Origin of the sequence: Paenibacillus ginsengihumi DSM 21568, from assembly GCF_000380965.1 — a bacterium.
In the GTDB taxonomy this organism is placed as follows: Bacteria; Bacillota; Bacilli; order Paenibacillales; family NBRC-103111; genus Paenibacillus_G; species Paenibacillus_G ginsengihumi.
Map to the genome: position 1 here is coordinate 57,672 of NZ_KB905548.1, position 115,343 is coordinate 173,014.

At 56.8% G+C, this 115,343-nt stretch carries 97 protein-coding genes and 4 CRISPR repeat arrays (2 of these 101 cut by a window edge); of the genes, 78 read left to right on the forward strand and 19 right to left on the reverse strand.

Annotation, left to right across the window (positions count from 1 at the left end; genetic code table 11):
• The 46 genes from F591_RS0100305 to F591_RS0100540 all read left to right on the forward strand — a co-directional run.
• Nucleotides 1-3,448 carry the 3' portion of a PolC-type DNA polymerase III gene (locus tag F591_RS0100305; RefSeq protein ID WP_019532574.1) on the forward strand. Its footprint begins 863 nt before the window's first position, so the window shows 3,448 of its 4,311 coding nt (coding positions 864-4,311); its start codon lies beyond the left edge, outside the window; it ends in the stop codon at nucleotides 3,446-3,448.
• A gap of 129 nt (nucleotides 3,449-3,577) precedes the next feature.
• Entirely contained in the window at nucleotides 3,578-4,036 is a 459-nt protein-coding gene (gene rimP / locus F591_RS0100310; protein WP_019532575.1) for a ribosome maturation factor RimP, read from the forward strand.
• Between the two features lie 36 nt (nucleotides 4,037-4,072).
• Complete coding sequence (gene nusA / locus F591_RS0100315) at nucleotides 4,073-5,170, forward strand: transcription termination factor NusA (protein WP_019532576.1); 1,098 nt, start codon at nucleotides 4,073-4,075, stop codon at nucleotides 5,168-5,170.
• 195 nt (nucleotides 5,171-5,365) lie between these two features.
• Nucleotides 5,366-5,680: an RNase P modulator RnpM gene (gene rnpM, locus F591_RS0100320; protein WP_026326269.1), complete on the forward strand. Its 315-nt coding sequence runs from the start codon at nucleotides 5,366-5,368 to the stop codon at nucleotides 5,678-5,680.
• Nucleotides 5,677-6,003, forward strand: a complete 327-nt coding sequence (locus F591_RS0100325) for a YlxQ family RNA-binding protein (RefSeq protein WP_019532578.1) — start codon at nucleotides 5,677-5,679, stop codon at nucleotides 6,001-6,003. Before rnpM ends, F591_RS0100325 begins: the two co-directional genes overlap by 4 nt.
• Nucleotides 6,000-8,612, forward strand: a complete 2,613-nt coding sequence (gene infB, locus F591_RS0100330) for a translation initiation factor IF-2 (protein WP_019532579.1) — start codon at nucleotides 6,000-6,002, stop codon at nucleotides 8,610-8,612. The genes F591_RS0100325 and infB overlap by 4 nt, the downstream gene beginning before the upstream one ends.
• 7 nt (nucleotides 8,613-8,619) lie before the next feature.
• The gene (gene rbfA / locus F591_RS0100335; protein WP_019532580.1) at nucleotides 8,620-8,982 is read left to right on the forward strand and encodes a 30S ribosome-binding factor RbfA; all 363 of its coding nucleotides are present in this window, start codon (nucleotides 8,620-8,622) and stop codon (nucleotides 8,980-8,982) included.
• Nucleotides 8,972-9,958 (forward strand): DHH family phosphoesterase, encoded by a 987-nt coding sequence (locus tag F591_RS0100340; protein ID WP_019532581.1) that lies wholly within the window; start codon nucleotides 8,972-8,974, stop codon nucleotides 9,956-9,958. Before rbfA ends, F591_RS0100340 begins: the two co-directional genes overlap by 11 nt.
• Nucleotides 9,955-10,914, forward strand: coding sequence for a tRNA pseudouridine(55) synthase TruB (truB, locus tag F591_RS0100345; protein ID WP_019532582.1), 960 nt, complete (start codon nucleotides 9,955-9,957; stop codon nucleotides 10,912-10,914). Before F591_RS0100340 ends, truB begins: the two co-directional genes overlap by 4 nt.
• A 1,404-nt stretch (nucleotides 10,915-12,318) precedes the next feature.
• Entirely contained in the window at nucleotides 12,319-13,257 is a 939-nt protein-coding gene (locus F591_RS0100350) for a bifunctional riboflavin kinase/FAD synthetase (RefSeq protein WP_026326270.1), read from the forward strand.
• Nucleotides 13,258-13,410: 153 nt separating this feature from the next.
• Nucleotides 13,411-13,680 carry a 30S ribosomal protein S15 gene (rpsO, locus tag F591_RS0100355; protein ID WP_026326271.1) on the forward strand — a complete coding sequence of 90 codons (270 nt, stop codon included), beginning with the start codon at nucleotides 13,411-13,413 and terminating at the stop codon, nucleotides 13,678-13,680.
• A 213-nt stretch (nucleotides 13,681-13,893) separates the two neighbouring features.
• Entirely contained in the window at nucleotides 13,894-15,996 is a 2,103-nt protein-coding gene (gene pnp, locus F591_RS0100360; protein WP_019532585.1) for a polyribonucleotide nucleotidyltransferase, read from the forward strand.
• Nucleotides 15,997-16,137: 141 nt separating this feature from the next.
• Nucleotides 16,138-17,175 (forward strand): polysaccharide deacetylase family protein, encoded by a 1,038-nt coding sequence (locus F591_RS0100365; RefSeq protein ID WP_019532586.1) that lies wholly within the window; start codon nucleotides 16,138-16,140, stop codon nucleotides 17,173-17,175.
• 48 nt (nucleotides 17,176-17,223) lie between these two features.
• A complete protein-coding gene (locus tag F591_RS0100370; RefSeq protein WP_019532587.1) occupies nucleotides 17,224-18,474 on the forward strand; it encodes a M16 family metallopeptidase in 1,251 nt (416 codons plus the stop codon).
• A gap of 1 nt (nucleotide 18,475) precedes the next feature.
• Nucleotides 18,476-18,928, forward strand: coding sequence for a dUTP diphosphatase (dut, locus tag F591_RS0100375; RefSeq protein ID WP_040740613.1), 453 nt, complete (start codon nucleotides 18,476-18,478; stop codon nucleotides 18,926-18,928).
• Nucleotides 18,929-19,210: 282 nt separating this feature from the next.
• Nucleotides 19,211-20,110 carry a dipicolinate synthase subunit DpsA gene (gene dpsA / locus F591_RS0100385; RefSeq protein WP_019532590.1) on the forward strand — a complete coding sequence of 300 codons (900 nt, stop codon included), beginning with the start codon at nucleotides 19,211-19,213 and terminating at the stop codon, nucleotides 20,108-20,110.
• On the forward strand, nucleotides 20,107-20,703 hold the full coding sequence (locus tag F591_RS0100390) for a dipicolinate synthase subunit B (RefSeq protein WP_019532591.1): 597 nt from the start codon (nucleotides 20,107-20,109) through the stop codon (nucleotides 20,701-20,703). The genes dpsA and F591_RS0100390 overlap by 4 nt, the downstream gene beginning before the upstream one ends.
• Nucleotides 20,704-20,840: 137 nt before the next feature.
• Nucleotides 20,841-22,136, forward strand: a complete 1,296-nt coding sequence (gene dapG / locus F591_RS27045) for an aspartate kinase (protein ID WP_019532592.1) — start codon at nucleotides 20,841-20,843, stop codon at nucleotides 22,134-22,136.
• 18 nt (nucleotides 22,137-22,154) lie between these two features.
• A complete protein-coding gene (gene dapA, locus F591_RS0100400) occupies nucleotides 22,155-23,036 on the forward strand; it encodes a 4-hydroxy-tetrahydrodipicolinate synthase (protein WP_019532593.1) in 882 nt (293 codons plus the stop codon).
• Between the two features lie 215 nt (nucleotides 23,037-23,251).
• On the forward strand, nucleotides 23,252-24,928 hold the full coding sequence (locus F591_RS0100405; protein ID WP_019532594.1) for a ribonuclease J: 1,677 nt from the start codon (nucleotides 23,252-23,254) through the stop codon (nucleotides 24,926-24,928).
• A 1,043-nt stretch (nucleotides 24,929-25,971) separates the two neighbouring features.
• Nucleotides 25,972-26,733, forward strand: a complete 762-nt coding sequence (locus F591_RS0100410) for a ClpP family protease (protein WP_019532595.1) — start codon at nucleotides 25,972-25,974, stop codon at nucleotides 26,731-26,733.
• On the forward strand, nucleotides 26,730-26,957 hold the full coding sequence (locus F591_RS0100415) for a YlzJ-like family protein (protein ID WP_019532596.1): 228 nt from the start codon (nucleotides 26,730-26,732) through the stop codon (nucleotides 26,955-26,957). Before F591_RS0100410 ends, F591_RS0100415 begins: the two co-directional genes overlap by 4 nt.
• A 58-nt stretch (nucleotides 26,958-27,015) precedes the next feature.
• A complete protein-coding gene (locus F591_RS0100420; protein ID WP_019532597.1) occupies nucleotides 27,016-29,568 on the forward strand; it encodes an FtsK/SpoIIIE family DNA translocase in 2,553 nt (850 codons plus the stop codon).
• Between the two features lie 149 nt (nucleotides 29,569-29,717).
• The gene (sleB, locus tag F591_RS0100425) at nucleotides 29,718-30,500 is read left to right on the forward strand and encodes a spore cortex-lytic enzyme (protein WP_019532598.1); all 783 of its coding nucleotides are present in this window, start codon (nucleotides 29,718-29,720) and stop codon (nucleotides 30,498-30,500) included.
• A 108-nt stretch (nucleotides 30,501-30,608) separates the two neighbouring features.
• A complete protein-coding gene (yfmF, locus tag F591_RS0100430; protein WP_019532599.1) occupies nucleotides 30,609-31,892 on the forward strand; it encodes an EF-P 5-aminopentanol modification-associated protein YfmF in 1,284 nt (427 codons plus the stop codon).
• A 2-nt stretch (nucleotides 31,893-31,894) separates the two neighbouring features.
• Nucleotides 31,895-33,187, forward strand: a complete 1,293-nt coding sequence (yfmH, locus tag F591_RS0100435; RefSeq protein ID WP_019532600.1) for an EF-P 5-aminopentanol modification-associated protein YfmH — start codon at nucleotides 31,895-31,897, stop codon at nucleotides 33,185-33,187.
• Nucleotides 33,184-33,939, forward strand: coding sequence for an elongation factor P 5-aminopentanone reductase (gene ymfI / locus F591_RS0100440; RefSeq protein WP_019532601.1), 756 nt, complete (start codon nucleotides 33,184-33,186; stop codon nucleotides 33,937-33,939). The genes yfmH and ymfI overlap by 4 nt, the downstream gene beginning before the upstream one ends.
• A 133-nt stretch (nucleotides 33,940-34,072) precedes the next feature.
• Complete coding sequence (locus tag F591_RS0100445) at nucleotides 34,073-34,327, forward strand: DUF3243 domain-containing protein (RefSeq protein ID WP_019532602.1); 255 nt, start codon at nucleotides 34,073-34,075, stop codon at nucleotides 34,325-34,327.
• A 251-nt stretch (nucleotides 34,328-34,578) separates the two neighbouring features.
• On the forward strand, nucleotides 34,579-35,451 hold the full coding sequence (locus tag F591_RS27050; protein ID WP_019532603.1) for a hypothetical protein: 873 nt from the start codon (nucleotides 34,579-34,581) through the stop codon (nucleotides 35,449-35,451).
• Between the two features lie 171 nt (nucleotides 35,452-35,622).
• Nucleotides 35,623-36,405 carry a DUF3388 domain-containing protein gene (locus tag F591_RS0100455; RefSeq protein ID WP_019532604.1) on the forward strand — a complete coding sequence of 261 codons (783 nt, stop codon included), beginning with the start codon at nucleotides 35,623-35,625 and terminating at the stop codon, nucleotides 36,403-36,405.
• 54 nt (nucleotides 36,406-36,459) lie between these two features.
• Entirely contained in the window at nucleotides 36,460-37,311 is an 852-nt protein-coding gene (locus tag F591_RS0100460) for a helix-turn-helix domain-containing protein (protein WP_026326274.1), read from the forward strand.
• Between the two features lie 180 nt (nucleotides 37,312-37,491).
• Nucleotides 37,492-37,983: a YajQ family cyclic di-GMP-binding protein gene (locus F591_RS0100465; RefSeq protein ID WP_019532606.1), complete on the forward strand. Its 492-nt coding sequence runs from the start codon at nucleotides 37,492-37,494 to the stop codon at nucleotides 37,981-37,983.
• Between the two features lie 133 nt (nucleotides 37,984-38,116).
• Nucleotides 38,117-39,445 carry a 30S ribosomal protein S12 methylthiotransferase RimO gene (gene rimO, locus F591_RS0100470; protein WP_026326275.1) on the forward strand — a complete coding sequence of 443 codons (1,329 nt, stop codon included), beginning with the start codon at nucleotides 38,117-38,119 and terminating at the stop codon, nucleotides 39,443-39,445.
• Complete coding sequence (gene pgsA, locus F591_RS0100475; RefSeq protein WP_019532608.1) at nucleotides 39,442-40,029, forward strand: CDP-diacylglycerol--glycerol-3-phosphate 3-phosphatidyltransferase; 588 nt, start codon at nucleotides 39,442-39,444, stop codon at nucleotides 40,027-40,029. Before rimO ends, pgsA begins: the two co-directional genes overlap by 4 nt.
• Nucleotides 40,030-40,286: 257 nt before the next feature.
• The gene (locus tag F591_RS0100485; RefSeq protein ID WP_026326276.1) at nucleotides 40,287-41,543 is read left to right on the forward strand and encodes a competence/damage-inducible protein A; all 1,257 of its coding nucleotides are present in this window, start codon (nucleotides 40,287-40,289) and stop codon (nucleotides 41,541-41,543) included.
• A gap of 169 nt (nucleotides 41,544-41,712) precedes the next feature.
• The gene (gene recA, locus F591_RS0100490) at nucleotides 41,713-42,765 is read left to right on the forward strand and encodes a recombinase RecA (RefSeq protein ID WP_019532611.1); all 1,053 of its coding nucleotides are present in this window, start codon (nucleotides 41,713-41,715) and stop codon (nucleotides 42,763-42,765) included.
• Between the two features lie 472 nt (nucleotides 42,766-43,237).
• A complete protein-coding gene (locus tag F591_RS0100495; RefSeq protein WP_019532612.1) occupies nucleotides 43,238-43,930 on the forward strand; it encodes a RecX family transcriptional regulator in 693 nt (230 codons plus the stop codon).
• Nucleotides 43,931-44,206: 276 nt separating this feature from the next.
• Nucleotides 44,207-45,754, forward strand: coding sequence for a ribonuclease Y (rny, locus tag F591_RS0100500; RefSeq protein ID WP_019532613.1), 1,548 nt, complete (start codon nucleotides 44,207-44,209; stop codon nucleotides 45,752-45,754).
• Between the two features lie 97 nt (nucleotides 45,755-45,851).
• Nucleotides 45,852-46,646 (forward strand): TIGR00282 family metallophosphoesterase, encoded by a 795-nt coding sequence (locus F591_RS0100505; RefSeq protein WP_026326277.1) that lies wholly within the window; start codon nucleotides 45,852-45,854, stop codon nucleotides 46,644-46,646.
• A gap of 128 nt (nucleotides 46,647-46,774) precedes the next feature.
• A complete protein-coding gene (locus tag F591_RS0100510; RefSeq protein WP_006286829.1) occupies nucleotides 46,775-47,035 on the forward strand; it encodes a stage V sporulation protein S in 261 nt (86 codons plus the stop codon).
• Nucleotides 47,036-47,136: 101 nt separating this feature from the next.
• On the forward strand, nucleotides 47,137-48,093 hold the full coding sequence (locus tag F591_RS0100515) for a dipeptidase (protein WP_019532615.1): 957 nt from the start codon (nucleotides 47,137-47,139) through the stop codon (nucleotides 48,091-48,093).
• A 235-nt stretch (nucleotides 48,094-48,328) separates the two neighbouring features.
• Nucleotides 48,329-50,083 carry a 2-oxoacid:acceptor oxidoreductase subunit alpha gene (locus tag F591_RS0100520; RefSeq protein ID WP_026326278.1) on the forward strand — a complete coding sequence of 585 codons (1,755 nt, stop codon included), beginning with the start codon at nucleotides 48,329-48,331 and terminating at the stop codon, nucleotides 50,081-50,083.
• Entirely contained in the window at nucleotides 50,071-50,937 is an 867-nt protein-coding gene (locus F591_RS0100525; RefSeq protein WP_019532617.1) for a 2-oxoacid:ferredoxin oxidoreductase subunit beta, read from the forward strand. Before F591_RS0100520 ends, F591_RS0100525 begins: the two co-directional genes overlap by 13 nt.
• A gap of 211 nt (nucleotides 50,938-51,148) precedes the next feature.
• A complete protein-coding gene (gene pduL / locus F591_RS0100530; protein ID WP_019532618.1) occupies nucleotides 51,149-51,718 on the forward strand; it encodes a phosphate propanoyltransferase in 570 nt (189 codons plus the stop codon).
• A 124-nt stretch (nucleotides 51,719-51,842) separates the two neighbouring features.
• Nucleotides 51,843-53,312, forward strand: a complete 1,470-nt coding sequence (miaB, locus tag F591_RS0100535; protein WP_019532619.1) for a tRNA (N6-isopentenyl adenosine(37)-C2)-methylthiotransferase MiaB — start codon at nucleotides 51,843-51,845, stop codon at nucleotides 53,310-53,312.
• Nucleotides 53,313-53,439: 127 nt separating this feature from the next.
• Complete coding sequence (locus tag F591_RS0100540) at nucleotides 53,440-53,883, forward strand: YlbF/YmcA family competence regulator (RefSeq protein ID WP_019532620.1); 444 nt, start codon at nucleotides 53,440-53,442, stop codon at nucleotides 53,881-53,883.
• A 161-nt stretch (nucleotides 53,884-54,044) separates the two neighbouring features.
• Here the strand turns inward: F591_RS0100540 and F591_RS0100545 are convergent, their stop codons facing one another.
• Nucleotides 54,045-54,614 carry an NAD(P)/FAD-dependent oxidoreductase gene (locus F591_RS0100545; protein ID WP_019532621.1) on the reverse strand — a complete coding sequence of 190 codons (570 nt, stop codon included), beginning with the start codon at nucleotides 54,612-54,614 and terminating at the stop codon, nucleotides 54,045-54,047.
• A 153-nt stretch (nucleotides 54,615-54,767) separates the two neighbouring features.
• Between F591_RS0100545 and F591_RS0100550 the strand changes: the two genes are divergently transcribed.
• Complete coding sequence (locus F591_RS0100550; protein WP_019532622.1) at nucleotides 54,768-55,007, forward strand: YkuS family protein; 240 nt, start codon at nucleotides 54,768-54,770, stop codon at nucleotides 55,005-55,007.
• 553 nt (nucleotides 55,008-55,560) lie between these two features.
• Entirely contained in the window at nucleotides 55,561-57,108 is a 1,548-nt protein-coding gene (locus F591_RS0100555; protein ID WP_019532624.1) for a bifunctional ADP-dependent NAD(P)H-hydrate dehydratase/NAD(P)H-hydrate epimerase, read from the forward strand.
• Nucleotides 57,109-57,292: 184 nt separating this feature from the next.
• Here F591_RS0100555 and ytvI read toward each other — a convergent pair whose 3' ends face one another.
• Together ytvI and F591_RS0100565 are read right to left on the reverse strand one after the other, a co-directional pair.
• Nucleotides 57,293-58,336, reverse strand: a complete 1,044-nt coding sequence (gene ytvI, locus F591_RS0100560; protein WP_019532625.1) for a sporulation integral membrane protein YtvI — start codon at nucleotides 58,334-58,336, stop codon at nucleotides 57,293-57,295.
• Between the two features lie 109 nt (nucleotides 58,337-58,445).
• Nucleotides 58,446-58,940: a PCYCGC motif-containing (lipo)protein gene (locus tag F591_RS0100565; RefSeq protein ID WP_040740577.1), complete on the reverse strand. Its 495-nt coding sequence runs from the start codon at nucleotides 58,938-58,940 to the stop codon at nucleotides 58,446-58,448.
• Nucleotides 58,941-59,191: 251 nt separating this feature from the next.
• On the opposite strand from F591_RS0100565, the gene F591_RS29335 reads away from it, so the two are divergent.
• The 4 genes from F591_RS29335 to F591_RS0100585 all read left to right on the forward strand — a co-directional run bounded on the left by F591_RS29335 (nucleotide 59,192) and on the right by F591_RS0100585 (nucleotide 61,664).
• Nucleotides 59,192-59,959: a GNAT family N-acetyltransferase gene (locus tag F591_RS29335; RefSeq protein ID WP_083935213.1), complete on the forward strand. Its 768-nt coding sequence runs from the start codon at nucleotides 59,192-59,194 to the stop codon at nucleotides 59,957-59,959.
• 108 nt (nucleotides 59,960-60,067) lie between these two features.
• A complete protein-coding gene (locus tag F591_RS0100575; protein ID WP_026326279.1) occupies nucleotides 60,068-60,529 on the forward strand; it encodes a zinc ribbon domain-containing protein in 462 nt (153 codons plus the stop codon).
• A 313-nt stretch (nucleotides 60,530-60,842) separates the two neighbouring features.
• Nucleotides 60,843-61,109, forward strand: coding sequence for an HPr family phosphocarrier protein (locus tag F591_RS0100580; RefSeq protein ID WP_019532629.1), 267 nt, complete (start codon nucleotides 60,843-60,845; stop codon nucleotides 61,107-61,109).
• 129 nt (nucleotides 61,110-61,238) lie between these two features.
• The gene (locus tag F591_RS0100585; RefSeq protein WP_019532630.1) at nucleotides 61,239-61,664 is read left to right on the forward strand and encodes an SRPBCC family protein; all 426 of its coding nucleotides are present in this window, start codon (nucleotides 61,239-61,241) and stop codon (nucleotides 61,662-61,664) included.
• 163 nt (nucleotides 61,665-61,827) lie between these two features.
• Here F591_RS0100585 and F591_RS0100590 read toward each other — a convergent pair whose 3' ends face one another.
• Entirely contained in the window at nucleotides 61,828-62,127 is a 300-nt protein-coding gene (locus F591_RS0100590) for a DUF3817 domain-containing protein (RefSeq protein ID WP_019532631.1), read from the reverse strand.
• Nucleotides 62,128-62,365: 238 nt separating this feature from the next.
• Between F591_RS0100590 and F591_RS0100595 the strand changes: the two genes are divergently transcribed.
• The 9 genes from F591_RS0100595 (at nucleotide 62,366) to cas2 (ending at nucleotide 79,546) form a co-directional block, all read left to right on the forward strand.
• Nucleotides 62,366-62,662 carry a hypothetical protein gene (locus tag F591_RS0100595; protein ID WP_019532632.1) on the forward strand — a complete coding sequence of 99 codons (297 nt, stop codon included), beginning with the start codon at nucleotides 62,366-62,368 and terminating at the stop codon, nucleotides 62,660-62,662.
• A 524-nt stretch (nucleotides 62,663-63,186) separates the two neighbouring features.
• Nucleotides 63,187-65,529, forward strand: coding sequence for an RNA polymerase recycling motor HelD (gene helD / locus F591_RS0100600; protein ID WP_019532634.1), 2,343 nt, complete (start codon nucleotides 63,187-63,189; stop codon nucleotides 65,527-65,529).
• A gap of 588 nt (nucleotides 65,530-66,117) precedes the next feature.
• Nucleotides 66,118-68,471: a CRISPR direct-repeat array (repeat unit 32 nt).
• A 306-nt stretch (nucleotides 68,472-68,777) separates the two neighbouring features.
• Nucleotides 68,778-71,254: a CRISPR direct-repeat array (repeat unit 32 nt; unit sequence GTCGCTCCTCACATAGGAGCGTGGATTGAAAC).
• 357 nt (nucleotides 71,255-71,611) lie between these two features.
• Complete coding sequence (locus F591_RS0100605; protein WP_019532635.1) at nucleotides 71,612-74,047, forward strand: CRISPR-associated helicase/endonuclease Cas3; 2,436 nt, start codon at nucleotides 71,612-71,614, stop codon at nucleotides 74,045-74,047.
• Between the two features lie 24 nt (nucleotides 74,048-74,071).
• Nucleotides 74,072-74,791: a type I-C CRISPR-associated protein Cas5c gene (cas5c, locus tag F591_RS0100610; protein ID WP_019532636.1), complete on the forward strand. Its 720-nt coding sequence runs from the start codon at nucleotides 74,072-74,074 to the stop codon at nucleotides 74,789-74,791.
• The gene (gene cas8c, locus F591_RS0100615) at nucleotides 74,792-76,705 is read left to right on the forward strand and encodes a type I-C CRISPR-associated protein Cas8c/Csd1 (RefSeq protein WP_019532637.1); all 1,914 of its coding nucleotides are present in this window, start codon (nucleotides 74,792-74,794) and stop codon (nucleotides 76,703-76,705) included.
• Between the two features lies 1 nt (nucleotide 76,706).
• Nucleotides 76,707-77,573, forward strand: coding sequence for a type I-C CRISPR-associated protein Cas7/Csd2 (gene cas7c, locus F591_RS0100620; RefSeq protein WP_019532638.1), 867 nt, complete (start codon nucleotides 76,707-76,709; stop codon nucleotides 77,571-77,573).
• Nucleotides 77,560-78,219, forward strand: coding sequence for a CRISPR-associated protein Cas4 (gene cas4 / locus F591_RS0100625; RefSeq protein ID WP_019532639.1), 660 nt, complete (start codon nucleotides 77,560-77,562; stop codon nucleotides 78,217-78,219). The genes cas7c and cas4 overlap by 14 nt, the downstream gene beginning before the upstream one ends.
• Nucleotides 78,216-79,247, forward strand: coding sequence for a type I-C CRISPR-associated endonuclease Cas1c (gene cas1c / locus F591_RS0100630; RefSeq protein WP_019532640.1), 1,032 nt, complete (start codon nucleotides 78,216-78,218; stop codon nucleotides 79,245-79,247). The genes cas4 and cas1c overlap by 4 nt, the downstream gene beginning before the upstream one ends.
• An 8-nt stretch (nucleotides 79,248-79,255) precedes the next feature.
• Entirely contained in the window at nucleotides 79,256-79,546 is a 291-nt protein-coding gene (gene cas2, locus F591_RS0100635) for a CRISPR-associated endonuclease Cas2 (protein WP_026326280.1), read from the forward strand.
• 195 nt (nucleotides 79,547-79,741) lie between these two features.
• A CRISPR array of direct repeats spans nucleotides 79,742-81,176; the repeat unit is 32 nt; unit sequence GTCGCTCCTCATGTAGGAGCGTGGATTGAAAC.
• 68 nt (nucleotides 81,177-81,244) lie between these two features.
• On the opposite strand, the gene F591_RS0100640 is transcribed toward cas2, so the two are convergent.
• From F591_RS0100640 to F591_RS31885, 5 genes are all read right to left on the reverse strand, one after another.
• Nucleotides 81,245-82,395 (reverse strand): IS3 family transposase gene (locus F591_RS0100640; protein WP_211217550.1). Its coding sequence is split into 2 segments (ribosomal slippage): nucleotides 81,245-82,140 and nucleotides 82,140-82,395, totalling 1,152 coding nucleotides; the frame shifts between segments, so codons are not numbered across the junction.
• Between the two features lie 85 nt (nucleotides 82,396-82,480).
• Nucleotides 82,481-82,778: direct repeats of the CRISPR family, unit length 32 nt; unit sequence GTCGCTCCTCATGTAGGAGCGTGGATTGAAAC.
• Between the two features lie 136 nt (nucleotides 82,779-82,914).
• Nucleotides 82,915-83,508, reverse strand: coding sequence for a TetR/AcrR family transcriptional regulator (locus F591_RS0100650; RefSeq protein WP_019532644.1), 594 nt, complete (start codon nucleotides 83,506-83,508; stop codon nucleotides 82,915-82,917).
• 65 nt (nucleotides 83,509-83,573) lie between these two features.
• Nucleotides 83,574-84,164 carry a VC0807 family protein gene (locus F591_RS0100655; protein WP_040740636.1) on the reverse strand — a complete coding sequence of 197 codons (591 nt, stop codon included), beginning with the start codon at nucleotides 84,162-84,164 and terminating at the stop codon, nucleotides 83,574-83,576.
• Between the two features lie 567 nt (nucleotides 84,165-84,731).
• The gene (locus F591_RS31880; RefSeq protein ID WP_019532647.1) at nucleotides 84,732-84,902 is read right to left on the reverse strand and encodes a hypothetical protein; all 171 of its coding nucleotides are present in this window, start codon (nucleotides 84,900-84,902) and stop codon (nucleotides 84,732-84,734) included.
• A gap of 49 nt (nucleotides 84,903-84,951) precedes the next feature.
• Entirely contained in the window at nucleotides 84,952-85,116 is a 165-nt protein-coding gene (locus F591_RS31885; protein ID WP_169445822.1) for a hypothetical protein, read from the reverse strand.
• 172 nt (nucleotides 85,117-85,288) lie between these two features.
• Here F591_RS31885 and F591_RS0100675 point away from each other — a divergent pair, with 172 nt between their 5' ends.
• From F591_RS0100675 to F591_RS0100710, 8 genes are all read left to right on the forward strand, one after another.
• Complete coding sequence (locus tag F591_RS0100675) at nucleotides 85,289-86,734, forward strand: FAD-binding oxidoreductase (protein WP_019532649.1); 1,446 nt, start codon at nucleotides 85,289-85,291, stop codon at nucleotides 86,732-86,734.
• Nucleotides 86,731-87,291 carry an MFS transporter gene (locus F591_RS0100680; RefSeq protein WP_019532650.1) on the forward strand — a complete coding sequence of 187 codons (561 nt, stop codon included), beginning with the start codon at nucleotides 86,731-86,733 and terminating at the stop codon, nucleotides 87,289-87,291. The genes F591_RS0100675 and F591_RS0100680 overlap by 4 nt, the downstream gene beginning before the upstream one ends.
• A 24-nt stretch (nucleotides 87,292-87,315) precedes the next feature.
• Nucleotides 87,316-87,588, forward strand: a complete 273-nt coding sequence (locus tag F591_RS0100685) for a DUF1294 domain-containing protein (protein ID WP_019532651.1) — start codon at nucleotides 87,316-87,318, stop codon at nucleotides 87,586-87,588.
• Nucleotides 87,589-87,651: 63 nt separating this feature from the next.
• Complete coding sequence (locus tag F591_RS0100690; protein ID WP_019532652.1) at nucleotides 87,652-88,836, forward strand: HEAT repeat domain-containing protein; 1,185 nt, start codon at nucleotides 87,652-87,654, stop codon at nucleotides 88,834-88,836.
• A 79-nt stretch (nucleotides 88,837-88,915) separates the two neighbouring features.
• Complete coding sequence (locus F591_RS0100695; RefSeq protein WP_019532653.1) at nucleotides 88,916-89,665, forward strand: ZIP family metal transporter; 750 nt, start codon at nucleotides 88,916-88,918, stop codon at nucleotides 89,663-89,665.
• Between the two features lie 120 nt (nucleotides 89,666-89,785).
• Entirely contained in the window at nucleotides 89,786-90,028 is a 243-nt protein-coding gene (locus F591_RS0100700) for a helix-turn-helix domain-containing protein (protein WP_019532654.1), read from the forward strand.
• An 81-nt stretch (nucleotides 90,029-90,109) separates the two neighbouring features.
• Nucleotides 90,110-90,628 carry a peptide deformylase gene (gene def / locus F591_RS0100705; protein ID WP_019532655.1) on the forward strand — a complete coding sequence of 173 codons (519 nt, stop codon included), beginning with the start codon at nucleotides 90,110-90,112 and terminating at the stop codon, nucleotides 90,626-90,628.
• A gap of 184 nt (nucleotides 90,629-90,812) precedes the next feature.
• Nucleotides 90,813-91,067: a hypothetical protein gene (locus F591_RS0100710; RefSeq protein ID WP_019532656.1), complete on the forward strand. Its 255-nt coding sequence runs from the start codon at nucleotides 90,813-90,815 to the stop codon at nucleotides 91,065-91,067.
• 324 nt (nucleotides 91,068-91,391) lie between these two features.
• Here F591_RS0100710 and F591_RS0100715 read toward each other — a convergent pair whose 3' ends face one another.
• Entirely contained in the window at nucleotides 91,392-93,032 is a 1,641-nt protein-coding gene (locus F591_RS0100715; protein ID WP_019532657.1) for an MDR family MFS transporter, read from the reverse strand.
• 379 nt (nucleotides 93,033-93,411) lie between these two features.
• Here F591_RS0100715 and F591_RS0100720 point away from each other — a divergent pair, with 379 nt between their 5' ends.
• The gene (locus tag F591_RS0100720; RefSeq protein ID WP_019532658.1) at nucleotides 93,412-95,160 is read left to right on the forward strand and encodes a Rieske (2Fe-2S) protein; all 1,749 of its coding nucleotides are present in this window, start codon (nucleotides 93,412-93,414) and stop codon (nucleotides 95,158-95,160) included.
• A gap of 84 nt (nucleotides 95,161-95,244) precedes the next feature.
• A complete protein-coding gene (locus F591_RS31125) occupies nucleotides 95,245-95,412 on the forward strand; it encodes a hypothetical protein (RefSeq protein ID WP_019532659.1) in 168 nt (55 codons plus the stop codon).
• 67 nt (nucleotides 95,413-95,479) lie between these two features.
• Here the strand turns inward: F591_RS31125 and F591_RS0100730 are convergent, their stop codons facing one another.
• From F591_RS0100730 to F591_RS0100755, 6 genes are all read right to left on the reverse strand, one after another.
• Nucleotides 95,480-95,752 carry a hypothetical protein gene (locus F591_RS0100730; protein WP_019532660.1) on the reverse strand — a complete coding sequence of 91 codons (273 nt, stop codon included), beginning with the start codon at nucleotides 95,750-95,752 and terminating at the stop codon, nucleotides 95,480-95,482.
• Nucleotides 95,753-95,767: 15 nt separating this feature from the next.
• Complete coding sequence (locus tag F591_RS0100735; RefSeq protein ID WP_019532661.1) at nucleotides 95,768-96,553, reverse strand: ABC transporter permease; 786 nt, start codon at nucleotides 96,551-96,553, stop codon at nucleotides 95,768-95,770.
• Between the two features lie 7 nt (nucleotides 96,554-96,560).
• The gene (locus F591_RS0100740) at nucleotides 96,561-97,364 is read right to left on the reverse strand and encodes an ABC transporter permease (RefSeq protein WP_019532662.1); all 804 of its coding nucleotides are present in this window, start codon (nucleotides 97,362-97,364) and stop codon (nucleotides 96,561-96,563) included.
• Nucleotides 97,361-98,338, reverse strand: a complete 978-nt coding sequence (locus F591_RS0100745; protein WP_019532663.1) for an ABC transporter ATP-binding protein — start codon at nucleotides 98,336-98,338, stop codon at nucleotides 97,361-97,363. The genes F591_RS0100740 and F591_RS0100745 overlap by 4 nt, the downstream gene beginning before the upstream one ends.
• Nucleotides 98,339-98,604: 266 nt before the next feature.
• Nucleotides 98,605-99,384: a YheC/YheD family protein gene (locus tag F591_RS0100750; RefSeq protein WP_019532664.1), complete on the reverse strand. Its 780-nt coding sequence runs from the start codon at nucleotides 99,382-99,384 to the stop codon at nucleotides 98,605-98,607.
• A 144-nt stretch (nucleotides 99,385-99,528) separates the two neighbouring features.
• A complete protein-coding gene (locus tag F591_RS0100755) occupies nucleotides 99,529-99,831 on the reverse strand; it encodes a hypothetical protein (protein WP_019532665.1) in 303 nt (100 codons plus the stop codon).
• Nucleotides 99,832-100,018: 187 nt separating this feature from the next.
• Here F591_RS0100755 and F591_RS0100760 point away from each other — a divergent pair, with 187 nt between their 5' ends.
• Nucleotides 100,019-100,678, forward strand: coding sequence for an HAD family hydrolase (locus tag F591_RS0100760; RefSeq protein WP_019532666.1), 660 nt, complete (start codon nucleotides 100,019-100,021; stop codon nucleotides 100,676-100,678).
• Nucleotides 100,679-100,830: 152 nt separating this feature from the next.
• On the opposite strand, the gene F591_RS0100765 is transcribed toward F591_RS0100760, so the two are convergent.
• A complete protein-coding gene (locus tag F591_RS0100765) occupies nucleotides 100,831-101,151 on the reverse strand; it encodes an SPW repeat protein (protein WP_019532667.1) in 321 nt (106 codons plus the stop codon).
• Between the two features lie 558 nt (nucleotides 101,152-101,709).
• Between F591_RS0100765 and F591_RS0100770 the strand changes: the two genes are divergently transcribed.
• The 3 genes from F591_RS0100770 (at nucleotide 101,710) to F591_RS0100780 (ending at nucleotide 109,834) form a co-directional block, all read left to right on the forward strand.
• Nucleotides 101,710-102,483 carry a type III pantothenate kinase gene (locus F591_RS0100770; RefSeq protein WP_019532668.1) on the forward strand — a complete coding sequence of 258 codons (774 nt, stop codon included), beginning with the start codon at nucleotides 101,710-101,712 and terminating at the stop codon, nucleotides 102,481-102,483.
• Nucleotides 102,484-102,657: 174 nt separating this feature from the next.
• The gene (locus tag F591_RS0100775) at nucleotides 102,658-104,301 is read left to right on the forward strand and encodes a hydroxysqualene dehydroxylase (protein ID WP_026326282.1); all 1,644 of its coding nucleotides are present in this window, start codon (nucleotides 102,658-102,660) and stop codon (nucleotides 104,299-104,301) included.
• A 325-nt stretch (nucleotides 104,302-104,626) separates the two neighbouring features.
• Complete coding sequence (locus F591_RS0100780) at nucleotides 104,627-109,834, forward strand: protein kinase domain-containing protein (RefSeq protein ID WP_019532670.1); 5,208 nt, start codon at nucleotides 104,627-104,629, stop codon at nucleotides 109,832-109,834.
• Nucleotides 109,835-110,090: 256 nt separating this feature from the next.
• Here the strand turns inward: F591_RS0100780 and F591_RS0100785 are convergent, their stop codons facing one another.
• A complete protein-coding gene (locus tag F591_RS0100785) occupies nucleotides 110,091-110,459 on the reverse strand; it encodes a DUF2500 domain-containing protein (RefSeq protein ID WP_156829411.1) in 369 nt (122 codons plus the stop codon).
• Between the two features lie 203 nt (nucleotides 110,460-110,662).
• Here F591_RS0100785 and F591_RS0100790 point away from each other — a divergent pair, with 203 nt between their 5' ends.
• Nucleotides 110,663-111,529, forward strand: a complete 867-nt coding sequence (locus F591_RS0100790; protein ID WP_019532672.1) for a YitT family protein — start codon at nucleotides 110,663-110,665, stop codon at nucleotides 111,527-111,529.
• Between the two features lie 440 nt (nucleotides 111,530-111,969).
• Here F591_RS0100790 and F591_RS29340 read toward each other — a convergent pair whose 3' ends face one another.
• The gene (locus tag F591_RS29340; protein ID WP_019532673.1) at nucleotides 111,970-112,410 is read right to left on the reverse strand and encodes a GreA/GreB family elongation factor; all 441 of its coding nucleotides are present in this window, start codon (nucleotides 112,408-112,410) and stop codon (nucleotides 111,970-111,972) included.
• 49 nt (nucleotides 112,411-112,459) lie between these two features.
• Between F591_RS29340 and F591_RS31890 the strand changes: the two genes are divergently transcribed.
• Both F591_RS31890 and F591_RS0100820 read left to right on the forward strand, forming a co-directional pair.
• Nucleotides 112,460-112,708: a hypothetical protein gene (locus F591_RS31890; protein ID WP_019532674.1), complete on the forward strand. Its 249-nt coding sequence runs from the start codon at nucleotides 112,460-112,462 to the stop codon at nucleotides 112,706-112,708.
• Nucleotides 112,709-114,715: 2,007 nt separating this feature from the next.
• A protein-coding gene (locus F591_RS0100820; RefSeq protein ID WP_019532677.1) for an ATP-binding cassette domain-containing protein crosses the window boundary here: on the forward strand, nucleotides 114,716-115,343 show its beginning. 1,286 nt of this gene lie beyond the right edge of the window; the window shows 628 of its 1,914 coding nt (coding positions 1-628); its start codon is at nucleotides 114,716-114,718; its stop codon lies beyond the right edge, outside the window.

The window sequence follows — 115,343 nt, forward strand, 5'->3', positions numbered from 1 at the left end:
CAAGAACGGCACATGGCTCAAGCTGCGCGGCCGGGTGGAGTACGACCGGTTCATGCAGATTCCCGAGCTCGTCATGATCCCGAACGACGTGAACGAAATCGCCGCGCCGCCGGACCGCAAGGACGACGCCGAGGAGAAGCGCGTCGAGTTCCATCTGCACACGACGATGAGCACGATGGACGGCATCACGCCGGTGGACGAATACATCAAGACGGCTGCCAAATGGGGCCACAAGGCGATCGCCATTACCGATCACGGCGGCGTGCAGTGCTATCCGGAGGCGGGCAAGGCGGCCAAAAAGCACGGCATCAAGGTCATTTACGGACTGGAAGCGAACGTGGTGGACGATTCCGTGCAAGTCGTCATGAATCCGTCCGACGTCGATCTGAAGGAAGCGGAGTACGTCATTTTCGACATCGAGACGACCGGCCTGTCTGTAACCTCCAATAAAATCATCGAAATTGCCGGCGTGAAGATGAAGGACGGCAAAGAAATCGACCGGTTCGCCACCTTTATCAATCCTCACGAGCGCATTCCGTATAACATTCAGCAGCTGACCAATATTACAGACGATATGGTAAGGGAGGCGCCGGAGCTCGAGGAGAAGCTCCCGGAGTTCGCCGCTTTCGTCGGAGACTGCGTGCTTGTGGCGCATAATGCGCGCTTCGATATCGGCTTCATCCAGGCCAATCTGAAGCGGCTCGGCCACCCGGAGCTTGCCAATCCGGTGCTGGATACGCTGGAGCTCGCCCGGATGCTGTTCCCGTCGCTGAAGAATCACCGCCTCAATACGCTGGCCGACAAGTTCAAGGTCAGCCTCGACAACCATCACCGGGCGATCGACGACTCGATCGCGCTCGGCCACATCCTGTTCCACCTGCTGAAGGAAGCGGGGGAGCGAGGGTACGCGAAGCTGGACCGTCTGAACGACGAAGTCGGCAAAAACTTGTCGACGCAGCGTCCTTTTCACTGCTGCATCTACGCGCTCAATATGACCGGGAAGAAAAATTTGTATACGCTCGTGTCGCTGTCGCATACGGAATATTTTCACAGGGTGCCGTGCATTCCGCGCAGCAAGCTGATCGAGCTCAGGGAAGGGCTGCTTGTCGCCTCGGGCTGCGAGAAGGGCGAGCTGTTCGAGACCGTGTTGAACAAGTCGCTGGAGGAAGCGGAGCAGGTGGCCGAATTTTACGATGTGCTTGAGATTCAGCCGACCTGCATCAACATGCATCTGGTGGACAAAGGGCTTGTCGGCAGTGCGGCGCAGCTCGAGGATGCCAACCGGCGCATTGTCGAAATCGGCCGCAAGCTCGGCAAGCCGGTCATCGCTACAGGGAACGTCCATTATTTGCACCCGCGCGAGAAAATATACCGGGACATCACCATTCACGGCATTACCGGCTTCAGCCCGCTCAAGGAAATCCGCAAACCCGACGTCCATCTGCGGACGACGAAGGAAATGCTGAAGGAATTCGAATATTTGGGCGAGGATACCGCTTATGAGGTCGTCGTCAAAAATACGGCCGAGCTGGCGGACCGGTTCGAAGTGATCGAGCTCTTCCCCGACAAGCTGTTCACTCCGATTATCGAGGGCGCGGAGGAAGAAATTCGCACGAAGTGCTACGATACGGCAAGGCGGCTGTACGGCGATCCGATTCCCGAGGTCGTCACCGCGCGCTTGGAGAAAGAGCTGGTGCCGATTATCAAGTACGGCTTCTCCGCCAACTATTTGATTTCCGAGCGCCTGGTCAAAAAATCGAACGAGGACGGTTATCTCGTCGGCTCGCGGGGTTCCGTCGGTTCGTCGGTCGTGGCGACGTTCCTCGGCATCTCCGAGGTGAACCCGCTGCCGCCGCATTACTTGTGCAGGTCGTGCCAGCACAGCGAGTGGTTCCTTGACGGCTCGATTCCGAGCGGCTTCGACCTGCCCGACAAGGACTGTCCGAACTGCGGCGCGAAGATGAAGGGGGACGGCCAGGATATTCCGTTCGAGACGTTCCTCGGCTTTAAAGGGGACAAGGTTCCCGATATCGATCTTAACTTCTCCGGCGAATACCAGCCGCACGCGCACAATTATACGAAGGTGCTGTTCGGGGAACGCAACGTATTCCGCGCGGGGACGATCGGCACGGTAGCGGAGAAGACGGCGTTCGGCTTCGTCAAAAAATACGAGGAAGAGCAGGGCAAAAAATGGCGCGGCGCGGAGCTGAACCGGCTCGCTTCCGGCTGCACGGGCGTCAAGCGCAGCACGGGTCAGCATCCCGGGGGCATCGTCGTCGTCCCGGATTATATCGACGTCAACGACATTACGCCGGTGCAGTATCCGGCCGACGATACGAGCGCGGAGTGGAAGACGACGCATTTCGATTACCACGCCTTCGACGCCAACCTGCTGAAACTCGATATTCTCGGGCACGATGATCCGACGATGATGCGCATGCTGCAGGATTTGACCGGGGTTGACCCGACGACGATTCCGATGAACGATCCGAAGGTCATGAGCCTGTTCAACTCTGTTGACGCGCTCGGCGTGACGCCGGAGCAAATCCGCACTCCCGTAGCTACATACGGCGTGCCGGAGATGGGCACCAAATTCGTCCGTCAAATGCTGGAGGAAGCGCAGCCGTCGAACTTCGCCGACCTGCTGCAAATCTCGGGCTTGTCCCACGGAACCGGCGTCTGGCTCGGCAACGCCCAGGAATTGATCCGCAAAGGCATCTGTACGATCAAGACCGTTATCGGCTGTCGCGACGACATCATGCTCTATCTTATTTATAAAGCAGGCATGGACGCCGGGCTCGCCTTCAAAATTACGGAAAGCGTGCGGAAAGGCAAAGGGCTGACCGAGGAATGGAAGGAAGAGATGAGGAAGCACAACGTGCCGAACTGGTACATCGACTCGTGCGAGAAGATCGAGTACATGTTCCCGAAGGCGCACGCTGCCGCTTATGTCATTTCGGCCGTGCGAACGGCTTACTTCAAGCTGTATTATCCGCTGGCGTTCTATGCGACCTACTTCTCCGTCCGCGCGGACGATTTCGATCTGGAGCTGCTGTGCCAAGGATACGACGCGATCCTGAAGCGATTGATCGAGATCGAGGAAAAAGGGTTCCAGGCGACGCCCAAGGAGAAGAACAGCATCTCCATTCTTGAGATGGCGCTGGAGATGACAGCCCGCGGCTTTTCGTTCAAGCCGATCGATCTGTACAAGTCGGACGCGGTCAAGTTTCTTATCGACGGCGATTCGCTCATTCCGCCGTTCTCCGCCGTTGCCGGCATCGGGGAGAATGCGGCCAAGAACATCGCCGCTTCCCGCGAGGCGGGCCCGTTCCTGTCGATCGAGGATTTCCAGTCGCGCAGCAAGGCGACGAAGACGATTATCGAGCTGCTGTCGGGCATGGGCTGCTTCCGCGGCTTGCCGGAGACGAATCAGCTGTCGCTGTTTTGAGGCAGTTGCAACACAGCCGCGGCTATGGTATAATCTTCAAAGGTAATAAGCTATAACTCGGCTTAGGAGAGTGGGGAAACCCACTCTTTACATTTTGTATAGGGTCGTAAACCGATAGGAGGCTGCAGTTTGAGCGGGAACATCAAATCGATCGTCGAAGATTTGGTGCGTCCATTTTTGGACGACAACGGATTTGAATTGGTGGACATCGAATATGTGAAGGAAGGCAGCAACTGGTTCCTTCGCGTATATGTCGACAAGGATGGCGGCATCGATATCGATGATTGCGGTAGAATCAGCGAATATTTGAGCGCAAAGCTGGACGAGAAGGACCCGATTCCGACGGCTTATTTTTTGGAGGTATCCTCGCCTGGAGCGGAGCGTCCCCTGAAGAAGCCGCGGGACTTCGAGCGGGCTGTCGGCAAGCATGTCTATCTGACAACATATGAGCCGGTAGATGGCCAGAAAGAATTCGAGGGCGTCCTGACGGCTTACGACGGCGAGACGGCGACGGTTCGGGCTGGCAAGAAGGAGCACGTTTTGCCCGTTGCCAAAATAGCGGGAGCTCGTTTGGCCATCGTCATGTAGCGGCCCTATTATGCGAGAGGAGGAAAAGGAGTTCATATGAACACGGATTTTATCGAGGCGTTGAATGAAATCGAGAGAGAGAAGGGCATCTCCAAGGACATATTGATCGACGCGATTGAAGCGGCCCTCATTTCCAGTTATAAGCGGAATTTCAATACGGCCCAGAACGTGCGCGTCGACATTAACCGGCATACCGGACTCATCAAGGTCTATGCGCGCAAGACGGTCGTGGACGAGGTGCTGGACCCGCGCATGGAAATTTCGCTTTATGCCGCCAGGGAGATTAACGGCAACTATCAATTGAATGATATTGTCGAGATTGAAGTGACTCCCCGCGATTTCGGGCGCATTGCCGCGCAGACCGCCAAGCAGGTCGTAACGCAGCGCATTCGCGAGGCAGAGCGCGGGCTGATCTACAACGCGTATGTCGATAAGGAGCAGGATATCGTCAACGGCATCGTGCAGCGCCAGGATCAGCGCAACCTGTATGTCGATCTGGGCAAAATCGAGGCCGTATTGCCGCTGACCGAGCTGATGCCTACAGACAAGTTCGTGCACGGCGACCGCGTCAAAGCCTATATCACCAAGGTGGAAAATACGACGAAGGGCCCGCAGATCATCTTGTCGCGGACGCATCCCGGGCTGCTGAAGCGCCTGTTCGAGCTGGAGGTTCCGGAAATCTACGAAGGCGTTGTGGAAATCCGCTCTGTCGCGCGCGAGGCCGGATTCCGCTCGAAGATTGCGGTGTATTCGCGCAATCCCGAGGTGGACCCGGTCGGCTCCTGCGTCGGCCCGAAAGGGATGCGCGTGCAGACGATCGTCAGCGAGCTGAAGGGCGAGAAGATCGATATCGTTCGCTGGGTCGAGTCGGTGGAGGAATACGTAGCGAATGCGCTCAGCCCGTCCAAAGTCGTAGAGGTCATCGTGTTCGAGGAAGAGAAGATGGCGCGGGTCATCGTGCCCGACTACCAGCTGTCGCTGGCGATCGGCATCAAAGGCCAGAACGCGCGGCTCGCCGCGAAGCTCACAGGCTGGAAGATCGACATCAAGAGCGAATCGCAGGCGGAGCAGGAGTACGGCCGTCCGAAATCGGAAGGCGAAGAGATGCATCAGGATTCGGTCAGCATCGATTAGAGGAGGCGCGGCTCCCTGCAGCCGGTCGTCCGGCCAGGCGGGCGGCGTCTATTGTCCGTCGGCGCAAACGGCCTGATTGTCGGATGGACGCCTATGACGGGCGCTGCCGTACGTCATCGGTCGTCACCTACGGTGTTGAAAATTCAGCTTGTAGATAAAGCTGAATTTTCAAGATAGCGCAAGGGGGAGTAACGGATGAAGCCTAGAAAAATACCGCTTAGAAAATGTGTCGCCTGCCAGCAAATGATGCCCAAGAAGGAATTGATCCGCGTCGTCAAGACGCCAAACGACGAGATGCTGATCGATTTGACCGGCAAGAAGGCGGGCCGCGGCGCTTATCTGTGCGGCAAGCTCTCCTGCTTCAAGCTGGCCAAGAAAACGCGGGCGCTCGACAGAGCGCTGAAATCGCCGGTCAGCCCCGAAATCTATGATGCGCTGGAGCAGGACTTTATCAAAGTCGAGGACGAATTCCAGGCGGCCAAAGCGGCGATGGAAGATGATGGGTCATGAATGCGAGCAAATTTTATTCCAATCTTGGGCTGGCGATGCGCGCGGGCAAGGTGATCACCGGCGAGGAAACGGTCGTCGAGGCGGTTCGCAAAGGCGAGGCGAAGCTGGTGATCGTCGCCGAGGACGCATCGGCAGGCACCTACAAGAAGGTAAGCGACAAGTGCAGTTATTATAAAGTTCCTATATATCGGTTCGGGGAACGCGGGGACTTGGGGGCCAGCATCGGCAAGGAAGCCCGCGTCGTCGTCGGCGTAACGGATCAGGGACTGGCAGCATTGCTGACCAAATCGTTGGAAGAAAAGCATGGAGGTGGACACTATTGAGCAAACAAGACAACAATAAAGACAAGCTGAGAGTGTACGAATATGCCAAGTCGCTGAACATGAGCAGCAAGGAGATCATTACGATTCTCAAGCGGGTCGGCATCACGGTAAACAATCATATGAGCGTAATGGAGAATGATATGGTCAATAAAGTGGAGCAATTTTTCCGGGACGTCAAGGCGAATGCCGCCGCGAAACGGCCCGGTCAAGATATGGGGAACAAGCCGTCGTCCAAGCCGGAAGCCAAAGGTCAGACCGTTGCCGTACAGCCGCGACCGGACACGAAGTCCGGCACGCCACAAGGCGCCGGGCAAGGCGGACAGCAGCCGGTCAGAGCGCAGGGCCAAGGCGGTCAAGGTCAGCGATCGGACCGGGACCGCAGAAACGGTCAAGGCGGCCAACGTCAAGACCGCGATCGCAGGGGCGGTCAAGGAGGGGCGCAAGGCCAGGGGCAAGGCGGTCAAGGCCAGCGTCAAGACCGCGACCGCAGGAACGGTCAAGGCGGCCAGGGCCAAGGCGGCCAGCAAAACCGCGGCGGCCAAGGGCAAGCTCAGGGAGGCCAGCGCGGAGGACGTTCCGGCGACCGCCCGCAAGGCCAGCAGCGTTCGAATGACAATCGCTTCGGCGGCGGTCAAGGCCGCCTGGGCGGGCAAGCCAAAGGCGCGGTGCCGCCTATCGATGCGCCGGCCGGCGCGGCAGGAGGCAAGGGCAAGGGCAAAAAGTCCAAGCCGAACCAGAATCAGAAGCGCTACGAGGACAACAACGGCAAGGCGCTGAACGGCAAGTTTTCCGGCGGGCGCGGCGGCCAAAAAAATCAGCGCGGCAAGCAGCAGGCGGATCAGCCGAAACGGGACAATACGCCGAAGAAGATTATCGTCCGCGGCACCATGACCGTCGGCGAGCTGGCCAAGCTGCTGCATAAGGAAGTGGCGGAGGTCATCAAGAAGCTGCTGTTCCTCGGCGTGATGGCCACGATCAACCAGGAGCTGGATCTCGATACGATTCAATTGGTCGCCTCCGAATTCGGGGTTGAGGTCGAACTCAAAATCCCGGTCGAGGAAGACAAGTTCGAGGAAATCGAGGAGAAGGACGACGAGGCGGATCTGCAGGAACGGCCTCCGGTCGTGACGATCATGGGGCACGTCGACCACGGCAAGACGACGCTGCTCGACTCGATCCGCAAGACGAACGTCACCGAGAGCGAAGCCGGCGGCATCACGCAGCATATTGGTGCCTACCAGGTCGAAGTGCACGGCAAAAAAATTACGTTCCTCGATACGCCGGGCCACGAAGCGTTTACGTCCATGCGCGCCCGCGGCGCTCAGGTTACGGATATTACGATTCTGGTCGTGGCGGCCGACGACGGCGTCATGCCGCAGACGGTCGAAGCGATCAACCATGCGAAGGCCGCGAAGGTGCCGATCATCGTCGCTGTCAACAAGATCGACAAGCCGGAAGCCGACGTCGACCGCATCAAGCAGGCCTTGATGGAATACGAGCTCGTGCCGGAGGAATGGGGCGGAGATACGATCTTCTGCAATGTCTCGGCCAAGCAGCGCATTGGTCTCGACAATTTGCTCGACATGATCCTTCTCGTGGCCGAGGTGCAGGAGCTGAAGGCGAACCCGAACAAACGGGCGCGCGGCACCGTCATCGAGGCGGAGCTCGACAAGGGCAAAGGACCGGTAGCCCGCGTGCTCGTTCAGCACGGTACGCTCAAGGTGGGCGATACGCTCGTTGCCGGCGTCCATTTCGGCCGCGTCCGCGCCATGATCAACGACAAGGGCAAACGGCTCAAGGAAGCGGGACCTTCCACCCCGGTGGAAATTACCGGCTTGACCGATGTGCCGCTGGCGGGCGATCCGTTCCTCGTCTTCGAGGACGAGCGCAAAGCGCGGGCGATCGCGGAGAAGCGGGCGGCGACGCTGCGCGAAACGAATATGGGCACGAATGCCCGGGTTACGCTGGATGATCTGTACAAGCGGATCAAGGAAGGCGAGATCAAGGATCTGAACGTGATCATTAAAGCCGACGTTCAAGGCTCGGCCGAGGCGCTCAAAGGTTCGCTGGAGAAAATCGATATCGAGGGCGTCCGCGTCAAAATTCTTCACACCGGCGCCGGCGCGATTACCGAGTCCGACGTCATTCTGGCGCAGGCGTCCAACGCGATCATCATCGGCTTCAACGTCCGTCCGGAGCCGCTGGCGAAGGCGGCCGCCGATCAGGAGAAGGTCGACATCAGGCTGCACCGGATTATCTACAACGTGATCGAAGAAATCGAGCAGGCGATGAAAGGTATGCTCGATCCAGTGTACAAGGAAGTCGTCATCGGCCACGCCGAGGTGCGCAACACGTTCAAGGTGTCCAAAATCGGCACGATTGCTGGCTGCATGATCACTTCCGGCAAAATTACCCGGTCCGCGGAGGTTCGCCTGATCCGGGACGGCATCGTTGTCTACGAAGGCAAGATCGATTCGCTCAAGCGCTACAAGGACGACGTAAGGGAAGTGGCGCAAGGTTACGAATGCGGTATATCTCTGGATAATTATAATGATATTAAAGAAGGGGATACCATCGAGGCATTCGTAATGGAAACTGTTGAGAGGTGAGCCGGAAGTGGCAAGAATTCGCGTAGGCAGGGTCGGCGAGCAGATCAAGAAAGAGCTTAGCCAGCTGATCCAGAATGAGCTGAAGGACCCGCGTATCGGCTTTATCACGATCACGGGCGTCGATGTGACGAACGATTTGTCGCAGGCCAAAGTGTTTTTGAGCGTGATGGGCAGCGAGGAGGAGAAGGAAGCGTCGCTGAAGGCGCTCGTTCGCAGCAGCGGCTTTCTCCGCGCCGAGCTCGGCAAACGGATCCGGCTGCGCAAAGTTCCGGAGCTGCTGTTCAAATTCGATACGTCGATCGATTACGGCAGCCGGATTGAATCAATCCTGCAGCAGCTGGGTGAGGAGAACGGAAAGCATGAGCAGTAACGAATATGCGGAACTGCTTCAGGCAGCGGCGCGATTTATACGGGAAAACGACGATTTTCTGGTAGTGTCCCACGTCCAGCCGGACGGGGACGCTGCCGGTTCTACTTTTGCCGTTGCCTGGATGCTGCGGGAGCTGGGCAAAACGTTCACGCTGATCAATGAAGGTCCGATTCCCGCGAAATTTATGTATATGGCGGAAGACATTCCGGTTGTCAATTATGAATCCAATCCGCCCGGCCGCCAGTTCCGGCGCATCATTGCCGTCGATTGCGCGGACCCGGAACGGATCGGCCGGGTAAGGGAATGCTTTGCCCCCGATGCCGAGCTGCTGAACATCGACCATCATGCGACGAATGACGGGTTCGGCCATTGGAATCTGGTGAAGGCTGACGCTGCGGCCACCGTCGAGGTGCTGTACGACTTGGGCGAGGCTATGGGTATCCCGTTCTCGCAGCAGCTCAACGTCTGCATTTATTCCGGGCTGCTGACGGATACCGGCGGTTTCCGCTATTCCTCCACGTCGCCCAAAGTCATGCGCATCGCCGCAGACCTGTTGTCCCGCGGCGTGCAGGGGCATGAACTGGCCGAGCGGCTGCTGGAGACGATGACCCGTCAGCAGGTGTCGCTGTTGAAGCATTGCTTGAGCTCGCTTTCCTTTGCGGCGGACGGCCGGATCGCCTGGCTATCGGTGACGCTGGACGACCTTAAGGCGGCGTCCGCCGGTAATGAAGACATGGAAGGGCTGGTCAATTACGCCCGCAATGTCGAGGGCGTGGAAGTCGGTCTGCTTTTCAAAGAGAAGGGGCCGGAACTGGTCAAGGTCAGCCTGCGCTCCTCAGGCGCCGTTAACGTCGCCGAGGTAGCGGCATCGTTCGGCGGCGGTGGCCATGTTCGGGCGGCCGGATGCACGATAGCGGCCTCGCTTTCCGATGCGGTGGATCAGGTCGTGAAGAAAGTCGAGGCGGCTATGGCATGACGCAGGCTCAACCGTTAGAGGGCGTGCTGCCGATCTGGAAGCCCAAGGGCTGGACTTCGCATGACGTCGTCGCTAAAGCGCGGCGCATTCTCCGCATGAAGCGGATCGGCCATACGGGGACGCTCGACCCTGAGGTGACGGGAGTGCTCCCGCTCTGCCTCGGGCGGGCGACACGGCTGGTCGAATACATACAGGATCTGCCGAAGCAGTATGAAGCGCAGCTTGTGCTCGGCCTTGCTACCGACACGGAAGATTTGAGCGGCACGGTGCTGGAGCGGGCAGGCGACGTTCGCGCCGTTATCTCGGAAGAGGAAGTGCGGCGGGCGATTCTGCGGTTCGAAGGCGAGATCGAGCAGGTGCCGCCGATGTATTCGGCGGTCAAAGTGGACGGAAAGCGCTTGTACGAGCTGGCGCGCCAAGGCCTGGAGGTGGAGCGGAAGCCGAGGAAGGTGACTGTGCATTCCATCGAGCTGCTGGGGAGCGATTGGAGCCAGCCGCATCCGACGGTGCGCTTTCGGGTACTGTGCTCCAAAGGTACGTATATCCGCACTCTATGCGTCGATATCGGACGGGCGCTCGGCGTTCCTGCGGCGATGGCGGAGCTGGTTCGCACGTCGACCGGCGGTATCGGCCGCGAGCAGTGCTTGACGCTGGAAGAGGCGGAGTTGTTGCATGCCCGCGGCGAGCTGAGCGGCAAGCTGCTGTCTGCAGACCGCGTGCTGCGGCATTTGCCGGAGGTCGAGCTGTCGCCGTCGCAGAAGGCGATGGCGCTAAAGGGCCGCAAGCTGCGCGTTGCTGCCGTTCGGCCCCCTCGCGCCCCCGCGCCGGCCTCGTCTGCTGCGGCGGAAGCGGGGGAAGTCGCCGCATTCGACGAGCAGAGACAGCTTGTCGGAATTTTCCTGTGGGAGCCGGAGCAACGCGTGCTGACGCCGCGCAAAATATTCAGCTCCGGCTAGACGCCGATGACGAGTGCTTCCTGTCGTCATCGCTCGTCACCTGCGGTGTTGAAAATTCAGCATGGATACCGCAAAATTTTCAAGATAGACGCCCATGCCGCCTTGCGCGGCACCATCAGAAGATGAAACGGGCCGCACGCCCTGGGGGCTATTTTCAAGATAGACGCCCATGCCGCCTTGCGCGGTACCATCAGATGGTGAAAATGGGCCGCGGGACCGGCGCTATTTTCAAGATAGACGCCCATGCCGCCTTGCGCGGTACCATCAGATGGTGAAAATGGGCCGCACGAACCGGGGGCTATTTTCAATATAGCCAGCAAATGTTGTATTTTGTACAACTAAAACAGGGGGATAACCCCTATTTGCGGCTCAATGTTGCACAACGTGCAACATTTTGGGCGATGTTTCCGGTTTTGAAGCCAATCGCCTCTAAATTGTTGCACAAAATGCAACATTACCCTTCCTCTGGTGCGAAGAGGACGGAAAATGTTGCATTTTTTGCAGGATTTGTCGCCTCATGTGCCCGGATAGGGGCCGCGCTAACGCGGAGTCCGCACGCTGACATGGAGTCCGAGCGCCAACGTGACGCTACGCGGAGTTCGCACGCTGACATGGAGTCCGAGCGCCAACGTGACGCTACGTGAGTTCGCACGCGAACGCGGCTCTCGGGGCTGCCGGCTAAAGTATTTTCGCTGCAGACAAGTTTTACGCAGCGTTTCCAGAAAAGCTGCCGGAATAATCAACTTCGATAAAGCGTTAAGGTGTAAAACGAAGTGTGGCCTTTCGCACCAGGCAAAACTGTCGCTCAAGCGCAGCCCCGCTCGTCTGGAGAAGCTGCTTCGATCGGGCTTCTCTTCATTGCTCGCTAGCCTAGGGTGCTGTTTTGCCGGGCAGACCTTGAGCTAACGCTAACCACGGAGCTTATTTCACTCGAAATCATCAATTTGAAATTTTAACGAAAGTGAGCAGTCTTATTCCGCATTTTGGGCTGCCAGATACAGCGTTTTTGACAAAATAGTGCTACCAGCCTGCGTTACATTTTTCAAAGGCTGCGTTTCAGCAAAATAGCGTTTGTCACTGGCGTTAGAAATTCGGAAGCCTCGGTGGGAGCGTAACAGCTCAGGAAGGACAGCTCAGGAAGTAAAGCGCAGAAAGGACGGCTCAGGCAGGAACAGCACATGAAGGAGCAGCTCAGGAGGGGCCGTGCAGGAATGGACAGCTGTCGAAAAGAACGAGGCTCGGGCAGTTTTTGCAATATTACCCCAAGGACGCCAATGACGAGCGACTCCTTCGTTATCGGTCGTCACCTGCGTTGTTGAAAATTCAACGTGCGGTATACCGCCAAATTTTCAAGATAGACTATCCGAGACGTTTTATACGAATGTAGGTGAACGGACAATGATGATGCAGACGATACCTATAGCAGACCCTGCGAACGGCCCGCGGCCGAATGCTGCCGTCCGCAGCCAGGTGCTGGCCATCGGCGAGTTCGACGGCGTCCATCTCGGACATCGGGAGGTCATTCGCCGCACGGTTGAGACGGCCAGGCGGCTCGGGATTCCGGCCGCCATTATGACGTTCCATCCGCATCCCCGCGAGGTGCTGGGCAACGGCGTGTACTCGAGGCTGTTGACGCCGCTTAAGATTAAGCAGGCGATTTTGGAAAGCCTCGGGGTGGACATATTATACGTCGTGGACTTCAGCGAAGATTTCATGCGCGTATCGCCCCGTCAGTTCGTTCACGACATGCTTTGCCCGATGAAGGTCAACACCGTGTTTGTCGGATTCGACTTCACGTTCGGGCACCGCGGGGCGGGCACGCCGGATACGCTGTGCGAGCTGGCGGAGGGCCGGTTTGCCGTTGAGGTGGTGCGCCCTTACCACCTCGGCGGCGTGAAGGTCAGCAGCACGCTGATCCGCGAGCAGCTGCTCTCGGGACGCGTGGAGGAGGCCAATAAGCTGCTCGGCCGCCGGTACTCCGTAGCTGGCTCGGTCGTGCACGGGGACGGGAGGGGCCGCACGATCGGCTTTCCGACAGCCAATGTGAGTGTGGCGGACAATTATCTCATTCCTGCGAACGGCGTCTATGCCGTTCAAGCTCGCCTGAAAGACGGCATATGCGGCGGCGTCATGAACATCGGGGTCAAGCCGACCTTTGCGGAGTCGCTGCCCGAGCCAACGCTGGAAGTGCATTTATTCGATTTTGACCGCAATATATACGACGAGCCGATCGAGGTCGAGCTGATCGCGTATATCCGCAGCGAGCGCAAATTCGCTTCGGCCGCCGAACTGATCGAGCAGATTCGCCGGGACGCGGATCAGGCTCGCACGATGCTGGCCTGACGTCTGGCTTTTTATTTTTGGATATGATATACTATCATTCGTTGTCGGTTATTCGCTAACCGGCGTCAATAATGAACCTCGGCATGGAGATGCGAACTCTCCGGCGCTCTCTGGGCTGAAGGGGATATACTTACTTAAATGGAGGTGAACAGGATGGCTATTACTCAAGAACGCAAGCAGGAACTGATTGCAGCTCACAAGACGCACGATAACGACACAGGGTCTCCTGAAGTTCAAGTCGCTATCCTTACGGAAAACATCGTGAACCTGACGAACCACTTGAAGGTTCACAAGAAGGACCATCATTCCCGCCGCGGGCTGTTGAAAATGGTCGGTCAACGCCGTAAGCTTTTGACGTACTTGAAAAACAAAGACGTTAATCGTTACAGCGCGCTGATCGAGAAGCTTGGCCTGCGCCGTTAATAGTGAATCAGTTGGAAAGCAACCGAATCGATCCTTTCCGCGACGTCCGTCCGGGCGTTCCCGCGGGGAGGGTTGGAGGTTGCTTTTTTTCCATGTGCAGAGCAAGGACTTGCGTCATGTTTTGCAAAAAAGAAGGAAATACTAGCCATTATGCAGAATGATTAAGAGATGACAGCCTAAGAGAGTCGTCGGAAGCGATGGAGGAGGTAGCATATGGAGAAGAAAGTGCAGATGGACTTGGCCGGCCGCACGCTCATACTCGAAACCGGTCGGCTGGCGAAGCAGGCCAATGCCGCAGTCATGGCCCGGTACGGGGACACGGCGGTGCTTTGTACGGTTACGGCTTCGAAGGAGCCGAAGGACCTGGATTTTTTCCCGCTGACAGTCAACTATGAGGAGCGGCTGTATTCCGTAGGGAAAATTCCCGGCGGCTTCATTAAAAGAGAGGGCCGCCCGAGCGAGAAGGCGATTCTTGCCGGCCGCTTGACGGACCGTCCGATTCGTCCGTTGTTTCCGGAAGGGTTCCGCAACGATGTGCAGATCGTAGCCATGGTCATGAGCGTCGATCAGGACTGCTCGCCGGAGATTGCGGCGATGATCGGCACTTCGGCCGCGCTCAGCATATCCGACGTTCCGTTTAACGGTCCGGTTGGCGGGGTCATCGTCGGCCGGGTGGACGGACAGTTTGTGATCAACCCGACGCTGGAGCAGGCCGACAAGAGCGATATTCATCTCGTCGTCGCCGGGACGAAGGACGCGATCATGATGGTCGAAGCCGGTGCCGACGAAGTGCCGGAGGAAGTGATGCTTGAGGCGATCATGTTCGGGCACGATGAGATCAAGAAGATCGTCGCCCTGCAGGAGCAGCTCGTTGCGGAGGCCGGCAAGCCGAAGATGGAGGTCGTGCTGCACAGCGTCAATCCGGAGGTCAATCGCACGGTGCGGGAATTCGCTCAAGCCCGGCTTGTCGAGGCGATTCAAATTCCGGAGAAGCATGCGCGGCAGGATGCCATCGACGCGATCAACGCGGAGGCGGTCGAGCATTTCACCCAGGTGTATGCGGAGACGCCGGAGCTGCTGAGCGATGTGAAAGAGACCTTGTATGACATCGTGAAGGAAGAAGTGCGCCGGCTCATTACCCACGACAAGGTTCGTCCGGACGGACGGGCGCTGGACGAAATTCGCCCGATCGAGTGCGATATCAACCTGCTGCCGCGCACGCACGGCTCGGGACTGTTCACCCGCGGCCAGACGCAGGCGCTCAGCGTGTGCACGCTCGGCGCGCTCGGCGACGTGCAAATATTGGACGGCATCGATCTCGAGGAATCGAAGCGGTTCATGCACCATTACAACTTCCCGCCGTTCAGCGTTGGAGAAGCGAGGCCGCTTAGGGCTCCGGGACGCCGCGAGATCGGCCACGGAGCACTCGGCGAGCGCGCGCTGGAGCCGATTATTCCTTCGGAGGCGGAGTTCCCGTATACGATTCGCCTTGTATCCGAAGTATTGGAGTCCAACGGCTCGACATCCCAGGCGAGCATTTGCGCCAGCACCTTGGCGCTGATGGATGCAGGCGTGCCGATCAAGGCGCCGGTCGCTGGCGTGGCGATGGGCTTGATCAAGGACGGGGAGCATTTCTCCATCTTGACCGACATTCAAGGCATGGAGGACCATTTGGGCGATATGGACTTCAAGGTAGCCGGAACGTCCAAGGGCGTCACTGCGCTGCAGATGGATATCAAGATCGATGGCATCGACCGCGAAATTTTGGCGCAAGCGCTGGAGCAGGCGAAGAAAGGCCGCTTGTTCATTCTGAACAAAATGCTGGAGCGCATCGCTGCGCCGAAGCCGAGCCTGTCGCCGTACGCCCCGAAAATTTTGACCATGCAGATCAATCCGGACAAAATTCGCGACGTCATCGGCGCAGGCGGCAAAGTGATCAACAAGATCATCGAGGAAACCGGCGTCAAAATCGATATCGAGCAGGACGGACGTGTCTTCATCGCTTCGGCGGACGAACAGGCGAACGAGAAGGCCCGTCAAATTATCGAAGGCATCGTGCGCGAGGTGGTCGTCGGCGAGATTTATTTGGGCACCGTGAAGCGTATCGAGAAGTTCGGCGCCTTCGTGGAAGTGTTGCCGGGCAAGGAAGGGCTTGTTCACATTTCCCAAATGTCGACCGAGCGGGTAGGCAAGGTGGAGGATGTGGTCAAGATCGGCGACCAGATTACGGTCAAGGTGACCGAAATCGACAGCCAGGGCCGGATCAACCTGTCCCGCAAAGCGGTATTGACCTCGCAGATGACCGCGCAGGCCTAACCGCCGGAATCGAATACCAGGCTCGGCGCCTTGCCGGGCACGACAAAAGAGCCAGAGCAGTCTGTCTCTTTTTTTGTTGTGGTCTACACTTGTCCCTTCGTTCATAATTATGGTGAAAAAAGAAACGACAGGAGACATCCCATGAAGCGAAAGCAATGGTTGTACGTGTCGGCCGGCATAGCGGCATGCCTCGTCGGCATCAGTCAGCTGGAGGGGATCGACCGGTTCGTCGAGTACGCGCGCGAGCAATCCGGGCGTGCCGTATTCGCGCCGCTTTCGTCGGAGTGGCTGGCCGCGGTGCAGGTAGCGGACGTCGAAGGGCTGGAGAAGCGGCGCGCCGAAATGCGCAGCCGGATCGAGGAAGAGGCGAAGCGCCGCTATGTCGCCCCGGTGAACGCCGTCGTCGACCGCGTCTGGAAGGCGATTCCCGGCTACAACGGGCTCGAGCTCGATGTCGAAAAGACGCTGGAGCTGGCCGAGCAGGAAGGGTTTCCGGAGCCGCCGAAGCTGATCATGCGGGAAATCCCGGCGAAAGTACATATCGACCAATTGGGGCCTCATCCGGTATATAAGGGCAATCCGAACAAACCGATGGTGTCGCTGATGATTAACGTGGCCTGGGGCGACGAGTACATCCCGAAGATGCTGGACACGCTGCGCGAAGAGAACGTGAAGGCGACCTTTTTCTTTGACGGGTCCTGGCTGAACCAAAATATAGCGACCGCGCGGACCATTATGCAGGAAGGGCACGAGGTGTCCAATCACGCTTATTCCCATCCGAAAATGAGCACGCTGGACCGGGCGCGGGCGACGTCGGAAATCGCCAAAACCGAAGCGCTGCTGACCAAGGAACTGGGCGCCAAAAACAAGCTGTTCGCTCCCCCTGCCGGCGATTTCAACCAGGCGACGGTCGATATCGCTCACGGGATGGGGCTGCGCACCGTGCTGTGGACCTTGGATACGGTCGATTGGAAGAAGCCGAGCCCGGCGTCCATCGTAAGGAAGATCGCCGATCATGTCGAGCCCGGCTCCTTGATCTTGATGCATCCGACGGAGCCGAGCAGCTCGGCGCTGAAGGAGATGATTCGGGTGATCAAGGCAAAGGGCTTGTCGCTCGGCACCGTCAGCGAGACGATTTCGCCGAAGCGGGTGCCGGAGGTTGAGTCGGCCGAACAATAATGATAATATCTAACTATTATACGGATCGACCGAGGAGGCTCTATACTTTTGAATAAATACGCATTGAGCAACGGGCTGCGGGTCGTCGTCGAGCAAATACCGACATGCCGTTCCGTCGCTTTCGGCATTTGGGTCAAGACGGGGTCGCGGTATGAAAGCGAGCATAATAACGGCATTTCTCATTTTATCGAGCACATGCTGTTCAAGGGGACGGACAAATATTCCGCCAAGGATATCGCCGAACTGTTCGATGGCATCGGCGGCAACGTGAATGCTTTTACGTCCAAAGAATACACCTGCTATTTCGCCAAGGTGCTGGATGAGCATCTGCCGCTGGCTGTCGAGGTGCTGGCCGACATGTTTTTCCGCTCCGCATTCGATCCGGCCGAGCTGGACAAGGAGAAAAACGTCATCTACGAGGAAATTGCCATGTACGAGGATACGCCGGACGACATGGTGCACGATCTGATCGCCAAGGCGGCGTTCGGCAACCATTCGCTCGGCTATCCGATTATCGGCACGGAGGACAATTTGTCCGCGATGCATTCGGATACCCTCAGGCAGTACATGGCCGAGCACTATACGATCCCGAACACCGTCATTAGCCTGGCCGGGAATGTCGGCGACGACGTCGTGGAGCTGATCGAACGGCACTTCGGCGGCTTTGCGCTGGCCGGCAGCGCGCAGGAGAAGGCGCAGCCGCAGTTTCACAGCGATTATATTTATCATCATAAGAAGACGGAGCAAAACCATATCTGCCTGTCGCTGCCCGGCTTGTCGGCCAAAGACGATATGCTGTATGCGATGATTTTGCTCAACAACGCGATCGGGGGCGGCATGAGCTCGCGATTGTTCCAGGAAATCCGCGAGAAGCGCGGGCTGGCGTATTCCGTGTATTCCTACCATACTTCCTATCAGGACGGCGGCATGTTCACCATCTATACGGGAACGGCCCCTAAGCAGACCGCCGAAGTGCTGAACATTACGATGGAGGTGCTGTCCGACATCAAGGCGAACGGACTGACGCCGGCCGAGCTGAAGAAAGGGAAGGAACAGATGAAAGGCAGCCTCATTCTCAGCCTGGAAAGCACGAGCAGCCGGATGAACCGGCTCGGCAAGAACGAGCTGATGCTGGGCAGGCACTACAGTCTGGATGAAATGATCGCACGCATCGAAAGCGTGGAGATGGAGCATATTCGCCAGCTGACGGACCAGATGATGGCCCAGCCGTTCGCGCTGGCCATGGTCGGCGGTTCGGACGAGGCGGCGGCGAATTTCAGGAGGGATCAGCTTGTCTGAAATATATGAGATTAGACTGAAGCGGCTTCCGCACAGCGAAGGGCTGCCGCTGCCTAGGCGCATGTCCGAGCTGGCGGCCGGCTTCGACCTGTACGCGGCTGTGCCGCAGGACGCGCCTGTCGTGCTGCAGCCCGGAGACCGGGCGCTTATTCCGACAGGGCTGGCGATGGCGATGCCGGCAGGGCTGGAAGCGCAGGTTCGCCCGAGGAGCGGGCTGGCATTGAAATACGGCATCACGGCGCTCAACTCGCCGGGAACGATCGACGCCGATTATCGCGGCGAGGTGCAGGTGCTGCTCATCAATCACGGCCGCGAGCCATTCGCCATTGAGCGGGGCGAGCGGATCGCGCAAATCGTCTTTCAGTGGCTGCCCGCCGTCCGTTTAACGGAAGCGGAGGAGCTTGAGGCGACGGACCGCGGCGCCGGGGGCTTCGGCCACACGGGAACGAAATAAACCGTGGGACAGACAGGAGCGGACGAATCCGCATGCCTTCGGGCAAATCGGGCAAATGAGATTATGCAATAATGACGCAGGCAGCTGCCGGGCCATCAGGTCACGGCGGCTGCTTTTTTTGGGCTTGCTTAAAGCGCCGCATCCGTCTGCCGCAGGGCGGCCGCCAACGCTGCTTTGCCGGCAGGGGCCGCTTCGCTTCGCCCGTCTGGCCGGTTGTAACCCATCACTGGGCTCCGGCATAAGATGAGTTATTGAAAGCGACTTTGAAAGAGGTGAGAAGGAATGCTGACCGGAATTCAAGTGGCGCTCATCGGGGGCGACGCCCGCCAGCTCGAAGTGATTCACAAATGCTCCGAGCTGGACGCGTCGGTCGTTCTTATCGGTTTCGATAATTTGCAAAACCAGTTCAGCGGCATTACGAAGGCGGAACTGTCGCCAGACGCGCTGACGGGAATGGATGCCGTTATTTTGCCGGCGGTTGGAACGGACGATCACGGCCGGGTCGAGAGCTTATTCTCGTCCTCCGAGCTTATTCTGGGCGACGAGCATATCGCCGCTTTGCCGAAGCATGCCACGCTGTTCACCGGGATGGCCAGACCGTATTTGCGCGAGCTGTGCGCGAAGCATCGGATTCGGCTGGTGGAGCTGTTCGACCGGGACGACGTCGTTATATACAATTCGATTCCGACAGCGGAAGGCGCGATTATGATCGCGATCCAGAACACGGATTTCACGATCCACGGGTCCAAGTCCGTCGTGCTTGGCTTCGGACGAACGGGGATTACGCTGGCCCGGACGCTCCAGGGCATGGGAGCGCACGTCAAGGTCGGAGTCAACAAGCCCGAATATTATGCCCGCGCTTCGGAAATGCGGCTGAATCCGTTCTATACGCACGATTTGCTGGCCCAGGCGCCGGGAACGGACTTGCTTTTTAATACAGTACCTTCCATGATTGTGACGGCGCAAGTCATCGCCAGCCTTCCTCACCGGGCGGTCATCATCGATCTGGCCTCGCGTCCGGGCGGGACCGACTTCCGGTTCGCCGAGAAGCGGGGCATCAAGGCGATGCTGGCGCCGGGGCTGCCGGGCATCGTCGCTCCGAAGACTGCCGGCCGCATCATCGCCGATGCGCTCACCAAGATCATTATGGAAGAGGCGACTGCAAGGAGGAATGAGCAATGACCTGGCAAGGAATTACGGTAGGCTTCGCCTTGACTGGCTCGCACTGTACGTTCGAGGAGGTCATGCCGCAAATCCAGCGTTTCGTCGACGCCGGCGCGAACGTTATTCCGATCGTGACGCAGACGATCTTGACGACAGACACCCGTTTTGGCACCTCGGAAAATTGGTTAAAACAGTTGAAAGACATCACAGGAAATGATATTATTTCTTCAATTGTAGATGCGGAACCGCTGGGGCCTTCCAAGCTGCTCGACGTCATGGTCATCGCCCCGTGCACGGGCAATACGACCAGCAAGCTGGCGAATGCGCAGACGGACAGTGCTGTGCTGATGGCGGCCAAAGCGCAAATGCGCAATCAGCGTCCGCTGGTCATTGCGATCTCGACGAACGACGGATTGGGGCTGAATGCGGCGAACGTCAGCAAGCTTCTCATTATGAAAAACATCTATTTCGTCCCGTTCGGGCAGGACAATCCGTCAGCCAAGCCGAATTCGCTGGTGGCCAGAATGGATCTGATTATGGAGACGTGCGCGGAGGCGCTGAGAGGCAAGCAGCTTCAACCGCTGCTGATCGAGCGCTTCAATTATCAATGATATATGACGAGTCAAGCGATGGCTTCCGACGCGGAAGCCCCGCTTTGCTGTCCATATACTTTCGCTGACGCTTCGACGTTCGGCGGATGCTGCCCGCTATTTTCATAAGGCAGGCATGTAAGCAAAGGGGAGATCTTATGAAGATCTTGGTGCAGAAATTCGGAGGCACATCCCTTGCCACAGCTGAAGCCAGAGCACACGTCATAGAACACGTCCAGGATGCGTTGCGGCAAAGCTTCAAACTAGTTGTCGTCGTATCGGCCATGGGGCGCAGGGGTGACCCGTACGCAACGGATACGCTGCTCGATTGGATCAAGGAGAACGGGGACGGGCTGCCGGCCCGCGAGAAGGATATGCTGCTTTGCTGCGGCGAGCTGATCTCGGCAGCGACGCTGTGCAGCCTGCTGTGCGCGGCAGGCATCCCGTCCGCCGTGCTGACAGGGGCTCAGGCAGGCCTTCTGACCAATGAGGATCACGGCAATGCGCAAATTTTGTCAGTGCGGCCGAAGCGTATTCTTGAATTGCTGGACCAGGGAAGAGTCGCTATTGTCGCCGGCTTTCAGGGAGAGAACCGGCACGGCGATTTCACGACGCTCGGTCGGGGAGGCAGCGACACTTCGGCGACGGCGCTCGGTGCGGCGCTCAAGGCCGAAATGGTCGATATTTTCACCGACGTGAGCGGGATACTGACGGCCGATCCGCGAATCGTCAAGGAAGCCAGGGCTCTGGCTGCGGTATCGTATGCCGAAATATGCAACATGGCCCATAGCGGGGCCAAGGTCATTCATCCGCGGGCCGTCGAGGTGGCCATGCATGCCGGGATTCCGATCCGCGTTCGCTCCACGTTCTCGAAGGACCCGGGGACGCTCGTCACGCATCCCGAAGCGCTGAAGCCGGAGGAAGGCAAGATCAACGATCGTTATGTTACCGGGATTGCGCATTTTGCCGACGTGACGCAAATTCAGATTCGCTCCGATGAAGGGGCGTACGACCTGCAGCTTACGGTGTTCAAAGCGATGGCGCAGGAGAAGATCAGCGTCGATTTCATTAACGTCAATCCTTCGGGGGTCGTGTATACCGTGTTCGGCCATGAGGCGCGGCGCGCTGCCAGCGCGCTAAGGAAGCTCGGGCTGGAGCCGGAGCTGACGCCCCATTGCGCCAAGGTGTCGATTATCGGCGGCGGCATGAACGGGGTTCCGGGAATTATGGCCCATATCGTAGAGGCGTTGACCGAGGAGGATATTCGCATCCTGCAGTCGGCGGATTCCAATACGACGATCTGGGTGCTCGTGCAGAGCCAGGATATGGAGGCCGCGGTTCGGGCGCTACATCGGCGGTTTTTGCTGCATCACCCTGCCGGTTCGGCCGATATGGACGGCGGCTTCGCAAGCGAGCCCGCGGAGGCTGCAGGCGTTAGCGACGAATCAGATTAAGAGGAAAGTGGGATTAACATGTCCGTAGATTTCGGAAGATTGATTACGGCGATGGTCACGCCATTCGACAGTCAGCTGCAAATCGATTGGCCGCAGGTTGGCCGGCTGATCGATTATTTGATCGAGGAGCAGCAAAGCGACAGCCTGGTCGTATGCGGTACGACTGGCGAATCTCCTACGCTCACCGAGGAGGAAAAGCTGCAGCTCTTCGACTATGCCGTCAAGCACGCCAAGGGCCGCTGCAAAATTATTGCCGGGACCGGCAGCTACGATACCGGGCACACGATTCATCTGTCCCGGGAAGCCGAGAAGCTCGGCGTCGATGCGCTGCTCCTGGTCGCCCCGTACTATAACCGCCCGTCCCAGGAAGGGCTGTACCAGCATTACAAAGCGGTCGCGGAATCGGTCAGCTTGCCGGTTATTCTGTACAACGTTCCGGGACGCACAGGGGTCAATATTACCGCCGAGACGACAGTCCGCCTGTCGCAAATTCCGAATATCGCGGCGACGAAGGATTGCACGGATACCGATCAAATTACGCAAATTTTGCACGGCGCCCGTCCGGGCTTCGTCGTATACAGCGGCGACGACAGCATGACGCTACCGGCTCTTTCCGTCGGCGCTCACGGCATCATAAGCGTATCAAGCCATGTCATCGGCAAAGAGATGAAAACGATGATCGACTTGTACTTGCAGGGCTGCGTTCGGGAAGCGGCGGAGCTTAACCGCAAGCTGCACCCGATCTTCAAAGGGATGTTCGAATGCCCGCATCGCGTGCCAAGCCCGGCTCCTGTCAAATTTGCGCTCAATTACCGCGGTATGAATGTAGGCGGCTTGCGCCTGCCGCTAGTGAATGTAACCGAAGAAGAAGGACGATTTATTGCAGCGCTGTTCGATTGAACCGGCGGTCAATAGCCGCCCGCGAAATCGGTGCCGTTTGCGGCATCGGTTTTCTTTTTTTGGATACAATAACGGGTAACAGAAGGCCTTGAAGGCCGCAGCTTGTAATTGGTTATTTTTTTCATGTATAATGGTGGCAAGTGACTGGTGCGGTTTTTTAATGGTTTGCTTTTCATACAAGAATCGTCGTCAATTCAACAGAGGAGGTTTAATTCTTGTCCAAGAAAAATATAGATAAGCTATCGATCTTCGCTCTTGGCGGCGTGGGCGAGATCGGGAAGAACATGTATGTGGTCCAGTATGCGAATGATATTGTCGTTATCGATTGCGGTCTCAAGTTTCCAGAGGAAGATATGCTCGGCATCGATATGGTCATTCCGGACATCAGCTACTTGACGGAGAACCGCGATAAAGTCAGAGCCATTCTGATCACTCACGGACACGAGGACCACATAGGCGGATTGCCTTACGTACTGAAGCATCTGAACGTTCCGGTATATGCTACCCGGCTGACCATGGGACTGATCGAAGGCAAGCTGAAGGAAGCCGGGCTTCTCGGCGATACGAAGCGAATCGTGATTACGGCCGATTCCGAGCTTACGCTCGGATCGATTACGGCCAGCTTTTTCCGTACGAATCACAGCATCCCCGATTCCGTCGGCGTATGCTTGGACACGCCCGAAGGCCGGGTCGTGCATACGGGGGACTTCAAATTCGACCACACTCCGGTCAACGATCAATATGCGGATCTGCAGCGGATGGCTGAGATCGGGAAGCAAGGCGTGCTCGCTCTGCTTTCGGACAGCACGAATGCAGAACGTCCCGGCTTCACCCCTTCGGAGAAGACAGTCGGCACGGCGATCGAGGATGTATTCCGCAGCGCCAAGCAGCGCGTTGTCATCGCTACCTTCGCATCGAACGTTCACCGGATTCAGCAGGTCATCGACGCGGCGGAAGCGACGAGAAGAAAAGTAACCGTTATCGGTCGGAGTATGGTGAATGTCGTGACGATCGCTCACGAGCTCGGATACTTGCGTATTCCTGACGGGATGCTGATCGAACCGGAAGAAGTGAACAAGATGGCTGCCGATCGGGTCGTTATTTTGTCCACCGGCAGTCAAGGAGAGCCGATGTCGGCACTCACGCGAATGGCTCGTTCGAATCACCGGAAGGTCGATATTCTTCCCGGAGATACCGTCATCATTGCGGCGACGCCGATACCGGGGAACGAACGTTATGTCGGCCGGACGGTGGACGAGTTGATGAGAATCGGCGCGAACGTGATTTACGGCCCGGGCTCCGTCACCGGCGTTCACGTATCGGGACACGGCAGCCAGGAAGAGCTGAAGCTGATGCTGAACCTCATCAAGCCGAAGTATTTCATTCCGATTCACGGAGAATACCGGATGCTCAGGCAGCACGGTCTGCTCGCCGAATCGATCGGGATGGACCGCGAAGACATCTTCATCGTCGACAACGGCGAAACGGTCGAGTTCCAGGACGGCGTGGCACGCAAAGGATCGAAGGTTCCTTCCGGCAATATTCTCATCGACGGTCTCGGCGTAGGAGACGTAGGCAATATTGTCCTCAGAGACCGGAAGCTTCTGTCGCAGGACGGTATCCTGGTCGTCGTTGTCACGCTGAGCAAGCAGGACGGCGCGATCATGTCCGGACCGGACATCATTTCCCGCGGGTTTGTGTACGTGCGCGAATCCGAAGGGCTGCTGGAGGAAGCGAACCGTATCGTAACGAGCACCTTGCAGCGGCTTATGAACGAAAATGTCAACGAATGGGCGTCTCTCAAAACACATGTCAAGGACGCCCTTGGACGATTTTTATATGAACAAACCAGAAGAAGACCGATGATCCTTCCGATCATTATGGAAGTTTGATCAGGCCCACCAGTCATCGAACCGGAAACCATGAATATATTAAGGTTGTAACGTTGTAACCAGCCGCTTACGATTCGCCCATATAAGGCGCATCACCAAGACCGCATTCTTATGCAGAATGCGGTCTTTTGTTATAAATACAAACCGTTAATTCGATTAGTGTTCCCGCTGGGCCGCGAGCTCGCGTTTTGCCGGGCTGCCGGGCGAACCCCAAGCTAACGCTAGCCACAGAGCTTATTTCCCTCGAAACGCACGATTGGAAATTGTAACGCAAGTGAGCGGCCTTATTTCGCATGTTTGCTGCCCGATTCAGCGTTTTTGCCAAAATAGCGCTACCAGGCTGCGTTACATTTTTAAAAGGGTGCTTTTCAGCTAAATAGCGTTTGTCACTTGCGTTAGAGACGATATTTGTGGCCAGACAAGCGGCCAGAAAGGCGGGGCCCCAGTGCCCCAGTGTCCCATGCCCCAGGCTTCGTCCTGTGCCCCAATACGCTGTGCGCTTTAAACCGTTCCCGCGGGGAGAGACGCCAATGCCGAGCGATTCCTTTCGCCACCCGTCGTCATCGGCGGTACTACGTAAACGCCGAATTCGAACGTAACACGGAGTTCGCAGGCTAACGCGGAGCTCGAACGCAATCGCGCCGTTCGGGGGCCGCTGACCGAGTATTTCCGGCCGAGTATCGCAAGCCGAGTATCGCCGTCGCAACAAAGTATAGGTTTGCACAGTAAAGCAGTCTGGCCCCCTTGCCGAAGGCAAGGTTTTTCTCGTAATCCTGGGCGATCTGATAACTTTATGGGGAAAAGAACGGCGCATTGTGCATATTTTGGGAGCTTCGCTTCATACTAACCGTTAGACGCTTGACGAGCGAATGGCTTGTCATGGTCGTCACCTTCGGTGTTGAAAAATTCGCCGGCGGATTCCGTCCAAATTTTTCAAGACAGACGCCCATGCGGCTTGCGCGGCACCATCAGATAATGTAAATGGGCTGCGCACTCTGGGCTATTTTCAAGAATAATGACGACGCTGATGGGAGGATTTATGAATGCCATTTAACGGCTATCGCAGCAACCAGGAGATGCCGCAGGCGCCAAGCCCGAATCAGGATGATGCTAGAAAGAACGCCGCCGTCGAGGCGATTCAGCAATTGGGCCAGACAGCCGCTCAAACGGCCGCGGAGTCGAATATTTACTGCATGACGATTATCGGTCAAGTGGAAGGGCATATGGTGCTCCCTCCCCAGAACAAGACGACCAAATACGAGCATCTGATCCCGCAGCTTGTCGCTGCGGAGCAAAATCCGAAGATCGAGGGCGTGCTCGTCATCCTGAATACGGTCGGCGGCGACGTCGAGGCGGGCCTTGCGATCGCGGAGATGATATCGACGATGTCCAAACCGACGGTCACCCTCGTGCTTGGCGGCGGGCACAGCATAGGCGTGCCGATTGCCGTATCTTCCAAACGTTCGTTTATCGCCGAGACCGCTACGATGACCATTCATCCGATCCGCCTGAACGGGCTGGTCATCGGGGTGCCGCAAACGTTCGAATATTTGGATAAAATGCAGGAGCGGGTGATCCGCTTCATTATGAGCCACTCCAGAATCAGCGAGGACAAGCTGAAGGAGCTGATGTTCAAGACCGGGGAGCTGACGCGCGATATCGGCACGACGGTCATCGGTCCGGATGCCGTCCGGTTTGGCCTGATCGATGCGGTAGGCGGCGTAGGCGATGCGATCCGCGAGCTGAACCTGATGATCGAAGAGTACCGTGCTAAGCGCGACCGAATCGGAGGCATGGTGCAATGATTCATTATTCGGTGCTGCCGATCGAAGCTGTGCTGCAGGGCAGCGAAGGGCTCGACAATGCCGATTATATGGAGATCACGATGAACGGCGTTCCGCTGCAGGTGCGGCAGGTGAACGCCCGTCAAGCGTCGATCGTTCGGCTGCTGAGCTGCAATCCGCAGGATTATTTGAATCCCCAATATGCGCCTGGGCGCCTGATCGAATTTACGCCGATTACGATCTGACGCTACTTCATGATTCCCCCCAAATTGTGGTATAATCGATTATTGGGGGTGAGCGTCATTGGCCAGGCCTAAAAAGAGGGGCAAAGGCATTAAAACGAACCTGAAGTTCGAGATATACGGTATCGCGATTTTGACGCTCTCGGTCATCGCGCTTTCGCAGCAGGGGCCCGTCGCCCGCGCCTTGACGTATTTATCCCGTTTTTTGATCGGGACTTGGGATTTCGTAATTCCCCTGATTTTTATTTATGTCGGGCTGTACGTCATGATGAAGCGGCAGTGGCCTGTCTGGAGAACTTCCCGTAAAATCGGGACGCTGCTCATCCTGCTGTCGATTTTGCTCATGAGTCATATCAGCCTGTTCGCCGGGCTGTTTCCGAAGGGCGGCTTCGAAGCCGGCCAGATTATGTCCATTACGTGGAGCAGTCTGATGGCAGGGCTGCAGCCGGACGAGCAGGGGCAGGCGATTTTGCGGCATGAGGTCGGCGGAGGGCTGATCGGCGCCTCGCTGTATTCGTTTTTGTTTCTTCTGTTCGCGAACCTGGGAGCCAAGCTCATTCAATATACGCTGTTTATCACGGGATTTACGCTGCTTACCGGCTGGTCGCTCGGCGATCTGCTGGCTCGGATCAAGGGGCGCAAGCCGTTCGATGAGACGCTGCTGGGCCGGTACCTCAGGCAGGTGCTTGCGGAACGCAAGCGCAAGCCGCGCAAAGCGAAGCGCGAGCTCAAGGCGAAGCCTGCCGCTGCCATGGAGTCGCCTGACGACGATGTCGACGAGGAGGAACTGCAGCCGGACAAGCCGGAGCGCAAGAAAGGCAAGAAGCGCTCCTTGTTCTTCGAGCTGATCCAGCCGAAGGCAGAGGACGCGAAGAAGCGGACGGCGGGCAAGGACGACCGCTTCAGCAACGATTCGGCGCCGTGGGACGGGGATGCGGCGGAGCCCGAGATCACGGTCTATAAGGCGGAGTCTTCCGAATCGGCCGTTGGTATGGCGGAAAGCGATCAAGGGATCGGGGAGATTCCGGTCATTCGCGATTTTCACGAGCAGGTGCTGCAGGAGAAGACGACGGGCGGGTCTTCCGCTGCTGAAGGCGGCGCGGACGCTTCCGGCACCTCCGCTCAGGAGGCTGCAGGGCCGAGCGGAGAAGCCGGCGACGATTTTGCCATCAAGAACGAGCCGGTGACAAAGCCGTACGAAATTCCGCCGCTTTCGCTGCTTGCCCCGCCCAAGGGAGGCAAGGGCGCCGATTCGCTGGATTACAAGGCGGTGGCCCGCAAGCTCGAAGCGACGCTGGAAAGCTTCGGCGTCCGCGCCAAAGTGCTGGAGGTCGTGCGCGGGCCTTCCGTCACGCGCTACGAGATTCAGCCTGACGTCGGCGTCAAGGTGAGCCGCATCGTCAGTCTGACCGACGATATCGCGCTGGCGCTGGCGGCCAAAGATATTCGCATGGAAGCGCCGATACCGGGCAAATCGGCGATCGGCATCGAGGTGCCGAACAACGAGGTGGCGATGGTCACGATGCGGGAAGTCATGGAAAGTCCGGCTTTCCAGGACGCCTCCTCGAAGCTGACGATTACGCTGGGCCGGGATATCGCCGGCCAGACGATCGTCGGCAACCTGGCGCGAATGCCTCACGTGCTTGTCGCCGGCGCGACCGGCTCGGGCAAATCGGTCTGCATCAACGGGATCATTACGAGCATTTTGTATAAAGCGAAGCCCGATGAGGTCAAGTTTCTGATGGTCGACCCGAAGATGGTCGAGCTGAACGTATACAACGGCATTCCGCATCTGCTCGCTCCCGTCGTGACCGACCCGAAGCGGGCATCGCTGGCGCTCAAGAAGGTCGTCGTCGAGATGGAGAAGCGCTACGAGCTGTTCTCGAAGAGCGGCACCCGGAATATCGAAGGGTACAACGCGATGCTGCGGGAGACGATGAGCGGCGCGCCGCTGCCCTACATCGTCGTCATCGTGGACGAGCTTGCCGACCTGATGATGGTCGCGGCCAGCGACGTGGAGGACTCGATCTGCCGCCTGGCCCAGATGGCCCGCGCCGCGGGGATTCATCTGATCATCGCCACCCAAAGGCCGTCCGTCGACGTCATTACCGGCTTGATCAAAGCGAACATTCCGTCGCGGATCGCATTCGGGGTATCGTCGCAGGTCGATTCGCGGACGATCCTGGATATGGTCGGCGCCGAGAAGCTGCTCGGCCGGGGGGATATGCTGTATCTCCCGATGGGCGCCTCCAAGCCGATGCGCGTGCAGGGCGCGTTTCTGTCCGACCAGGAGGTCGAGGCAGTCGTCAACTTCGTGCGCAATCAGGGGCAGGCGGAATATGTGGAGGATATGGTTCCGCAGATCGAGGAGCAGACGGATACGCAGGAAGAGTTCGAGGACGAGCTGTACGATCAAGCCGTGCAAATCATCCTCGAGGCGAAGCAGGCTTCCGTCTCGCTGCTGCAGCGGCGCATGAGGGTCGGCTATACCCGCGCCGCGCGGCTGATCGATACGATGGAAGCCAGAGGCATCGTCGGCCCGTATGAAGGCAGCAAGCCGCGCGAGGTGCTCATGACAATGGAGCAGTATCAGATGAATCGAATAAGCTCGTAAACGGTAGATCTCCCGTGCCAAGCCGGCACGGGAGTTTTTGCAAGGCGCCCGAAATTGCCAATTTCGGCTGCATAGAAGCTGACTCGCTTTCTCATAATAACCGTAAAAAGGTTGCCAATACGATGGTGAGAAAGGTGAGCTGAAAGCGAATGAACAAAAAATTAGTCGTTATCGCGTTCTGCCTGATATTCGTTCTATTTGCCGGATATCAATTGAAGCATCGCTTAGACGGCGCCGAGCAGACGTTCAGCCAGAACGAAATCCGCTACGGCGCGACCGGCGCGGACGTATACGAGCTTCAGGGGAGACTGAAGTTTTTGGGCTTTTATCACGGCAAAGTGGACGGCGATTTCGGTTATAACACGCTGAAGTCACTCAAATGGTTCCAGTCCGAATTCGGCCTCAAGGTCGACGGCATTGCCGGCGATAAAACGAAGCTGAAGCTGTGGGAAGCGACCAAAAACTATAAGCCGACGGCGGATGAGCTGCCTCCTTCCGCAGGCGGCGGGCAGGCTGCCGGCGGCGGAACGGCGTCGCAAGCTCCTTCCGGGATGTCTCCTTCCACCAGACACGGCTTGTCACAGGAGGACCTGAACATCATGGCCAACGCGGTGTACGGCGAGGCGCGCGGCGAGCCTTACATCGGGCAAGTCGCGGTAGCTGCCGTGATCCTGAACAGGGTGGAATCGCCGAGCTTCCCGAACACGGTCTCGGGCGTCATTTTCCAGCCTGGCGCATTTACGGCAGTGGCCGACGGGCAAATCTGGCTGACGCCGAACGAAACGGCCAAAAAGGCGGTGCAGGACGCGCTGAACGGCTGGGACCCGACAGGCGAGTGTCTGTACTACTTTAACCCTGTGACCGCGACCTCCAAGTGGATCTGGACCCGGCCTCAGGTGAAGCAAATCGGCAAGCATATTTTCTGCAAATAATGCATGGAATGAAGTAACCCGCCGCGGTTGCTTCTTCTATTTATGAAGGAATATAATGGATAAGTACACAAGAGGCGGGATGAGCGAATGAAGGGAGTTGTCGTTTCATTGAAGGAGACGCGCTTTGAGCGGGGCACAGTCCGCAATATGCGGGTGCACGTGCTTCCGACCAAACAGTTCAAGACGTTTGCATTCTCGGTATATATCGGCAGCCCGTTGAAGGAAGAGACCGTCACACCAACCGCTTTGACGCCTTTCGTGCTTCGCCGGGGGAGCCGCGCGTATCCGGAGACGAGACGCTTTCGCGAGAGGCTGGACGATTTGTACGGCGCCGGCTTCGGCTTTGATGTTTACAAGCGCGGGGACGCGCAGATCGTGCAGTTCCGAATGGATGTCATCCATGACGATTTCGTATCGGGGCATGAGCCGCTGCTCGCCTCGTCGCTAAAGTTCATTGGAGAAGCGCTGACCGATCCGGCGCTGGAGAACGGAGCGTTTTTGCCGAAATATGTAGACTCCGAGAAGGATAACTTGAAAAAAAGACTGGAAGCCATCGTCAACGACAAAATACGTTACGCCGCCGAGCGCTGCATCGAGGAAATGTGCCGGAACGAGCCGTACCGGCTGCATCCGCTCGGCAGCATCAAGGCGCTTGGCGCAATTACGCCGGAATCGCTGCATGCAAGCTACAGGCAATGGCTGCAGTCTTCTCCGATTGATATTTATGTCGTCGGCGATACGAGCCTGGAGCAGGTGCTGCCGCTCGTGGACCGCTGGTTCCAGACAGAGGGCGCTCCGGGCATCGGGTATGCCGGCAAGACGCAGCACCGGGCGGTGGAGCAGGTCAACGAAGTGATCGAGCAGATGGACGTCGGCCAGGGCAAGCTGAATATGGGGCTGCGCACCTATACGACCTACGCCGATGAAGCCTATCCGGCGGCGCTTATGTATAACGGCATTTTGGGCGGTTTTCCCCATTCCAAGCTGTTCGTCAATGTGCGCGAGAAAGCGAGCCTGGCCTATTACGCATCCTCTCGCCTGGATGGGCACAAAGGCATCATGACCATTCAATCCGGCATCGAGATCGGCAACTACGAGAAGGCGTCGGCCATTATTAAAGAACAGCTGCTGGCGATGGAGCAGGGGCAGATCTCCGATATCGAGCTGCAGCAGACGAAGGCGATGATCGCCGGACATTTGCGCGAGCTGCAGGATTCGGCCTTTGAACTTATCGCTTTCGATTTCAACAATGTGCTGTCCGGGGCGGAGCGGACGGTTCCGGCGCTGATTGACGGCATCGAACGGATCGGCGTGGAGCAGATTCGGCGCTTCGCCCAGCAGGTGAAGCTCGATACGGTGTATTTCCTGCGCAACCGGAAAGGGGGAGCTTGAACATGGCGCTGCAGATGCTGCCGCATGAGCATGTGAAGGAAACGCTCTATACCGAGACGCTGCCGAACGGCCTCACGGTGTTTATTCTTCCGAAGCAGGGGTTTCAAAAGACGTATGCGACGTTCTCGACGCGCTACGGCTCCGTCGATAACCATTTTCAGGTGGAAGGCGGCGAGAGGAAGAAGGTGCCGGATGGCATCGCCCATTTCCTGGAGCATAAAATGTTCGAGGAGCCGACGGGAGATATTTTCTCCGTCTTTGCTTCGCAGGGCGCTTCCGCCAACGCCTATACGAGCTTCGACCGCACGGTGTATCTGTTCTCGGCTACGGGACAGATCGAGGACAACTTGCGGACGCTGATCGACTTCGTCCAAAACCCTTATTTTACGGACGCGAACGTGGAGAAAGAAAAAGGGATCATCGGCCAGGAAATCAAAATGTATCAGGACAACGCGGATTGGAGGTCTTATTACGGCCTTATTGAAGCGATGTATCAGAAGCATCCCGTCCATATCGATATTGCCGGCACGATCGAGTCGATCTCGCAAATTTCAAAGGAAATGCTGTACGATTGCTACCGCACCTTCTACCATCCGAGCAATATGATGCTGTTCATCGTCGGAGGCGTCGATCCGCAGCGGATCATCGACATCGTGCGGGAGAACCAGGCGGCCAAGACGTTCCAGCCTCAAGGGCAAATACACCGCTTTTTCGAACCGGAGCCGATGGAAGTCAGAGCAAGCCTGAAGCTGACGAAGCTGCCCGTCTCGCTGCCCAAATGCCTGTTCGGCTGCAAGGAGCCGGGGCAGACGGCGGCGGGCCGCGAGCTGCTGCGCAAGGAGCTGGCGATGAAGGTGCTGCTCGACGCGCTGCTTAGCCCAAGCTCCGCCATCTATCAATCGCTTTACGATGAGAAGCTGATTTCCGACAGCTTCGGCTCGGAATATAACATTTCGGAGCAGTATGCCTTCTCCGTCATGGGCGGAGATACGAGAGACCCGGAGCTGCTCGTCGCCCGCGTGAAGGAAGAGATCGACAAGGCGAAGGCGTCCGGCATCCAGGCCGCCGAATTCGAGCGCAGCCGCAAGAAAAAGATCGGCGCTTACCTCAGAATGCTGAATTCGCCGGAAGCGATCGCCGGAGAATTCACCAAATACCGGTTCAAGGGAGTCGACTTTTTCGATATTTTGCCGGCATACGAAAGCCTCACTCTGGAGGAAGTCAACGAGCAGCTGCGCCGTCACTTCGACTGGAGCCGGCTGGCGGTCTCGGTAGTTAGAAGTGATGCCGAGTGAACGAGGTGCGTCCCTTTACCGAGCAGACCGTGCTGGTGACCGGCGGCAGCCGGGGCATCGGCTCGGCGATTGCCGAGCGGTTCGCTTCGGTTGGCATGAATGTGGTCATTCATTATTTGCAATCGCATGAAAAAGCGAACGAGACGGCGCGCAGCTGCATGCGGCATGGCGCGAACGTGCTCACGGTAAGCGCCGATCTGCGTTCCAGGGAGCAGGTAATGCGAATGCGGGATAAGCTGGAGAGCCGCGGCATGATGCCGGATATTCTCGTCAATAATGCAGGCATTGCCCATTACGGGCTGCTGTCCGATGTCACGGAGGAAGAATGGGACGACGTCATGCAGGTGAACCTGAAAGGAACCTTCCTCGTGACCCAGCAGTTTATGCAGCCGATGATCCGGCAAAAATACGGCCGCATCATCAATGTGTCTTCCGTCTGGGGCATATCCGGCGCATCCTGCGAAGTGCTGTATTCGACAGCGAAGGGGGGCGTCAACGCCTTTACGAAAGCGCTGGCCAAGGAGCTGGCTCCGTCGGGCGTCACCGTCAACGCCGTCGCTCCCGGAGCGGTCGATACGGAGATGATGAGCGGCTTTGACGAGCAGGACCGCGCGGCCATCGCGGACGGGATTCCCGCCGGGCGGTTCGGGCAGCCCAATGAAATCGCGTCGCTCGTCTATTTTTTGGCGCTTCCCGAATCAGGCTATATTACGGGGCAAATCATCAGTCCGAACGGCGGCTGGGTCACCTAGCGGGAGGGCGTAGTTGCGCCAGCCCGGGGCCGGGTTGAAAAGGGATGTGGCAACGATTGTCGGAATCAATTCCTCCGCAACTGCAAATATTAAGCTTGCAGTCCATCTCTGACGTTGGAAGGAGGAATCGTTCATGGCAACTGTTCTGAAGGTATTCGACCGCTGGAAGCAATTTTTGGGCGAGCGCGTGAAGCAGGCTGAGCAAGCCGGGATGAACGAGCATACGATCTCCGAAATGGCTTTCCAGATCGGCGAATTCCTTGCCGACAAGGTAGACCCGGAGAACAAAGAGGAACGCGTCCTGAAGGAGCTTTGGGACGTCGCAGACGAACAGGAACGGAAAGTCATGGCGAGCATCATGGTCAAGCTGGCCAAAAACAACGCATAAGCTTGCGGCGAAAGGCCTCTCTCATTAGGGGAGGTCTTTTCCTTGTCAAGCCATGATGGCAGAGGCGGTATGAAAATTCAACGTGAGTATAACGCTGAATTTTCAAGGTTGACGCCTATGCCGAGTGAATCCGTCGTCAGTAGTCGTCGCCTGCGGTGTTGAAAATTCGCCGAAGGACCTCGTCGAATTTTCAAGGTCGGTTATGGTATACTGGTGACGAAATCGCTACTGCATGGGAAGAGGACACTGAAATGATGAACCGTACTCGCGGATTGAACCGCGTATTGAAATGGACGATCCTGACGCTGCTTGTCGGCCTGCTCGCCGGTTGCGGCTCAACGATCCCGGCCATCGAGCCTGCGCTGCTGCAGCAGAAAATATCGCTGCTCGTCATGACCGGCCCGGGCTATCCGGAACAAGCCGACAAAAGCTTGACGCAGACGCTGCTGTCCTGGCGAAGCAAGCAAGGCATTACGTTCGAGCGCTGGAAGAACGTGGACGCTTTGGGCGAAGAACAGCGGGCGGCCATCCGCTCGAAGGCTTACGACTATGTTGTTGTCGTCGGCTCCCAATTAGCCGGGCAGGTTGTTCAGGAGGCGAATGCGGCGCCGGACAAACGGTGGGTGCTGCTGGACGATTCCCTTCGCGGGGAAGGCGCGGCGTTTGCGCTGCCCGGCAACGTCTCGCACCGCGTCGTCTCTTCCGATCTGCTGGTGACGCTGTGGGACGATTGGGTCGCGGAGCAGCAGGCAGCGGGGCGGGTGCTCGAGTGGGTCACCACGGCGGAATATCCGATCCCGTCGTCGTGGGCACCGTCCGAGGAAGCGGAATATGTCAGCTTTGCCGATGCGGAAGGCTGGTTTCCCGCGCTAAGATCGCAGGTTGCGCGTCACCGCCCGTCATATCTCGTCGTGTATGCTCCGCTCGATGACGCGGCGCTGCAGCAGCTGCAATCGCTCAAGGTGCCGATGATCAATATGGCTGCCGCTTCGGTGCAAATTCGCTGGGACGCTGTGTACGGGACGCTGCTCGGCGATATGCTAGGCGGCGGTTGGAAGGCAGGCGTCAAGCCGTATGGCGAGTCGGAGCTCTCCGCATCCCGAACCAATGACGAAAAGTTGTAATATTTCTAGGCATTAAGAAGGATTTTCGCGAATATTGTAGAATATTTTCGAGAAAGATTCCTGCGACGACGATTCTTTTTCGTCATTAGTCGACATCTTCGGCCCGCTGAAAATAGCCGGCGGATCGCCGTAAAATTTTGCCCAACACTACAGTTTAGGATGTGACGGACGATGGCAGGCGAGCTGCACAATGAAGTCAAGCAATGGTACATGGAGTATAAGATCTACAAAAACCGTCCGGGGCTGCTCGGCGATATCGCTTCCTTGATGGGGATGCTGGATATCAACATCGTGACGATCAACGGCGTCGAGGACCGGACGCGCGGCATGCTGCTGCAAACGAACGACGAGGAAAAAATCGAGCTCATGGGTAAAATGTTGAAAAAAGTGGATAATATAACTGTATCCGCTTTGCGCCCGCCCAAGCTCGTCGATATATTGGCAGTTCGCCACGGACGTTACATTGAGCGGGATTCGGACGACCGCAAGACGTTTCGTTTTACGAGAGACGAACTGGGATTGCTGGTCGATTTTCTGGGAGAGCTGTTCAAGCGCGAGGGCAATCAAGTCATCGGCATCAGAGGCATGCCCCGCGTCGGCAAAACGGAATCGATCATCGCCGGCAGCGTCTGCGCCAACAAGCGATGGACCTTCGTCTCCTCGACGCTGCTCAGGCAGACGGTTCGCAGCCAGCTGTCCGAAGACGAAATGAACCCGAACAACGTCTTTATTATCGACGGCATCGTCTCTACGCTGCGCTCCAACGAGAAGCATTACGCGCTGCTGCGCGAGACGATGGCCATGCCGTCGACGAAGGTGATCGAGCATCCGGATATTTTCGTGCGGGAATCCGAATATACATACGATCATTTCAACTGCATCGTCGAGCTGCGCAATACGCCGGACGAAGAAATCAGCTACGAAAGCTTCACTGGAGGCTTCGATGAGTATTGACCTGCCGGCATTCGCAGTTCAAAGCGATAACTACAGGAGAAAGGGGTGCCGTTCGTGTCCGATCTTGGTCAAGTGTTGAAAAAAGCCAGATTGGAGAAGAAAATCAGCCTCGACGATCTACAGGAGACGACCAAAATACGCAAGGCGTATTTGGAGGCGATTGAGGAGGGGAATTACAAGAAGCTCCCCGGTACCTTCTATGTGCGGGCGTTCATCAAGAGCTACGCCGAGGCGATCGGTCTTGATCCGAACGAGGTGCTTAAGCTGTACCAGAACGTGATCCCCGCTTCGGAACCGGAGCCGGTCGAGCCGATCCGTTCGACGCGGACTTCCCGCAATTCGGAACGGATCGGAAGATGGGCTTCCACGGCCCTGGTGATTACGTTCGTCGTGCTGATTGTCGGGATCATATACTATTACGTAAATAAAAATTACAGCGGCACGGCCGATGTGAATGCTTCCGAGCCGCCGCGCATTACCGACAAGGCCGATCCTGCCCCTTCCGACCCGAATGCGGCCGGCGGCGCGATTGCCGAAGGGGGCGAACCTCCGCAGACGGTGCAGGAGCCGCCGCCTGCCGCTCCGGTCACAGAGGTGAAGCTTGTTCGCAGCGAACGCGGAACGGACTATTACACGGTGACGAACGCCAGCGAGCTGCAGATCAAGATGACCGTAACCGGCGATGCGTGCTGGATTCGCGTTGACTCGCTGGGGGAGAAGAAGGAAGCGATCGCCGAGGGAATGTTCTATAACGGCAATACCGAAGAGTGGAAGCTGTCCAATTCCGCCTATTTGACCTTCGGGCGGGCGAATGCGGTCGAGCTGAACGTGAACGGCACCATCGTTCCCGTCGGCACCGACCCGAATGTGAAAAAACTGCAATTCGATCTTGGAACCGCCGGATAATGGATTGACTGAGCGCTCGGACTCCCGGAATATTTTGTATCCCGGGAGTCTTTTTTGTTAAAATGATGTAGACGCCTATGGCAAGCGATCCCTTTTGTTCATCGGTCGTCGCCTGCGAGGGGTGAAATGTTGGATTGGCGACTGCCGCCAAACAGGACTACAAGAAAAGGACGTGATCACGTGAGCTCGGAACATTCTTTCGATATCGTATCGAAGCTGGATTTGCAGGAAATGAACAATGCGATCAATCAGGCCGAGAAGGAGATTGCCACCCGCTTCGACTTCAAAGGGAGCAAGAGCAGCATCTCTCTGGAAAAAGAAGAGCTGGTCGTCGTCTCGGACGATGAGTTCAAGCTGCAGAACGTGCTCGATATTTTGACGGGCAAGATGGCCAAGCGCGGCCTGCCGCTGAAAAACCTGGAGTACGGGAAAGTGGAGCCGGCCGCTTCCGGCACCGTTCGCCAGCGGATTAAGCTCAAGCAAGGGCTTGATCAGGATATCGCCAAAAAAATCAACGTGCTGATCCGCGATTCGAAGCTGAAAGTGAAAAGCCAGATTCAGGGCGATCAAATCCGCGTAGCCGGCAAGAGCAAGGACGACCTGCAGCAGGTCATTCAAATGCTGCGCAAGGCCGATCTCCCGATCGATCTTCAGTTCGTCAATCTGAAGTGATATATTCGCGAATCGACGGTCGGCCGGTTTTGACACGTTTTGCAGGGTTATATTATACTTGTAACGAATTCTTTGCTTGCTATATTCGGGCACGGAAGAGAAACGTTACTGCATTCGAATTTGGAGGACTCCCATGACAGAGAAGGTAAAGATGGTCACCCTGGGGTGTGAAAAAAATTTGGTCGACTCCGAGATCATGTCTGGTCTCGTTCACGAGCGCGGATATACGCTGACTGACAACGACAAAGAAGCGACGGTCATTATCGTCAATACTTGCGGCTTCATCGATGCGGCCAAGGAAGAATCGGTCAATACGATTCTTGATTTGGCCGATCTGAAGCAGACCGGCAGCCTGAAGGCGTTAATCGTCGCGGGCTGTTTGACGCAGCGCTACAAGGAAGTGCTGATGAAGGAGATGCCGGAGATCGACGGAATCGTCGGCACGGGCGATTTTGACAAAATCAACGATATTATCGACGAGGCGCTGAAGGGCAAGCGTCCGATCCTCGTCGGCAATCCGGTCTTCAATTATGAGGCGAAGCTGCCCCGGCGCGTGACGACGCCGCGGTATACAGCCTATGTCAAAATCGCTGAAGGCTGCGACAACGCCTGTACGTTCTGCAGCATCCCGATCATGAGGGGCAAGTTCCGCAGCCGGAGCGTCGAATCGATCCTGCACGAGGTGGAGCAGCTCGCAGGTCAGGGCGTCAAGGAGATCAGCCTGATCGCTCAGGATTCGACCAACTACGGCACAGATTTGTACGACCGCTTCATGCTGCCCGAGCTGCTGAACAAGGTCAGCGAAGTGCCGGGCATTGAATGGGTGCGGCTGCATTATGCGTATCCGGGCTTTTTCACGGACGAGCTGATCGACGTCATCGCGAACAACCCGAAGGTGTGCAAATATGTCGATATGCCGCTGCAGCACAGCGAAGACAGCATCCTGAAGCGGATGAGGCGTCCGGGCCGACAGCGCGACGCGCGCGAGCTGATCGCCAAAATTCGCGAGCGCATTCCCGGCGTATCGCTGCGCACCTCGATCATTGTCGGATTTCCGGGGGAGACCGAGGAAGATTTCGAGAACCTGAAGCGCTTTATTCAGGAAGTGGAGTTCGATCGGCTCGGCGTGTTTACGTATTCGATGGAAGAGGGTACGCCGGCTTCGCGCCTGCCGAACCAGGTGCCCGACGACGTCAAGGAATACCGCGCGAACGTTCTGATGGAGCTGCAGCGCGAAATTGCCAAGCGGAAGAACGGCAGCCGAGTCGGCGAGGTGATCGACGTGCTGATCGAGCGCTACGACGGCCGCAACGACGTCTATATCGGCCGCTCCCAGTTCGACGCTCCGGAGATTGACGGCGAGGTGTTCGTGACCGGCTCGAAGCTGACCATCGGACAGGTGGCCCGGGTGCGCGTCACCCATTCGTTCGAATACGATCTCTCCGGGGAGGTCGTGGCATGAATCTGGCCAACCGCATCACTTTGGCCCGGATTTTTCTGGTGCCGATCATCATGCTGTTTTTGCTCGTTAACGTGAAGTTTCCCCATGTTCGGATCGAGCAGTTCAGCATTACCTACAATCAGATCATCGCCGTGCTGATCTTCATCGTGGCGGCCAGCACGGACAGCCTGGACGGATACATCGCCCGCAAGCGCAAGCTGGTAACCAATCTGGGCAAGCTGCTCGATCCGCTCGCGGACAAGCTGCTGGTGTCGGCCGTCCTCGTCTCCCTTGTGGAGATGGGCAAGATCGACGCCTGGATCGTCATCGTCATCATCAGCCGCGAATTTGCGGTTACCGGCCTGCGGCAAATCGCGCTGCTCGAGGGGCATGTAATGGCTGCCAGCAAGTGGGGCAAATGGAAGACAGCATCGCAGATTACGGCCATCATCGCTCTGATGGTCAACAATTTCCCCTTCGTGCTGGTCGGCATCCCGTTCGACTTGTTCGCCAGCTGGGTAGCTGCCATTATTACGGTTTATTCCGGCTTTGATTACTTCATCAAAAACAAGCACGTAATGAACCTCGAACCGGGGAAAATGTAACCGGACAATAGCCGATCCGGCCATAATATGGCCGGTCTTATTTTGCTTGAACGGCTGTACATGGACGCCTATGACGAGCGATTCGTTTCGTCATCGGCGGTCACCTTCGGTGTTGAAATTTTGGTCGGTGGATTCCCCCAAATTTTCAAGGAGAGACGCTTATGACGAGCGAACCATTTCGTCATCGGCCGTTAAAGGAGCAGACAGACCTGGCAATTCGCCAGGTTTTGTTGTATCGCAAAGGAGGCGCTTTGGCAATGAAAGCGGAAATTATCGCCATCGGCACGGAGCTGCTGATGGGCCAAATCGTGAACACGAACGCGCAGTATTTGGCGCAAGGCTTGGCCGAGCTCGGCGTCGGCGTGTATTATCAGACGGTGGTGGGGGACAATCCCGCGCGGATGAAGGAAGCGCTGCAGCTCGCTTCGCAGCGGGTCGATCTCATCATCTGCACCGGCGGACTCGGTCCGACGCAGGACGACTTGACGAAAGACGTGCTGGCCGAATTTATCGGACAGAAGCTGATTATTCACCAGCCGTCCCTGGACAACATCGAGGAGCTGTTTCGCAAGCGGGGCATGGTCATGGTGGAAAGCAACGCCCGCCAGGCGACGCTGCCCGAGCACGGCGATCCGCTTCCGAACGATACCGGGCTTGCGGTCGGCACGGGGGTCACGCACGCCGGCAAGCACTACATTTTGCTGCCCGGGCCGCCCAAAGAGATGAAGCCGATGTTCGACCGCTACGCCCGCCCGTGGATCGAAGCCCGAATGGACAGCGTCCAGCCGCTGTTCTCGGTTATGCTCAAGTTTGCCGGAATCGGCGAATCGCTGCTGGAGCATGAGCTGCTCGATCTGATCCGGGCGCAGACGGATCCGACGATCGCTCCTTACGCCAAGGAGGGCGAGGTGGCGATTCGGCTGACGACCCGCGCGGCGTCGGCGGATGAGGCCGCGTCCAGATTAGGGCCGCTGGAGGCGGAAATTCGCCGCCGGCTCGGCCAGCACATCTATGCGAGCGAGGATATTGCGCTCGAGGAGCAGATCGTGCGCATGCTGACGGCGTCCGGCCGCACGGTCGCCGCCGCGGAGAGCTGCACGGGCGGGCTGTTCAGCGATCTGATGACGTCGGTGCCCGGCAGCTCGGCGGCGTTCCGCGGCAGCGTCGTCTGCTACACCAACGAAGCGAAGCGGAAGCTGCTGGGCATCCCCGGGGAGCTGCTGGAGGGCGAGGGAGCTCCGGGGGCGATCAGCGAAGAGACGGCGGCTCTGCTCGCGGAGCGGGTGCTGGCCGGAACGGAAGCGGATTACGGCGTTGCTATTACCGGCGTAGCCGGCCCGGCCGAATCCGAGGGCAAGCCGGTCGGCCTGGTCTATGTCAGCGTGCTGCGCAAGGGCGGGGCGCCGCAGACCGATCGGCTGCAGCTGAGCGGCAACCGGGAGACGATCAAGCTGCGCGCCGCCAAAAACGCCATGTACCGCTTATGGAAGCTGCTACTGGAAGACGAGGCATGATCTTATCTATCAAATTTCAGTTGCCATTCGGTAGAAAATAGAATATAATAAAGGCAACGGAAGCACCGTAACAAATTGACGAACAATTGTTACGGTTTTATTTTTGACATATATGCGAATGTATGTTCGAGAATTTCATATGCTGAATACGGAAAGGATCGTGAGTACGTTGACAGATCGTCGCGCAGCACTGGAGAACGCCCTTCGCCAGATCGAGAAGCAATTCGGGAAGGGTTCGATTATGAAGTTGGGCGAGTCCGCTCATATGCAGGTGGAGACTGTATCGAGCGGTTCGCTCGCCCTGGATTTGGCGCTTGGCATCGGCGGCTTTCCGCGCGGACGCATTATCGAGATTTACGGGCCGGAATCGTCCGGTAAGACGACGGTCGCGCTGCATGCTATTGCCGAGGTTCAGAAGATCGGCGGTACGGCGGCGTTCATCGATGCCGAGCACGCGCTGGACCCGCTGTATGCCAGCAAGCTCGGCATCAACATCGACGAGCTGCTGCTGTCGCAGCCGGATACGGGCGAGCAGGCGCTGGAGATCGCCGAGGCGCTCGTGCGCAGCGGCGCGGTCGATATCATCGTCATCGACTCGGTCGCCGCGCTCGTGCCGAAGGCGGAGATCGAGGGCGAGATGGGCGATTCGCACGTCGGCCTGCAGGCTCGTCTCATGTCGCAAGCGCTGCGCAAGCTGTCGGGGGCGATCAACAAGTCGAAGACGATCGCCATCTTCATCAACCAGCTCCGCGAGAAGGTCGGCGTCATGTTCGGCAACCCGGAGACGACGCCAGGCGGCCGGGCGCTCAAGTTCTATTCCTCTGTGCGGCTTGACGTTCGCCGCGTGGAGACGATCAAGCAAGGCAACGATATGATCGGTAACCGCACCCGCATCAAGGTCGTCAAGAACAAGGTCGCTCCGCCGTTCAAGCAGGCAGACATCGATATCATGTACGGCGAGGGCATTTCCAAGGAAGGCAGCATCATCGATATCGGCACCGAGATGGACGTCATCCAGAAGAGCGGAGCCTGGTATTCGTTCAATAACGACAGGCTCGGTCAAGGGCGCGAGAACGCGAAGCAGTTCCTGAAGGAGAATCCTCAGCTGGCGGACCTGATCGAGAAGAAGATCCGGGAGAACAGCAACCTGATCGTTTCCGTTCCGCCCGATGTGCAGGAGGACGAGGAAGAAGAAGAGGATTTGGCGCTGTTCGGAGAATAGATCGGCGGCTCAAGGCACCTTCTCCATCACGGGGAAGGCGCCTTTTTTTAACGCTGCAGATAGTTTAACTTCGCTAAAGGATTCAAACGAAGTGCGACTTTCTGTAGCAAGAAAAACTTCCGCTGAACCGCAGCCCGTTCATCCTCGAATGGACGTCGATAGATGTTTTCTTTCGATATCAAGAGAGACGCTATGACGTGTGAATCCTATCGTCATCGGTCGTCACCTGCGGTGCCAGAAAATTCGCCGATGAGCTTCGTCGAATTTTCAAGATAGACGCCTATGACGGGCGCTTCCTTACGTCATCGGTCGTTACCTGCGGTGTTGAAATTTTGTCGGCGTATATCGCCAAATTTTCAAGATAGACCCCCATGCGGCTTGCGCGGCACCATCAGAAGATGAAAATGGGCCGCGGGACCGGGGCTATTTTCAAGATACAGGCAGACTACGGTTTAGGAACGGAGGAACGCTTATGGAAGAGGGGCCCCAACTTGCGGACGGGACGATCACGATGGTGGAGAAGGCGCCGCGGGAGCCGCGGCGTTACCGCATTTACATTGACGGCCGGTTCGCCTTTTCCGTTCATGAGGATGTGATGATCCGGTACCGGCTGCTGAAGGGCGAATTCGTCCAAGCGGCGTCGCTGCAGGAGGCGCTTCGCGCCGACGAGCTGCACAAGGCGTACCTGCATGCCGTGAAGCTGCTCGGCAGCCGGCTCCGTTCCGAGCAGGAGCTGAGGCAACGCCTGCTGGAGAAAGGATACGCCGCCGAGCTGGCCGATTCCGTCCTCGAGCGGCTGAAGCAGGAACGGTACGTGGACGACCGGCAGTTCGCCGAGCAGTTGACCCGGCAGCGGCTGCGCTCGCAGAAGAAAGGCCGCCATTGGATCAAGCAGGAGCTTAAGGCGAAGGGCATCAGCCCGGAGAGGATCGCCGCGGCGCTCGAAACGGTGGACGAGGAGAGCGAGTATCGGATGGCTCTGGAATTGGCCCGCAAGCGCTATAGGCCGTCCGCCGACCGGGAGGAGGCGCTCAAGGCGAGGCGCAAGCTGGCCGCGCTGCTGCAAAGACGCGGCTATCCGAGCGGCGTCGTCTCCCGGGTGCTGCGCAGCTTGCCGGACGCGGAGGGGGCGGGGGAACCGGAAATCGAAGAGTTCGGCGAATAAGACGAATTAAGAAGAGCGTTCCGGGCGCGGACGGCCGCCGCATGCAAGGCCCGTGGCAGGGAGCAGTATCCTGCGCGAAGCACCTTGACAAGCTTCTTCGGCAAAAGATAAAATAAACGTTGTATAATTTTTATACACAGGAATCTGCCTGAAAGCCGTCATCAGGGGATTCGCATGGCCAAGAACCATCTTTTCTCATTTGCGCTTGCATTACACGGATTAAAAAACTGAATACCCAAGCTTGCCCCTTGGAGAAACAACGAGGAGGTGAACAGGATGGCAGACAACCCCATCGTTTGGATTCTGATCGTCTTCGTTGTTGGTGTTCTATGCTTGTGGATCGGTTATTTTATCCGCAAATCTCTTGCAGAAGCGAAAATCTCCAGTGCGGAGCAAGCCGCCGAGCAGATTTTGGACAACGCTCGCAAAGAGGCCGACGCACTGAAGAAGGAAGCGGTCTTGGAAGCGAAGGATGAGATTCATAAGCTCCGGACCGAAGCTGAAAAAGACATTCGTGACCGTCGGAACGAAATTCAACGACAAGAGAGACGATTGTTGCAAAAAGAGGAATCGCTGGATAAAAAATTAGATTCTCTGGAGAAAAAAGAAGAGCAGGTCGCCAACAAAGAGAAGCGAATCGAAGAAACCCAGGCACAGATCGATCAGATCTACAGGGATCAAGTCACTGAGCTGGAGCGGATCTCCGGACTCACGATGGAGGAAGCGAAGAATATCATCCTCACGAACGTTGAGCAGGAAGTACGTCACGAAACGGCGCAGTTGATCAAGGAAATCGAGCAGCAGGCAAAAGAAGAAGGCGACAAGAGAGCTAGAGAGATTATTACGCTGGCAATCCAGCGCTGTGCGGCGGATCACGTCGCGGAGACGACAGTCTCCGTCGTGTCATTGCCGAACGAGGAGATGAAAGGTCGCATTATTGGGCGTGAAGGCCGCAATATCCGGGCGTTGGAGACGCTGACCGGAATCGATCTGATTATCGACGATACGCCGGAAGCGGTGATTTTGTCCGGCTTCGATCCGATTCGCCGGGAGATTGCCCGCACCGCGCTCGAGAAGCTTGTCGCGGACGGTCGCATTCATCCTGCGCGCATCGAAGAGATGGTGGAGAAATCGCGCAAGGAAGTGGACGAGCGCATTCGCGAATACGGCGAGCAGGCGACGTTCGAGACGGGCGTGCACGGACTCCATCCGGATTTGATCAAAATTTTGGGACGGCTCAAGTTCAGAACAAGTTACGGCCAGAATGTTCTGAAGCATTCCATGGAGGTCGCTTACTTGGCCGGATTGATGGCGGGAGAGCTCGGAGAAGACATTACACTCGCGAAGCGGGCCGGGCTGCTGCACGATATCGGCAAGGCGCTCGACCACGAGGTCGAAGGCTCTCACGTCGAGATCGGCGTCGAGATCGCCAAGAAATACAAGGAGCATCCTGTCGTTATCAACAGCATCGCATCGCATCACGGTGATTGCGAAGCGACCTCTGTCATTGCCATGCTGGTCGGCGCGGCTGACGCGCTGTCTGCGGCAAGGCCGGGAGCGCGCCGCGAGACGCTCGAGACGTACATCAAGCGCCTCGAGAAGCTGGAGGATATCTCCGAGTCGTTCGACGGCGTGGAGAAGTCGTATGCGATCCAGGCGGGACGGGAAGTGCGCGTCATGGTTCAGCCCGAGAAGGTGGACGATGCCGAAGCATTCCGGCTTGCCCGCGAAATCACGAAGAAGATTGAGAATGAGCTCGATTATCCGGGCCATATCAAGGTGACCGTCATTCGTGAGACGCGCGCGATCGAATATGCCAAATAACTGCATATACTACAGGAAAAGTGGCTGAGAAGCCACTTTTCTTCTTGAGCAATAAAGCGCTAAAATGGAACGAGAACTGTGGCGGGGGGCGTTGATCATTCGAATTTTATTTGTTGGCGATATTGTAGGCGCAGTCGGGCGCAAAGCGTTGAAAACGTGTCTGCCTCGTTTGAGGGATAAGTATAACCCCGGCTTCATCATCGTGAACGGGGAGAATGCGGCAGGCGGCCGCGGGATTAATGCCTCTATCGTGAAAGAATTTTACGAGTGGGGCGTTCACGGCATTACGATGGGCAATCATACATGGGACCAAAAGGAGATTTTTGATTTTATCGATAAAGAGGAGCGGCTCGTCAGGCCAGCCAACTTTCCGCCGGGGACGCCGGGTCGCGGATTGGCGTATATAAAGGGAAAAGAAGGGGAGCTGGCGATCGTCAACCTGCAGGGCCGGACGTTTCTGCCGCCGATCGACTGCCCCTTCCGCAAGGCGGACGAAATCGTCGAGCAGGTGCGCAAGCGGACGCGGTATGTGCTGGTCGATTTCCATGCCGAGGCGACCTCGGAGAAGCTGGCGATGGGCTGGCATCTCGACGGCAAAGTATCGGCTGTCGTCGGGACGCATACGCATGTGCAGACGAACGACGAGCGGGTGCTGCCGCAGGGCACCGCATATGTGACGGATGTCGGGATGACCGGTCCGAGAGACGGCATTCTCGGCATGGAGCGCACCTCTGTCATGCAAAAGTTCAAGACGTCCTTGCCGGTCCGCTTCGTCGTCGATGAAGGCAAGTGGCATTTTCATGCCGTCGTCATCGATCTGAATCCGGCAACAGGCTTGGCCCAGTCGATCAAGCTGATCAGGATGGATGAGGAGCAGCTCATATTCGAGTAATCCTATACAATTGACAGACAATTCAAAATATTGGAATAATTGCTTCTTTGCAGAGCAGGAATGATCGGTTCACCCCGCGAATATGATGAATACTGGAAGCTATCATCATTCCCGAGGAGGTACTTTGCATGGAAGTATTGAAAGTATCAGCGAAATCAAACCCCAACTCCGTAGCCGGCGCATTGGCGGGGGTACTGCGCGAGCGCGGCGCAGCCGAGCTCCAGGCAATCGGAGCGGGCGCTCTTAATCAAGCGATTAAAGCGGTAGCGATCGCACGCGGGTTTGTAGCTCCCAGCGGTGTGGATCTGATTTGTATCCCGGCATTTACCGATATTGTTATTGACGGGGAGGACCGGACGGCCATCAAGCTGATCGTCGAGCCAAGATAACCCGGATATAATGCGATGCCCAGGCCAAAACACCTGTTTACCTTTGTAGACAGGTTTTTTTTGGCGCTTTTTCTTTTCAGGGACAACGAGGAGGGATTGACATGCGGCCGTGCTATCCGGTCATTGATGGACATTGTGACGTGCTGTATAAAATGTACGAGCGAAGCGAGATCGATTTTTTCGATCTGCATACGGCTGAGCTGGACGCCTCTTACGCCAGGCTGCGCGAAGGGGGAGTCAAGCTGCAATTTTTTGCGATTTTTTTGCCCGAACGTATAAGGAGCCCCCGTTTCGACCATTACTTGGAATATGCTGCTTTATTTCATGAGCGCATCGCCAGCGATCCGCGGATGCTGTGCGTCAAAACCCGCGCCGATCTCGAAGCTGTCTGGTCGGGCAGCCGGGTGGGGGCACTGCTTACGCTGGAAGGGGCGGACGCTTTGCAGGACAACCCCGTCTATCTTCGAACGCTGCGCGAGCTGGGCGTGCGCATGATCGGCGTCACCTGGAATTACGGCAATTGGGCGGCGGACGGCGTGCTCGAGCCCAGACAAGGAGGATTTACGCGGCGGGGAAAAAAACTGATCCAGGATTGCAACGCGATGGGCATCCTATTGGATGCGTCGCATTTGTCGACTAGGGCGTTCTGGGATTTGGCGGAGACGAGCGACAGGCCGTTCGCGGCGACGCACTCCAATGCCGCGGCGATTTGCGGCCATCCGCGCAATCTCGACGACGAACAGCTGCGCGAGCTGATTCGCCGGGACGGGAGAATCGGCGTGACTTTCGTCCCATGGTTCGTGCAGGACGGAGGAAATGCGGACATCGACGGCATCTTAAGACATGTGGAGCATATTTGCGCGCTGGGAGGAGAGCGGCAGCTCGTCTTCGGCTCGGATTTTGACGGCATTGACCGGTGGGTGGCCGGGATGGAGCATGCGGGCTGTTATGCGCAGCTTGCCGACGCGCTGAGCAAGCGTTATGACGATGAGCTGGTGCGGAGAATGCTTGCCGGCAATTGGTATGAGTATTTGTACCGATATTTGCCTTTAACCTAATCTTAACATCTGAAAAAAATATATAAAGCGTTCGGACTAATCTCAAAATGATATGGGTTTGATCGAAAATAGCTATCTTTCGATTTTGTCGAAACCCCTTGCAATTTTTACACCGAAGTCATAAACTTTGGTTTAAAGGTGAACGAAATTTGAACATTCGTGCGCCTTAAGTAGTATATTTGCCGCATTTCGAGGATTGCAACCGTGATTGACAATCAAAAGGAGTGGACTTACGGTGATTAGCCAACTATCGTTAAAGATCGGGGGACAACAGGGAGAAGGGGTCGAGAGTACCGACAAAATATTCTCTACCGCTTTGAACCGGTTGGGTTACTATCTTTACGGGTACCGTCATTTTTCTTCGAGAATCAAGGGTGGTCACACGAATAACAAAATTCGCATCAGCGTGAAGCCGATTCGCTCGATTTCGGACGATCTGGATATTCTCGTCGCGTTCGACCAGGAATCGATCGACCTCAACGCTCACGAGCTTCGTGACGGCGGGGTTGTCGTAGCGGATGCGAAGTTCAGCCCGACGCTGCCGGAAGGCGTCAGCAATGTACGGCTGTTCCCGGTGCCGATTACGGCGATTGCGGAAGAGCTGGGAACGTCCCTGTTTAAAAATATGGCCGCTTCCGGCGCTGCCTGGGCACTGCTTGGATTGCCGCTTGAAGTATTCAATAAAGCCGTAGAAGAGGAATTCGGACGCAAAGGTCCTGCGGTTGTCGAGAAGAACGTGGAGGCGGTTCGCCGTGCCGCGGAATTTGTGCTGGAATTGAACGGCGGTCCGCTGCCGGAATTCAAGCTGGCGCCTGCCGACGGCAAGCAGAAGCTGTTCATGATCGGCAACGACGCGATCGGTCTTGGCGCGGTTGCGGCAGGCTGTCGCTTCATGCCGGCGTATCCGATTACTCCGGCATCGGAAATTATGGAATATCTGATTAAAGTGCTTCCGAAATTCGGCGGTACGGTCATTCAGACCGAGGACGAAATCGCTGCATGTACGATGGCCATCGGGGCCAACTACGGCGGCGTGCGCGCGCTGACTGCATCCGCTGGCCCTGGCCTGTCCCTGATGATGGAAGCGATCGGACTGGCCGGCATGACCGAAACGCCAGTCGTCATCGTAGACACCCAGCGCGGCGGTCCGTCCACCGGCTTGCCGACGAAGCAGGAGCAATCGGACCTGTACGCGATGATCTACGGCACGCATGGCGAAATTCCGAAGATTGTTCTGTCCCCTTCGACGATTGAGGAATGCTTCTATGATACGATTGAAGCGTTCAATCTGGCTGAGAAATACCAATGTCCTGTTATTTTGCTTACCGACCTGCAGCTGTCGCTCGGCAAGCAGTCCTGCGAAATGCTCGATTATCATAAAATCAAGATCGATCGCGGCGCGCTGGTTCAAGGCGAGCTTCCCGCGCTCGAGCCCAACAAGCTGTTCAAGCGTTACGAGTTCACGGCTGACGGCATCTCGCCGCGGTCGCTCCCGGGCCAAAAGAACGGTATCCATCACGTTACGGGCGTAGAACACGATCAGGAAGGGCGTCCTTCCGAATCGCCGGAAAACCGCCGCAAAATGATGGATAAGCGTCTCGGCAAGCTGAAGCATGTGAAAGTAACGAATCCGATCCTGGTCGATGCGCCGCATGAGGAGCCGGATCTGCTGATTATCGGCATGGGCTCCACCGGCGGTACGATTGACGAAGCCCGCAGCCGCCTGGCAGAGCAAGGCATCAAGTCGAACCACGTCACGGTTCGCCTGATTCACCCGTTCCCGGCAGAAGAGCTGAAGCCTTATGCGGAAAAGGCCAAAACGATCGTCGTCGTGGAAAACAACGCTACGGCGCAGCTGGCTAATCTGATCAAGCTGAACGTAGGGCACGGAGACAAAATCAAGAGCATGCTGAAATATAACGGCAATCCGTTTATGCCGGCCGAAATCACTAAATTTTGTCAGGAGTTGAACCTTGTATGGCAACGCTAAAAGATTTTCGCAACAACGTTAAGCCGAACTGGTGCCCGGGCTGTGGTGATTTCTCGGTGCAGGCCGCGATTCAAAGAGCAGCCGCGAACGTCGGCTTGGAGCCGGAGCAGCTGGCTGTTGTTTCGGGGATCGGATGCTCCGGACGTATCTCCGGATACATTAACGCCTACGGGCTCCACGGCGTGCACGGCCGCGCATTGCCGATCGCGCAGGGGCTGAAGATGGCCAACCGCGATCTGACGGTCATCGCGGCCGGCGGCGACGGCGACGGATTCGCGATCGGCATGGGCCACACGGTTCACGCGATTCGCCGCAACATCAACATTACTTATATCGTAATGGACAACCAGATCTACGGCTTGACCAAAGGACAAACGTCGCCGCGGAGCGCGGAAGGCTTCAAGACGAAGTCGACGCCGAGCGGCTCGATCGAGAGCGCATTGTCGCCGCTTGAAGTTGCCTTGGCCGCAGGCGCGACGTTCGTCGGCCAATCGTTCTCCAGCAACCTGAAGCAGCTGACGTCGCTGATCGAAGAAGGCCTGAAGCATGAGGGCTTCTCGTTCATCAACGTATTCAGCCCTTGCGTGACGTTCAACAAAGTGAACACGTACGAATGGTTCAAGGAGCATGTCGTTGATCTGGCAGATTCGCCGGATTACGATCCGTCCAACCGGATCATGGCCATGACCAAAATCATGGAAACAAACAGCATGCTGACCGGTTTGATCTATCAGGACAAGAGCAAGCCCAGCTATGAGAATATGGTCGCCGGCTTTAAGAAAGAGCCGCTGGTTCATCAAGATCTGAAGCTGAGCGAAGAAGACTTCAACAAGCTGGTCGCCGAATTCAAATAAATAGGTAGCAGCTAATGATCCGATGCGAGGCATCGGATCATTTTTTGTTGTTACAGAAAGTTTAACTTCGCTAAAGGATTAAAGCCTTTTTCATATGAAAGAAATATTGGAAGCAAGTATGCAATATCAAAATGTTGTCAAAGATGGTCGAAGGGAATGTCGCCATTATTTGCTATAATAGAGAACGAATAAGCAAAGGAGCGTGTAAACGATGAAGCGCGTGCCAGTAGGCGTATCAGCTAGACATATTCATCTATCGAAAGAGCATATCGATCAGCTGTTCGGTCCCGGATATGAGCTTCGGGTAATGAAGGAATTATCCCAGCCGGGGCAATTCGCCGCGGAGGAGACCGTTGCCGTGGTCGGGCCGAAGGGCCGCTTCGATAAGGTTCGTATCCTCGGTCCGGCTCGCGGGAGATCGCAGCTCGAAGTATCCCGCACGGATGCGTTCCAGCTCGGGCTTCAGCCGCCTGTGCGCGAATCCGGCAATATTGACGGGACGCCGGGAATCAAGGTGATCGGGCCAGCCGGGGAGGTCGAACTGCCGGAAGGCGTCATCGTCGCGGCGAGACATATTCATTTTCATACCGATGATGCGGCCAAATGGGGGATTACCGACAAGCAGAAGCTGTCTGTCCGGGTCGAAGGGGAACGGTCGGTGATATTCGAGAACGTCATCGCCCGCGTCTCGGATCAGTTTGCGCTCGATATGCACATCGATACAGACGAGGCGAACGCAGCCGGGGTAAAGACCGGCGATTGGGCGACCATTTTGCCGTGAATCGAAGCCGGATCGTTCCAAGGCAGACAATTCTTTTGAAACGTCAGCGCGAAGCATGATATAATAGACTGCATGATGTTTTGTGGACCATCAGCTAAAGCGCTGAAGTTTCAGGAGGAAAGCCATGAAGAGCAAATCTGAAAAAGATTATTCGATATATTTCCAGCCTCCTTCCCTTTCCGATGCGAAGAAACGGGGGAAGGAAGAGATTCAGGTTCATTACGATTTTGAAATCCCCGACGAGCTGAAGGAGATCGGCAAGGACCAGTATTACTTGATCCAGACGTACGGCTGCCAGATGAACGAGCACGATACGGAGACGATCATGGGCATGCTGGAGCAGATGGGATACCGCCCGACGCAGGATCGCAAGCAGGCCGATATCATTCTGCTTAACACATGCGCCGTGCGCGAGAACGCGGAGGACAAAGTGTTTGGCGAGCTCGGCCACTTGAAGCATCTCAAGCTGGAGAAGCCTTCGCTGCTGCTCGGCGTATGCGGCTGTATGTCGCAGGAGGAATCCGTCGTCAACCGGATTCTTCAGAAGCACCCGTTCGTCGATCTGATCTTCGGCACGCACAACATTCACCGCCTGCCGCACCTGATCAAGGAAGCCATGTTCAGCAAGGAGATGGTGATCGAGGTCTGGTCCAAGGAAGGCGACATCATCGAGAACATGCCGAAGAAGCGCGAAGGCATCAAGGCATGGGTCAATATAATGTACGGCTGCGACAAGTTTTGCACGTACTGTATTGTGCCGTATACCCGCGGCAAGGAGCGGAGCCGCCGGCCGCAGGACGTCATCGCCGAGGTGCGCGAGCTGGCGCGGCAAGGCTTCAAGGAGATCATGCTGCTTGGCCAGAACGTCAACGCCTACGGCAAAGATTTCGAGGATATCGATTACCGGTTCGGCGATTTGATGGACGATATCCGCAAGATCGATCTGCCGCGGGTACGCTTTACGACGTCGCATCCGCGCGATTTCGACGATCATCTGATCGAGGTGCTGGCCCGCAAAGGCAACCTGATGGAGCATATTCATCTGCCGGTGCAGTCAGGCAATAATGAAATTTTGAAGCGCATGAGCCGCAAATATACGCGCGAGCATTACTTGGAGCTTGTCCGCAAAATTAAAGCGGCGATTCCGGATGTCGTATTGACGACCGATATTATCGTCGGTTTCCCGGGAGAGACGGAGGAGCAGTTCGAGGATACACTGTCGCTGGTGAAGGAAGTTCGTTACGACAGCGCGTTTACGTTCATCTATTCCCCGAGAGAAGGAACGCCTGCCGCAGGCATGGAGGACAACGTGCCTTACGAGGTGAAGCGGGACCGGCTGATCCGGCTGAACGAAGTGTTGAATGCGATCAGCAAGGAGAGCAACGAGCGGCTGAAGGGCCAGATTGTGGAAGTGCTGGTCGACGGAGAGAGCAAGAACAACGCCGCCGTCCTGGCCGGACGGACGCGCACGAACAAGCTCGTCCATTTCGAAGGCCCGAAGGAGCTGATCGGGCAATTCGTTCAGGTGAAAATTACGGAAACGCCGACCTTCTATCTCAAAGGCGATTGGGTGCGCGAAGCCGTCGCCAACTAACCGGTTCATCGGAGGACGGTTGGCAGGCGCTCGCCTTTAAAGGCGCGTTGTCCGTGTCAGCGCGCGATTCGCGATTCGATACGCGGATGAGAGAAGGATTCATAGAAACTGGAAGGGGCAATATGCGATGACCACCGTTAAACGCACCAGCTGCGGTATGGAGCAGTATACGAACACGGAAATGATCGTTCGCCAAGATATTTTGGCCAAGGCGAAGGAATTGGCCGATCTGCTGGCAACCTCCAGCGAGGTGCAGTTTTTCCAGCAGGCGGAGCGGCAAATTGCCGGTAACGATCATGTCCAGACGCTGATCAGCCAGATCAAGAAGAAGCAGAAGGAGATCGTCGCTTTCGAGAAATTCGAGAACCGGGCCATGGTGGAGAAGATCGAGAAGGAGATCGACGCGCTGCAGGACGAGCTGGACAGCGTACCAATCGTCAGCCAGTTCAAGCAATCCCAGGAAGATATCAATTACTTGCTGCAGCTCGTCATGAGCGTGATCCGCGATTCGTTGTCGGAGAAGATCAACGTCGAATCCGGCTCCGTCGCCCGTACGTCCTGCAGCGAGTAAGCGGAGATATGGCATACGGCAACAGAATGCACTCGGAAGGAACGCACAGTCCCCAGTTAGGGGCGGCGTTCCTTTTTTGCGTGGGTCAAAGCCAGAAAAAGCAAGCCCGGCCACACCGTTTTCGGATGCGTCCGGGCTTTGCTGCGTTCCGGCAGAGGGCTTTAAGACTTCTTGGCCACGTCATGGTCGACGTAGCGCTCGCCGTTCAGCTCGCTAATAATGTTGATGGCGACTTTGGCGCCGTCTCCCGCGGTGATGATCGTATGTAAGCTGACGCCAGCGGCGGCTCCGGCGGCCCATACGTTGGCCACGTTCGTTCGTCCGTCCGGGCCTGCGTCAATGACGGTTTTGACCCGCGGCTCCGTGCCCGGCTTGAGCTGAACGCCCAACTGCTCGGCCAGGTCAGTCAAGAGACCGGTAGCCAGAATGACGTGCTTCGCTTCGACCGTATGCCCGTCCTCGGTGACAAGCTTGACGCCTTCCGAGGTCGGCTCTCCGCCCGTCACTTTGCCCCGAATGTATTCTGCGCCGAATTTGGCCGCCTGCTTCTTGCCGAGCTCGAACAGCTCGTCGCCGCCGATCTCCTCTACGCCGTAATGGTTTTCCACCCAGGCTCGTTTCGTAATGCTGGCATCGTTATCGATGACAACCGTTTTTTTGCCTGCTTTGGCCGCGAACAGGGCAGCGCTCGAACCGGCCGGACCGGCTCCGACAATGGCGATATCGTACATGGTTCAACAACTCCTTTTCAGGTATTTATATACATAGTAAATAATAATGTTTGTAAAGTCAATGGCGAATTAATTCGGTATAATTTGCAGTCACGGCTACCACAATAACATTGTTGCCTGACAGTTCAAATCCATTGAGAGGAGGGGAACGGCATGGCGAGAATTGCCGTAGAGAACAGTCTGCAAAGCGTCAAGGAGGCGCTGCAGCAAAGCGGCCACGATGTCGTATCCATGGAAGGCGGAGGTCTGGAAGGCTGCGATTGCTGCGTCATCTCCGGACAGGACAAGAATGTAATGGGAATGGCCGAAACGGCGACGCAGGCGTCTGTCATCAATGCGCAGGGCATGACTGCCGAGGAAGTGCTGCAGCAGGTGAACCAGCGCCTCCAATGATATACGAACCGCCTGCTGACGAGATGACTCGGGCTGCTCTCCAACCCGAGCCGCTAAATCCCCGTTCCGCCTGGAACGGGGATTGTTTTTTGGCGCATGCCCCGTTGGGCGCGGCTTTGAAGCGATCGGCAGGGAGGGGCCGTCACGCCGCAGCCTGCCGCCTGCGGCTGCGACAAGGGCTTGTCCCGTCCCTGACGGCCCCGGCAAACAAGCAGCGTACCGAAGGCGACGGCCTGTGGCGAAGGATTCGTTCGTCGCGGCTTCCCATGCCTTGGCGGGAGGGAGCGAGATAAGGGCAGCCCCGTCCCCGACGGTCCCGGCAAACAAGCAGCGTACCGAAGGCGACGGCCTGTGGCAAAGGATTCGTCGCGGCTTCCTATGCCTTGGCGGGAGGGAGCGGCTTTGCTCCGATTTTGCTTTCGGGAGTATAATGGGGACGAATAGACTGTTTTGAAAATGGGCTGTTGATGCGCAGCAATTTTCAATACTGAAGTGACGACGGATGAGAAGGATTGGCTCTTCTTGGTCGTCGGGGTGGAGAGGAGCGGAAGTCATGCACGCGGTTACCGCGGAGGAAATGAGAGAAATCGATCGATATGTCATTGAACAGCTCGGCATTCCCGCGCTCGTGCTGATGGAAAATGCCGGGCGGGCGGTGGCGGAGGAGGTCATGCGTCTCTCCGGCGGGGTCAAAGGCCGCTGGCTCATTGCAGTCGGCAAAGGCAATAACGGCGCAGACGGCATTGTAGCGGCCCGGCATCTGAAGGATGCGGGCTACGACGTGCATCTGCTCTATGCTGCGAGTCGAGCTACGCTGCGGGGAGAAGCCGCCGTTCAGCGCGATATCGCAGAGCGGTGCGGCTTGCCTTCGGCGGATTTCGACGCTTCCCGGTCGATCGATTGGAGCGGGTACAGCGGCATCGTCGACGCGCTGCTAGGAACAGGCAGCCGGGGGGCGCCGCGGGATGCTTATGCGGAGCTGATTCGGCAAGCTAACGGCAGCGGTCTGCCGATCGTCGCGGTCGATATCCCGAGTGGACTTGATGCGGATACCGGCGCGGTGAGCGATCCCTGCATCCGGGCGATTGTCACGGTGGCGCTTGCCTTCACGAAGCGGGGGCTGGAGCAGCACCCCGGCGCGGAGTACGCCGGCCGCACCGTGGTCCGGTACATCGGGATTCCTCCGGCGCTGGCGGACTCGTTCGGGGTGAACGTATTCACGACTTCAGAACAGATCGTGCAGGAGAAGCTGGATCTTCCCGGATGGCTGCAGCGAAAGGAGAATACGCACAAAGGAACGTACGGGCATCTTGTCCTTGCCGCAGGCAGCCGGAATATGAGCGGCGCCGGACTGCTGTGCGCCAAAGCGGCGCTTCGCTCCGGCGCCGGGCTGGCGACATGGGCGATGCCGGACGTGCTCGTGCCAATCGCGGCGGGGCGCGTGCCGGAAGTGATGCTGGCGGGGCTTGCCCCAGACGGAGAAGCGGCGCATCCCGCGGGCGGCTGGGAGGGCATCCCGGCGGAAGCGCTGGCCGCGGTCTGCCGCGGCAAGTCGGCGCTCGTCGTCGGGCCCGGCATGGGCCGCTTCCGCGGCGACAGCCGCTGGCTGCGGGAGCTGTGGGAGCGGACGGATTGTCCGCTCGTGGCCGATGCGGATGCGCTCAATATGATCGCCGACGCGCCCGACTTCGCCGCATGGAAGCGGCGCAGCGGCGCGGCGGCGGTGCTGACGCCGCATCCGGGTGAGATGGCGCGCCTGACCGGCCTCCCCGTGCACGAGGTGCAGCGGGACCGCATCGGCCTTGCGCGCCGCTATGCCATCCAGCACGGCGTAACGCTCGTGCTGAAAGGCTCGCGCACCGTGTGCGCCGCCCCGGACGGCGTCGTGTTCGTGAACACGACGGGCCATCCGGGGATGGCGACCGCCGGTGCGGGCGATGTGCTGGCAGGCCTGATCGGCGGCCTGCTCGCACAAGGGCTTGACGCCGGGCGCGCGGCCGCCCTCGGCGTCTATTTGCACGGCGCGGCGGGGGAACGTGCCGCGGCCAAGCGCAGCAGTCCGGCGGCGCTGATCGCCGGCGACATCGTGGAAGAGCTGTGACGCGCGCAGGCCGGCGCGGGCGACTGCGGTCCAGCGCTAAAAAGCCGCCTCCCTCAGCACCTGAGCGGGCAAGAGGGAAGCGGCAACTGGCAGGCCTGAAGCAACTGCTGGCAGGCCTGAAGCGGCTGGCCCCCGGCAGCCGCGCCGGGCGCGCAGGCTATAGCCGGGAGCAGGCTATATCAAGCTACAGCTTGATTTGAATCCGGATCAGACCGGCCTGCTTGAGCGCCTGATAGAAGATGACGATGACCGGCCCCAGGAATAAGCCGGCCACGCCGACCAGCTTGAAGCCGACGTACAGGCTGACCAGCGCGGCGAGAGCGCTGATGCCGACGGCATCGCCCAATATTTTGGGCTCGACAATGCGCCGGAAGACCGTGATCAGGACGAAGAGCAGCGTCAGCCCGATGGCGGTATGGATGTCGCCGACGATCAGATTGTAGATAGCCCATGGCACCAGGACGGAGCCGGTCCCGAGAACGGGCAGCAGATCGACGATCATGATCAGCAGAGCGACGGCCAGCGGGTAAGGAGTTCCCAATAGCAGCAGTCCCAGCAAGGTGATCAGATAAGTCAGCAGGCTGATCAGAAACTGGGCCCGGATGAAGCCGATAATCGCCTTCTTCAGATGGACCAGCACGCTTTCAACCTTGGCGACCGATTCCTTGGCGAACAGGCCGAGACTGGCCCGCTTCAGCTGGTCGAGTCCGAAGCTGAACATATAGAGCGCCACGATAAAGACGATAACGAACACGAACAGATTCGGAATCGTCCGGGCTACGTCCAGGAACAGGCCGGAAACGGCGGCAATCAGGCTCTTCAGCGCGTCCGTCAGCGAATCGACGGAAACGGTCAAGCCTTGTTGGATATAGCCGGCCCACTCTTTAGGAAACATCTGGAACATATCTTCCCGGCCGGTCAGCGCGCTTTGGATATATAGATCTACATCGTTCAGCAGCAGCGGAATTTTGTTCCAAAACTCCTGCAATTCAAAATACGCTTTCAGCCCGATAAAATAAAAAGCGGCGAGAAGGCTAATCACACATGCGGTGCAGGCGGCGACGGAGGCGGCCATCCGGTTCAGCCTTAGCGTCTTCATCAGCCAGAGCACGGCGGGTTCAAGCAGAATCGCAATAATGAGAGCGAGCAAAAACGGAAACCCGACTGTGAACATGGCATACAAGAGAACAGTTCCGACAAGCAGCAGTGCAATCGTTTTCAGCGGCACGCGATCGTCTCCCCAGGCTCCAGGCTTCGTTAAACTCCATATTTTTCATTATAGTGCCGGATAACGGGAGTTTCAACGAATCGGGCCAGTCGGCCGCTCATTGAATCACTTAGCCGGGCAGCGGCGTCGGCGTCGGTTCGGCGTAGCCTTTGCTGTAGGAAGCGTCGATCGTCCGGCGAATGTCCGCGTTAGACTTGCCCTGCTGCTTGTAAGCGGCCGCCTTGACGGCAATTTCCAGACATACGCCGCAGCGTGTCGCATGATAGTCCCATACGACCGCCCCGTCCGCGGATACTTCCCGGATGAAGCAGTTCAAGTTGCTGATGTGGCCGGCGCTCTCGCCGCAGCCGCAGTAGCAGGGCATGCCGCCGAGCAGCTCCATATGGGCTGCAGCGAGGCTGTACACTCGCTTGACCTGCTCCGGCTGCGTATCCAAAAAGCCGGGCAGTTGATCCGGGGAGGCCGTCTTCTCCTGCAAATCCCCGTTTTCCGCCATATGCGGATGGCCGGCATGACCCCCGGATGAATTGGCCTGCCCGGAACAGCCGACTCCCGCGCCGAGGAAGACGGCCACTAGCGCAATCATCGATAATCGTCGTAACATAAGCACACCCCCAATTGTTCAACGCACAGGTTCAGGTCTATCTTATCACGAATCCGCAAAATCGATCGCTACTTACGGGACAAATGTGCTTTTTCTGTAAGAAACACGTCTATCGATGCCTATTCAAGGATGATCGATCGCGGTTGCCGAAAAAAACAGGAACGTCTTGCCGCTGCGATACGTCGTTTATATAGGATTGCTGCAAAGCTTGCAGCAACAACCAACATCGCGAGAGAGCGCAGGGGGATAACATGAGTGTACTGACCATGACCAAGCAAGATTGCCTGTCTGTCGTCCGGTATGTGCTGAGCTCCGATTTTTGCTGCGAGCCGGAGCAATGGCTTCAGGAAGGGATCGTCTATTGCCGCAAGAAGGAAATGCCGGGGCGCAGGAGCTTTCCGTACCGGCCGCATAGCTTCTCGCTGACGACAATGGGAGCGTCGGTAGTCGTCACCGGCGAAGCGGAGCATCTCGAAGCGTTGAAGGAACGAATCGCGGGCCAATCGCGCGAGGAGGTTTTCTCGCTTGCGACATTGCGCGAAATTGCCGATTATGCGGCAAGCCGCGGCCAAACGCTAGCCGGTCCGGATCACAAATATGTGTGCTTCCCCGAATCGCTGCGCATTGGACCGAAGCCGCCTCATATTTGGCTTGATTATTCCGAGGGAAGGCAAATCCTCGAGTTGTATCAATATGCCGGATTTGTTAATGCGCTCCGGTACCGGATCAATGCGGATCGGCCGGATATTCTCGCTGTTGTCGCCTGGAACGGCGAGCGGATCGTAGGAATTGCCGGAGCGAGCGAGGACTGCGAGCAGATGCTTCAGGTTGGAGTCGACGTCGCGGCGGATTGCCGCGGGCAAGGGATCGGCTCTTATCTGGTCGGGAAGGTGACGGAACGCATTTTGGAGATGAACAAAATTCCTTATTATTCGACGAGCGCAAGCCACTTCGCCTCCCGCTCGCTGGCCACAAGCGTCGGTTATCGGCCCGTCTGGCTTGAAGTCTGCTCCAAATAAGCCTGGTTCTGTGACAAGCTCGCAGCAAACATATTCCCTGTTCCCGCGTATATTTGTAGGAAGGAATAGCGGCGCGCATCATGCAGACGCAAGCGGGCAGTGGGGCAGATGGCCGTCAAGCTGTGCAGTTATTGCGGGGAGTCCAATCGGGAAGAGGCGTTCATGTGCGTCGTGTGCGGCTCCTCGCTGAAAGGGGCCGAGCTGCAAGGAACGCCTGATGCGGAGAAGGAGTTCACTGGCATTGTAGCGGGAAAGCCGACCGTCTGCCGGGGGTGCGGCGAAAAGCTGGAGCCGGAAGCGCTGAAGTGTGAGTATTGCGGCGATGTCGCGATTCGGGCGCCGCGGAAGCCCACCATCTATATCTATCGCGAAGGCTCCGCGTCTGGCGACGGGTGCGCGGTCGCGCTCGTGTTTATCGCTACGTGCATCATTCCGCTCGTCGGGCTGATCGTCGGCGGCATTTTCGCCTTTAGCGATGATCGCAGCAAGCAGAATATCGGCAAAGGGCTGCTCGTTTTTCGGTTGATCATGATCGTCGTGCAAATCATGACCGGCATTCTGATCATGTGACGGGCGGATAGTGTCTAAAGTCGATTGGCCCATCGGCTGCGCGTCTCCGGCAGCTTCGCACTCTTCGCAAGGCAGCTGCCTCGACAGGAGATTCACATAAGCGCTCTCATGCCAGCTTACATATTATTCTACTAGACGGTCAGGATGCACCCTTTTCGTCTGACGGTATCGTATTTGGCGCAGGCAATTTGCTTTTGCGAGCTCATTTTGCAATCGCTTTCTCGAAAGATTTGTAGTATAATAGCTTCGATCAACGGATCTTCGCCAGTCCGGCTGCCGTCATACAGTTACCGAATCATGGAGGAGAATCATCATGAGAGTGCATGAGATCACTGTTCCCAAAGATTTGCAGGCGAACGATTTGCAAACGGTAGCGCAGCAAGCGAGCCGCTTTCGCTCGGCCGTTACTTTGAAGCTGGAGGAGGAGCAGATCGTTCTGGATGCCAAAAGCATGCTCGGGATGATGCTGATGCAGATCCGCGGCGGCACGCGCCTTCTGATCCAGACGAAAGGAAGCGACGAGGAGGAAGCGCTCGATGCGATGTGCGAGCTGCTGGAACGGTTGCCGCTGAAATCATAACCGCTGTAACGACGCCGGCGAACGAATCGCCGGTTTTTTTGTAACCAGATAGCAATCGGGAAGAAATGGATCTGCCGGCGACATGCTATATTAGGCAAAGATATAACAAGCATATGTGGAGGTGGCATGATGGGCACAGAAAAGCGAGTAACGATCACCGTCGAAACGACGGTCCAAGCGCCTGTCGAAAAAGCGTGGCAGGTTTGGACAGAGCCGGAGCATATCACTAATTGGTATTTTGCTACGGATGAATGGCATGCGCCCAAAGCCGAGAACGATTTGAGACCTGGCGGAAAATTCGTGACAAGGATGGAAGCCAAGGACGGCAGCTTCGGATTTGATTTTAGCGGAGTTTATGATGAAGTGAGACAAAATGAATGGATTGCTTTCACGCTTGATGACGGCCGAAAAGTGACTGTCGCTTTCAAGAGCCGGAATAACGCGACGAGCGTCACGGAATCGTTCGAAGCAGAGGCGGCCAATGACATTGAGATGCAAAGAGCAGGCTGGCAGGCGATTTTAGACAATTTTAAAAAGTATGTTGAGCAAGCTTAAGTGATGTCGGGCCAGCGCTCCAGCTGCTTGCGATGCGGTGCAGCAAGCAGCTGCAGGCAAGACCGATAACAATCGGCCGATGCCGAGCATCCGGCGGCTGCCGGGCTTCGATTCGAGCCGGTTCCGGGTATGTACATGGCCGCTCCGGGACGGGAGGCCAGCGCTAAACGGGCCGTTCCCACTGCTTCAGGCGCCGGTCGAGGACGAACGGACCGAACGGCAGCAACGATGCGGCAATGGCGGCAAGGATGAGCCACAGCGAGAAGCGGTGCACGATTGCCGCAAGCACGATGGCGAGCAAATACAGCACGAACAACGCGCCGTGCGCGGCGCCGACGACGCTGACCATTTGCGGCAGATCGGCCCAATATTTGAGCGGCATGGCGATCCCGAGCAGCAGCAAATAGGAGATGCCCTCCAGAAGGCCGATGAATCGCAGTCGTCCGATAGCCGTTTTGAGCATAAACGAATCCCCCTTTCATCGATATCTTTATCATTATAATAGAAAAATAGAGCGCGAACTGAACAAGGTGAAATTGTTCATAATAACTTCAAAGATTGTCGCTCCCGGGCAAGGAAGGGGGCGGACAGGCGGCGCAGGGCGGGACCCGGCCTTCAGGCGTGCTCATTGTGCGCTCATTGTGTGGAGGCAGCTCGGCATGGTATAGTTACAGAAAACAGAACGGCGGTGAGCAGAGCGCATGGGCGTCAAGTACGGCAGGGAATACGAGGACATTATTGAAGAATTGTCGGCGGCGATCGGGGAAGTCGAGCAAATTCACGACTTTTTCGATATGTCGGACGACGATTGGGACGCACTGGACGCCGCCGGGCGAAAGGCCTGCATCAGGACGCTGGCCGACGACGTCTTTTACGGCTTGGGCGCAGAGCCGGTCATCGAGCTTGGCCTGGGCGCGGTGCGCCATGACCGTGACAGGCATCGGCTGCATGTCAGCCAGGGCGAGCGGGAAATTGCCGTCATTCGGCTGACATTTTAAAAGCAAGCATCGAGAGCCCGCTGCGCAGCGGGCTTTTTTTCGCGAATCGTTCAAAAAAGGGGATATGGCGACAAGACCGAACTCCGTGCGGCACGGCCTGCCGCGCAGCGCTGTTCTTCGCGGCGCGTCAACAGAGGGGCGTTGGCGTGAAATCGGCACAATCGAAGCCGCAGAAGCTGGAGAATGGCGGCAGGAGCACGGCCTGTGGCGGGGGCAATCCAGCTTTCCGCCCGCTATGCGGCGGCATTCCATTGATAGCGAAGCGCGTTAGGACTCGGATATTCCTGCAAAAATGCAACATTTCCCCGATCATTGGAAAAGGAGGCCATGTGGCCTCCTTGATCGTTACATCCGTTTATGCTATGATGTTGTATGGTGTCGCCAAACATCATCAACATCTGCGTATTATTATCCTAATGTAATAATACCACAATGGCAAGCGGTTGTCAACCTTGTCGGTGCAACCTGCCTTCAGCGCAGTGAATAGCTTCATATTTCATGGAAAAGGAGCGGTTTCACAGAGCATGGACGAGAAGACCATCAAGCAGGAGCAGCTTCGGGTCGAGCGGGTTACCCGGGAGATCGGCGAGCGGCTCGAGACGCTTCGCGGCGAGCTGTCCGGCATCAAAACGCAAATCGTCGACATCCGCCAAAATTTCTGGGACGATGTGACCGTCAATCTGGACAATTTGGAAGAAGCGGTGGAGACGTATGCCAGCTTGAAGCAGCAGGCGGAGGTGCTGTCGGAGCGGGAGCGCAGCCACCGGCACGGGCAGGCGCGGCTGAAGCTGTGGGAACGGCTGCAGGATTCGCCGTATTTCGGCCGGATCGATTTTCGCGAGGACGGGCTTGCTGACAGCGAATCGATCTATATCGGGATCGGTTCTTTTATGGACAAGGACGAGATGGCGTTTCTGATCTACGACTGGAGAGCGCCGGTCTCCAATCTGTACTACGATTACCCTCCGGGACCGGCTCAATATACGACGCCAAGCGGCACCATCAGCGGCAATCTGGAGCTGAAGCGCCAATTCATCATCCGGGAAGGCCGGATTCGCAGCGTGTTCGATACCGGCATCACGATCGGCGACGAGCTGCTGCAGGAGGTGCTCGGCAAGCAGGCGGACCCGCAGATGAGGAGCATCGTCGCGACGATCCAGAAGGAGCAGAACCGGATTATTCGCAACGAGCGGAGCCGGCTGCTGATCGTTCAGGGGGCTGCCGGCAGCGGCAAGACATCGGCGGCGCTGCAGCGGGTCGCCTATCTGCTGTATCGTTATCGGGAGCAACTGCGCTCGGAGCATATTGTGCTTTTTTCGCCGAATCCGATGTTCAACAGCTATGTCTCCACCGTGCTGCCCGAGCTCGGCGAGGAGAACATGCAGCAGACGACGTTCCAGGAATATTTGGCGCACCGTCTGGGAGACGAGTTCGAGGTAGAGGACCCTTACGACCAATTGGAGTATGCATACGCGCAGCAGGACCAGCCCGGCTATGAGGCGCGGATCGAAGGCATCCGCTACAAGGCGTCAGCGGATTATTTGGCGCTGCTGGATCGCTACATTGCTTATCTCGGCAAGCGGGGCCTGAAGTTTCGGCCGATTGTATTCCGCGGCGAGACGCTGATCCCGGCAGAGCGGATTGCCGATCTGTTCTATTCGCTCGATCCGTCTCTGTCGATTCCGAACCGGCTGGCGCAGCTGTCCGAGCAGCTGCTCAAGGAGCTGAGAGCGTTGGCCCGCAAGGAGCTGTCCAAGCCCTGGGTCGAGGAGGAAATCGAGCTGCTCGATAACGAGGCGTATATGCGCGCATACGAGGAACTGCGGCGGAAGCGGAGGTTTACGGAGGAGAGCTTCGACGATTACGAGAGAGAGAAGGAATTGCTCGGCAAGTACATCGTGAACGAGCGTTTCAAGCCAATCCGCGCCGCGCTGAAAAGATACGGCTTCGTCGATATCGCCGCCGTATATCGGCAGCTGCACGCCGATGCCGGCTTGCGCGCCGAGGCTGCGCCGGACGTCACTGTGCCGGCATGCTGGCCGGCTATATGCGAGCAGACGCTGGCGAGACTGGATCGGTCGCAGCTGGCTTATGAGGATGCGACGCCTTACCTGTATTTGAAGGACCGGATCGAAGGCTTCCGGACGAACAATACGGTGCGCCACGTGTTTATCGACGAGGCCCAGGACTATTCCGACTTTCAGTTCGCTTTCCTGAAACGGCTGTTCCCGCGCAGCAAAATGACGGTGCTCGGCGACTTGAACCAGGCGATTCACGTTCACGCCTCGGGGAGAGACGCGTTCGGGTATGTGCGCTCGCTGTATGGAGAGAGCGAGACCGAAACGATCGTGCTGACGCGCAGCTACCGGTCCACGCTGCCGATCATGACGTTTGCCAGCTCCATGATCGCGGGCGGAGACCAGATCGTCCCCTTTGAGCGGGGAGGCCGCCTTCCGACGGTGACCACGCTCTCCGAGCCGGAGGAGCTCGGCCGGCGCATTGCGGAGCGGATATGCGAGCTGCAGGCCGCAGGGCACCGGACGATCGCCGTCATCTGCAAAAGCGACCGCGAATCGGCCGAGGCGTACGAGTCGCTTCGCGGCGTGCCCGGCATCCGGCGCATCGGCAAAAATTCCGCGGCGTTCGACCGGGGCGTGCTCGTCATGCCATGTTATTTGGCCAAAGGGGTGGAATTCGACGCCGTCATCCTGTACAACGCTTCCGAGGAGCGCTACGGCCGGGAAAGCGACCGCCGCCTGTTCTATACCGCCTGCACACGGGCGATGCACGAGCTGCACTTATACGCAGTCGGCAAGGCGAGCCCGTTCATCAGCGAGGCTCCCGCGGATACGTATACGCTGGAATGATGTGCGATCCATGACAATGCATCGAGCTTGCGGCGGATGCCCTTGTCTTTTGCGCCCGAGCTTCGCGATCTGGAGCCCGTTGCGCGCGTGCAAGTAGCCGCTCTCGCCTGTCCCGATAGCACACATGCGGAGGAAGCGGGAACGTGCTAACTTGGCGTAGTGCCGCGGGCAAAACTTTGTGTGAGGGCTCCTTTTTTGCGGCAAAATGGCTGGAGGAAGCGTCCGAATCGCGCACCTTACCATCCCGAGCCTGCTGCCGGACTCTTTTTTTCTGCGGAGGAGACAGCAGCTGTGAAGGTTGAAAACGTCGAATGAAGGCCAATATGTTCCAAAATGGCGGTTTTGGTTGTATAATGGACGTAAGCCGATTCGGGCGATTTTTCCGTTACACGGCAGGGGCTGGTAAGGTGCGAATGGGAAGCTCCCATAAAAATCCCGGGTCTTTCGCACCTCGAAATTTGTCGAATACATGCGGTTTTGCATAGGTTCAGAAAAAGTCAAGAGCAAATTCATGCGCATTTAGCAACGGTTTTTTTGGAAAATGATTGAATTGATGCTAGAAGTGGATTGATTGTGTGTGTTTTTGCTGTCGCTCCTCACGTAGGAGCGTGGATTGAAACCCGGTACGTCATGTTCCCCGGAACATGGTACACCCGTCGCTCCTCACGTAGGAGCGTGGATTGAAACCTCCTCCCTTTTGCGCCGTATGACGTCGTGTAGGTCGCTCCTCACGTAGGAGCGTGGATTGAAACCTCGACGGTCTGTTGCTTGCGGGGAATCTCCGCGGTCGCTCCTCACGTAGGAGCGTGGATTGAAACCTTGTCGAGTTGCGACAGCTGGTTAGCCCCCCGCGTCGCTCCTCACGTAGGAGCGTGGATTGAAACTACAAAAAAAACGCCCGATCAATGACCGAGCGTATGTCGCTCCTCACGTAGGAGCGTGGATTGAAACCCGCGTAACTGCCTCCCGCGGCCGGGTGCCGTCCGGTCGCTCCTCACGTAGGAGCGTGGATTGAAACACCCGCATCGTCCGGTCAATCCCGTCCCGGTAGCGTCGCTCCTCACGTAGGAGCGTGGATTGAAACTCAACAGCGGCCAGAACCTGTCGCTTGCATTGCGTGTCGCTCCTCACGTAGGAGCGTGGATTGAAACAATCGTTCAATACGTGGGTCCGGCTTATTATCAACCGTCGCTCCTCACGTAGGAGCGTGGATTGAAACGTAGGAGCCCTCCGGGGCTCCGTGCTACCTATCGCGTCGCTCCTCACGTAGGAGCGTGGATTGAAACAACCTAACCAATGCAACGAGCCTGACTGAGCCGTAGTCGCTCCTCACGTAGGAGCGTGGATTGAAACCTCTAACGCATCCAAACCAAGTTGAAGCAAATGATGTCGCTCCTCACGTAGGAGCGTGGATTGAAACCGCGGCAGCAAACGGCCAATGTACGAACGAATCAGTCGCTCCTCACGTAGGAGCGTGGATTGAAACCCCAAAAAGGCGTAAAAGATGATAGAATGTTGTCAGTCGCTCCTCACGTAGGAGCGTGGATTGAAACCAATAAGATTGTATCTTAGAGCGCTCAAAAAATGTCGTCGCTCCTCACGTAGGAGCGTGGATTGAAACCGTATGTTGTCAGTGGTGGTTATGTTACCAAGGAGTCGCTCCTCACGTAGGAGCGTGGATTGAAACATCAGGCGACAGGCCGGAGCTTAGAATGATGCTCGTCGCTCCTCACGTAGGAGCGTGGATTGAAACATCGGTGCCGCGGATACTTGTGGTTCGGGGGCCGTCGCTCCTCACGTAGGAGCGTGGATTGAAACAGCATAGCGGCATCTTTGGCCGTGTCGATAAAGCGTCGCTCCTCACGTAGGAGCGTGGATTGAAACACCAATGTTTATGGGCTCAAACACCATTTTTGCTGTCGCTCCTCACGTAGGAGCGTGGATTGAAACCGGTTTGACCCGGTACTCACCTGGCGCAAGCCTGGTCGCTCCTCACGTAGGAGCGTGGATTGAAACGATAAACGGGAAGGGTCGATCATTTATACCGCGGTCGCTCCTCACGTAGGAGCGTGGATTGAAACCGAAGTCGATGGACGTTGGGAAGGCGTTTGATAGTCGCTCCTCACGTAGGAGCGTGGATTGAAACCGCATCCGGCTCCGGAAACTCGAACGTAAAGCCGGTCGCTCCTCACGTAGGAGCGTGGATTGAAACTAACTTGTCGATAAATTCGCGGTACTTTGGTATAGTCGCTCCTCACGTAGGAGCGTGGATTGAAACAATCGATTTCATTTGGGCCTCTTGCAAGTCCGCTGGTCGCTCCTCACGTAGGAGCGTGGATTGAAACTCCACATTGCTGAACAACTCCAGGCATGGGCCAAGTCGCTCCTCACGTAGGAGCGTGGATTGAAACTGGTGCTCTTTGTCGAGCATCCGGAAGATTTGGAGTCGCTCCTCACGTAGGAGCGTGGATTGAAACGCCAATGAAGATTTTGACGACGTAGTCGACATCGTCGCTCCTCACGTAGGAGCGTGGATTGAAACCGGCATGGTCCAGATCGACAGCAGTCTGATCCGCGTCGCTCCTCACGTAGGAGCGTGGATTGAAACCGCTTGAACACGTCAAGTACGTTTATGACGGCAAGTCGCTCCTCACGTAGGAGCGTGGATTGAAACTGACTATGCTCACTTGCCAGAGGATCACCCACACAGGTCGCTCCTCACGTAGGAGCGTGGATTGAAACCTTTGCTTCTTCAAGGCTGTGCTTTAGTTCATGCGTCGCTCCTCACGTAGGAGCGTGGATTGAAACAACTTCGTAAGAATCCGAGAAGCCTTGATATTGCGTCGCTCCTCACGTAGGAGCGTGGATTGAAACCTATCGCGGCTGGAGAAGCTGCGGATCGCCCGCGAGTCGCTCCTTACACAGGAGCGTGGATTGAAACTTCGGCTGCCGTCAGGGTTGAAAACGTCGAATGAAGGTCAATATGTTTCAAAATGGCGGACTTGGTTGTATAATGGACGTAAGGCCGATTCGGCGATTTTTTTTCGTTACACGGTAAGGTTGGTAAGGTGCGAATGTGAAGCTCCCATAAAAATCCCGGGTCATTCGCACCTCGAAATTTGTCGGAAATCGTTGAAATTGTTGTTTGCTTGAAAAAGTCAATAGCAAATTGATGCGTATTTGGCAACGGTTTTCCAGAAAGTGTTTGAATTGATGCTGGAAGTGGATTGATTGTGTGTATTTTTGCTGTCGCTCCTCACATAGGAGCGTGGATTGAAACCACCCATTCGTTAACTTTATAAACGTCCTCATAGTCGCTCCTCACATAGGAGCGTGGATTGAAACCATATAGATGTCCGTCATCCCACCAGCATTCGATTGTCGCTCCTCACATAGGAGCGTGGATTGAAACCCCGCTTCACCCTTTCGACAAAATACTCAAATGGTCGCTCCTCACATAGGAGCGTGGATTGAAACGTCATAATCCCAACCGCGGAGCCAGTACGTAAACCGTCGCTCCTCACATAGGAGCGTGGATTGAAACGAGGAATTTGCGAAACGTAACGTAATATTGACGTGTCGCTCCTCACATAGGAGCGTGGATTGAAACAAGCGGAGTGTCAACAATACTAATATCCGTAAGGGTCGCTCCTCACATAGGAGCGTGGATTGAAACGATATCGTCTTCGGTAGCCGGCTGGATGATAAAGTCGCTCCTCACATAGGAGCGTGGATTGAAACCCACGAGTAGCCCGTGAAGCACGACCCGGACCGTGTCGCTCCTCACATAGGAGCGTGGATTGAAACAAACTGGTGGTGGTATCTGGACGACAGAGGGTCGTCGCTCCTCACATAGGAGCGTGGATTGAAACCGATCGCGCCAACATCGTCCACTACGCCTGTAGTGTCGCTCCTCACATAGGAGCGTGGATTGAAACAATGCCACGCATGACGGGGGCTGCACCTATGAAGTCGCTCCTCACATAGGAGCGTGGATTGAAACTTGACGAACCGTTTACGTTGTTCAAACGAGTAGGGTCGCTCCTCACATAGGAGCGTGGATTGAAACATCCATGCCATCGAGTGGGAGCTTTGCCCGTTTTGTCGCTCCTCACATAGGAGCGTGGATTGAAACCGCAAGAAGGCCGTTGCCTGCGCAGATCGTGCCGAGTCGCTCCTCACATAGGAGCGTGGATTGAAACTGCTTCCCTTGAACACTTATAGCATAGGGATACATGTCGCTCCTCACATAGGAGCGTGGATTGAAACACGGTAACTCGGGTGACGTTATTAGATTGTTCGGTCGCTCCTCACATAGGAGCGTGGATTGAAACTCTCGGCAGCAATACATCGACTTCCACGGAAAAGGTCGCTCCTCACATAGGAGCGTGGATTGAAACCAGAGGTAATTTTCTCCAGTTACCACCTGGTGGTGTCGCTCCTCACATAGGAGCGTGGATTGAAACACAGTGGCGCTGCACCGCGGTCTGGGCCCTAACGGTCGCTCCTCACATAGGAGCGTGGATTGAAACATCGTGGCGGATTTTTCGGCAATCGAAGGCAGGGTGGGTCGCTCCTCACATAGGAGCGTGGATTGAAACGAGCGCTTGGGCGACGACGTCAGCGAGAAGCACTGTCGCTCCTCACATAGGAGCGTGGATTGAAACCTCTCCAAAATACCCTTGCATCTCTTCAACCCAAGTCGCTCCTCACATAGGAGCGTGGATTGAAACTTGCCCGCGACGTCCAGCTCGACATCCCCGGTGTGTCGCTCCTCACATAGGAGCGTGGATTGAAACCATCCCGGTATAAAGCTCCCGGCCGTCGTTCCGGTCGCTCCTCACATAGGAGCGTGGATTGAAACGCCATACTGTCCGTGCGCACGGCAGCGGCGTGGGTCGCTCCTCACATAGGAGCGTGGATTGAAACCGCAATTTGTACATTTAGCCGCGACCACGACCGCGTCGCTCCTCACATAGGAGCGTGGATTGAAACGCCCCGGCTGGACAGCGTCAGTACCGAAGCCATGTCGCTCCTCACATAGGAGCGTGGATTGAAACCCGGTCATCCAGACCAAAAAGGGGCCACTTAAATTGTCGCTCCTCACATAGGAGCGTGGATTGAAACCGATCAATCACGAACAGCGGATACTCGCATAGCGTCGCTCCTCACATAGGAGCGTGGATTGAAACAAAAAGTTTGCAAACGGCAAGTCATGGGATCAGCTGTCGCTCCTCACATAGGAGCGTGGATTGAAACTGGTAAACTTATACACGGGGGAGGTGATTAAATGGGTCGCTCCTCACATAGGAGCGTGGATTGAAACCTCCCTGGGAGCCCCGAAGGGCTCCGCGTTATTGGTCGCTCCTCACATAGGAGCGTGGATTGAAACAGAAAACTAGGACTTACTGATCCTGGACAGCGCCGTCGCTCCTCACATAGGAGCGTGGATTGAAACGTTGATAATATCCTCATACGACATAATAGCATTAAGTCGCTCCTCACATAGGAGCGTGGATTGAAACACCGCAAGGTTGCTGCAGTGTTCACTGCCACCGGGGTCGCTCCTCACATAGGAGCGTGGATTGAAACCTTACATTACGACGTTGCTTGCTGAAAAAATGGGTGGTCGCTCCTCACATAGGAGCGTGGATTGAAACTTGAGGCTGGCGAAATGCTGGTTTTCGTGGCGGGTCGCTCCTCACATAGGATCATGGATTGAAACCCGGTGTATTTCCGGGCGTATTCGTTGTGATCCGTCGCCCCTCCCGTAAGAGCACGCATAGACACCACGGTCACCCATCGTCGTGGCTTTGTATCACTTTCCATGCAAAATTTAGCCTGTCGGCGTATTTGCCGGCAGGCTTATTTGTTTTTTATTCAACGATCCAAAACCCCTAATTTATCCCTCTTTTCCGACAATGAATCCGCTTGATGATGGAAAAATTAAAAAATTCCAAAAATTATGATAGATTTGGAAGGAATCCGCCAAACAGTGTCGAAATAGTACATCGATAGTCTCATGATCAATGGATATGCCAACGAGAAATCGGTCTGAAAGACCGGGATGCCCGGAGGTATTATGGACTACAAGGACTATATTGCTCACATCCGTGAAGCAGATGGGGAAATTCAGACGGCTGAAGAACATTTGCGGGAAGTGCGGAGGTTATGCGAGGAGTACGGGGGCAAAATCGGCCTGAGGCATCTGGCCGGACTGTCCGGGTGGCTGCATGACATGGGGAAATTGACCCAATCCTTCAAGTCATACATTGAAGAAGCAGTAGCCAACCCGGACACTCCTCCGCGCAGAGGATCGGTCGATCACTCCACAGCTGGCGGCAAGCTGCTGTACGAGCGGTTTCATCGGGAGGCGAAGACGCCCGGGGACAAATTGACGGCGGAATGGGCCGCCAACTGTATCATCTCTCACCATCAAGGACTGCGGGATTTTTACGGCCCCGAATCGGATTCGCCGTTTCTTGACAGAGTCGCGAACAAAAAGCTGGAAGATTACGAGCAAGCCAAGGAGCATTTCTTCCAATTGGCTGACCGCGCCGAGTTCGAGCGGTATTTTGCAGAGGCCAGGAAGGAACTGGAAGAGATCATCGGACGAATTCAAAAGAACAGCCACTCAAGCATTAACGTCTCGCTTGTCATCAAATACGTGTTCAGCTGCCTGATTGACGCCGACCGGACCAATACCCGGCAATTCGAGGAGAAGGAAGCTGCAGAAGAGCCGTTTGATCGCGAAGCGTTTTTCAACCGATGCTATGATGCTCTGATGCGAAAAATCAAGGAGTTCGATAACGATCCGGACGCCGGCCATCCAATCAACCGCTTGAGGCGAGAGATGTCCGATCAGTGTGAAGCGTTCGCCTGGCAGCGGCCATCCGGTATCTATACATTGTCCATTCCGACCGGGGGCGGCAAGACATTGGCCAGCCTCCGCTACGCGATCAAGCATGCGATGGCCACAGGGAAAGAAAGGATCATCTACGTCGTGCCTTACACGACGATCATCGAACAGAACGCCGCCGAGATTCGGGATATTTTGCAGGAGCACGATCTGATCCTGGAGCATCATTCCAACGTCGTTGATGAGATGGATGAAGAGACGGAAGATTACGACGTGCGGAAGAAGAAGATTCGGCTCGCCCGGGACAACTGGGACCGCCCGATTATTTTTACGACGATGGTGCAGTTTCTGAACACGTTGTATGCCAAGGGAACGCGAAATATCCGCAGAATGCACCGCCTGGCTAATAGTGTCCTGATCTTCGACGAGGTGCAATCCGTGCCGCTCAAATGCATTTCGTTGTTCAACGAGGCTCTGAACTTCTTGCATTTCTTTGGCAATTCCAGCATTGTGCTGTGCACGGCGACGCAGCCTGCGCTCGATTACGTCAAGCATCAGCTTCGTTTGTCCGAGTGGCCCGAGATGATCGGCAGTTTGGACGATGTCGCCGATCGCTTTAAGCGGGTGGAGGTTGAAGACCGAACCGAGCCGGAGGGATGGGGAGCTGAACGCTTGGCCGATTTTGTCGGAGAGCGGCTGGAGGAAGTCCGCAGCGTTCTGGTGATCCTTAATACCAAAACAGCGGTTCGGAAATTGTTTGCCCGGCTTGTGCAGGATCTGCGAATCGGTGAAAGCGGCGTGAAGCTGTTTCATTTGAGTACGAATATGTGCGCGGCGCACCGCAAAAAGGCGTTAGGCCAAGTCATCGAGGCGCTTACAGGCGAGGAGCGGGTCGTTTGCGTCAGCACGCAGCTGATCGAAGCGGGAGTGAATATCAGCTTTGACTGCGTGATCCGCTCGTTAGCCGGTCTGGATTCCATTGCCCAAGCGGCGGGACGGTGCAATCGTCACGGCAAGGACCCGATGCGGACGGTGTATATCATCAAATCGGCCGATGAATCGCTAACCCAATTGCCGGAGATTAAGATCGGGGCTCAAATGACCGAGCGTTTGCTGTACGAGTATCGTCAAAGCCCGGAGCGATTTGGTCGCTACTTGCTGTCTGCCGCAGCGATGAAGTCCTATTTTCATTATTACTTTCATCATATGAAGGAGCGAATGGATTATCCGATTCCGAAGCTGGATAATAAAATGTTCGAACTGCTTAGCACCAACAAAACGTACTACGAATCGTTTAAAAATACGCGTCGACGCGTTCCCGAAATATTGAGCCGCCCGTCATTCGCGACAGCGGAACAGTATTTTGAAGTGATTGACAACGCTGCGGCCTCCGTATTGGTTCCTTACAACGAGGACGCGCGCACGCTGATCGCGGACCTGAATGGTGAACTGGACAGCCGGAAGCTTGGCGATTTGCTGCGAAAAGCTCAGCAATATGTGGTCAATCTGTATGATCAAGAAAAGCGGAAGCTGGTACAGAATGAGGCGCTTTATCCGTTGCTGAATGGTCATGTACTGGCTCTGCGCGAATTTGCCTATTCCGATGAGTTCGGCGTTGAAACGGGCGGAGAAGGCGAGTGGGAAGTAGCATTAATATAGACATTTATTGAAGGTGGTGAAACGATGCGAAACCAGATCGAATTCGAAGTGTACGGCAACTATGCCCTATTTACCGATCCGTTAACCAAAATCGGGGGAGAGAAGTTTTCCTACCAGGTACCGACATATCAGGCTTTGAAGGGGATTGTTGAATCCATATATTGGAAACCGACTCTGATCTGGTACGTGGATGAAGTTCGAATCATGAACGCGATCCAGACGGAGTCCAAAGGGATGCGCCCGATCGAATACTCTGGCGGGAACACGCTGGCTTACTATACGTATCTCAAGGACGTTCGTTATAGAGTAAAAGCTCATTTCGAGTTCAACCCTTATCGCGAAGATTTGGCAGGGGACCGGAACGAAGGGAAGCATTTCAGCATTTGTAAGAGAGCTTTGCAAGCCGGGGGGCGCCGGGACATTTTTTTGGGCACGCGCGAATGTCAAGGTTACGTCGAGCCTTGCGCTTTTGACGAAGGGGAAGGCTTCTACGACCAGACGCCGGAGATCGATTTTGGCATCATGGTGCATGGCATCAACTATCCGGACGAGACCGGAAGGCAGGAGCGGGAGACCCGCTTGTGGAGAGCCAAGATGCAACGCGGCATTATCCGCTTTATCCGCCCCGAGGAATGCACGCTGATTCGCAAAACCGGAGAGGGGGCGGTCAAGGCATTCAGCGCTTCCGGCATCCAGTCGGTAGATGACACGTATCAGGAAATGCTTGCGGAAGGAGGGCAGTGAATGACCTGGCTAGCGCAATTATACAAAACGTACGAAAATAACGCGCACGTCGTCGGCCAATTCGAAACGAAGCGGAACAATCGCGAGTATGCGCTGATCCCGGTCTCCCACACGACGCAAAATGCGCATATCGAGGTTCATTTGGACGATCAGGGGCAGTTTATTTCAGCTAGCGTGATAGACAAAAACGAGGCGAACACGATCATTCCATGCACCGAAGCTTCGGCCAGCCGGACGAGCAAGGCGGTTCCGCATCCTTTGTTCGACAAGCTGATGTATGTGGCGGGAGACTATGCCCGATATTGCGAGGCGCCAAAAGGCACGCCGTACGAAGATTACATGGCACAGCTGGCGGATTGGTGCGAGTCGCCTGCGTCTCATCCCAAAGTGAAGAGCGTCTATGCCTATCTTCGCCAAGGGACGCTAATGGAAGATCTGATCCGATCCAAGGTGCTGTGGCTTGACGAGCGGGGCAAGCTGGCCGACAAATGGACCCCGGAGCTGGAAGAAAAGCACGGCGGAAAGCCGGAATTGTTCGAAGTAATCGCTTCGGACCAGAGCGCGGCCTTTGTCCGCTTTGCCGTCCGGGTGCCTGGAGATGTCGAGCCCCGCTTGTGGCGGGATCGATCCGTTCAGGATTCTTTTATTCAATATTATGAAATGAAGCTGACGGATTACGATATATGTTACGTTTCCGGCCGGGAGCTTCCTTATGCCGACAAGCACGCCTCTCGCATCCGCAATTCTGCGGACAAATCGAAGCTCATCTCCGCCAACGATACGAGCGGTTTTACGTTTCGCGGCCGGTTCCGTACGAGCCGGGAGGCGGCCGCCGTTGCATACGATGTGTCGCAAAAAGCGCACAATGCGCTGAAATGGTTGATCGACAAGCAGTCTTTTACGATCGACGGCAAGGTGTTCCTGGTATGGGGCACCGAAAATTTGGACGTACCCGATCCGTTCGCCGATTCGTTCACTTTGTACGCTAACGAAGAGGAGGAGGCAGGCGTCGGGGACGGCACCCACAAGGAGTATGCGAAGCGGATTCGCAAGGCGATTAACGGATACCGTTTTGACGGCGATTATCAATCGGAAGTCATTATTATGATCCTGGATGCGGCAACGCCCGGACGAATGTCGATCGTGTATTATCGGGACATGAATAAAGAGCTTTTCCTCGATCGCCTGCAGCATTGGCATGAAACGTGCTACTGGCTGCACCGGCACGGCAAAAATGCGGAGAACCGAGCCGTTTCATTCATCGGAGCGCCGGCGACCCGCGATATTGCCTTCGCCGCCTACGGTCCGCAGGCGAGCGAGAAAGTTATTAAGGGACTCGTCGAGCGCATGCTGCCGTGCATCATTGACGGGCGTAAAATCCCGCTGGATATTGTGCGCAGCGCGATTCACCGCGCTTCCAATCCGGTAGGGATGGAGGAGGCGGATTGGGAGAAGACGCTGAGCATCGCTTGCGCTCTCGTCAACAAAACGTATGAGAAAGAGGGGTTTGAGGTGAGTCTGGATACGAATTGCACAGACCGGAGCTATTTGTTCGGCAGAATGCTGGCGATTGCCGACAGGTTGGAGAGGAAGGCGCTCGGCCGGGAAGAGAAGCGGGCAACCAATGCGGTGCGTTATATGAACGCGTTCGCGCAGCGGCCGATGCGAACCTGGACGATCATTCAGTCAGCCATCCAGCCATATCAGGCAAAAATGGGAACCGAAGCGAACTTTTACAACCGTTTGCTGGATGAAGTGGGCTCCCGGCTGCAGCCGGAGCATTTTACGGACAAGCCGTTAAGCGGGTTGTACCTGCTCGGGTTCTACAGTCAACGTCATGAATTAAGCACGTTTAAGAAAAACGATGACGCCGTTGATGCGGTAGATTCTGAAGAAGAACAGGAGGAAAACTAAGATGAATGCACTCGATCGTAAAATTGATTTTGCCGTCGTCCTGTCGGTTCGCAACGCCAATCCGAACGGAGATCCGCTGAACGGGAACCGTCCGCGGCAAAATTATGACGGGCACGGAGAAATATCGGATGTCTGCATTAAGCGGAAAATCCGCAACCGGCTGCAGGATATGGGCGAATCGATCCTGGTCCAATCCGATGACAGGCGCACGGACACCTATCGAAGCATTAAAGAGCGCGTGGATGCCAATCCGGACGTTCAGGAATTCGCCAAAGGCAAGAAGCAGAACAACGAGCTGTTCGCGCGGGCGGCTTGCGAGTCATGGCTGGATGTGCGCAGCTTCGGGCAAGTGTTTGCGTTCAGCGGTACGGACGTCTCCATCGGCATTCGCGGCCCTGTCTCCATTCATACCGCTGTCAGCGTGCATCCGATCGATATTACCAGCATCCAGATTACCAAAAGCGTAAATGCCGTAACCCCCAAAGATCCGAACAAACGAGGCTCCGATACGATGGGGATGAAGCATCGGGTCGATTTTGGAGTATACGTCTTCTACGGAAGCATGAATCCGCAATTGGCCGAAAAAACCGGGTTTACATACGAAGATGCGGTCAAAGTGCGCGATGCCTTGATCACCTTGTTCGAGAATGACGCCTCTTCCGCCCGCCCTGACGGCAGCATGGAAGTGCATCGCGTATTTTGGTGGGAGCATAAGTCGAAGCTGGGGCAGTATTCGTCGGCCAAAGTGCATCGTTCCTTGTGGGTAACGCTGAAAGAGGGTGTGGAAGAGGCCAAATCGGCAGACGATTATCAATGTACGGTGCTGCCGCTCGAAGGGCTGGACGTTCAGGAATATGCAGGACTATAACGAAGACGATTTTTTGCTTTTATCCGGCATCCAGCATTTCCTGTTTTGCAAGAGGCAATGGGCCCTCATTCATCTTGAGCAGCAATGGGAAGACAATGTGCTGACGGTCGAAGGGGAGCATGTTCATCGGGTGGCGGATCAGCCCATGATTCGCGAGAAACGGGGGGACAAGCTCATCGTTCGCGCGTTGCCGGTACGCTCCAACCGGCTTGGCATTACAGGCATTTGCGATGTCGTGGAATTTGTCCGAGATCATAGCGGAATCTCGCTTGCGGGGGAGGAAGGTCTATACCTTCCTTACCCTGTTGAATACAAGCGGGGCAAGCCGAAGAAGGACGACTCCGACCGTTCCCAATTGATCGCCCAACTGATGTGCCTGGAGGAAATGCTCGTTTGCGAGCTTTCAACCGGTTATCTATACTATAACGAAATCAAGCACCGGGTTGAGGTGCCGATCACCGCGGCCGACAAGGAGCGGGTACGAAGTACGTTCCTTGAAATGCATAGCTACTTCCAAAGACGCCATACTCCGAAGGTCAAGACGGGGCCGCACTGCCGCAGCTGTTCATTGAATCGGGTCTGTTTGCCGGAAATGCTGGACAAGAGAACGGTATCGAGCTATATCGAAAGCAGGTTGAAGGAATGAGAAAGCTGCTGAACACTTTATTCGTGACGATGCCGGATACGTATTTGTCGCGGGATGGCGAGAATGTCGTCATCAAGAATGAAGAAGGCATTATTGCCCGGTACCCTTTGCACAATTTGGAAGCGATATGCACATTTGGCTATGCCGGGATAAGTCCGGCTTTGATGGGAGCTTGTGCCGAACGAAATATTGATTTGACATTTATGACGCGAAGCGGCCGGTTTTTAGCCAGGGTCATCGGCGAGGATAAAGGGAATGTGCTGCTTAGAAAAGAACAGTACCGGATCTCGGATGATGTCAAGCGAAGCGCGCTGGCCGCCCGAAATATGATTACCGGCAAGCTGTACAACTACAAATGGATTTTGGAACGCGCCGCCAGAGACTACGCTCTCCGAATCGACGTAAACAAGCTGAAACAGGTCAGCGCTTCTTTGACGGAGACGATGAAGCTGGTTCGCAGCGTGGAGGATTTGGATATATTGCGGGGGTTGGAGGGGGCTGCGGCAGTTCAGTACAATGCCGTTTTCGACAGCCTGATTTTGCAGCAAAAGGAACATTTTTATTTTCGCGGCCGCAACAAACGTCCGCCTCTCGATAATGTGAATGCTTTGCTGTCTTTTGCTTATACCTTATTGTCTAACGAGGTCAAAGCGGCATTGGAAGCGGTCGGTTTGGACCCTTATGTCGGTTTTTTGCATAGAGATCGTCCGGGGAGAGCTTCACTGGCGCTGGATATGATGGAGGAATTGCGAGGAATTTATGCGGACCGTCTCATCCTGTTTCTGATCAACAAGAAGATGGTTAACGACAAAGGGTTCCATAAGAAAGAAAACGGTGCGGTCATCATGGACGACGAAACGAGAAAAACGGTGTTGAAGGCTTGGCAAGAACGAAAGCAGGAGAAGATCATACACCCCTATTTGCACGAAAAAATATCCTGGGGGCTGGTTCCTTACGCGCAGGCCCTGCTGTTGGCCAGAACGATCCGGGGCGATCTCGACGAGTACCCGCCATTTTTGTGGAAGTAGGTGAGGATGTGCTGGTTTTGATCACTTACGATGTAAGCACGACGACTGCGAAAGGACGAAAAAGGCTCGCCCAAGTCGCCAAAACCTGTTTGAACTACGGCCAGCGCGTGCAAAATTCCGTCTTTGAGTGCATTGTTGACACAGCGCAGTTCAGAAGGTTAAAGTATGATTTGGAAGCATTGATCGATAAGGACACCGATAGCTTGCGCTTCTACAATCTCGGCGAGAAGTACAAGACCAAGGTCGAGCATATAGGCGCGAAAAGCTCCTACGACATGGAAGGGCCATTGATCTTGTGAAGCGGAAAGGCAAGGTGCGAATGCGAAGCTCCCATGAAAATCCCGCCTCTTTCGCACCTCGAACTTTGTCGAAAATTGTCGAAACAATTGCTTGCTTGAAAAAGTCAACAGCAAATCGATGCCTATTTCGCAACAATTTTTCCGGAAAATGATTGAATTGATGCCGGAAGTGGAATGCTTGTGCACATTTTTGCTGTCGCTCCTCATGTAGGAGCGTGGATTGAAACTTTTACACCACCAAGGACCCGAACATTTTGTCTGGTCGCTCCTCATGTAGGAGCGTGGATTGAAACTGTTCGATAACTTTTGAGTCAATCTCCACCCCGTATGTCGCTCCTCATGTAGGAGCGTGGATTGAAACATCGAGACAACCGTGACTTTCACGGTGTCACCAGTCGCTCCTCATGTAGGAGCGTGGATTGAAACATCTGTTTTTGATGAAAAGTGGATCGCCATCTTAGGTCGCTCCTCATGTAGGAGCGTGGATTGAAACATAATAAGCTGTTCGTCTGCAAAAAATAGGTATACGGTCGCTCCTCATGTAGGAGCGTGGATTGAAACCGGTCGCGCCAACATCGTCCACTACGCCTGTGGTGTCGCTCCTCATGTAGGAGCGTGGATTGAAACTCCGACTCCGGTCGATGACGTGTCCGACTGGGCCCGTCGCTCCTCATGTAGGAGCGTGGATTGAAACAAAAACAGCGACGAAATCGATGGATCGGTTGTGAAGTCGCTCCTCATGTAGGAGCGTGGATTGAAACGAACTAACGCAGCGACTGTACGTTTATCGCGATTAGTCGCTCCTCATGTAGGAGCGTGGATTGAAACCGTTGTTGACGGCGGGTTTCGCGATTAGTTACCGGGTCGCTCCTCATGTAGGAGCGTGGATTGAAACTCGGATATCCACTGCGCCGCAGCCACATACCCCTCGTCGCTCCTCATGTAGGAGCGTGGATTGAAACGGTAGATTCAAAGAGCTATGATACGGCGAAGAAAGTCGCTCCTCATGTAGGAGCGTGGATTGAAACCGTGTTAATCAGTCGGGTGGAATTGGAGGAACTGGTCGTCGCTCCTCATGTAGGAGCGTGGATTGAAACAACATATGTCCCCCTTGTGCTCCCCCGCCCACTGCGTCGCTCCTCATGTAGGAGCGTGGATTGAAACAGGTGTGTCGTTAGAGTGTATTGCGAGGGTGCTTCGTCGCTCCTCATGTAGGAGCGTGGATTGAAATATCCACCCTTGTGAGGTGCAGAATGCAATAAGACGTCGCTCCTCATGTAGGAGCGTGGATTGAAATGCTGGACGGTCGATGATTACATCAAGGCTGGCCGTCGCTCCTCATGTAGGAGCGTGGATTGAAATTTCGAACTCAAGGCGTCATCACAACGTTAACATCCGTCGCTCCTCATGTAGGAGCGTGGATTGAAATCAAAATTGAAGAGGCAGATAAGGAGGCTTATAAAGGTCGCTCCTCATGTAGGAGCGTGGATTGAAATAGTCCTGCAGCAACTCCCCGGTTGCCTTTTGCATCGTCGCTCCTCATGTAGGAGCGTGGATTGAAATAATCCATGGAAACCGGGTAGAGATGGCTGTGGAAGTCGCTCCTCATGTAGGAGCGTGGATTGAAATCTCCTTGATCCTTTTTCTCGATGACGAATGGACCTCTGTCAATAGATTGGACACATAAAATCGAGAGAATCACGCAGCCGGATGAAACATACGTTCGTATTGATTTGGAGTGAAATACCCTATAGAGGAGTGGATTCTTTTTCCATTATAGAAGCATGTGATGTACTCAAAAATCTTCTCCTTGGCTTCTTTCCTCGTTTTGAATTTATTCAAATAGACGAGCTCTTTTTTCAGCACACTATGAAACGACTCAATACAAGCGTTGTCGTAGCAATTTCCCTTGCGGCGCATGCTGCCGGTCATTCCATATTGTTTCAAGCGTTGCTGATAGTCTGAGGATGCGTACTGGCTGCCGCGATCAGAATGATGCAGCACGTTCCCTTTGGGCTTCTGAAGGCGATACGCCTGATCCAGGGCCTTCAAACAAAGCTCCTTCGTCATTCGTTCGTCCATATGGAAGCCGACGATTTTGCGCGTGCAGAGGTCCTCCAAGCTGGAGAGATAAAGCCAACCTTCATCTGTTGGAATATACGTGATATCGGCCATCCAGACCTGATTCGGCTTCTCCGCTGCAAACGACTGATTCAAGACGTTTTCCGAAACCGGCATGTTATGTTTCGAATTTGTAGTGGCCTTGTACTTCTTGACGGTGCGGGATTTCAATCCAAGTTCCTTCATGATGCGGGCAACGGTTTTCTGCGACACATGAACGCCCTGATGTTTCAAAGCGTTCCAAACCTTCGGGCTGCCGTATAACTGCCTGGAATCAAAGAAGATTCTGCGAATCAATTTCTCAAGTTGCTTACGACGTTTGCTGCGATTGCTTTCCTTGCGTTTCGTCCATTCGTAATAACCGCTTTTGGAAACGCCGAACAGGGAGCACATCTTCGCGACACGGAACTGCAAGCGGTGTCTGTGGATGAATGGATAAATCAGCGCCGGTCTTTTGCGAAGTAGTGCATGGCCTTTTTTAGAATTTCGTTCTCCTCTTCCAGATCGCGAATTCGCTTCTGAAGGTCACGTAGCGCTTTATCCTCCGGCTTAAGCTGTCCGCTTCCGGGGAAGGCTTGAGTTCCGCTACTCTTGAATTCGGCGATCCAGCGGTACAACGTGTTCTCATGCAGCCCCATTTCTCGGGCTACCTGCGCCACCGTTTTCCCTTCTTCTTGGATGAGTCTTACGGTTTGAAGTTTGAATTCCTTGTCGTACTTTTTCGTCATTTCGGACACCTCGATTATGAATGCTTTTATTGTCGCACTCTCGGTTCTCCGTGTCCAATTTAAAGTCTAGCATCAGAAAGACAATGTCGCTCCTCATGTAGGAGCGTGGATTGAAATATAGAGCTGACAATGAGGATTCTGGGTCACGACCGTCGCTCCTCATGTAGGAGCGTGGATTGAAATATCGGATCGCCGTAATTTGTAACAAAAATGTGATGTCGCTCCTCATGTAGGAGCGTGGATTGAAATACAAATATGCATGCTGTCACTCAACCGGGAAGCGGCGTCGCTCCTCATGTAGGAGCGTGGATTGAAACCAACTGGTCATTTGCTCGCCCCAAGCTCGGATTGGTCGCTCCTCACGCAGGAGCGTGGATTGATACTCGCCGCTGCCTTGTTATAGAAAGCAGCCCTCTGCTTTAACGTTTAAAAAAGACGAAAAAAGAAGGCAGCGCACGCGCCGCCTTCCCTTCTCCGAGACGATTAAAGCTTCTGAACGATATTTTCGCCAAACAAACATCAGCTTAGCACCTTCGCCATAAACGCGTAGATCTCTTCATCGGTGATGTTCTCACTATCGGGCGAAACGATTTGCTGGACCTGCAGGCCGCTTTTAAAAATGGCAAGAAACCGGGCGGCTTTCTCCGCCTGAAGGTGCGGGGGAATGACCCCGTGCTGCTGCCCGACCTCGATCCATTGGGCTGCGCTTCGGATCGCCGATTCCTGGTACCGTTTCAGGATGTCGGCAACGCCGGGCTTGTCCTTTTGACTGAGTAAATAAATAAAAATAAGATTGGCCGCATTGGCGGTGCTCGAGAGATGCATCAAACGGCCGGACAAGGCGCTTAACGGGCCTTGAATGCTTGCGGCGGTGGCGGCTGCCTGGGACACCGATTCGTAGAACAGCCGATCCGTCTTCTCGATGCCCGCTTCCAGAACCAAGGCGAACAATTCCTCCTTGCTCTTCACATAATGATAAATCGCCCCTTTGGTCAACCCGCTGCGATCGGCAATGCCCTGCAGCGTCGTGGCCCGGCAGCCTTTTTCCAAAATCATTTCCTCGGCGGTTTCTAGCAGCTTTTTCAAGCTGGCATTCATCGATTTGTCCTGCATGGGCTTTCCCTCCTGTAGGTCTGTCGCCTGGACCGGTGATGGCATCAGGCGCGGCTGGCGGCAGCTCAGTTTCTGATTTGTCTCACATAGCGGATATTCCAGAAGATCGTCAGTCCGATGATAGCATAGGAGGCGATGGGCGATACGACCAGGAACGCCGATATGGAAAGAATATTCATCAGCGCCACCTTGATCGCCGCCTCCAGCAGCAGCGCGCAACCCCATACGATCGTCATCAGGCGGAACGTGCGGCGATACGCGGGAAGCCGATTCCATTTGTCGTCCATCTGCGGGTCGCGGCCCGCGAAGCGCTCGGCGAAATAATAGATCAACGGGCGGGGAAAGAGCAGAGAGAGTAGGAACAAGATGCCCATGATGCCTGTCACATAAGACTCTCTTAACAAAATAAAGCGCTCGTCGCCCCCCAGTAGCGCTGCGATGACGCCGAGAACCAGGCCCAGAAAAATAAAGCCGGAGAAAACGTCCGCCTTGCGGGTTCGCATCAAGGTATATACCGATTCGCCAAGCGGCACGATTGCGGCCGCCGATAGCGCCACTGCGCTGCTCGTATGAGGCGCGAGGAGGCGGTAAATGACGTAGGGCAGAGCGATGTTGAGCAGCAGCGTGAATAGGATAGCTTTTCGGTTTTGGTTCATGTTCGGATGCGTCCTTTCCATTCCAGCGATCTTGTCCCACATTCGTTTAGGCAACCAATATACCTACGGTAGGTCTTTCTCGATTGTACATACCTACGGTAGGTATGTCAAGACGGGTTCTCTTTCCGGTCGCGCCGACCATAATTTCAACACCGGAGGTGGCGACGAGTCCTGCCCAAAATACAGCATTTTCCGCATCCTTCGCACCATTGGAATGGGAATGCTGTATTTCGTGCAACAATTTGGACGGGATTGGCCTGCAAACCCGGGAACACCGCTCGAAATGTTGCACATTCTGCAGCAATGAGCCGCTAATGCGGTTTGTTTCCCCCTTTTTCCTGTACAAAATACAACATTTTCCGCGCCGCAGCCCGGACATGCGCCGCTGCCCGGACATGCGCCGTGGCCCGGAGCTCTCGCGGCACTCCTGCCCCTCCTCGCAGAATCCGAAACCGGCCCGTTCCCGCAGGCTGTACAGCAAGCTGCCTTTCGCTTTAACGCTTTAGCGGAGTGTGATCTGCACCGTCAAAAAAAGAGGGCTCGCAGCCCTCCCTCGCATTGCTCAGCTTATACTCGGCGATTATTGTTAGTGATCCGGTTAATCACTTTAACGATGCCCACATCGGAGGCGTTGAAGGCGATGGCATTGCCTCCTTGCCGGATCGAGGCGCTGGCTCCCTGCTTCACGATGGCGACATTGTTGCTTTTTTTCCATACTTTTGTGTGCTTCTGTCTCATAAGAAGTTCACCTCCCTTCCAGAGGTGCCGAGAGGAACGGAGCGGCCGCTTAGCGTTGTCGCTTGCTCTGCTTGACGATCTGCACCGAGGCGGCGTTGCTCGCAAGAGCGTTGCCCCGGGTCGTACGGGCGGTGGCGGATTGCACGATTTTCACAACGAGCACGTGTTTTTTGCCAAGCCGGAATCGGTACACCTTAGCGTGCGAACGATTCACCTGAATTCACCCCCCGTTTATAAAGTCATATCCAAGGTATGTTCCACGCGGCCAAGCTGTACCTGGCGGCCGCCGGACAACCGGAGCGGAAAAATAACATTTGGAACGCGCTGGCAAATCGTATTATAATAACAGGATCAAATTGATGCATGACAATGAGGGGGCACGACGCTTGCGCAGAACATTACGCCGCGCGATCTGGATTCCCGCGGTATTGCTGTACGCTGCGGCGTTTGGCGCGTCCGTGGCGGTGCGGCTCGCCATGCCGACCGAGGCGGAAGTGACGGATGTCGGCAGGCTGATGAAGGCCAAGGTTCGCAAGATCGTCCGCATCAACACGACAGAGGACGTGGCCCGGGCACTGGAGGAAGCGCGGCGCAGAGGGCTGAAGGTTTCCGTGGCCGGCACGAATCATAGTCAGGGCGGGCAATCGTTCTACGAAGGGGCCATCGTGCTGGATATGAAGTCGTATAACAAGGTGCTCGATCTCGATGTCGATAGGCGCGTCATCCGAGTGCAGAGCGGCGCTACATGGGCCGATGTACAGGAGTATGCGAATCCGCACGGGCTGGCCGTACGCACGATGCAGTCGTCGAACGTGTTTTCGATCGGGGGCTCGCTCAGCGCGAACGTGCACGGGCGGGATACGCGGGAAGGGCCGCTGATCGATTCGGTGGAATCGTTCCGGCTGATGCTCGCCGACGGGAGCATTCGGAATGTCAGCCGCAGCGAGAATGCGGAGCTGTTTCCGCTTGTCATCGGGGGATTCGGGCTGTTCGGCGTCATTCTCGATGCCGATATTCGCCTGACGGACAACGAGGTGTACCGGGAGCGGACAGTTCACGTCGATTACCGCGCCTTTCCCGACTATGTCCGCACGGAGATTCTTGCCAAGGGCGACGTCGCGCTGACGCTGGGCCGGTTATCCGCCGCGCCCGACTCGCTGCTAAGCGAAATGTACGTCACCCGGTATGAAAAGACCAATGTGCCGGTCAGCGCAGCGCTCGCGCGCCTTGCGGAGGAACGGAACGTGGAGGTGAACCGCTTCGTGTTCGGGCTGTCGCGCAAATTCGACTGGGGCAAAAGCTTCTTCTGGGATGCCCAGCGCAGCGTATACGCCAAGCAGAACGGGATGCTGCTGACCCGCAACAACGCGATGCGGCCGCCGATCGAATTCCTGGAATACCGGGACGCGCAGAAGACGGATTTGCTGCAGGAATATTTCGTTCCGCTGGACCGCTTCGTGCCGTTCGTCGACGGGATGAGAGAGATCGTTCGTTCGGAGGAGCTGAATTTGATGAACGTCACGGTCCGCTATGTGCCGCAGAACGAAGAGGCGATGCTGTCATACGCGCGGCAGGAGAGTCTGGCGCTGGTGCTGCTGATCAACAGCAAGCGGTCGGCAAGGGACGTAGCGAAGCTGGAAGCGGCTACCCGCCGGCTGGTCGATCTCGCCCTGGAGCAGGGCGGCTCGTACTATTTGACGTACCAGCTGTTTCCGACCAGGGAGCAGTTCGCCAAGGCGTACCCTCAAGCGGAAGCGTTCTTCCAATGGAAAAGAAAGTGGGACCCCGAGCTGCGGTTCATGAATGAATTTTATGCGAGGTATGCGCCATGAAGCCATCGAATGCCCTCAAGTGGGTGATGCTGTCGCAGAGCGCGATGACGTTCGGCGCAGGCATCGTGTTTCCTTTTTATCTCATCTATATCAAGGATATCGGCGGGGATTTCACCCAATACGGCATCGCATACGGGCTGTATACGTTGTGCTCCGCATATTTGAACCGCTGGTTCGGGGCCAAAGCGGACCGGTACGGCCACCGCACCTTTTTGCTGGCCGGCGCCTGGGGCACCGCGGTGCTGTTTCTGCTCTTTCCGATCATCACCGGCATTTGGCAGGTGTATGCGCTGCAGATGCTGCTCGGCGCGTTCGGCGCCATGCAGAGAACGTCGGAGAAGGCGCTGCTGGCCGATTTGACGGAGGCAGGGAAGCGGGGCACGCAGATCGGACAATATCATTTCGGAGTATCGCTGTTTTCGGGGGCGGCGGTGATCGCCGGCGGGTTCCTGATCGATTTTTTCACGCTGGACATCATGTTTTATGCCGGCTCTGTCATTTTGTTCGTCAGCGGCCTGCTGCTGCTTCAGGCGAGCGAGCCGGACCGCGAACATTGAGGCGACGAAAGGAGGCTCTAGAGCTTGGAGCTGCTGTGGGGATATTTGCTGGCCGTGAACGCCGCGGCGCTGGCGGTCATGGGCTACGACAAGGGACAGGCGAGGCGCCGCGGGCGACGGGTGGCGGAGAAGCGGCTGCTTGCGCTGGCCGCCATTGGCGGGGCGGTTGGCATCTGGCTGGGCATGCGGATTTTTCGGCACAAGACGAAGCATCTTTCGTTCGTTTATGCCGTGCCCGCGATGTTTTTGATCCAGGCGTTTCTGATATATTATTTGACCAGGCTGTTTCCTTCCTAGCCATTTATCAGTATACTTGTCCTATATCCGAATCTATCGAAAAACGCAAGGGGCGAACATAGAATGAATCCATATGGAGATTTCGGCGGGCTGGGCCGTCATTATTTGAAGGCGGAGTCGTACGGAGCGGCTGCATTTTGCTTCTACCGGGCGATTATGCAGGATCGTATGAACGACAATGCCTGGAACGGACTGGTGCTGTCGCTCAGCCTGATGCGCAAGGAATTCGACGTGCAGACGGCGCTTGCCCGCTTCGCGCTGCAGGAAGGGCTGTCGTACGATAAGGACTTGATCACCTTCGCCATGATGATGTGGCAGCAAAATCCGCGGGCGCTGTCGGCCTGGCTGCGGCTGCTGGCGGAGAAGAAGGGGGCAGGCGATACCGAAAAGCAAGCGCTTGCGGAGATGGCGGACGATATGGAGCGCGGCTACCGGGAGCTGGTGGAGAAGCGCGGGGAAGAGGCGCTGCACAAGCAGGGAATGCTCAGCCTCGAGGAATACGCAGGCCGCCGGATCGAGCTCGATTGGATTATGGAGGAGCCGCTCGATACGATTTACGGGCATATCAAGACGTGGATGGAGGACCCCGGTATGGCGCTGTCCGCCATTCGCATGCTCTGCATGCTGCCCGACCCCCGCAGCGAGAAGCTGCTGCGCCGGGCATGCCGCAACGAAAACATCGATCCGAAGGCGAGAACGCATGCTGCCCTTGCGCTGCGCTGGCTCGGGGTGCGCGGCAACGTGCGGATCTACAAGATGGAGGAGTCGTTCGTCATCAACCTGGACAACCCGGAGCCGGAGCTGACCGTGTCCGTACCGGCGGCGTACAAGCCGGCGCTCGACCGGATGAAGCTGTGGCTGGCCAAGCAGCAAGGATTCGTCACGGAAGAGGAATACGAACGCCACGCGTCGACCGATGAGCCGGTCATGCCGGAGGAGCTGGCAGCCAAAGTGAATCAGGCGGACATCCCGGGCGTTTATCAAGAAGTGGTTCATGTTCTGATTCGCGCCGCATATGATCAATATTATCCGCTGGTGCCGAAGATCAAGGGAACGCGGCAGTGGAGCGCCGCGCTGCTGATGCTGATGAAGGACTACGTCGAAGGCATCGGCGAGAGCTGGCCCTATGGGGAGCCCGAGCGGGACGAGACGTCCGTCGGCCATCGGAACTGGCTGATCAGCGCGAGCCCGGATTATTACGACAGCATCGCCGAGGCGCGGAAGCTGAGGGAGGAAGCGGCCGGCTGACGGCGTCCGCGCAGAAGGGTTCTCCGGGGAGCTTCCTCAACATACGGGAATTCGATGATCCTGGACACGGAGGTTTGTTATGGAAGCGATGTTGTGGGGCGGCTTCGCCTCATCGCTGGCAACGGCGTTAGGAGCGGTTCCCGTTCTTTTCATGAGATCGTTGTCCCACCTCTGGAAAGACGTGCTGCTCGCCTTCGCCGCGGGGATCATGGTCTCCGCATCCATGTACAGCCTGATTCCTTCCGCGCTGGATTTATCCAGTCTGACGGTTGTCGCAATCGGCGTATTGCTCGGCACGGTGACGCTGACGCTGCTGGAGAAGCTGGTGCCGCATATCGATCTGGAGCACGCGGCAGGCGGGTCCGTCTTTCCGGCCAAAATGCCGCTGGAGCGGCGCTCGATTCTTTTTCTCACGGCGATGACGCTGCACAATTTGCCCGAAGGCTTGTCTGTCGGGGTCAGCTACGCCAGCGGCAGGGAAGATCTCGGCCCGCTGGTGGCGCTGTCCATGGGACTGCAGAACGCGCCGGAAGGCTTTCTGATCGCCTTGTTCCTGATCGTCAACAAAGTTCCGAAGGCGGCGGCCATCCTGTTCGCGTTTTTTACCGGCCTGCTTGAATTCGTCAGCTGCATTGTCGGCTATTATATGACGTCCGTCGTGAGCGGGCTCATTCCTTACGGACTGGCCTTTGCCGGCGGCGCCATGCTGTTCATCGTCTACAAGGAGCTGATTCCGGAAAGCCACGGCCATGGCTACGAACGTTCGGCCACCTTCGCCTTTATTATCGGGCTGCTGACGATGATCGTGTTAACCGAAACGTTGGGCTGACAGCGGGCGGCGCCCGCCGAACGGGGAACGTTTTGCCACGGAGCTGCGGTTATGGTATATTAGGCAGTGCCTAATTGGTTTAGGTGCTGCCTAATTTTATATCGGAGGATGGAACGACGCATGCTGACATGGATGCTGAAGCAGGTGATGGCGGACAAAGGCATACGTACAGGCGTGGAGCTCGCCAGGCTTTTATGGGAGAAGGCGGGATACCGGCTGTCTGCGCCGTCCGTCAGCGCGCTGATCAACGGCGAGCCGAAGCAGATGAAGGCCGATACGCTGGACGCGCTTTGCACTGCCCTGGACTGCAAGCCTGGCGATTTGTGGGCGCACACCCCCTCGCGCGTGCGGGGCGCTTCATGAAAGCGATCACCTCTGCGGTGTTGAAATTTGGCCCGTGGATTACCGCCAAATTTTCAAGAAATAGAAAGTGAGGAACAACCTATGACCGTAAAAGCGATTTTGCCCTTTGGCGACCCGGTGCTGCGCAAAAAGGCGAAGCCAGTGACCGAATTTAATGCAAGGCTGGCGCGCGTGCTGGACGATTTGCGGGAGACGCTGTATGCGGAGGAAGGAAGGGCTGGCCTGGCGGCGCCGCAGATCGGGATTTTGCGCAGAGTGGCCGTGCTCGATTGCGGCAGCGGGTTGATCGAGCTGATCAACCCGGAGATCGTCGAACGGCGCGGCGAGCAGACCGGACCGGAGGCGTGCCTGTCGTTTCCCGGCTATTACGGGCCGGTGAAGCGGGCTGCTTACGTCAAGGTAAGGACGATGGACCGCAGCGGAGCGGAGCGACTGATCGAAGCCGAGGACTACGTCGCCCGGTGCATGCAGCATGAGATCGATCACCTGGACGGCGTGCTGTTCATCGACCATGTGAAGGAACCGGTGCTAAGGCATGAGCATACCGGGCAAACCGTCCGGCTGCTGGACGTGATCGCTTTGTCGAACCGGAATTTGTAGGCCGGCCAGCAGCGCTTCTGCTCCCTTGTGTTGCCGGGTTTCATCTATGCATAGCAAGGGGATGGACCTTGAGATTTTAACGGCATCAGCTGTTCGGATGGGGGCGCTTCCGGTGGAGCATACTATAATCCAATGATCCAGGAAGAACAGCAGGTAAGCAATGCTTTGGAAGGGAGATGCGGGAATGAATCGCAAAGAGCTGGAGGAGCAGCTTGCCCAGACGCTGGAGGAAGGAGAGCTCGTCAAGCCGGATGCCGGGGAGACGGCCCGCCGCAAGCTGCCGCACAAGACGGAAATCCGCATTCAGACGCCGCACGATCCGATCCGCGAGGAGACCCGGCAATACCGGCGCATGGCACAGGAAATCGACGGGCGCTACGACAAATACGGCAGCAACGAGCCGAACGGGGACGGCCCGGCATCGGAGACGCAGAAGTGACCGGCGGGTCGCTTCTTTTTTTTTTGCGTAACCTTTCGCCTGGGGTTTGGTTAACGCTTGCCGCAAAGCTTATTCGACGTGAAAACGATTTGACATTGTACCGCATGCAAGCAGCCTTAATTCGCATGTTTGGCTACCCAATGCAGCGTTCTTCACGGCCGAAGCAACGGCAAGCGCAATATGAGCAGAGCCTGGACCGAAGCGGCGGTGTAGCGGGGAGCGGCATGCTTCTCCTTTGCTGCCCGCACCAGCGGCCCTGCTACGAGAAGGCTCGGCCAAACGCAAAACCGTCCTGACAACGATTGTCAAGACGGTTTTGCTATATTAACCGGCCGCGCCGCCAGCCGCCGGCTCCTTGTGCGAGCCTTCGCCGTCCGCTCCCGGTTCGGCATCGGCCTTCGGGCTGCGGTTGCTGGTGCGCAGCGGAATTTCTTTCAGGAAGAAAGCGAGCGCGAGCGCCGCGATCATGACGAATGTTCCGGTCAGAAACACCTGCGCCAGCGAGTGGCTCAAAGCGTCCCGCAGCATGCCGACCATCTGGTCGAACAACCGGTGCTGCTCCGCCGGCAGGCCGGCCTGGATGGCGGCGAGCTTCGGCTGATCCAGCAAAATTTGCGGGTTCAGGAACTCCTTGAACGTTTCGGCTGTCTGCGGGTCGACCTTGGACAGATCGGGCGCCTGGCCGCTGGCGGCGTACTCCGCCAGCCGCGAACGGATGCCTGCCGCCATGATCGTGCCCATGACGGCGATGCCGATCGTGCCGCCCATATTGCGGAACAGCTGGGACGAGGCGGTTGCGACGCCGAGGTCCTTCGGATCGACGGCGTTCTGCACGGTCAGCGAGAAGACCGACATGCCCGGCCCGAGACCGAAGCCGAATACGATCATGCTGGTCACGGCGAGCGCAATGCTGTGCGTAAAATGCATCAGCACCGTGCCGAGAACCATGACGGCGATGCCGATCAGCGCGTAGTTTTTGTATTTTCCCGTCCGCGTCATCAGCTGGCCGGTCAGCGTGCTCGTGATCATCATGCCGACCATCAGCGGCATCGTCACATACCCGGATACGGTCGGCGATACGCCAAGCACGCCCTGCGTCAAAAACGGCATGTACATGATCGCTCCCATCATGCCCGCGTTGATCATAAAGCCGACCGTGTTGGACACCGTGACGATGCTGTTGCGGAACAAGGACAGCGGCAATACCGGGCTCTTCGCCCGCGTTTCGACGAATAGGAACAGCGCCAGCGAAACGGCCGTGAAGGCGAACAAGCCGATTATTTGCGGGGAGCCCCAGGCGTAATTGGTTCCCGCCCATGAGAAGGCGATCAGCATCGGAACGATCGTCAAGGTCAGAAAGAGTGAGCCGAGATAATCGATCGACACCGCTTCCTTCCGCTCCACGCTCGGAAACAGCAGCCAAATCATGACGAAGGCGATAATGCCGAGCGGCAGGAACAGCCAGAACACCCAGTGCCAAGCCAAGTGGTCCACGACGTAACCGCCAAGCGTAGGGCCGACGACGCTGGAAAGCCCGAAGACGGCGCCCATAATGCCGGACCAGCGTCCCCTCTCCCGCGGAGAGAACAAATCGCCGATCGCCGTAAAGGCGGTCGCCATAATGATGCCGGCGCCGATGCCCTGCACGCCCCGGAAGGCGATCAGCTGAAAAATATCTTTGGATAACCCCGACAGGAAAGCCCCGATCATAAAAAAGACGATGCCGCTCAAGATGAACGGCTTCCTTCCGTATATGTCGGACAGCTTGCCGACGAGCACGGTGGCGATGGTCGATGTGAGCATAAAAATCGTAATGACCCAGGTGTAATAGTCGATGCCGCCGAGCGTGGCGATAATTCTCGGCAGCGCCGTTCCGACGATCGTCTGGTTGATCGCGGCGAAGAACATCGATACGATGATGGCGAACATGATGGTCATTTTGCGTTTGTGCGAAAGGTGTTCCACGAATCCGTTGCTCCTCTCTATGTGTGGATAGCCTGCAGCTTGGTGGAAAAAAAGAAAAAGCTCAGGCGAACCTGGCTTGCAAGCGGCATAACGTCATTTGCTTAGAATCGGCCTCAAATTGGTCGTAACGGTTCCTCCCTTGAATATTATAATTTACAAAATAAAATAATTAGCAAATAAGCATTTCCTAAATATATCATTTCCATGGGCAAAAGTAAATCGTTTTCTTTGTTGCCGAAGTTCCCGGCTTTGCTGCCATAGGCTGTTTGTCGACGCTCAAACGGACGACAGGCGCAACGGCTTTTCTTTAACGCCGCTTTGACAGCTGTTATAATGGATTGGAAAGATTCGAATCGAAGCCGGAAGGAGGGCGCTTGGCATGAGCGTGAAGGAAGCAGCGGAAAAGTGGATTTTTGCAGGTGATTTGGAAGCGCTTCAAAAGGAAGGCGTCAAGGTGGTGAAGGGCGGCATCGCCGTATTTTATCACGAGAACCAGGTCTATGCGGTCGATAACCGCTGCCCGCATCTCGGCTTTCCGCTTCACTTGGGGACGCTGTGCGACGGGATGCTGACCTGTCATTGGCACCATGCGCGCTTTGACGTATGCAGCGGGGGAACGCTCGATCCGTGGGCCGACGATGTGCCCTCGCACGAGGTCAAGATCGAGGACGGCGGCGTCTGGGTCAACCCGCGTTCCCGCTCCGAACGGCATGTCGAGCGGCATGTGCAGCGGCTGCGGGAGGGGCTTGAGCAGAATATCGGCATCGTCATTGCGAAGGCGGTCGTCGGCCTACTCGAGGCCGGCTACCCGGAGAAGGATATTGCCCGCATCGGCGTCGAGTTCGGCACAAGCGTCGCCGGCGGCTGGAACGCCGGGCTCACCATCCTGACCGCGATGACCCGCGTCCTGCCGAAGCTCGACAAGCAGGGCAAGCTGCTGGCGCTGTACCACGGGCTGCTGCACGTCGCACGCAGCAGCGCGGGCAGGCCGGAGCGGCGGCTGCTCAGCCGGCTGCCGGGCGACGAGGTGAACCCGGAGCGGCTCGCCGCCTGGTACCGCAGCTGTATCGAGGTCAGGGATACGCGCGGAGCCGAGCGCATCCTGCTGGCAGCCATCGACCGCGGCATGAGCGACGAGCGGGTGGCGGAGATGCTGCTGCTGGCCGTCACCGACCATTTTTATTTGGACGGCGGCCACACGCTCGATTTTCATAACAAGGCGTTCGAGGCGCTCGACTGGGCGGGCGAGGAGCGCAAGGTGCCGGTGCTGGCCTCGCTCGTGCCGCTGCTGGCTAGCCCGACCAGAAGTGAGGAGCTGCATCATTGGCAGGCGCCGATCAATCTGGTCGCCCCGCTCAAGGAAGCGTTCGCCAGGCTGGAGGCCCATCGTCCTGCGGCCCGGCAGCCGCTGGGTCCGGACGAAGAGGAGCAGCTGCTTGCCGCTTTGCTCGGCGATGACGTCCTTGGGACGTTCCGCCTGCTCACGGAACGGCTGGAGAGCGGATGCGATCCGGTCCAGCTGGCGCCGCTGGTGGCTCTGGCCGCCGCCGAGCGGATCGTCCGGTTCCATACGCAGAACGACTTCGGCGACTGGATTGCCGTGCTGCATACGTTCACGCACGCCCATGCCGTCTGCGAGGTGCTGCAAAGAAGCGCACATCCGCTCCTGCTGCGCGCGTTGTTTTACAGTGCGGCCGCGATTTATTTGGACCGGTTCCTGAACGTGCCCGCCGCTTCGCGCCCCAAGGGCGAAGGCAGCGGACCCGCGCCGCAAGCGGTGCAATTGCTCGAGCTGCTGGACCGCCGGCAGCAGGTGAACGAGACCGCCGAATGGGTGGCCGGATATTTGCGAAGGGGCGGCGACCGGGCGGCGCTGATCAACACGCTCGGCCATGCGCTGCTGCGCGAGGATGCGGAATTCCATTCGTTCCAAATGTACGAAGCGGCTGTCGTCGAGTACGATCGTTGGGAGAGGCGGACGGACGCGTTCGCCGAGCGCGCCAGGGAGACGCTGCTGCTGGCCGCTGCCCGCTATTTGGCGGCGCATGCGCCTACGGCGCGCGAGCTGCCGCATACGGCCCGGATCGCCTGGCGGCTTCATCGCGGCGAAAAGCTGTTTGAGGAGTAGGCCGCGTCACCTTTCTGAAGGGAGAGTCGGATGAAAGGCAAAAATATGAAGCTGAGAATCATCTGAATCATTCCGATTGCCGCCATGTATATCGCTTTTATCGTTCTGTCGGTCTTCGTGCTGATTCATATGGACGGAATTAGAGAAATCAACCAATTGGGAATGTGGATAGCGCTGCTGCTTCTCCTCCTGCTGACGGCGCTGTTCGGCACATTTCGGATTTTGGCGTGGATCAGGGAGGGCAAAATGTGAGCCACAGGCAGCCGAATGCAGCTTGCGGCTCCGTTCGGCGCGGACAGAGCCTCCTGTCTGCGCCTTTTTACTCCAATAGGAGCGAAGCCCAGAGGATGAACCCGGTCGTCAAGGGCACAATCGCTACCCCAACGATAACCGAGACGAGGAAGCCTCGGGTTTTGACGAAGCTTTTTACTCTACCAAGGTACGAAATGCGTTCATCATCATCGATTTGCCTCAGGCATTTCTGCAGCAAAGCTTCCGCTTCCTTCTCGCCGACTTCCTGCAATTGCTCCCACAGCTTCTCATGCAGAGCTTGAATGCGCTCGTAATGTTCGCTTTCTTTGAGTATAGCCAAGATCGCTAAGCCTCCTTACGACCCGGTCGAACGATAATGCTTGACCCCGAACTGCCACACCAGCAGGCACGGCACGATGAAGGCGACTCCCGCCAGGGGCGTCAGCATATAGAGCGTTTCGTTATGGGCTTCCGTTTTGTCCAAAATGTACATCAGCGGCAAATAGTTGACACAGCCGAACGGGATGACGTACGTGAAGAAGCGGGTCGCCCACTTGTGATAAATGTTCAGCGGGTACTGCGCCAGCTCGCGGCCGCCGTCCGTAAAAATATTGACGACCTCCAGGCCCTGAATCGTCCAGAAGCAGAGCGTGGCCGCGAGGATGAAGATGCCGGTAAAAATAAATATGCCGCTGATCACCATCAGGATCAAGGTGATGACCTTCAAGGCGGTCCATTCCACGCTGAGGCCGGACAGCGCCCACGCCAGGACGACGACGCCCTGGATCAGCCGGCCGAAGCGCGTAAATTCGAACTTCGAGCCGAGCACTTGCAGGGCGGTGCTGCGCGGGCGGACGAGCAGCCGGTCGAAGTCGCCGCCTGCCACCAGCGAGGAGAAGGCGTCGAAGCCGCGGGCGAAGCATTCGCTGATGGCGAACGCCATATGAATGACGGCGAAGCAGAGCGCCACCTCGTGGAAGCTCCAGTCTTGCAGTTGGCCGAACCGCTCGAACAAAAAATACAAGCCGGCGAATACCGAAAACGGAACGAAAAATTGGCCGATGGACAAAAGCCAGAACGACGTTCGGTACTGCATCTGGGCTTTGAACTGCAAGAGCAAATATTTGAAATAAAGCGTCAAGCGGATTTCACCCTCCTTGGACGACGACTCTGCGCAACGCCTTGTTCAGCGCCAGGCGGCCGAGCACGAATAGGGCGGCAAGCCAGACCAGCTGCTGGCCGATGCCGAGCAGCGCCTCATGAGCCGGTATATGTCCCGAATAGACGCGAAACGGCATGTCCGCTGTCAAGTAAAACGGCAGCAGGTACACGATCTGCTGCACCCATTCCGGCATGAGCGGGACGGGAACGACTCGGCCGGCGAAAAATTCCCCGATCAAGCTGAACACGAGCAGCGATCCGCTGGGCGACAAGGTGATGAACACGGAAATGTAGATGAACATGGAGATCGCCACCAGCAGCAGCATCCCGAGGATCAGCGAAACGAGAAACAGGACGAAAGCGGCGGGATCGGGCGGCAGCGACATCCGGTACGGCTCCGGCAGGAGGAAGGCGACGGCCAGAATAGGGAAGCAGCGCAGCAGCGCGCTTGACAGCCGCTGGGCCAGCAGCTTCGCATACCAGAAGCCGTACAGATCGGCCGGTCGGCACAGCTCGTAGGCGATATTGCCGCTTGTGATCAGCTGGAACAGCTCGTTATCGCGAAACCACAGCATGATCAGCGCGAGGAACGATTGCTGCAACCAAATATATGTAACCAGCTGCGGCAGCGTCATCGGCGGCATGGCGGCGGCATGGCTGTAGAAGGCTTCATAAATCATAATGAACATGAAGCCCCAGAAAAACTGCGTCGCCACTCCGGCGAAGGCGGCTGCCCGATACTGCATGCCGTGCAGCAGCCGAAGCTTGAGCACGGAAGAATAAGGCTTCATATCCGGTACTCCTTATATAGCTGCACGATGATTTCCTCGATCGGCTGGGCTTCGACCGACACGTCCTTCAGCTCGACCCGGCCGGACAATTCGCTGATCACGTCGGAAATGTTGGCCTGCTCCGTATCGACGCTCAGCACGGCTCGCTCGGGGGACCACGAGAGCAGCGAAGCGCCCTGAATATCGAACGGCGCCGCGGTTTCGGCGTAATCGGCCGTAATCGTCTTGCGCGTGCCGAACTGGCTGCGCAGCTGCGGCAGCTTGCCGTCGAACAGCAGGCTGCCGTTGCCGATCAGCAGAATCCGGTCGGCCAGCGCCTCGATGTCGCTCATGTCGTGCGTCGTGAGTATAATGGTGACGCCCTTCTCCTTGTTGATCGTTCTGATAAACTGGCGCACGGCGATTTTGGAGACGGCGTCGAGCCCGATCGTCGGCTCGTCGAGGAACAGAATGCTCGGGCCGTGCAGCAGCGAGGCGGCGATTTCGCAGCGCATCCGCTGCCCGAGGCTGAGCTGCCGGACCGGCGTGCCGAGCAGCGCCTGCAAGTCCAGCGTCTCGGTCAGCAGCTCGACGTTCGCGTCGTATTCCGCTTTCGGGATTTTGTAGATGTCGCGCAGCAGCTCGAAGGAATCGATGACCGGGACGTCCCACCAGAGCTGGGAGCGCTGTCCGAACACGACGCCGATATGCCGCACGTAGCTGGCCCGCTCTTTCCATGGCGTGTAGCCGAGGATGGAGCAGGTGCCTTGATCCGGGACGAGGATGCCGCTCATAATTTTGATCGTGGTCGATTTGCCCGCGCCGTTCGGCCCGATGTAACCGGCGATTTCCCCCGGCTCGATGCGGAAGGAAATGTCGTTTAGCGCCTGCACAGTCGTATACTCGCGGGAAAAAAGCGCTTTCGCCGCTTGCCTCAACCCGGCGGACCGTTTGGCCACCTTGAAGGATTTGTGTAAGCCTTCGACGGAAATCACTTGTCTGTTCGCCTCCTAACATTTTGTGGAAGGAAGGAGTATCATATCATTAGCGCCAAAGGTCTGTCAATCCTTTTTTTCGGTAAGCAAGCTCGGCGTTACGCTGAAGCGGTCCGGCCCCGGCCTGCTGCAGGTGCTAAGCTTAGGCCGGGACAGCCGCTGGCTCCGCGGGGAAACCAGCGGCGGGGCGGAAGCGAGAGGTTCGCGGCAGCGGGGAGAACGAGCGAGAGGGAGCGGGCGGATCAATAGGCGGATCAATAGGCGGATCAATAATCGTCGTAACGGCCGTAGCTTTTGGCGAAAGAGCGCATCCGGTTATAGGCTTTCCGGTCCAGCTTTTTAAGCGGACGAAACTGCGGATGGTTCGAGTTCACCTCCAGAATCCATAAGCGCCCGTTCGTATCGTAGGCGAAATCGATGCCCATCTCGCGCATGCCCGAACGCTTGCTGCTCAAATAGCGGGCGACGGCCTCGGCCTGCTCCGTCAAGCGTCCGATTCGTCCGTTTCGTTCTGCTTCCGGATAACCTTGCAGCTTCAGCAGCTGTTGAATCGTATAAAGCTTCCCGCCCTGATAATAATTGGTCACAATTTTGCGTTTGCTCCCTACCTTCACCATAAAGCCGGTACAAGTCCAGGGACCGCCTGGCCTGCGCTGCACCATGGCCCGAATGTCGTAAGGGCGGCCGCTTAACTTATCCAGGTTGATCGCCCGCTGAATAATGAATTTGGGCGGCTGTTTCGTTTTCAGGTGCTCGTATGCGCTGCCGAACGAGGCAAATCTTCGTTTTTTCTGCTGTTTGCCCTTGATATAAATCAGCCGGTATCCGCTTGACAGACGCTCAAGCTTGTGAACGCCGATGCCTTGGGAGCCAATGTTCGGTTTGATATACAGCGCGCGAAACCGCCTGCTCATGGAATGCAGGTTCGGGCGGGAAAACGATACGGTTAGCGGCACGAGCCTCCTTAATTCGGGGTGTCTCTTCAAATAGTTGCATACGCGCAGCTTGCCTGCGATGCGGTTGCTCTTGTATCGTTTCTTTGCCACTGCACATCACCTCAAACCTAATGTATGACAGGTCTCTTGGGAAAAATTGTGCGGATGTGCAGTTCAGCAAAGATTGGACGAATTGAATGGAGGCGGCGCATGGAGGATGGTATGGACGTGTGCGCCGGGGAAGGAGCCGGGGAATTATATCAGCTTGAATCGCCGCAGTTGGTCCCAGAGTTTCTCCTGCCGCAAAATTTCTTGCTGCCTCGGGCCGATCAGGTCGAAATGGGGATACGGAGGGCGATGGTGAATGTATTTCGGGTTCAGCCCGTGCTCGAGGCACCAGCGGGTCAGCCGCTCCACATCGGAGCAGCCGACCTTGGTCACGGTGCGAATGCCGGGAAAGCGGTCGTCCAGCCAGTAATGGGTCAAAAAGGCGATGTCGCCGCGGCTTACGGCTTCCTTCCAGCGCTTCAGTTCGTCTCGCGTTATGCCGAAGGCCATTGACTTTCGTACCATCCTTGTCTGCCAGGTTGTCTTTCTATTATTATAACAGGGATAAACGCCGATGACGAACGAATCCTTCGCCATCGGTCGTCTTCTTCGGCGAATGAAAATTTATCGGGGGATCACCGTCACATTTTTGAGATAGCGCGAACGCATCTTCGCTTAAAGAACAGGGGGGAGGGCATTGCCGGGGACGAAAGGCGTCATTTTTGACATGGACAATACGCTGCTGCATTCGCGGATCGATTTTTCCGCGATGAAGAACGAGGTTTATCGCTTTTTGGCGGCCCGCAGAATATTGCCGGAACCGTTCCCGGTGGCCAGGCATACGACAGCGACCATGATCGAGTACGCCAAAAGCAACGGGCTGTCCGAGGAGCTGTATGAAGAAGTGATGCGGATAGCGGCGCAGCATGAGCTGCGGGGGATGGAGGGAGCGGAGCTGGAGCAGGGCGTCGTCCCGCTGCTCCGTGCGCTTCGCCCCCGCTGCGCGCTTGCTGTCGTCACGAACAACTCCTTCGCCGCAGCGGTCAAAGCGCTTGAGGAGACAGGCATTGCCGGCTATTTCGACCTGATCGTCGGGCGGGAGCAGATGACTTCGCTCAAGCCGTCGCCTTCCGGTTTTTTGCTCGTTCTGGACACATTCCGGGAGATCGCTCCCCGGGAATGGCTCTCCGTAGGAGATTCGTGGATCGACGGCAAGGCGTCCGCCACTGCAGGGATTCCGTTCGTATGGTACTGCTCCCGCGGCGGGGAAATGCATGAACGGGGCGTGCATCCGATCGGCCGGATTGACGATATCCGGCAGCTTATGAAGTGGCTCGGGCCGCAATCAGCCCTTTAGCAGCAAAAGCACCGAACCGAGCAAAAAATACCTGTGTTTATCAATACGCCGCTTTTTTTGGAGTCAATCCATCGAACCGCAAAAATCGCCGATACCAGCAGAAAAAATAGGATAGTTTCAGTTCCATCTTTCCAAATAAAAAAAAGCCCCGATTACGGGGCATCGGCATCCATATTGTAAAAATTCAGGAACACGACGATAAAGCCGAGAATGACGTATAGACCGGCGAACGTCCACGAGAAACCGTAAATAAACGGGAACATGATGAAGCCGATGCCGGCAATGAACGAGGTCCATAACTGCCATGAGTTCCATCCCGCCTGGCCGATCGCCAGCACCGAAGCCGAAGCCAAAACAATTCCCATAATAAGACTCGTCCTCACTGCATTGCCATTGCCGCTAAAGCCGAGCAGCCAGGGAGCCAGTATAAAGAAAAGGCCAATCAGTGCGGACAGCACGTTGCGCGTCGTCAAGATGGGCACCTCCCGACAATAGGAAAATCGGAACCTTGTTCCGTAATACATTTATATGCAAGCGGTTACAAAAAGGACTGGACACGGGTCGTCCATTTTAAGAAAATGAGAATAGACGCCTATGACGAGCGACTCCTTTCGTCATCGGTCGTCACCTGCGGTGTTGAAATTTTGGTCGGCGGACTACCGTCAAATTTCAAGAGAGACGCCTATGACGAGCGACTCCTTTCGTCATCGGTCGTCACCTGCGGTGTTGAAATTTTGGTCGGCGGACTACCGTCAAATTTCAAGAGGGACGCCTATGACGAGCGACTCCTTTCGTCATCGGTCGTCACCTGCGGTGTTGAAAATTCAGCGTATGGATAGCGCAGAACTTTCAAGATCGAACGCTTCGTTGCCGCTGCCGTCTGAGGCGAGTCCCTGCAACGACGCGATATTGTACGGAGCAAGTCGATGTGATATGATGGGAACCATTCGCGGTCAGCCGCCGGCGGAACGGACAAGCTATCTTAGCGGCGGACAATGAGAAGATATTGCAGGGGACAGGTGAACAACGCAATGAATGATTTCCTGCTGGCGTTTGATGTAGGCAATACGAACATAAAGATCGGCGTTTATGAAGGGGAGGCGTTGCGGCATGTCTGGCGCGTCGCGACGCAGCGCGAGATGACCTCGTACGAGCTGTGGGAGGTCGTCGGTCGCCTGCTGCAGCGCAGCGGGATCGATCCCCGCAAGTTCGACGGCATCGTCGTCAGCTCGGTCGTGCCGCCGCTCATGACGGCGATTCGCGAAATGGGCGAGCGGTATTTCGGCCAATCGCCGCTTGTCGCCGGGCCGGGGGCGAAGACGGGCCTTACGATCCATACGGATCAGCCTGCGCAGACGGGGGCGGACCGGATCGTCAGCGCCATGGCGGCAGTCGAGCGGTACGGTGCGCCGGTGATCGTGTTGTGTCTCGGAACGGCCACGACGATCAGCGTGGTGGATGATCGCAAGCGCTTCCTCGGCGGCACCATCGCCCCGGGGGGCATGATATCGGCCGATGCGCTGCTGGAGCAGGCGGCGGTGCTGCCGTCCGTCGACTTTATGGACGTGCCGAAGGGCATCAGCCTCAGTACGGAGGACAGCATGAAGTACGGCATCCTGGTTGGGCTGGCCGGGCAAATCGACGGCATCGTCTCGCGGATGAAGGAAGAGATGGGGCTGCCGTTCACCGTCGTCGCCTCCGGCGGAATATCCAGGCTGATTTCGCCTTATTCCAAAACCGTTCAGCACACGCATCCCGATCTTGTCCTGGAGGGACTGCCGCTGCTCTGGCGGCTGAACCGGTAGCAAGCCGGCCGTTGTGCGCTTCAACCGCGCTGCCGGTTTCGTTCATGGATACGCCATAGACCTATGTCCCGACCGCGTGCCTCTTTTTCGGTCTGTTTGCCCATGAAATAGCATAAATAACACTGGTAAGTGTTTGCTATTTTTTGAGGATGAACAGACAGAGAGGTGGGGCTTATGGGGAACAAGGTGGCCATACTTGGCGGAGGAGTGGCCGGTTTGTCGGCGGCTCACGAATTGATGGAGCGCGGCTTCGACGTCGAAGTCTACGAAGGCAAGAACATTCCCGGAGGGAAAGCGCGAAGCATGCCGTTTGAAGGCTCCGGGAAGGAGAACAGGCATGATTTGCCGGGGGAACACGGCTTCCGGTTGTTTCCCAAATTTTACAGGCACATCATCGACACCATGAAGCGTATCCCGTACGGCCGTCGGACCGTATACGATAACCTGGTAGAAGTGGCCAGGCTGAACCTCTCGACGCATTCGAATCCGATGGTCGAGCTCGTCTCCAGATTAAGCTTTGCCATTCACGACATCAAGGCGATGCGGAAGGTATGCGATAACGAGCTGGAGCTGACGCGCAAAGATCTGAAGCAGTACATCGCCAGGCTGTGGCAGATCATGACGAGCTGCAACGAGCGCATAGAGAACGAGTATCAGGATATGCCGTGGTGGGAGTTTATCGATGCCGATCGTTACTCCCCTTCGTTCCGCAAGGTGTTCGGGAATATTACGAAGACGCTTATCGCCTGCAAGGCGACGAGAGCCAATACGAAAACCGTCGGGCGAATCGCTGCGCAGATGACCCTGGATATATTGACGCCGGGTATTTCGTTCGTCCGCATTCTGAACGGCCCGACCAACGATCGCTGGATCGACCCGTGGGTAAGCTATTTGCGCCGCGGCGGCGTGAAATATCATACGAACGCGAAGGTGGAGCGCCTCTGTTTCGGGAACGGCGACCGGGTTGAAGGCGCTGAAGCCGTCATCGGCGGGAAGGGCGCCGACATCCAGGCAGACTATTATATTTGCGCGTTTCCCGTCGAGGTCATGGCCGCTTTCGTTCCCGACGAGGTGGCGGAGGCTCACCGCGATCTGGCCAATATTCGCACGCTGGCCCGGTCGATCGACTGGATGAACGGCATTCAGTTCTATTTGAAAGAAGACGTCCCGATCACGCCCGGTCACGTGCTCTACTTTGATTCGCCATGGTCGCTGACGTCGATCTCGCAAGCGCAGTTTTGGCCGAATTTCGATTGGAGCCAATACGGCGACGGACAGGTCAAGGGAATCATATCGGTCGATATATCCGATTGGGAGACGAAAGGCGTGCTGTTCGGCAAGCCGGCGATGCACTGCTCGCCGGAGGAGATCAGGCAGGAGGTATGGGAGCAGCTCAAGCGCGGCCTCAATGTCGGACAGACGATCCTGAGCGACGACGTGCTGCATTCCTGGTTTCTCGATACGGACATTCAGTTCGTTAACCCGCACACCGCCGTCAATCTGGAGCCGATGATGATTAACGAGGTCGGCACCTGGAGGCTGCGGCCGAATGCCTATACGAGTGTGCCGAACCTGTTTCTGGCCAGCGATTATGTGAGAACGAACACGGATCTCGCGTGTATGGAAGGCGCGAACGAAGCGGCTCGCCGGGCGGTCAACGCCATTTTGCAAGCTTCCGGCTCCAGGGCGAGGCCGTGCAAAATATGGAAAATGTACGAATACAAGCTGCTGGGCATCGACCTGCTCGCTCCGTGGCGGGCAAGCGATCGCCGCCGCTTTCGGCATGGGCTTCCCTGGAACGGCCGCATGTTCAAATAACGAAGCAGGCGGGCCGTTCTCCGGGCCTTGTCAAGCGCGAACCGACGAAGCTTCCTCGCCGGGAACGACCGCTTGCCGCTATGTAAGGAGGAAAGATCAACCTTCGCGAATGCACTCGCCGCCTGAGGGCTGGGACTGCTTGTTTCGATTTCAGGCTTCGCCTCGCCGAAGATTCATCCCCAACCTGCAGAGGAGGGGGACTTTTCCCGCCAAAATGCAAAACGTTCGCAATTCTGTTCGGCTTTTTCTGGGATCTTTTTCTTCTTATTCCTTTTTTGTATAATGATATAAGATCATTGTTCCGCTGTGAAAAAGGGGATAGCGTATGTTGGCGAACACGGACTACGAATTGACGGAACGCCTGCATGAGGGCCGCTCCACGGTCATTTACCGGGCCAGATCCAGGCGTACGGGCGAACGGTTCATCATCAAGCTGCTCAAGTCGGAGCATCCCCTTCAGGTGAATGCATCCAGACTAAAGAAAGAGTACGAGCTTATGCAAGGATTGCATGCCGACGGCATCGTAAGGCCTGTCGAGCTGCTGCCTTATCTTAACGGTTATGCTCTGGTGCTGGAGGATTTCGGAGGAGACTCGCTGCAACAGATCATTGCGTGCCGCCCGTTTGAATTGGCCGTATTTCTCGATATCGCCATCCAGCTCGTCGCCATTATCGGTACGCTGCACCGCAATAAAATGATCCATAAGGACATCAAGCCGAAAAATATCATCGTCCATCCGGAGACGCTGCGGGTCAAGCTGACCGACTTCGGCATCGCCACGCGGTTCGCTGCCGAGCTGCAGGAGCCGATCGCGCCGAAGGAGCTGGAGGGCACCTTGCATTACATGTCTCCGGAGCAGACGGGCCGCATGAATCGGACGATAGATTATCGCACCGATTTCTATTCGCTCGGGGCTACCTTCTATGAGATGCTCACCGGAAATCCCCCGTTTCAGGCGACGGAGCCGCTTGAGTTGATCCACTGCCATATCGCCAAATCGCCGATTCCTCCCTATCTTGTCAACGAGCAGGTACCTAAAGTCGTTTCGGACATCGTGATGAAATGCCTGGCCAAGAACGCGGAGGACCGCTACCAGAGCGCTTATGGGCTGCAGGCCGACCTGGAGCGGTGTCTGCGGGAGTACCGCATCGGAGGCACAGTGCCCGAATTTCCCGTCGCCTCCTGCGACAACAAAGACGTGTTTCATATTCCGCAGCAGCTGTACGGACGGAAGGAGGCGTTCCGGCGGCTCTGCGCCGCATACGATCGGACCGGATACGGCGAACGGGGCTGCGTTCTGGTCAGCGGACGTGCCGGGATCGGCAAATCGAGCCTGATCCAGAGCATGGTCAAGAAGGTGTCACTGGACAGAAACCTGTTCCTTTCCGGCAAGTTCGACAAGCTCCAGAGCCACATTCCGTATTATGCGGTGATTCGCGCGTTTCGGGGGCTTGTTCGGCAGCTGGCGTCCGAGGACGAGGAGCAGGTAGAGGAATGGACGCGCAAACTGCGCGGCTCGCTGAAGGAGAGCCTGCACGTGCTGACGGAGGTTCTGCCCGAGCTGGAATGGCTCGTCGGCCGCCAGCCGGCCGTTTCGCTGCCGGCTGCCGATGCGAAGAACCGGTTTCATTACGCCGTGCTTCATTTTTTGCAGTGCTTTACGGAGAAAAGCCGCCTCGTGCTCTTCCTCGACGATCTGCAGTGGGCGGATGCCGGATCGCTGCAGCTGCTTCATTTTCTGAGCTTGAAGGCATCCATCCCTTCGCTGCTGATCGTCGGCGCTTACCGGGAGGAGGAGCTGGCGTCCGCGCACTCGCTCGGCTGGCTGGTCGGGGAGCTGCAGCGCTCGGGGGCGGCCGAGACGATTGCGCTTGCGCCGCTGGCGGCGCCGCACGTGGAACAGCTTATCTGCGATACGCTGGGCTGCGTCGCCTCGCACGCCCGCAGTCTGGCGGCCAAGGTGATGGAGAAAACCGGAGGCAATCCGTTCTTCGTCAAGCAGTTCCTGACGGAGCTGGTCGACCGGAAGCTGCTTCGCTTCGACTATGGCCAGGGCGTCTGGGTCTGGAGCGAGGAGGACATTGCCGCGCTGAAGGTGACCGATTACGTCATCGGCTTCATAGGGGCCAGGCTCGGCCGCCTATCCGGGGAGACGAGACGGGCCGTACAGCTTGCTGCGAGCATCGGCGATCCGTTCGATCTGCCCACCGCCTCCGCGCTGCTGAACGCGCCGGAGGATGCGGTCCTGCAGGCGCTGGACGAGGCGATGCGGGCGCAGCTGATCACCCCGATCGGAGGCGGCAGATTCGCCTTCCTGCACGATAAAATCAAAGAATACTGCTACTTCTCCTTATCCGCCGAGGAGCGGACCTGCGCCCATCTTCGGCTGGCGAAGCTGCTCCTGAAGGAACGGGAGGCAAGCGGCACGGACGATTCGTTGTTCGCGCTCGTGCATCATTACAGCTTGTGCCTGGACGCGCTCGTCTCCCGGGAGGAGCGGGAGCTCGTCGCCGGGCTGATGCGGTCTGCGGGGCACAAAGCGAAGGCTTCGGCCGCCTTCGCTTCCGCCTCCGAGTATTTCGCGAACGGCATCCGCCTGCTCGGCTCCGCGTGTTTCGAGGAGCGGTACGAGCTCGCCTACGGCCTGCATCTGGGCCTATTGGAAGCCTCGTTCCTGAACGGCCGGTTCGAGGAAGCGATCGAGCTCTTCGGCTGGCTGAAGGAGCAGGCGAGGTCGGCGGCAGACCGGGCGGCGGCTTATACCGTGATGGTCAATATGTATACTCAGATGGGGCAGCACGAAACGGCTGTCCGCATCGGCATGGAGGGGCTGGCAGAGTCGTTCGGCATCCGGCTGACGAACCGTCCCGGGCGTTTCGATCTGATCAAGGCGGTCGTTCCCATTCGTTCCCGGATGGCGATCAAGAAGATCGATGCGCAAAAACCGCCGTTTGCCCGAACTCAGGAAAAAACGGAAGCTCTGCTCAAGCTGATGATGGATACGAGCACGCCCGCTTATTTTACCGACTCGAGCCTGTATTTGCAGATCATGCTGCGGATCGTGTCGCTGTCGCTGCGGTACGGCTGCTTCCCCGAGTCGTCGAACGCCTTCAACGCTTACGGGCTGCTGCTCGGCTCCGGCTTCGGCCAATACTCCAAGGGCTACGAGATGGGCCGGCTGGGACTCGCGCTCAGCGAACGTTTTCAGCATCCGGCGCTTCGTTGCAAAAGCAATTTTACATTCGCCGTCTTCATTCAGCCGTGGAATTGGCACGCCCGCACGTCCGTCGACTATTTGTGGGCGTCGTATCACGCCGGGCTGGAGGCGGGCGATCTCGTCTATGCCGGCTATGCGGTCACCTATGTGATTCTTGTGCTCGATTTTATCGGGAAGCCCTTGCACGATCTGCTTGACGAAATGGAGCGGCTTACGCCTTTTTTGCGGCAGACGCAGAACCCGGACACGGCGCATATGATCGGCATGCTGCGTCGCGTCGTCTGGAACTTGACGGGCAGAAGCAGCCAGCCGCTCATCATCGGCGACAGCCCCGAGGAGGAAGCGGCGCGGCACGTAGCGCTGAAGGGCAGCCTGAACCAGGTCATTCTGCAAGTCTACTATATGAAGAAAATGCTGCTCTATTATCTGCTCGGCGAATACGATGCCGCGTTCGACATGGCCGAAAAGTCCGAATCGGTCATCGGCGCCTCCTTCGGGCTGTTCCATGCGGCGGAGCATGCCTGCTTGTCGGCGCTCACCATCGCCGCGGTGCTGCCGCGGCATTACGGCGCGAAAAGGCGGAGGCTGATGCACGAATTATACGATCGCGAGCGGCGGCTTAAGCGGTGGGGGCTGCACGCTCCCGACAACTACCGGCATCTGTACCTGCTTGTCAAGGCGGAGCGGTGCCGGCTGCAGGGCCGCAGCAAGGAAGCGGAGCGGCACTACGAGGAGGCGGTGGCCGGGGCGGCGGGACAAGGCTACATCCAGTTCGCCGCCATCGGCGCGGAGCGGGCTGCCATTTTCAGCGAAGCGATGAAGCGCAGCCATGCGGCCAAATCGTTCATGACAGAAGCCTATAATCTGTATGTGCACTGGGGGGCGAAGGTGAAGAGCGATCAGCTGGAGCGGCTGTATCCGCACCTGCTGTACGCCCCGGCAATTCCCCGCGTCCGGCAAGCAACGACGACGGCGACGACCACGCTGTCGCATAACTCGCTCGATCTGGCTACCGTCGTTACCGCCTCGCAGGCGATCTCCGAAGAGCTTGTGCTCGGGCGGCTGATCGAGAAGCTGATGACGATTTTGATGCAAAATACCGGTTCGACGCGGGGCGTGCTGATGATGAAGCAAAAAGGCGGGCTGTTCGTCGAAGCGGAAGCGGACACGGGGGAAGAAGAAGCGCTTAAGCCGGTGCGCCTGCTCGAGCCGGTCGATGTGCGCGACTTCGGCCGCGTCCCGCTGTCGATTATTTACCGCGCCGCCCGCACCTATGAGCATGTTGTCATCGGCGATGCGGCTCATGAGGGGATTTTCGAGAACGACGCCTACATCGCGCGCTACAAGCCGCGTTCCGTCCTGTGCGCTCCCATCATGCACCAGGGGCAGCTCAATGCGCTGCTGTACTTGGAGAACCGGCTCGCTTCCCATGCGTATACCGAGGAGCGGCGCATGATCGTCGATATTTTGGCCGGACAGGCCGCGATCTCGATCGAGCATGCCAAGCTCGTTTCGCTGCTGGAGGAGAAGGTCAAGGAGCGCACGGACGAGGTGATCCGCATGGAGGAATCGCGCAGAAAGCTGCTGTCCAACATTTCCCACGATCTGCGCACGCCGCTCACTTCCATACAAGGGTTTGTGGAAGCGATGCTGGACGGCGTCGTAACGGAGCCGGAAGCGAGGGACAAATACTTGCGCGTCATTCATTCCCGCGTCATCAGTATCCAGAGCCTGATGCAGGATCTGATTCAGCTGAGCAAGATGGAGTTGAGGCAGCTGCCGCTCAAAAGATCGGCGCACCCGGTTCCCGCGCTTGTGCGCTATTTGTACCAGAAGCACGAGCTGGACGCGGAAAAAGCCGGCATCGCTTACGAGCTGGCGCTTCATGAATCGCTGGAGCGAAGGGCAGGGCGGGACGAAGGAACGGAGCCGTGCGTAATGGTCGATGCGGAGCGGATCGGCCAGGTGTTCTCCAACCTGGTGTACAACGCGATCCGCCATACGCCCCGGGGGGGAAGCATCCGCATCTCGGCCAGGCTGGAAGCCGACGGCAGCAAGGTGCTGCTGCAGGTTGCCGATACCGGCTCGGGCATTGCGGACGAAGACCTTCCGTACATTTTCGACCGCTTCTACCGGGGGACCAAATCCCGCAGCTCCTCGGAGGGCGGGAGCGGGCTCGGGCTGTCCATCGCCAAGGAAATCATCCATTTGCACGACGGCCAGATTTGGGTAGAAAGCTGCGTCGGTCAAGGGAGCACGTTTTATTTTACGCTTCCCGTGACACGGTCGACCGAGCCGGCGCACGTCGTCCGTTGACCTTGGATAAAAGCAGAATCGTGCATAAAGACAGCGGTTTCACCTCTTTATCCGATGAGCGGCGGCATAGAGAGTGCGCGGCTCGTCGCCGTGCGAGCCGCGCGACAAGCTGCCCGGCTCGCTCGGCGCCTGCTTGCGCTAGTTCATTTCGATCCTTCGCCGGCTTCGTGCCGGAGGGAGGATTTTTTTGTGGTGATAGACCGGGATGCCTCCCCTCATGCGAACATTCGGGACAGTCCCTTAACGCGCTTACGGCTCATTGCCGGGCAGCGCTGCGCTCGAAAGCGACGATCCAATCGCCCTGCACGGCCGCGTATCCGGCGTCTCCTTCGACGAGGAGGCCGTACAAGCCTTTGACATCCAAATATTCCTTCCGTTCGCCATTGTCGAACTCCAGTGTAATGTAATAATACGTGCGCGACGAATGCATCGGATGCATCGTGCCGTTCGCCTGGTGGTGCATGTTGGTATGCGTCCGAACGTCCATCCGTTTGGCCACGACCCGGGCGTATACGGATTCTCGCGGCGAGCTGGCGTTTTTGACGTAGCGGGCGCCGTTCAGGATCAACCCGCCGATGACGATGACGAAGACAATTCCGATCAAGATCGGGACAAATGTAAACATCACATCCCCCATACCTCCGAACGGGGACGATGGAAACGGATCGAAAGAAACATTCATAGGCATCTTCCTCTGTCATGGATATATTGTCATTACGCAAGCAGCGTCTTTTCGTTTCGGAAAATTGTGGGAAAATGCATTTGTAATTGTGACAATTTTGGAGTAATATATCTCATGTTATTTCGAAATAGGGGAGATTTCGTCAAATGGCAAAGACGCACAAGAAGCTTACGCTTGGGGATTTTTTGAAACGGTTTATTTTCATTACGCTCGGCGCAGTATTGATGGCCGTCGCCCTGGAGCTGTTCCTCGTTCCGAATCAGGTCATCGACGGCGGGATTACGGGCATATCCATCGTCTTGTCCGCCATAACACCGGTACCGCTCGGCCTCTTTATTTTCCTCATCAACATTCCGTTTCTGCTGGTCGGCTACAAGCAAATCGGCAAAACATTCGCCTTCTCCACGCTGTACGGCATCGCCCTGATGTCCTTAACGACCCTATGGCTGCATCATGCGGAGCCTTTTACGAACGAAAAAATATTGGCCGTTCTGTTCGGCGGCTTGCTCCTCGGCCTCGGCGTCGGGATGGTCATCCGCTTCGGAGGCTCGCTGGACGGCACAGAGATCGTCGCCATCCTGCTGTCCAAGAAGATGCGGATTCCCGTCGGGCAAATCATCATGTTCATCAATGTGTTCATCTTCATCATCGCCGGCTTCGTGTTCGGCTGGGATTCGGCGATGTATTCCATCTTCGCGTATTATATCGCGTCCAAAGTAATGGATATCGTAGTCGAAGGCTTGGACGAGTCGAAATCGGTCACTATTATATCGAACGAATACGAGGAGATTGCGGAGGCAATCACGAACCGGCTCGGGCGGAATTCGACGTTCCTGTACGCCAGAGGCGGCTATTCCAAAGAAGATACGCAGATGATCTACTGCGTCGTCACCCGCCTGGAGGTCGCCAAGCTCAAAGCGATCGTTCAAGAGATCGACAGCAAGGCGTTCATTTCGGTGCAACACGTCGCCGACGTCATGGGCGGAAGCTTCGAGAAGAAGAGCATTCATTAAAAATGGTTCCTGGACGATGCCCGCAGCGCCGTGTAGCGGCTGCCGTCGCCAAAGTCAGTTCAGGCACGGCTATCCGTTGGTCTTGCCGGACATGTCCCGCATGCCGCAAAAGCGCCTGAGGCTCCGCGCAGGGCAGTTAAGCCCTAGCGGGGCTTTTTTTTTCGCGGCTGCTTGGCTCCAGCTTTGCGGATCATATACAGCCTGCCGAATGGGCTGTAATCGGGAAGCATAGCGGCGCCAGGGCGCGATCCGGGGACCGGGGAGCTTGCGGGCGGCAGCGAGCGCTTGGAGACCGCACGCAAATGGATTCGCGCTCGTCGAACAGCCGGAGCTTGCGGATGCGCTTTGCGCGAAAACGTCCAAGAGCAAGTTCGGCGAAGCTTGAAAATCGGCAGGCCCGCGACCGCTCATCGCGGGCCTGCCGTCATGAAGCGAAGCGGTTAGTCATCCTGAATATAATGAATATCGATCGATTTGATCAGCACCTCAAGCTCTCCGTCGGGGGCCTTAACCTTCACGGTGTCCGACGGCGAAGCAAGCAGCAGCTGGCGGCCGAGCGGGGAGAGGAACGAAATATGCCCGCAGTCGATATCCATTTGCTCCGGCAAACATATCGTGTACGATTCGCGGCTGCCGTCCGACACATATTCGATCGTCACCGTGCTGCCGATCAGCACGAACGGCGCCTCGAAGGAGCCGGCCGCCTGCTCCTGCTGCCCTATAAGCCCCTCGACAGCGGAAGTATATCGGTCGACGAACTGCAGGAACTGGCTCCGCTCGCGCCCGGGCGACGGAAAATATTTATCCGCCCATTGCTCCTTGCGCTCATCCAGCAAGGTCAGCTGCGAGATGTAATACGTTTTCCAATCTTGCTGCATCATGCAAAACCTCCTGTTATGTCATTTTTTTGGAGATGGCTCATCCTGGAGGATGAACAACGATAAGCGTTTTCTTGATCGACGCCTATGCCCGCTGGCGCAGCACCATCAAAAGATGAAAAAGGGCCGCGGGTCCGGGGCTATTTTCAAGATAGACGCCCATGCCGCCGGCGCAGCACCATCAGAAGATGAAAACGGGCCGCCCGCCCTGGGGGCTATTTTCAAGATAGACGCCTATGACGAGCGCTTCCTAGCGTCATCGGTCGTCACCTGCGGTATTGAAAAATCAGCTTATAGATAAAGCTGATTTTTCAAGATACCTGAAAAAATAATACATAGTATGATGAAAGCGGATTCTTTGAATCGCCGCGCGCCGCGCGTCTTGGCAAAAGCGACTTAATGGCAAGCGCGAAGTACGGCCGCCATTCGGCGAGCCGAGATGCAGAGGGGCATGGCCTCACCTCCTTTACAGCGCAAATTTGGATGTAGATTACATTAAATGTAAAATTACCCTGAAATGAACGAAAGGCACTTCGCAGAATCGCCTGCGAAATGCCTGTATAGTCATGAGAAAATATAACAGCTGATCAAATGAAATACATTAAATGTAAAATTCGGCCAAAAGCAAGGAAGGCACTTCGTTTGCACGATGACAAACGAAATGCCTTAACCTTTTTGCAAATTAAGATCATTATCTCACCGTCAATGTAAATTGTCAAGATGAGGCAGAACTGGCGGGGAAGAGCAGGCAGCCTCCGGCCAATGCGGCCGCAGCGCGCGACGAACGGATACGGGGGCGGACAGTAGCCGACATGTTCCCATTTCTTTGCAAATCTTTTCAGCCAACAAGCGCATGCTTCTCAAACGGCAGGCGCTTGCGCCAGAAGGGGTAACGAACGCACGCCGCGTTTTCAAGCTGCTCGCCGCCGCCATCGCGGACGGTACGGGGACGATGCGAGTCTATGTGGCCGGTTGGAGTTTCGCGGATACAAGGGATAATCGGAAGCAATCAACGGCAATCGCTTAGGACGATGCTCGTGCGACTGCCATGCAATCCGCTGGCTCACGCGCTGCGTGGCGCTTCCGCTGCCGGATGCTGCTGTGCGGCGCTTTCCAGCTCTGGTGCGCCTATGCATCCCGGAGCATCGAGGAACATAAGAATAGCTGTCCTTGCCAGGATGAGCGGCTGCGCTTTAGCGGTCGTTTTTGGGTACAGACCTGGTCATTGCGGGTTCGGGTTCTGGCAACGGTCCACCCAACGCGAAACCGCTGGCATGGCCTCAAGCAGTATAAACCGCGGGCTAAAAGCGGGTCTTCTTAAGCTTCTGAACCACAATATTATTTCTAACGCTTGGGACAAACGCTATTTTGCCGAATTGAGCACTTTTTAAAATGTAACGAAACTGGGCAGCGCTATTTTGTCCGAAACGCTGCATCGGGTCGCCCAAAATGCGGAATAAGGCTGTCCGCAAGCGTAAGAATGTCAAGCCGATCCGTTTAGGCTAAATAAGCTTTATGGCCAGCGTTAGCTAAGCGAAACATGAAGCGAGGTCTTGCGAAGCGGCGATCCATCCCCGGCAGCTCGGGTCCGCTGCGATTACGATCGCGAATGCCGGCGACGACTCGTTTGCCGCGATCCGGAAGCGAGCCGCAGGTTATGGCACCCTTCCCTTTCAGGGCGCCTTTCCGCGGCTTCTTTAACAGACAAGCAGCTTAAAGCTATTTTTCCGTTCTCCGGCACCGGAATGCTGCGATTTCCTGGAACCTATTCGGCCTCAGCTGCTTTCCGTACTTGGCCGCAAGCCGCGCCCAAAGTTCCAGGATGCTCCTTGCGAGGATGAGCGGCCACGGCTTAGCGCAAGCGGATCGGCCGGGACGGCGAGGAGAAGGCGGGGCATGCCGTGCGGATGGCGATCGCCTACGTGCATGAGGCGTTGCGGGCCGGATCGAAGCGGCCGCCCGGGAGGCGCTCGCTTCGCTGGCGGCCGGCGACGGGCTGCGTCCAGTGCGAAATGAAACGTTAAAAAAGACACCCGACGAAGGTGTCTTTAACTATTAACGTATATCGTAATGCAGAACTCGTATATCGGCGACAGGGAACTTCCATTTCCGGGTGCCATCAAATAGAGGGGGGCCATTGTCGGCTCCCTATAATCTTATTATAAACAAAGCGGCAGGATAAGTCTATATTTTTTGCCTGGATTTAGGTATGTTTATTCGTGCTGTCATACTAAACCATTATTGAATAAAAGGGAGAGGATGAACCATCGTCGAGCTCTACCGAAGTTTTCGCGAGGCGGCGTGCATATTGCTCCAGGCGGATCGGCGCGCGGCAATTGCGCTCGCCGCGGCTTTGTTTCTAGCCGTGCCGCTGATGCCGCTGGAGCTGTGGGTCGTGAAATGGCTGATCGACCGGATTCAAGGCTGGAGCGTAGGGGAGCCGATCGGCCCGATCGTCGCCATCGCCGTCGGATTGGCTGCGCTGCTGGCGCTCGGCAACATTGCGCTCGGCGCGCCAGCCCCGATGGCCGCGACGCGGCTGATGGAGGCCGGGACGCTGGAGGAGCAGCGGCTAATGCTCAGCAAAACGTCGCGCCTGCCGCTGGCATCGCTCGAATCGCCGGCGGTCAAGGACATGCGCGAACGGGCGATGCAGGCTTCGCTTTACGGGATGTACAATTCCGTCGTAACGCTGCTGCAGTCGCTGCTCCGCTTTGCGGTGCTGGTGGCGGCTCTTGCGGCATACGGCGAGTGGCTTCCGGCTGCTGCGATCGTCGCTGCGGCTCTGCTGCAAGCGGCGGTGTCCGGCAGAGCGGCCGAAAGTACGGAGAGCCTAAGCCGCGAGCAGGCGGCAGGCCGGCGGCTGCTCAGCCATTACGCCGCACTGCTGACGAAGCGGGAGGCGGCCAAAGAGGTTCGGCTGTTCGGCCTGGGCC

Bases quoted from the DNA above. Each gene is read 5' to 3' on its own strand.
- rpsO (WP_026326271.1), top strand. From the start codon at position 13,411: ATGGCTATTACTCAAGAACGCAAGCAGGAACTGATTGCAGCTCACAAG.
- F591_RS31890 (WP_019532674.1), top strand. From the start codon at position 112,460: ATGAACAACGATAAGCGTTTTCTTGATCGACGCCTATGCCCGCTGGCG.
- F591_RS0100540 (WP_019532620.1), top strand. From the start codon at position 53,440: ATGACCACCGTTAAACGCACCAGCTGCGGTATGGAGCAGTATACGAAC.
- yfmH (WP_019532600.1), top strand. From the start codon at position 31,895: ATGGCGCTGCAGATGCTGCCGCATGAGCATGTGAAGGAAACGCTCTAT.
- F591_RS0100720 (WP_019532658.1), top strand. From the start codon at position 93,412: ATGAGCGTGAAGGAAGCAGCGGAAAAGTGGATTTTTGCAGGTGATTTG.
- F591_RS0100485 (WP_026326276.1), top strand. From the start codon at position 40,287: ATGAAAGCGGAAATTATCGCCATCGGCACGGAGCTGCTGATGGGCCAA.
- F591_RS0100545 (WP_019532621.1), bottom strand. From the start codon at position 54,614: ATGTACGATATCGCCATTGTCGGAGCCGGTCCGGCCGGTTCGAGCGCT.
- F591_RS0100410 (WP_019532595.1), top strand. From the start codon at position 25,972: ATGCCATTTAACGGCTATCGCAGCAACCAGGAGATGCCGCAGGCGCCA.
- F591_RS0100555 (WP_019532624.1), top strand. From the start codon at position 55,561: ATGCACGCGGTTACCGCGGAGGAAATGAGAGAAATCGATCGATATGTC.
- cas1c (WP_019532640.1), top strand. From the start codon at position 78,216: ATGAGAAAGCTGCTGAACACTTTATTCGTGACGATGCCGGATACGTAT.
- F591_RS0100710 (WP_019532656.1), top strand. From the start codon at position 90,813: ATGAATCGCAAAGAGCTGGAGGAGCAGCTTGCCCAGACGCTGGAGGAA.
- F591_RS0100595 (WP_019532632.1), top strand. From the start codon at position 62,366: ATGGGCGTCAAGTACGGCAGGGAATACGAGGACATTATTGAAGAATTG.
- sleB (WP_019532598.1), top strand. From the start codon at position 29,718: ATGAACAAAAAATTAGTCGTTATCGCGTTCTGCCTGATATTCGTTCTA.
- F591_RS0100590 (WP_019532631.1), bottom strand. From the start codon at position 62,127: ATGCTCAAAACGGCTATCGGACGACTGCGATTCATCGGCCTTCTGGAG.
- F591_RS31125 (WP_019532659.1), top strand. From the start codon at position 95,245: ATGTATATCGCTTTTATCGTTCTGTCGGTCTTCGTGCTGATTCATATG.
- F591_RS0100690 (WP_019532652.1), top strand. From the start codon at position 87,652: ATGAATCCATATGGAGATTTCGGCGGGCTGGGCCGTCATTATTTGAAG.
- F591_RS0100785 (WP_156829411.1), bottom strand. From the start codon at position 110,459: ATGTTTACATTTGTCCCGATCTTGATCGGAATTGTCTTCGTCATCGTC.
- cas4 (WP_019532639.1), top strand. From the start codon at position 77,560: ATGCAGGACTATAACGAAGACGATTTTTTGCTTTTATCCGGCATCCAG.
- F591_RS0100740 (WP_019532662.1), bottom strand. From the start codon at position 97,364: ATGAAGCCTTATTCTTCCGTGCTCAAGCTTCGGCTGCTGCACGGCATG.
- dpsA (WP_019532590.1), top strand. From the start codon at position 19,211: ATGCTGACCGGAATTCAAGTGGCGCTCATCGGGGGCGACGCCCGCCAG.
- F591_RS0100655 (WP_040740636.1), bottom strand. From the start codon at position 84,164: ATGAACCAAAACCGAAAAGCTATCCTATTCACGCTGCTGCTCAACATC.
- F591_RS0100515 (WP_019532615.1), top strand. From the start codon at position 47,137: ATGCGGCCGTGCTATCCGGTCATTGATGGACATTGTGACGTGCTGTAT.
- F591_RS0100350 (WP_026326270.1), top strand. From the start codon at position 12,319: ATGCAGACGATACCTATAGCAGACCCTGCGAACGGCCCGCGGCCGAAT.
- dapG (WP_019532592.1), top strand. From the start codon at position 20,841: ATGAAGATCTTGGTGCAGAAATTCGGAGGCACATCCCTTGCCACAGCT.
- rnpM (WP_026326269.1), top strand. From the start codon at position 5,366: ATGAAGCCTAGAAAAATACCGCTTAGAAAATGTGTCGCCTGCCAGCAA.
- F591_RS0100525 (WP_019532617.1), top strand. From the start codon at position 50,071: ATGGCAACGCTAAAAGATTTTCGCAACAACGTTAAGCCGAACTGGTGC.
- F591_RS0100495 (WP_019532612.1), top strand. From the start codon at position 43,238: ATGGAAGAGGGGCCCCAACTTGCGGACGGGACGATCACGATGGTGGAG.
- F591_RS0100445 (WP_019532602.1), top strand. From the start codon at position 34,073: ATGGCAACTGTTCTGAAGGTATTCGACCGCTGGAAGCAATTTTTGGGC.
- rny (WP_019532613.1), top strand. From the start codon at position 44,207: ATGGCAGACAACCCCATCGTTTGGATTCTGATCGTCTTCGTTGTTGGT.
- F591_RS0100585 (WP_019532630.1), top strand. From the start codon at position 61,239: ATGGGCACAGAAAAGCGAGTAACGATCACCGTCGAAACGACGGTCCAA.
- cas5c (WP_019532636.1), top strand. From the start codon at position 74,072: ATGCGAAACCAGATCGAATTCGAAGTGTACGGCAACTATGCCCTATTT.
- F591_RS0100680 (WP_019532650.1), top strand. From the start codon at position 86,731: ATGAAGCCATCGAATGCCCTCAAGTGGGTGATGCTGTCGCAGAGCGCG.
- cas7c (WP_019532638.1), top strand. From the start codon at position 76,707: ATGAATGCACTCGATCGTAAAATTGATTTTGCCGTCGTCCTGTCGGTT.
- pgsA (WP_019532608.1), top strand. From the start codon at position 39,442: ATGAATCTGGCCAACCGCATCACTTTGGCCCGGATTTTTCTGGTGCCG.
- F591_RS0100790 (WP_019532672.1), top strand. From the start codon at position 110,663: ATGGCAAAGACGCACAAGAAGCTTACGCTTGGGGATTTTTTGAAACGG.
- F591_RS0100780 (WP_019532670.1), top strand. From the start codon at position 104,627: ATGTTGGCGAACACGGACTACGAATTGACGGAACGCCTGCATGAGGGC.
- nusA (WP_019532576.1), top strand. From the start codon at position 4,073: ATGAACACGGATTTTATCGAGGCGTTGAATGAAATCGAGAGAGAGAAG.
- F591_RS31880 (WP_019532647.1), bottom strand. From the start codon at position 84,902: ATGAGACAGAAGCACACAAAAGTATGGAAAAAAAGCAACAATGTCGCC.
- F591_RS0100365 (WP_019532586.1), top strand. From the start codon at position 16,138: ATGAAGCGAAAGCAATGGTTGTACGTGTCGGCCGGCATAGCGGCATGC.
- F591_RS29340 (WP_019532673.1), bottom strand. From the start codon at position 112,410: ATGATGCAGCAAGATTGGAAAACGTATTACATCTCGCAGCTGACCTTG.
- truB (WP_019532582.1), top strand. From the start codon at position 9,955: ATGACGCAGGCTCAACCGTTAGAGGGCGTGCTGCCGATCTGGAAGCCC.
- F591_RS27050 (WP_019532603.1), top strand. From the start codon at position 34,579: ATGATGAACCGTACTCGCGGATTGAACCGCGTATTGAAATGGACGATC.
- miaB (WP_019532619.1), top strand. From the start codon at position 51,843: ATGAAGAGCAAATCTGAAAAAGATTATTCGATATATTTCCAGCCTCCT.
- F591_RS29335 (WP_083935213.1), top strand. From the start codon at position 59,192: ATGAGTGTACTGACCATGACCAAGCAAGATTGCCTGTCTGTCGTCCGG.
- F591_RS0100565 (WP_040740577.1), bottom strand. From the start codon at position 58,940: ATGTTACGACGATTATCGATGATTGCGCTAGTGGCCGTCTTCCTCGGC.
- F591_RS0100580 (WP_019532629.1), top strand. From the start codon at position 60,843: ATGAGAGTGCATGAGATCACTGTTCCCAAAGATTTGCAGGCGAACGAT.
- F591_RS0100650 (WP_019532644.1), bottom strand. From the start codon at position 83,508: ATGCAGGACAAATCGATGAATGCCAGCTTGAAAAAGCTGCTAGAAACC.
- F591_RS0100770 (WP_019532668.1), top strand. From the start codon at position 101,710: ATGAATGATTTCCTGCTGGCGTTTGATGTAGGCAATACGAACATAAAG.
- cas8c (WP_019532637.1), top strand. From the start codon at position 74,792: ATGACCTGGCTAGCGCAATTATACAAAACGTACGAAAATAACGCGCAC.
- helD (WP_019532634.1), top strand. From the start codon at position 63,187: ATGGACGAGAAGACCATCAAGCAGGAGCAGCTTCGGGTCGAGCGGGTT.
- def (WP_019532655.1), top strand. From the start codon at position 90,110: ATGACCGTAAAAGCGATTTTGCCCTTTGGCGACCCGGTGCTGCGCAAA.
- F591_RS0100775 (WP_026326282.1), top strand. From the start codon at position 102,658: ATGGGGAACAAGGTGGCCATACTTGGCGGAGGAGTGGCCGGTTTGTCG.
- F591_RS0100700 (WP_019532654.1), top strand. From the start codon at position 89,786: ATGCTGACATGGATGCTGAAGCAGGTGATGGCGGACAAAGGCATACGT.
- pduL (WP_019532618.1), top strand. From the start codon at position 51,149: ATGAAGCGCGTGCCAGTAGGCGTATCAGCTAGACATATTCATCTATCG.
- dapA (WP_019532593.1), top strand. From the start codon at position 22,155: ATGTCCGTAGATTTCGGAAGATTGATTACGGCGATGGTCACGCCATTC.
- F591_RS0100575 (WP_026326279.1), top strand. From the start codon at position 60,068: ATGGCCGTCAAGCTGTGCAGTTATTGCGGGGAGTCCAATCGGGAAGAG.
- F591_RS0100340 (WP_019532581.1), top strand. From the start codon at position 8,972: ATGAGCAGTAACGAATATGCGGAACTGCTTCAGGCAGCGGCGCGATTT.
- F591_RS0100415 (WP_019532596.1), top strand. From the start codon at position 26,730: ATGATTCATTATTCGGTGCTGCCGATCGAAGCTGTGCTGCAGGGCAGC.
- F591_RS0100605 (WP_019532635.1), top strand. From the start codon at position 71,612: ATGGACTACAAGGACTATATTGCTCACATCCGTGAAGCAGATGGGGAA.
- pnp (WP_019532585.1), top strand. From the start codon at position 13,894: ATGGAGAAGAAAGTGCAGATGGACTTGGCCGGCCGCACGCTCATACTC.
- rimO (WP_026326275.1), top strand. From the start codon at position 38,117: ATGACAGAGAAGGTAAAGATGGTCACCCTGGGGTGTGAAAAAAATTTG.
- F591_RS0100455 (WP_019532604.1), top strand. From the start codon at position 35,623: ATGGCAGGCGAGCTGCACAATGAAGTCAAGCAATGGTACATGGAGTAT.
- F591_RS0100510 (WP_006286829.1), top strand. From the start codon at position 46,775: ATGGAAGTATTGAAAGTATCAGCGAAATCAAACCCCAACTCCGTAGCC.
- F591_RS0100390 (WP_019532591.1), top strand. From the start codon at position 20,107: ATGACCTGGCAAGGAATTACGGTAGGCTTCGCCTTGACTGGCTCGCAC.
- F591_RS0100755 (WP_019532665.1), bottom strand. From the start codon at position 99,831: ATGGCCTTCGGCATAACGCGAGACGAACTGAAGCGCTGGAAGGAAGCC.
- F591_RS0100325 (WP_019532578.1), top strand. From the start codon at position 5,677: ATGAATGCGAGCAAATTTTATTCCAATCTTGGGCTGGCGATGCGCGCG.
- F591_RS0100550 (WP_019532622.1), top strand. From the start codon at position 54,768: ATGGCGAGAATTGCCGTAGAGAACAGTCTGCAAAGCGTCAAGGAGGCG.
- F591_RS0100695 (WP_019532653.1), top strand. From the start codon at position 88,916: ATGGAAGCGATGTTGTGGGGCGGCTTCGCCTCATCGCTGGCAACGGCG.